Genomic DNA, 115,027 nt, shown 5'->3' with positions numbered 1-115,027 from the left:
TCATCATCATCCATCGATGGGAGATCATCATGGATGAGAGAATATGTATGAATCATTTCAAGCGCAGCCGCTGTCTTCATTCCAAGCTGTGGATCCTTTCCATATCCTTTAATGACAGCTAATAAGAGAAGCGGTCTGATTCTTTTTCCGCCGGCTTCCAAAGAGTACGCCATGGCATTTTTTAATGTTGAGGGCATGGCTTTCTCCTGGACAGAACCGATCATCTCTTCTTCAATCTTTTGTTTATACTTTTGCTGAAAAGTACCTAGATCAACATGAAGGCTCACCCATTACTCCCCCTCTTTGATTTCGAAGGTTTTTTCTCCTTCATCCGTGATCATTTTTGTTAGCTGTTTTTCTGCTTTGTTGAGGGTATCATGACAATACTTTGAAAGTTCCATTCCTTTTTGATAGAACTGCAATGCCTTTTCCAAAGGCACCTCGCCTTCTTCCAATTGCTCAACAATGCCTTCCAATTGCTCCATTGCCTCTTCAAATGACAGTTCTTCTTTAGTTTTTGCCATTTTCAACCCGCTCCTTTACCAAATCTACTTCACATTGTATTGTTCCGTCTTTTACATCTATTTTGAGTTTATCACCTTTCGCTACCTGCTGTGAGGATTTTATCAATCCCCCATCTGACCCATAGACAAGGCTGTATCCCCTGTCCATGATTTTCAGTGGACTCAGTGCATCCAAGGTGGAAATGACCGATTGAAACCGATGTCCCTTTTCCCTCAGCACTGCTCTAAACTGCTTGTTCACTTGTCCCTGCAAAAATGTCACCCTTTCTTCCTGAATCTTCAGGATCTGTGAAGGGTGAACACGCTGAAGTCTGGAGTGCAGTCCGGTAAGAACATCCTTTTGCTGCCTGACATGCAGTGTGATATTTTTTTGCAGCTGGTCCGTCAGCCTGTCTACATGCTCAACTTTTTGTTGATACAGGATACGCGGATTCCTTAACGAATAGGATTTTGATAAACTGTCCAATCGATTCCGCTCACTTTGAATTTTCACCTTAAATGATTTAATCATCCTTAATTTTCGGTTCATGATCCTTTCAAGCAGGTCATCGATGTGAGGGACAGCCAGCTCTCCCGCACCGGTGGGGGTCGGTGCCCTAAGGTCTGCAACAAAATCTGCAATCGTAAAGTCTGTTTCATGCCCGACAGCGGATATGACAGGGATAGCCGAATCGACAATTGCTTTGGCCACTATTTCCTCATTGAATGCCCAAAGTTCTTCGATGGAGCCGCCTCCCCTTCCTGCAATCAGCACATCGACTCCCTCATATTCATTCGCTTTTCTGATGGCTTCCGCAATAGAGCCGGCAGCCCTCTCGCCTTGTACCAGGGCAGGAAAAATCAGGATTTCACAGATTGGGTACCTTCTCTTTATTGTTGTAATGATATCCCGTATGGCAGCACCCGTCGGGGAAGTCACAACCGCAATTCTTGAGGGGAACTTCGGTATCATTCTTTTTCTGCTTTGATCAAAGTAACCTGCTTTCTCAAGCTTTTCCTTTAATTGTTCATACGCCAGGTAAAGTTCACCGATTCCATCCGGCTGCATTTCTTTCACATAGATCTGATACTGTCCGCCTGCTTCATAGACGGACAGATCTCCCCGTATCAATACATTCATTCCGCTTTCTGGCCGGAACTTGAGATGTTGGTTATTACTTGAAAACATGACTGAGAGAATCCTTGCACGGTCATCTTTTAAAGTGAAGTACATATGACCGCTGGAATGCTGCTTGAAATTTGAAATTTCTCCCCTTACAAAAATATTAGACAAATGCGGATCCCTATCGAATTTTCGTTTTATGTACTTTGTCAGAGCTTGTACCGTTAAATATCGCGACTGATCCTGTTCCATGCTCACCTGACTCCTTTGACCATGCATATTCTTTATTGAGTGACGTTGTTGCATAAATCGCTCCAAAATCAACTTTCTGCACTGATTTTATCATGCAGGAATACGTAAAGGGACAAGCTGATGTGCCGTCCCTTCTGAGTTGTTGTATATAGTGTACTATTTTTTATCGGTTTTGGCGATCAACCAGCCACCATCGAGCTGATTTTACCGTGTTGTAAAGAAGCATAGTAATGGTCATCGGTCCTACTCCACCTGGAACAGGTGTAATTTTCCCTGCCACTTCCTTTACTCCATTAAAATCGACATCACCGCATAATTGCCCTTCCTCATCCCGGTTCATTCCGACGTCTATGACGACTGCACCTTTTTTGATATCTTCTGCTCGTATCAATTTTGCCTTCCCGACAGCGGAAACGAGAATATCAGCATTTCTAGTATAGTCGGAGAGGCCCGTTGTTTTAGAATGACAATACGTGACGGTTGCATCCCGATTCAGGAAAAGTTGACCGGCAGGCTTTCCGACGATGTTGCTTCTCCCTAAGATCACCACGTGCTTTCCCTTGATATCAATATTCTCATACTCGAGCATCTTGATGATGCCGAGAGGGGTGCATGAATAGAAAGTATCTTGATTCGTAACCATCTTTCCGATTGAAACCGGGTGAAATCCATCCACGTCCTTAGAGGGAGATATGGTTTCAATGATTGTGATCGGATTAATATGCTGAGGCAGAGGCAATTGAACCAGGATACCATGAATATGATCCCTTCGATTTAATTCTTCTATTTTATCGACAAGTTCTTCCTGCGTTAATGATTCATCAAACTGATAAAGCTCTGAATGGATTCCCAACTTGCTGCAGGCTTTTCTCTTCATTCTCACATAGGTGTGGGAGGCATGATTATCCCCAACAAGAATAACAGCCAATCCGGGGATCACATCATTTGCTTTTAATTCAGAAATGGTTTCTTTCAATTGTTCACGATAATAATTCGCAATAAGCTTGCCATCAATAAGATCAGCTGACATATAACCAGCCCCCTATCATTGTTAAGATTGACTTACCTTAGAGAGTACACCATTCACGAACTTGCTTGATTGATCATCGCCAAAGGTTTTTGCAATTTCAACGGCTTCATTGATGACGACTTTATCCGGTACATCTTCAACAAATAATAACTCATAAGCGCCGATCCTCAAAATATTCCGATCTACTTTCGCGAGGCGGTCAAAAGACCATTTTTCTAAATTATCCCTGATTTTGCCGTCTACCATATCCTGATGTTTTACAAAACCAAGTACGAGGTCTTTCAAAAAGGCGTCTACTTCTTCTCCATCCACCACATTTTTCAACGCTTCTTCTGGTTCCATACCACTCATATCTATTTGAAATAAGGCTTGCAGAGCTTTCTCACGGGCAACTCTTCTCTTCATATCTTCTAATAACTCCTTTTAACGTTTGTCAATTTTTCATACCTTTGATAATAGCACAAATCAATGCCTGTACGCACGTGAATGGAGAAAAAATAATATTCTGAAACTAAAAGCGCAGGCGGCTTGGGCAGGAGCGACAAGCATAAGATGAACTTACCGGAAAGGCGTTTTTTGCCTTTTTGGTAAGTTTAGCTTATGACCTCGAGCTCCTAGCCGCCGGAGCTGGATAATTGAAATGCGGAAGGGCTTTGGTTAGAGGCGGGTGGCATAAGGCGAATCGGACATGATGGCGTTCTTTGCCTCCTTGGCCGGTTTGGCCTTATGATATTTGCCTCTAAGCCCTGCAGCTGGACAATCAAAAAGCAGAGGCGGCTTGGGCAGGAGCGACAAGCGACCAGGAAGACAGAAATGAAGAAAATTCGACAAGTGGCACAATAATTGGGATTTTGGCACAATTATTTAAATACCGGCACAATTATTCCAATAATGGCACAATAAAAATAAATATATTAATATTTCAGTTGAAAAACATAAAATCCGGCACAGCTAAAAGAATTTTTTATTGAAAATGAATAGAAATCCTTCTAATAAACGTTGAAACATAGGGCTCAGCAGATAAAAATGACGTAAAAAGGAGTCGCTTCGATTATCTTACTAAAAAAATGCAGATTCCCTCCCTCCACCAAGCTCACCCTTCCATAAAAAAAGAACGGCCCAAATGGCCGTTCTCCCTTCTTAATCACATTTACATCTCTTCATCAATTTCAGCTTCAAGTGTCTGATTTTCAAACTGGACACCCACGATATGAACATTGACCTCATCTGCTTCCAAAGCAGTCATGTTCATTAAGGCTTGACGGATATTATCCTGGATTTTTTGAGCGACTGTCGGGATAGAGACGCCGAACTTCATGATGCAGTATACATCAATGATGATTCCTTCTTCCGCCAGTTCAACCTTGACTCCCTTACCGTGGTTCTTCTTGCCCAGACGTTCGACTACACCTGTCGCGAAGCTACCGCGCATTTGTGATACGCCTTCTACTTCTGAAGCAGCAATTCCAGCGATGACTTCGATCACTTCAGGTGCGATTTCTATCTTCCCAAGGCCGTCTTTACCGTGAGACATTTGTAAAAGGTTTTGATTTTCCGCCATGTAAGGCACCTCCTGAATTCACACTAGGATTTCATTACATCATATTTTTCTAAGAACTTCGTATTAAATTCTCCGTCTACAAAGGTTTCATGTTCCAATACTCTTAAATGGAACGGGATGGTCGTGTGCACCCCTTCTACAACAAACTCACTCAGGGCACGCTTCATACGGGAGATCGCCTCTTCACGAGTCGCTCCATAAGTGATGACTTTTGCAATCATACTATCATAGTAAGGAGGGATCATATAACCAGGATATGCAGCAGAATCCACTCTTACGCCAAGACCGCCGGGAGGGAGATACATTTCTATTCTTCCTGCTGACGGCATGAAATTCTTTTCCGGGTTTTCTGCATTGATCCGGCACTCCATCGCCCACCCTGTAAAGGTTACTTCTTCCTGGGTGATAGATAATTTTTCTCCGGAAGCCACTTTGATCTGTTCTTTTATCAAATCAACACCGGTAACCTGTTCGGTGACAGGATGCTCTACCTGGATACGGGTATTCATCTCCATGAAATAGAATGATTGGTTGTTGTAGTCATAAATAAATTCTACCGTGCCTGCACCTGTATAATCAACCGCTTGGGCTGCTTTTACCGCGGCTTCTCCCATTTGGGCCCGAATTTCTTCGTTCAGTGCAGGAGATGGTGTTTCTTCGATCAATTTTTGAAGACGGCGCTGGATGGTGCAATCGCGCTCTCCAAGGTGAATCACGTTGCCAAAATTGTCAGCCATGACTTGGATTTCCACGTGCCTGAAGTCCTCGATGAACTTTTCAATATACACGCCTGGATTACCAAATGCTGTCATTGCTTCCTGCTGGGTGATGTTGACACCCTTCACAAGGTCTTCCTCGGTCTTCGCCACACGGATCCCTTTACCGCCTCCGCCTGCAGTGGCTTTGATGATGACTGGGTATCCCATTGATTCCGCAAGTTTAACAGCTTCATCTGCGTCTTTGACGATCCCTTTAGAACCAGGTACGATCGGAACCCCCGCTTCACGCATCGTTTCTCTTGCGACATCCTTTGTCCCCATTTTTGAAATGGCTTCAGGAGATGGCCCGATGAATGTGATATTACACTCACGGCAAAGCTCTGCGAAGTCGGAATTCTCAGCCAGGAAGCCGTAACCGGGATGAATGGCATCACAGTCTGTCAATTTTGCTACTGAAATAATATTAGTAAAGTTCAAATAACTGTCCTTCGACGAAGTAGGCCCGATACAATAGGCTTCATCTGCAAGCTGGACATGCAATGCTTCTTTATCTGCTTCAGAATAGACAGCTACACTTTCTACGTTCAATTCGCGGCAAGCACGTATAATTCGAACCGCTATTTCTCCTCTATTGGCAATCAATACCTTTTTTATCATAAAGTTTATCGCTCCTTATTCAGGTTTGACTAAGAATAACGGCTGTCCATATTCAACAAGTTGACCGTCTTTCACCAAGATTTCTACAATTTCGCCTTTTACTTCCGCTTCAATTTCGTTGAACAGCTTCATCGCTTCAACGATACAGACGACTGTGCTGTCATCTACTTTTGAACCGACTTTCACATATACATCCGCGTCAGGGGAAGAAGATTGATAGAACGTCCCTACCATCGGGGATGTGATTTTATGTAAGTTTGCATCATCCGCTTTTGCTTCAGAAGGTTTATTTTCTTCTCCCGGTGCAGGCGCCGCTTCTGTATGAACAGCAGCAGGTGCTTGCTGAACCGCTTGTTGAGCCGGCTGCTTCACTTCTTCTGCAGCTTGAACGAATTGCGGTGCTGGAACGGCTCCATTATTTTTCTTTAGTTCGATTTTTGATCCTTCATACTCATATGAAAACTCATCCACGCTGGAATTATCGACGAGTTTTATAATTTCACGAATTTCTTGGATTTTTAACACTTTGGACACCCCTCTTATAGTTTAAAAAATTATGACTAGCTACTAATATCATACGATAATATCTCGTATAAATTCAATATGTGTTTCGAGCTATTCCATAAAGCGCATTCATGCTCCCTTTCTATTCTATCTCTTTTTTTCAAAAAAATAAAATAATAGATGATTTATCTGGAATGGTTGTCTGATTGTCCTATTCATTGAATAACACTGTTCACACCGCTGCCCTTTTGTGTGCAAGACTTCATTATGAAGCTAAAATAAATAGGACGACCCTTTATCATCTAAGGATCGTCCTTTTTCATTTATTAGTTTGTCGGCTGGAATTCCACCGCTACAGGCTTCACATTTCCTACTTCACTCATGACCAGGCGGATGATTTCATTGGCATTTGCCGTTGTGTGCTCTTTATCTGTTTTGACCGTGATGCGGATGCTGTCTCCATTTGCTCTTACGAGTGCATCATCGTACCCGATCGTCTTGATTGTCGTCTCAAGTACTGATTCTGTCATTGCCAGCTCACGCAGGTTCTCCATTTGCTCATAGGCTGCACTTTTCTCTTCTGCAGACAATTCAGGATCTCCTACTTTCGCTTCAAGTTCTTCACGGAGCTGAGCACGCTGATCTTCCACTTCCATTCTCATCGCTTCGAACATTTCATTGCCGGCAGAATCCGTGACGACTTCCACATCGCCATTGGTCATTGTTTCTTTATTATCTCCTTCTGCCGCTTTCTTGCCGCCTTCATTCTGCTCCGCTGCCATGTCCGTTACCTGCTGGGTAGGTGAAGTGATGTAATAAACGGATAGGACGATCACAAGACTCAACATCGTTAAAAGCCACACTGTTTGTTTTTTTAATAACATCTATTATTTCCCCCTTAATCTTTAGGTTGGACCGATACCCTGTGAACCGGTACATCCAGAACGCGGGTAACAGCTTCCAATATCATTTTTTTGATTTGTATGTTATCGGCTCCCTTTGCTACGACAAGGACGCCGCTGACTTTAGGTTTTCTGGTTTCACTGATGACGGGCACTTCATTTTCACCGTCCTGTATGATGACAATCTGTTCTTCACTTGACTTTTCTTCTATCGAGCGTTTTCCACCCTCTTTGTCCTCCTCGTTTGTATGCTGGGACTGTTTGTTTTCATTTTTTTCGTACACTTTCTGTTCAGAGGATTCAACATTGACTACGACAAGGGCTTCACTGACCCCGGTGATTTGATCGAGTGCCTCTTTCAGCTGGTTTTCATATTGATCTTCATAGCTCCGCATCAATGAATCATCATTGTGATTCTTGCCGAATGCAGGCACGTTTTCTTCCCCCTCTTCCTGGAGGGTCTTGTCTACTGCAATGCTGGGTGCTTTATTCCAAAGATCGCTGATCAGCATGAAGGCGACCCCGAGCAGCAGGACGATCAGAAAGTACTGAAACTTTTTTCCTTTTTTGTTTTCCGGAGGTGTATGCGCATTTTCCTTTGACAGCCACTCTTTTATCAGATTTACGGGTCCTTTGCTAAAGTTCATTGTCGCTTCCCGTCCCTCCCTCGGCTATGATTATTTTTTCGGGTGAAAGGTTCCACTCTTCCGCTAGTAAGGAGGTCACCAGGGACACATTCTCATCTGTCTTCTGTACTCTTGTCTTATCTCCCGTATCGATCTCCACATTCTGGACGGCTTCAATTGCGTTTTCCCCCTGACTGGAAGAAAGATAAACCGTCACTTCTGTGATGCTATCTGGGATGTTCTCCAAATCGGATGCTGCTATACTGACCTTCTCAATGACTTTACCGTGTTCATCCATCAACTCCTTTTCAGCTTGTTGTTTCATTTGGACAGCCATCTGTTCTAAAATATATGCACGTTGTGAAGCTTGTATTTCTTTTTTCTTCATTTCTATTAAATTTTCTACAGAATTATTCTGGGAACGTCCATTTACACGGAACGATTCCATAACAGAATCAACATCTGCTGTCATCAGCTTCAACAATGGTGTAAGGATGATGGTGATCAATAATAGCCCCGTCACGATCTTTACGTATTTTTGCATATTTGAGCTTGGAAGAAGCATGTCAATGACGGTTGCCAGCAGGACAAAGACGATAATATTGGTGATCCATTCAGTTAGAAATGACATGGGCGCTCCTCCTTCATCGAACCATCATGGTTATATTGCCGGCTGCAATGATGACGGTAATGCTTAAGAAGAACATGAATGATACAATCGCAAGTGCTGCGAACACGTAGATGACACTTTTCGCGATCGTATCGAGACACTCGATGACGGGCCCCCCTCCAAGCGGCTGAAGAAGGGCGGCAGCCAGCTTGTAAATAAAGGCGATCATGAGGATCTTTATGGCGGGAAATGCTGCGATGATAAGGACGATAGCCACTCCCGCAATTCCTACAGTGTTCTTTAAAAGCACGGAAGCACTAATGACAGTGTCGGTCGCATCGGTAAACATCCTGCCAATGACAGGTACAAAGTTGCCGGTAATGAATTTAGCGGTACGGATCGTGATGCCGTCGGTGACTGCCGCTGTTGCGCCTTGCACCGAGATGACACCGAGAAAGACGGTCATGAATGCACCGAGGAGCCCGATGCTCCAGGTACGCAATAAATGGGCGAGCTGTGTCACTTTGTAATGCGGCGACAGGGTGCTGACGATGCTCAATAGAGCGGAAAGGAATAGGAGCGGCAGGACCACATTTTGAATGAGCAGGCCGCTTGTGTTCATCAGAAACAGGATGACAGGGTGGAAAAATGCGGCAGATACGACTCCTCCTGAAGCTGCGATCAATGCAAGCAGTAAAGGAATGAGGGCGATGATGAAATTGATCATGGTGGAAATCGCTTCCTGTGTATAATCGATTGCCACGTGGAAGCTGTTCAAAGCGATGATGATCAACACCATGAAGATGATTCCGTAAGCCACCTTGCTTACGTTCCCTCCTTCAAACGCGTTTTGCAGAGATTGAAGGAACATGCTGAAAATCGTAAGCAGGATCAATGTGCCTAAAAGCTTTCCATTCATGACCAACTCTTGAAATGCAAATTTAAGTACTCCGCTGAACCAGGCTTTTAAAGAAAACTCCTTCTCTCCTTGAATGAAGTCCATCAAGCTCCCTTTTTGACTCTCAGGCAGATATCCCCCATATTGATCCACGATGCTTGTCCAAAAGCTCTTCAGCTCATCGATTCCCAAGCTTTCGAGCTGCTGATTGATGACCTGCTGCTGCACACCGTTATCATCCTGTTCTTTGTTTTCTTCTGCCTGTCCGATTGGGCTTCCCATGAAAAAGAAAAATAGTGCCACGACGAGTATTCGGTTTAATTGCTGCAAATATCCCACCTCTTCATCCTCTCTTATCCGGTTGGAATCATATTGATGATTGTTTCAATGATCACTGTCAGGATCGGGACAGCCATTGCCAGAATCAAGATCTTGCCTGCAAGCTCGACCTTTGCTGCAATCGCACCCTGACCTGCGTCTTTCGTGATATGAGAAGCAAATTCCGCTATGTAAGCGATGCCGATTATTTTCAGGATCGTTTCAACATAGACAAGATTTACGTTTGCGTTTGCCGCAAGCTTCTCGAGCATGTGAATGATGGTATAAATCTGATCGATTAAAAACAGGAATATGGAGCAGCCGACGAATACGATGAGCAAAAAAGCAAAGTTCGGCTTTTGCTCCTTTACAATTAATGCAAGAAAAGTGGATACAAGGGCGATACCGACAATTTGGATGATTTCAATCGCTGACTCCCCCTTTACCCTTGGAATAAAAAGACAGATTTGATCTTCTGAAATAAATCATCCACGATGGATGCGACCATAAAGAGAATATAAATAAAGCCAAAAAGCGTGACCCATTGTGCGTATTCTTTTTTTCCGACTTGATCTAAGATGGTGTGCAAAAAGGCGACGACGATCCCCACCCCTGCTATTTTAAAAATAATGTCCACATCGATTCCCATAATTTTCCCTCCTGATCTTTTGACTCGCACATTGTGGGTTACACGGACATGGCCGTCTAACTTCATTAAAGCAGCAGGATGATAAGAAGAAGACCTGATAGGAATCCAAGACTCTTTGTCATCTTTTCATATTTCCTTTGTCTTTCCACTGCTTCTGTCTCTTCTCTTTCCAAGTGTTTCAAAGCCAAATGAATGTGTTTTTGCTGCGTGACCAAATCATGTTTCCCAAGGTTTTCACCGAATTGCTTCAAAATTTCATATTCTCCAGATTTAAAGGCCGTCAGCTTCCATACCTCATCCAGGCTGTCTTCCCATGCTTTTTTCACCGAAATCTCCTGTTCGGTCAACTTCTTTGAAAAATTCTCAAAAAACCAAGAGACCGGCTTCTGAAGCTGTTTAGATATTTTTCTAGTAGCCTCATGAAGAGGTGTATGGCTGTAGGTGATTTCAGCCTCCAGGGATTGAAGTGCCACTTTAAGCAGCCGAAGCTGCCGGGGCCTTTCTGTCAAATATTTCGAGACTTCAAAACCTGCCCATGAAGTAGAGAGAAGAATGAAGATCGCACCTAAAATTTTTATCATTTACGTCACACTCACTTTGTTCAATAAAGATTCTCCATGCTCATTCCAAACTTCAGATACTTGTCCAGGGTCCGTTTCTCTATTTAGCTCAATGAATCGTTCAATACTCTTCATTCCGATAATATCCCTTATGACAGGTCTCTTTTTCACTTCCTCCAAAGAAGCCCCGTGGGTTGTCATCATCAATGTAATGCCTGCATTTACCGCTTCTTGAATGGCCTGTCCGTCTTCCACGCGGCCTATTTCGTCGATGATCAGGACATCTGGACTCATGGAACGTATAAGCATCATCATGCCTTCGGCTTTTGGACAAGCATCAAGGACATCGACTCTCGGACCGAATAGAAGCTGCGGAACCCCGTTCACACAACCAGCGATTTCGGAACGTTCGTCCACGATTCCCACTTTATAGGGAGGAATGTTTTGTTCACGGTCACCGGTTGAGATGATTCTCGCAAGATCCCTTAGCAGGGTCGTTTTACCTGTTTGGGGAGAACCGATGATCATTGTGTGCTTCCAGCCCCCTTTATAGACAAATGGAAGAAGCGGCTGAGCGATTCCGATCTTTTGCCTTGCAATACGGATATTGAAGGATGACAGGTGACGGATCCCTTTCACATTGCCGGACTCCAGGATGACTTTTCCCGCAAGTCCCACCCTATGTCCTCCATCTATAGTGATATAGCCTCTCTTGAGTTCTTCCTCAAGTGTATAAAATGAATGATGGGATAATTTATTTATCAGCTGTTCAGAGTCTTCAGGGGTGACAGTGTATGGCAGAAAATAAGGTTTCCCCCTTGCAGTGACTTCCAATACCCTGTTGGTACGTACTCTGATTTCTTCGGTTGTATCCAGAACGTCTTGTGGAAGGGACAGGATTCTTTCAGAAATTGTGCTGGGTAGCAGGGCTAGAACTTCTTGCATGAATGTACCTCCTTATCTATTTCCACCGGGCTTTATCAATAACAACGTACAAGCCCCCAGATAATACAATGTATTTCTAATGAAAATAGAATATGACAAGAAATTAAAGGCCCGTCCCTCGATGCGTTAAAGCAGTAAAGAGGAAAAAGAAAAAAAGCCTAAACAGAATGAGATCTGTTTAGGCTTTTTTTGATTACGTTATGATTTAAACTCGATTATCCGCGTGAAACGTATGTGCCGTCAGTCGTATTGACGACGAGTACATCCCCTTCGTTAACGAAGAATGGTACGTTCACGACTAATCCAGTTTCGACTGTTGCAGGTTTAGACCCGCCTGAAGCTGTGTCCCCTTTGATTCCAGGTTCTGTTTCCGTTACAGTCAATTCGACCGTATTCGGAAGTTCAACTCCAAGAGTCTCACCTTCATACATCATGATTTGAACTTCCATGTTTTCTTTCAGGAATTTCAATTCATACTCGATAGATGCTGCCGGTAATTCGATTTGTTCGTAGCTTTCATTATCCATGAATACATGCATGTCACCGTTGGCATACAGGTATTGCATTCTGCGGTTATCAATCTGAGCTTTCGCTACTTTTTCACCTGCGCGGAAAGTCTTTTCCTGCACTGCTCCGGTGCGAAGATTACGAAGTTTAGAGCGGACGAATGCTGCCCCTTTCCCCGGCTTAACATGTTGGAAGTCCATAACTCTCCAAATCCCATTATCCACTTCGATTGTTAAACCTGTACGAAAATCATTTACTGAAATCATGTTTGTTCCTCCTATTGTCAATTAGACCTCTTGCAAGGACTAAAATGGTAGAATGATTAGATCTTTAGTTGAGTGTGTCAATGTTTCATTGGAATCCTCAGTGATGAGTGTATCATCTTCAATACGCACACCGCCGACCCCAGGTACGTACACCCCCGGTTCAACCGTTACAATCATGCCAGGCTCAAGTACTACTTCGGATCGGGAGGAAAGGCCAGGTCCCTCATGAACTTCAAGACCGATTCCATGACCCAGCGAATGTCCGAAGCACTCACCATAACCTTTTTCTGTTATGTAATCGCGTGAAATCGCATCTGCTTCTTTCCCTGTCATACCAGGCTTGATCTTTTCCATAGCCAGGAGCTGGGATTGAAGGACAACATCATAAATTTCCTTCAGCTTATCACTTGGTTCTCCCACTGATAAGGTACGAGTCATGTCAGAACAATAGCCTTTATAGTATGCACCATAATCCAATGTAACAAAATCACCTTTTTCAATGACTTTATCACTTGCCACTCCATGAGGCAGTGCGGAGCGGTTCCCTGATGCCACAATGATGTCAAAAGATGAAGAAGCGGCTCCCGCTTTTCTCATGAAAAATTCCAATTCATTCGACACTTCCAGTTCGGTAACACCCGGTTTAATGAAATCTAATATGTGCTTGAATGCCGCATCCGCTATGTCAGCCGCATCCTTAATTATCTTAAGCTCTTCAGGTGTCTTAATCAAGCGTAACTTTTCAATCGTACCGGCTACAGGGACAAGTTCAGCCTCAAGTACCTTTTGATAGCTCTCAAATGCACTGTATGTCATATAATTTTTTTCAAAGCCGAGTTTTTTGATTCCCAATTCCTTGACTTGTTTTGCCACTTCTTCCTGAATAGGGCCGGTGTGCTGGACAATTTCATAATCAGCTGCCTGCTCCGCCGCCTGCTCGGTATATCGGAAATCTGTGATGAACAAAGCCTTATCATGAGATAACAATACAACACCTGAAGAACCGGTGAAGTTTGTCATATAACGGCGGTTGTATGTACTTGTGATCAACATCCCGTCTATACCGCTTTCAGAAAATGTATTACGTAATCGATCAATCTTCATCCCCTTACACTCTCCCTTTTATGTAATTAATGATTGCGTCCAAGGCTAGTTCATATCCGAAAAGTCCCAAACCGACAATTTGCCCGACCGTTTCCGCCGCAATGACGGAATGATGCCTGAAACTTTCCCGCTGATGGATATTTGATATGTGGACTTCTATGACAGGCACTGATACCGAAGCTACACCATCTCTTAATGCATAAGAGTAATGAGTATAAGCTCCCGGATTCAGAATGATGCCTGAAAATCCTTCGTCCTCAGCTTTATGGATATGATCAATCATTTCCCCCTCGTGATTCGATTGAGCGGTTCGTAACTGATAGCCTTTTTCCTTTGCCTGTTCCTTCAGTTTCTCTTCTAGCTCCTGAAGTGTGGTGTGCCCATAGATTTCAGGTTCACGTTTTCCTAACCTGTTTAAATTAGGGCCGTTTAGTAACAATATTTTTTTCATAGATAACCCCTAAAAAAATAGAATGTTCAACATGAACATTCTAACATAAACCTTTTACCTATACCTACTAAATTATCTGATAACAAGAAGGTCATGATACTACTTCCCCGCTCTTTTCCTTTTGTTCCTGATGCCGCAGCTCATTTTCTTCATACGATATCGAATATCCGACGAACACTCCATATAGGATATAGATACACACTGTTGTGATCAAAGTATGATAATCGATTGCCGTCAAGGACTTCATGCTGGGGAACAGGGGTTTCAACAGTAAGAATACGGCTAAAAACAATACGACCCCATACCCTGCGCCTACCCACATGGACTTAAATTTTCTCAGGACCCCATAATAAACCAGAGCTGCTCCTACGGATATGATGCCGTAGGCTAAGATGGATAAAGCAATTCCGATCCAGCGATCCTTCCAATCCCCAACCGCCCAAGGCTCGAAAATAATATTAGGTTCGATTTTGGTAAAGGAAAAATAATAACAAAGATACGCAATCGCACTCCATAATAATCCCCCAATAAAACCCGTCACCATCACCATTCCAATGAACGACATTGGTTGTTCACTTTTATTCTGCTCCAGTTCAGGATTGGATTGGTCACCTTTCACTCTTTCCGGTTGATTTTTATCTTCGGACATCTTGAACACCTCCGCTCATAGTATGTCCCATTCACCGAAACACTTTGCATAATAATTCCTTATGATGCAAAATTTCATTTTTTAAATTTCGAATCCGCAGTCTGGCTCTTTTTGAGAATTTTTAGTAAAATAGAATATAAGGATGTTTATATTACATACATCTTTTCCATGTTTATCGGACTCGGATAAAGTGAATATGTTTACTGTAACCCTTGAATCCCCACACCCGAAAAACTATCCAAACCGACGATTAAAATGAATATAAATTGTCTAAAATAATAATAATATAAAAGTTTAAAGAACGATTGAATCGTAAGGAGGTGGCTTTGTTGAACGCTCGCAATATCTTGGTATTCACCCTGGTTGTATTAGCGATTGTAGGATTGGGATCGTGGCTGATTGGAAATCCCCTCGGACTTCTTCGAAAAATACTCGTCACTGCAGCCGTCATAGGCGTCATATACTTTATTTACCGCAGATGGTTCAGTAATAGACGCGGTGCTGGAAGCAACGAACAAAGAGCGTTTCTTAAAGCAGCCAAACAATCAAAAAAGAGACTGAAGAAAAAATCGACCGCTAAGACACAAAAACCCACTGTCTCTCCGCTTTCAAAAAAGCGTTCCCACCGTAAAAAATCCAGTGCTAACTTAACGGTCATAGAAGGAAAAAAGAATAAAAAAAACAATCGGGCCTCCTTTTAAAATGAGTGCCCGATTGTTTTTTGCACAAAACCCTAATACGTCCATTGTTTCAGAAAAAGTTCTCCCTGAAATTTCCCCATTTGAAACAACTCACTCCTTTTTTCTTTCGATAATTCAAATTCAGTCGTCTGCACCCCTTCAGTCGGTATAAAAATGATATTCTTCTCATGCTTTCTTGAAATATAGCGCGAATCATGAGCGTCTTTCATTGTCTGGAAAAGAGCATTGTACAACTCGATTGCATTTTTGATTTTATTTTTCGGCCGCTCGATTGAATTATGACTTAACTTCACCCCAATGACCGGCCGAACCTTTTTTATATTCTCCCTGTCAAACAGCCACATCGGAAAGTTACTGAGGACACCTCCGTCCACAAGTAAACTGGTGCCCTCGAGCGAACGCAGTTTCACAGGCTCAAAAAAGTACGGGAGACTTGCACTCATCCGGATGGCTCGTGCAACCGGAAATGTCTTTGGCGAAATTCCGTACTTCTCCAAATCATCAGGCAATACAAGAAGTCTCCCGTTCGATAAATCGGAAGCGATGACTCTCAAGGATTTTTCAGGAAGATCCGCGAACGTGTAAATCCCCCGTGCTTTAAGTTTTTGTTCGATCCAATTCTCAAGAGCTATTCCCTTGTACAATCCTAACCGATAATAAATCCTGAACCACTTAATAAAGGGAAGCGAGACGAATGCATTGGTATCCAATAACTTCTTGATATCCATTTCTTCCATAATATCTTTCAGCTCACTGCTTGAGTACCCAGCTGCAATAAAAGCTGCCACAATGGCGCCGGCACTGGTTCCTGCAACCCTCTTGATTCTTAATCCTCTTTCTTCAATTGCTTGGTAAGCACCTATCAAGGCGAGCCCTTTTACCCCTCCGCCAGAAAATACTCCATCGATGTCCACAGGCTCCACTCCTTCAAAGCTCTTTATACATCTTTAATTTTAAAAAGTTGAAAATAGAACAAGAAAAGCAGAAGGGCTTTGGTAGAGGCGTGTGGCATAAGACGAATCGGCCATGAAGGCGCTCTTTGCCTTCTTGGTCGATTTGGCTTATGACATGTGCCTCTAAGCCCTGCAGCTGGACACTAGAAAAGCGGAGGCGGCTCGTTCAGGCCCGACAAGCATAAGATGGATTGGCCGTGAAGGCGCTTTTTGCCTTCTTGGCCAATTTAGCTTATGACCTCGAGGGCCTAGCCGCTGCAGCTGGACACTAGAAAAGCAGAAGGGCCCGCCGGAATCCACGCACAAAAAAAGAAGAGGAACATAGTCCCCTTCTTTTTCAAAATAAGCTTATAATCCGCATTTAAGCTGTGCACCACAGTTGGTACATGTATTGCATCCGCCCATGTCTTTTACGGTACCTTTACGGCAGACAGGGCATGTATTCCCCACTTCAGATCCTATCGTTACATCTGTTGAACGTACGTCCTGGATGGTATCCAGCAGCACGATTGGTTTGTTTTCTGTTTTTACTTCTTCTTGAACGTCATCTTCGTCAAAGCTGTTTTCTTCTGCCTTCAGCGTTAACACCTGTGAATCACGGCTTCCATCGACATAAACGGTACCGCCTTTCGCTCCACCTTTGTACAGGCGTTCATACACTTTTTGTACTTCTTCTACAGTATATCCTCTTGGTGCATTAACTGTTTTGGAAATGGAGCTGTCGATCCAGTTCTGGATGACGCACTGTACATCGGCATGTGCTTCCGGAGCAAGGTTCATTGATGAAATGAACCATTCAGGCAGGTCGTTTGCATCAGCATCAGGATTGCGCTTCAGATAATCTTCCACGATATCCGCTTTTACTTCAATGAACTTGCCAAGTCGTCCGCTTCTGTAGTAGGTGAACGAGAAGTAAGGTTCAAGCCCGGTTGATACCCCCACCATCGTTCCCGTAGATCCAGTAGGCGCTACCGTCAGTAAGTGAGAGTTTCGGATACCGTGAGACAGGATGTCTTCCCTTACATCCTCAGGCATCTTTTTCATGAAGCCAGTATTGGTGAAGGCTTTCCTCAGTCTCTCGGTCTCCTCTTCCGTTTCACCTGTCAGGAATGGAAAACTTCCTTTTTCCTTCGAAAGTTCAACGGAAGCGCGGTAAGCAGTTGTAGCGATGACTTCGAACACCTCATCCACAAGCTTGTTACCTTCTTCGGACCCGTATTCCTTTTCACAATAGATAAGAAGGTCCGCAAGACCCATGACACCCAAACCGACACGGCGTTCACCGAGCGCCTGCTTCTTGTTTTCTTCCAGGAAGTACGGCGTTGCATCGATGACGTTATCCTGCATGCGCACACCGACTTCAACGGTTTTTTTCAATTTTTCAAAATCGACGGTCTTCGTTTCTTTGTCTGCGAATCGAGCCAGGTTAACGGCTGCCAAGTTGCAGACGGAAAATGGTGCAAGGGGTTGTTCTCCACATGGGTTTGTTGCGACAACCTTCTGACCGTATGCTTTCGCATTGGTCATATCATTCGCATTATCAATAAAGAAGATTCCCGGTTCTGCAGAGTATGTTGCACAAACATTGACAAGGTTCCAAAGTTCTTTCGCCTTGATTTTCTTGTATGTCCTTACCTTGTAGCCGAGCTTTTCCCATTCGCGGACATCACCGATTTCGTGCCAATTTTCGTTGTAATACTTCATTTGGTCGGCATCATAGCTCTCTACATCAGGGAATCGCAGTTCATATTCTTCATCTTTTTCGACAGCATCCATGAAATCACTTGTCAGGCAGACGGAGATGTTTGCGCCTGTCAGGAATTCCGGGTTGTGTACACTGTATGTACCGCCCGTCCGCAGCTTTTCCTCGGCATTCTTGATGATCTTCTCGTTGAAACCGCCGTAGCCCGGAATCTGTTTATAGTTGATGATTCCCTGATACATCGCTTCTTCATGTTCTGTCAGGGGAGTGAACTTCAATTTATCTTCTGCTGCTTTTTTGATATTTTCATCTTCAGTATTTTCTAATAGATAACGCAGAATCCGTGGATTTTGCATTTTAGAGATGATGAATTCGATGATGTCAGGGTGCCAATCCGATAACATGATCATTTGGGCCCCGCGTCTTGATCCGCCCTGCTCGACCAAATGAGTCAGTTTCGCGATATCATCCAGCCAGGATACAGATCCCGAGGATTTACCATTGACTCCTTTTGCCAGCGTGTTGCGCGGTCTTAGAGTCGATCCATTCGTTCCGACACCGCCGCCGCGGCTCATGATCTCCATTACCTGCTTGCGGTGCTCTGAAATCCCTTCTCGCGAATCCTGAACAAACGGCATCACATAACAGTTGAAATAGGTTACGTCCGTCCCCGCACCCGCTCCGTACAAAACGCGTCCTGCAGGTACGAAATGCAAATTGACGAGCTCATGATAAAACTTTTCAAACCATTCTTGTTTCTTTTCAGGAGTTTTTTCTACTTCTGCCAAGCCTGTTGCGTTTCGCTTTGCAATTTGTTCATAGTAGACTTCCAATGGTTTTTCAATGACATCCAGTGTACGTGTCACTACGCCCGTTTCGATTTCATGCGTTTTATCGATCGCACTTCTGTATTCCTCTTCAATCCAGACATCCGCTTTTTTGTTTTCCCAATCGATGGCTGTAATGAAGCCCAGCCCCCTGGCAGGGAATTTTGGATCTTCCTTGATTGTCAATACGACAAAGTCGCCTGCTGATAGGGTGATCTTCTCAGTGTCTTTGAAAGAATAGCGGTCGATCATAACCAGTCGGGATACACCTTTATGTGTGGTATTCATTTCCGGGGTGACAGGATGCACTTGGGGGAACAATCCGATATCCTGATTCAATCTTTCTTTGTTCAATTTCATCGTTTTCTTCGACGCAACAGTCATATAGACAGCTCCTTCTACCTTGAATATTTCATTTATCATTTATTAGCTTGTTTAACTTTAACAATTAATACGTTATCACAGGCTCATTCCAAAATCAATAAATAAACACAATATATGGTGTGTAATATATTTTTCGACACACCATATATTGTGTTGAGGTCAGATTTTTATATATTTGTCAAACTCCTAATAAGCAGAAAATAATAGAAATCCGGAGAATCTCATAGATAATATTCCTATTTCAAACGGAAATCTATTAATTTGAGAGTTGCTAAACTTTCACCTTCAAAAATAGTTGGTAAAATAGGAAAAAAGCGACAAGCATCGCTTTCCTCCAAACAAAATTTTTTAACGTTTAAAATTCCATGCATCGGATTCATATCGAGTTTTGGCCAGGGTTTCTACATATTGTGTTTCTTCCTCTGAGAGGACATATGGCTCGAGATGAATATTCAACCCATCTTCAAAACCTTTCTTGAATGCCTCTTTAGCCATGTCCATCGTGATTCTCTCGGAAGAAATCTCATTCATGGCCACAGCTTTGCTCTTGAAAGCTTTTTGCATACGCTCCTTTACCCGCTCGGAAGGATACTTAAACAGACTGAAGAGCTTATCTTCATCCAGATCCAAAAGGATGGATCCATGCTGAAGGATGACCCCTTTTTGCCGAGTCTGTGCACTGCCCGCAACCTTCCTGCCTTCCACTACAAGTTCATACCAGCTCGGTGCATCAAAGCAGACGGCGGACCGTGGATTTTTCAGTCCTTCCCTCTCTTCGGCTGTTTTCGGGACAGCAAAGTATGCTTCGAGTCCTAGACCCTGGAATCCCTTTAGAATTCCTTCAGATATGACTCTATATGCTTCCGTGACGGTTTTAGGCATTTCAGGGTGATCTTCAGACACAATGACGCTGTAAGTGAGCTCCTCATCGTGAAGGACACCCCTTCCTCCGGTCGGGCGCCTTACAAAGCCCAGTCCATGTTCATTCACGGCATCCATGTTGATTTCTTTTTCAACTTTCTGGAAATATCCTACAGAAAGTGTCGCCGGGTCCCAACCATAAAAACGAATCGTAGGAGGAATCTTTCCTTCACTGTGCCAATCAAGAAGCGCCTCATCAAGCGCCATGTTATAAGAAGGGGAACAATTGCCTGAGTCGATGAATCTCCATGTTTCTTTTGACATATGACATACCTCTTTTATTATCAGCTTCTAAAAAACACTATGTATTCAATCCGTTACTAGTCTACCAAATCCTCTACCAAAAACAAAGAAAAACAGATTGGAAAGTCTTTGCTTTAAATAGTAAATTTCTTTTGATTCTAAGGGAAATCATGAATATAATAGGAGATAGTGCATTTGCAGAAAGGAGCATGAAAGCAAGATGGATGGTTTATTTATTCTATTAGTTGTACTTGGAGGAATTATCGCATATTCCCTTTTTACGTACTTCAATCAAAAAAGAGTGGTCAACACATTGACAGAGGAAGAGTTTAAAGCCGGTTACCGGAAAGCTCAGTTGATCGATGTGCGCGAATCCAATGAGTTTGACAATGGTCATATCCTAGGGGCCCGCAATATCCCTCTTTCCCAAATGAAAATGAGGCAGAAAGAAATCCGCAACGATCAGCCTGTATACTTATACTGCCAAAGCGGCATGAGAAGTGCACGTGCAGCACAGATGCTTCGTCGCAAAGGCTACCGTGATCTTCACCAGCTGCAGGGCGGATTCAAAAAGTGGACAGGTAAAATCAAGCATAAAAAATAAGAAAAGCGGCGGCGGCTCGTTTAGAGACGACAAGCATAAAACGGAAACCCCGGAAAGGCGTTCTTTGCCTTTTTGGGGTTTTTGGCTTATGACCCCGGGTCTCTACCCGCTGTAGCTGCAACCAGTTCTCAAAGAACAGGTAGACTTTTTTATTAATGCAAAAAGGATTGCCGGGACGGCAATCCTTTTTTTGTTTCATACGTTACTGCGCTAAACGCCCGTCCCTCGGTGCATTAAAGGGTTACTGCGCCGGTTCTGGAGTGTATCGCAGGATCGGTTTTCTTGCTGCAAGGGTTTCGTCCATTCGTTTGACCACAGTTGTATGAGGTGCCTCTTGGACGATTTCAGGTGTTTCTTCTGCCTCTTTTGCGATTTGAATCATGGCATCGATGAATGAATCGAGTGTTTCTTTGGATTCTGTTTCAGTCGGTTCGATCATCATGCATTCCTCTACATTCAACGGGAAGTAGATCGTTGGCGGATGATAACCGAAGTCAAGCAGTCGTTTCGCAATATCGAGAGTGCGGACGCCAAGCTTTTTCTGGCGCTTACCGCTGATGACGAATTCATGTTTGCAGTGACGGTCATATGGAAGATCAAAATGAGGCGCCAATCTTCTCATCATATAGTTTGCATTAAGGACGGCATTTTCTGTTACCGCCTTTAAACCGTCAGGTCCCATCGTGCGGATATACGTATAGGCACGGACATTGATGCCAAAGTTTCCGTAATAAGGTTTGACACGGCCGATTGAATCCGGTCGATTGTAATCAAATTCAAACTGATCGCCGTTTTTCACAAGAACCGGTTTAGGCAGATAACGGATCAGGTCTTCTTTCACTCCGACCGGCCCGCTTCCCGGTCCTCCTCCGCCGTGTGGTCCCGTAAAGGTCTTATGAAGATTCAGATGAACCACGTCAAAGCCCATATCTCCAGGTCTTGCCTTCGATAATACCGCATTCAAGTTCGCTCCGTCGTAATAAAGCTTGCCGCCTGCTTCATGGATGATGGAAGCCATCTCCAGGATATTTTCTTCGAATAGTCCCAATGTATTCGGATTTGTAAGCATAAGGGCTGCCGTATCTTCACCAACCACACGTTTTAAATCTTCCAGATCCACCAGGCCATTTTCATCCGATTTAACCGTAACCGTTTCAAATCCTGCAACAGTTGCACTTGCCGGGTTTGTTCCATGAGCTGAATCAGGCACGATGACTTTTGTTCGTTTCGTGTCGCCGTTTGCTTCATGATAAGCACGAATCATCATCAGACCGGTCCATTCGCCGTGAGCCCCTGCAGCCGGCTGAAGTGTCACTTCATCCATACCCGTGATCTCTTTCAGGTGTTCCTGGAGATCGTACATCAACTCTAGAGCCCCTTGGACACTTTCAGGTTCCTGCAGCGGATTGATATGAGCGAAGCCATTTAATCGCGCAACATTTTCATTCACCTTAGGATTGTACTTCATCGTACAGGATCCAAGTGGGTAGAACCCGGAATCAACACCGTGGTTGCGCTTGGATAATGCTGTATAATGACGCATGATATCCAGTTCTGAAACTTCAGGTAAATGCGGCTCCTCAGTACGGATATAGTCGGAAGGAATCAATTCGGAAACATCGACTTCCGGTACATCGAGTTCAGGCAGGCTGTAGCCGACCCGTCCTTCTTTCGATAATTCAAAGATAAGAGGCTGATCTTGTTTGTTATTCATGAAAATCCCCCAATTCTTGTGCAAATGCATCTATTTCTTCTTTGCTGCGAAGTTCTGTAACGGCAACCAACATGTGATTTTTCAGACTATCATCGACAAGCCCCAGGTCATACCCGCCGATTATTTCTTTCCCTAACAGCTTTTTGTTTATTTCTTTTACTGGAGCATTCACTTTCACGATGAATTCATTAAAAGAAGGACCCTCAAATGCAATCTCAAATCCTTTTTCCTTGAGTGCTTTTTTCGCGTAGTGAGCTTTTTGGATGTTTTGAAGCGCCATCTCTTTCACGCCTTGCTTACCGAGGGCAGTCATGGCAACTGAAGCAGCAAGGGCATTCAATGCCTGATTCGAACAGATATTGGAAGTCGCTTTATCACGGCGGATATGCTGTTCACGTGCCTGAAGGGTTAAAACAAATCCTCTCCGCCCTTCTTCATCGACCGTTTGACCAACCAGACGCCCAGGTACTTTACGCATCAGTTTCTTACTTACTGCAAAATAACCGCAGTGCGGGCCTCCGAAAGCGCTTGGAATCCCAAACGGCTGTGCATCACCGACTACAATATCAGCTCCAAGTTTCCCCGGAGGTGTCAGGGCACCTAACGCAAGAGGGTTGGATGAGACCACAAACATGGCTTTCTCACTGTGTGCCACCTCTTCAATCGCTTTCAACTCTTCCACTCTGCCAAAGAAATTAGGATACTGCACGATGACAGCTGCAATTTCATTGCTCATTAATTTCTTCAGTTCTTCAACATCTGTCACTCCATTGTTATGGGGGATTTCCACAACATCGATGTATTGCCCATTCGCGTATGTTCTCAATACATCACGCGATTCGGGGTGAACCGTACTTGAAACCAGGACTTTCTTGCGGCGCGTCTGTCCTGCGCTTAACATGGCCGCTTCAGCTAGTGCCGTCCCGCCATCGTACATGGAGGAGTTCGCTACGTCCATTCCGGTCAGTTCGCAGATCATCGTCTGAAATTCAAAGATCGCTTGCAGTTCACCTTGTGATATTTCCGGCTGATACGGGGTATAAGCTGTATAAAATTCAGAGCGCGATAAAACATGATCTACGATGATCGGGGCATAATGATCGTATACACCCGCTCCCAGGAAGGATGTATGACTTTTCAAATCTGCATTTTTCGCAGCCAATGCAGTCAGCTCTTTTACAAGGCCGGTTTCTGACTTCGCCGGCTTAATATTGTACTCACCTTTGAAACGGACCTTTTCAGGGATATCTTCAAATAAATCGTCGATGCTGTTTACTCCTATGCTGTCTAACATTTCCCGTTGATCTTGCTCTGTCATCGGTAAATAACGATGCTTCATGACCGTCATTCCTCCCTATTATTTTGTTCTCTTATAAAATGGTGTCGGAACTACTTTTGCGTTTAATTTCTTCCCTCTGATTTCGACCTGAACTTCGGTATCCACTGAAGTAAATTCTTTTTTTAATAGAGCAAGGCCGATATTCTTCTTCAAAGTAGGAGACTGGGTCCCGGTGGTGACTTCGCCGATTTCTTCTTCCCCCGAAAATACTTTATATCCATGGCGAGGGATTCCCCGGTCGATCATTTCAATGCCGGCAATCTTTCGTGAAGCACCTTCTTCTTTCTGTTTCTTGAGCACTTCTTGCCCGATAAATGGTATTTCCTTATTCACTTTAACAGCGAATCCGATTCCGGCCTCGATAGGAGAAATATGTTTAGAGAGCTCCTGGCCGTATAAAGCAAGGTTGGCTTCAAAGCGAAGTGTATCCCTGGCGCCAAGTCCACATGGAAGCACCCCGTCATTTCCGCCTTCAATAAGGATATCTTTCCATATGTCCACTGCATCCTTTGCATCACAATAAATTTCAAACCCGTCTTCTCCTGTATATCCTGTGCGGGACACAAGGGCATGACGGCCGTTTATATTCACCTCGGTCTGAAATTTAAAGAAACCGATGTCACGTAAAGAATGTTCGTCTGTCAATCTTTGTAAAACACTTTCAGCAAGCGGACCCTGCAAAGCCAGCTGAGCCATATGCTCGGAGATATTATTGATCTCCACCCCGTCCGTCTCATGCTGTTTCAGCCATTCGTAATCTTTATCGATGTTCGCTGCATTGACCACCAATAAATAGTCATTATCTTTTATTTTATAAACCAGGAGATCGTCCACTGTGCCCCCGTCGTCATAGCACATTGCAGTATATTGAGCACCGCCGTCTTTGATCTTGGACACATCATTGGTCATCATTTTTTGTAAGTATTCGAGAGCCCCTTCACCCTTGACTTCGATTTCTCCCATATGGGATACATCAAAAAGCCCTGCCCGTGTTCTGACAGCTTCATGTTCTTCTTTAATACTTGAAAATTGAACCGGTAGAGCCCATCCTCCGAAGTCGATCGTTTTCCCCCCATACTCTTTATACACTTCATATAGAGGTGTTTGCTTTAAATCTGCCATTAGACTTCCCCCTTATTTTCATCAAGACTTTCTCCTGCCCGCTTCCTGTCTCCAAATATCTGCGCCTCATTTGCTAAGTTCATAGCACTCAGTTTCCGCGCATGAAAAAAGGACAGAAAAACCCCTTTTTCCAAAAGAAGTTTCTCTGTCCTTTCACCTGAAAGTTTACCGGTAAAACGGCTTTCCCCTTTGGTGGTTTCCATATGGAAACACTCTCCAGAGCTGCGTCCGCCAAGAGTCTTTTTGCCTGAGAGATTCACACTTAAGATGTTTGCTCCTTCGGCGCTGTAAGTTACAGTCTCTCCCCTTGCCATCATTCGCCAATATTCCTTGCAACATTTGGTCATACTAGAAGTATATACAGTAGAAATGTTATTGATGTGAATGTTCGGATTATTGTAGTTTTCAAAACATTAGGTAATCTACTCTCATCCTACCATTAAACATGAGTTCCCGGCAATCATTTTTCTATTAAATAAGGAGATGTTTTTCATATGAATGTTGATGTTCTATTTAATGAGGAGTGGGGCGAAGGTCTGGACACTTTAATAAGTAATGATGGTCCTTGGGGGAATTGGGAGCTGTACAAGCTCGCAGTGGAATGCGAGCAGCATCTCGCAATCCCGAACTTTGAAGGGCTTCAGGCACCAAAACATTTGGCAAATGTGACTCCTCTCCCCCATCAGCTAGAAGCTGCACGGCAGGTAGTGGAAACAATGAATGGAAAAGCCATCCTTGCTGATGAGGTGGGCCTCGGGAAGACCATAGAAGCCGGTTTGATATTGAAAGAATATATGATACGCGGGCTTGTGAAAAAAGTGTTGATACTGGTACCCGCTTCACTCGTCTCACAGTGGTCTTATGAACTGAACAGCAAATTCTTCATCCCTGCCGTCGCGCAGCGCAAGAGCTATGTCTGGGATCAATGTGATATCGTCGTTTCTTCCATGGACACTGCCAAGCGGAGCCCTCACCGGGAAAAAGTATATGAACAGGATTATGATCTCGTCATCATTGATGAAGCTCACAAACTAAAAAATCATAAAACCAAAAACTATGAATTTGTCCAAAATCTGAAGAAAAAGTTTTGTTTATTGCTTACAGCCACTCCCATCCAAAATAAGGTCGAAGAAATTTTTCATCTTGTCTCACTTTTAAAGCCAGGTCATCTTGGTAACGAATCCGGTTTTACCGACCGTTATAAAAAAGGTGACCGGACGGTTCATGATGATGAAAGCTTAAACCACCTCATCAATAAAGTCATGATCCGGAACAGAAGGAGCGATACAGGGATAGAGTGGACAAAGCGTCATGTAAAAACGATACTCATTGACTTCAATGAACAGGAACGGGATCTATACAACAGCATCAATATGTTAAAAGGCAGCTACGATGAGTGGGTCACATCCAGTTCATTTTCTCTTCTCACCCTGCAGCGGGAAGCGTGCAGCAGCAGGGAGTCAGTTTTTTATACACTTAAAAACATGCTTGAGAAAAAGGAAAATCCTTCTGCAGCATTTGAGAATACGATTGGGACGCTCATGAAAAAAGTAGAAAATGTGACGACCAACTCCAAGGCGCAGAAAGCTTTGGAACTGATCCAGAAAATAAATAACAAAGTCATCATTTTCACCGAGTACCGGGCGACCCAGTTGTACTTGCAATGGTTTTTAAAGCAGCATGGCATTTCTTCCGTACCGTTCAGGGGCGGGTTCAAACGGGGTAAAAAAGATTGGATGCGTCAGCTATTTCAAAACCATGCCCAGGTATTGATCGCAACAGAAGCCGGCGGAGAAGGCATCAACCTGCAGTTCTGCCACCATGTCATCAACTTCGATCTCCCATGGAATCCTATGCGCTTGGAGCAGCGGATCGGACGTGTACATCGTCTGGGACAGACCGAGGATGTGCATATCTATAATTTCGCCACGAGAGATACTGTAGAGGAACATATTTTGAAACTGTTATATGAAAAAATCAACCTATTCGAGCGGGTGATCGGGCAGCTGGATGAGATTTTGACACGGCTTGATTTTGCAGATTTTGAAGAGCATGTGGCAGATATCCTTTCCTCATCCAAGACAGAGGGTGAACTCAAAATCAAAATGGAGAACCTCACCAGCATGATTCAATTTGCAGAAGAACTAAAGGAGGAACAAGCTAATGCAGCAGCACGAAATTCATCGATTTCTTGAGCGTTATTTTACAGCAAACGGCTGCGAGCTGGTTGCAAACGGGGACGGCTATATGACGGTGCAACTGACAATCGACTTGGATAAAGAGTTGATGAACCGGCCTTTTTATTGGCACTATCTTGAAAAGACAGGCGGCACCCCGAATCCGATGACACTATCTTTAGTGACGAATGGTGAAAAAGCACCTGAAGACTTTAAAGGGGAGCTCATTCACTTCGGCTCTCCGCGATTACACCAGATATTCCGTTCCACGGGAAATCTGGCAGGCTACATCCGGCTTTATGAAGAGCGAATGAATGCCAATGGACAGCAAGTGCCGCTTCATCCATGGCTGGGATTGAATATAAAGATCTCCCATGTGACAAATTTAAAGAAAGACACCATCCGGAGCATCGGGCTTAATTTAATCAATGGTCATATTCAAGAAGACTTTCACAATTTTTTGTTATCGAAAAAGCTGACGCCGAAAATACCCGATTTTTCTTTTACATTGACACCCATTATCAAACCTAAAAGCGGGATAAACCGCATTCAAAGTTACCTTCTGCACGGACTTGAAAAAGAATCATTCAAATGGGCAGATGAGGCACGGAAAAGATGGGATGAGGATTTGGAACTGCTGAGTCATTTCTATGGGGACCACGAGGAAAAACCTGAATCTTATCATCTTGAAAAGCAGGCATTGAAGGAACAATATGAACCAAAAATATCGATTGATATCATCAATGGCGGTATTTTCTACTTACAGCATTCACATTGATCCCGCCATAAGGAAACCGCCCTGCAATCCACAGCGGCGGTTCCTATTTTTTATTCTTTTTAAACAAAACCATAAATGCATAAGGCACGATCCCAAACCATCTGAATAAGAATGGGGGCCGCTGATTCTTCCTTTGGTGTTTGAGTGATTTTCGTTCATGGGGAGATTTATCATAATGCTGAACAAATGTCTGGGTTATGAATTTCACGTAATCATTTACTGACACAAGGGCACCACCTTCCGCTTCTATCAGTATATCCAGCGCTTCTGAATTTAATCAAAAGTGAGATTACGCCTGAATTCATTTATCGTTTCATCAATTGTTTTGTACGTAGTATCAATTTCAGCCTTACTGACACTCCTATATAGGGGCAAGCGGCGATTGTATAGCTCAAGCAAGCCGTCCATGGAATTTGATTGTACCAGCGGACGCTCGGAGTCTTCCTTCAGCCGTTCCCACAAAACCTCAAAAGAACAGAACAAATGGAACACGGTCTCAGCGGCTGCCAGCATTTCTCTGTTCTCTTTTCTTTCAATAATTCCTCCTCCCGTGGTAACGACCGCTTCTTTTATCATCAGTTCCTTCAATGCCTCTGTTTCAATTGCACGAAAGTGATCTTCCCCTTTCACCCTGAAGATATCTTTGATGACCCGGTCTTCCTTCTCTTCTATGAAGTGGTCCATATCGATGACAGGCAGCTGCTGCAGCTTCCCAAGCTCTTTACCAACCGTGGTCTTTCCGACTCCCATAAAACCTACCAAAAAAATCGCCATCCGTATTACTTCCAATCTGTAATGTGTTTTGTTTCCTTATTATACACAACAGAGACTGGCTTAAAAACCTTATCACTAGATTGATAGGTGATTTCCATTATCATTTCCTCTTCAGTCAGTTGAGTGGTCGTTAATTTGGTTTGTCCATAAGGTCCTATAAGCTGAACGGTTCCCTCCGTTCCTCGTTCAATCCCAAGCAGCACGCCATGCGCAATGCTTACTTTCCTCTCATACACTTTCCCCATGTTGGTTAAATATTGATACTTGCTTAGAAAAAGGCTTGTCGAGGCAGCCCCCGTCATCATCACCAAAATTAAGAGCAGGAGAGAATAAGGCAAGATAATTCCATCTTCACCCAGGAATTTCCGAAGTAGGATTCTTTTGAAAGTAATAAAACTCACTTTCCATGCCCTCCCCTTTTTCAAATTTGATTTCCACCTTTACCCCTTGCGGCACTTGGGAAAAAGCAAGGGTATGAATCGATTGCAGCACGACTTCATGTCCTCTTTCATTCACTTTCCTGCGAATGGAGTTTTGGTATCGTTCATAGGTAATTCTTTCACCTTCTTTATCAAATGAGAGCTGCTCAGGTGATATCATGATATTCCCGCTTCCCCACATCTCATTCCTCAGACTTTCGCTGAACAAATTCCATTCATAATAACGGGGCGGGACGCTCACTGTTTTTATGGTTTGGAATCCTTTCATGATCAGTGGGAAGCTGAGTGAAATAATCGACAATACCAATAGGGACAGGAGTGCATCCAAAAGCGTGAATCCCTTATTATTCTGCAGCACAGACTTCATTAATGACACTCCCCTTTGTATAAGATACACAAGCATCCGTGTTCACATCTTCCCAGCTGAAGGAGTAGCGGATACCTTCAAACGTACGGTTATAAGATTTGAAGTCATTCGTAACAATCGCCTGTTCCATTCCTTCCTGCAGAAACTTCAAGGCTTCCACCCTATGCTGTTTTTCCTCCAGAGTCATCATCATCTTTATGCAAAAAGGAAGGAAAAAAGTCATTATCATCATAAAGCAGCTGAGGGCAATTACATTCTCAGCCATTGAAAATCCATTAGAGTTCCTGTACATAAAATCTCCCTTGCCCGATTTGAAATGATAGCTTAATAGTGGAGCTTTCATAATTGAAATACACTGGACCGAACCGATTCGTATTTCCAGAGGAGTTAAATACGATTTCATTCAACCTGTTCAGTTCAGAAAGCTCAATTCCGGCCGGCAGTTCCCTGGAAACCAGAGTGGTCCCGTAATAATCTTTCGCGATATATTTATTTGCATAGGGATAGAAAACTAAAGTGAGAGAAGATTGCGAGAAAATACTGTGGCTTTGTATCAAGTAGAGATCTGATTGGAGCTGGGAAATGAACAGACTTTTTACAGTCTGCTTTTTTAATGGTTCTGTTGAAAAAGCAGCGAAGTTTATCAGGATGGAGAATACAAGTAAGACAATCATCATTTCTATGAAAGTAAAACCATTTTGAGTGTGGAGGCGTTTTTTAATCTCCCACACTTACTTTTACCACGTTCCCTCCCGCATCGATTGTAAGGGAGCTGCCGTCAGGACATTTTTGATATTCTGGGTTCAAATACTTTTTTGTCACTAATTCAGCCATACTGACCGGTTCCGTGTTTCCATCCATTTTATAAGCTTCCACCTGCCCCTCCACCATGTTCATGAACGCTTCACACCCTTTGGAATTGATCTTGTTACTTTGACTGGTGACATTTGGGATTGTCACAAATAATAGAACCGAAATGACAAGCAGGACAATCATCATTTCGATCATGGTAAATCCTTTTTCATTATTCAGCATTAAGTGTTCCTCCCTTTATGTTTTTCTTTAGATCCCTTGCATCATTTGGAATAACGGCATCATGATTGAAAAATAAATGGCCATGATGAATAACCCGACGAAGGCAAAAATCGTTGGCTGGATGTACCTCAATAATTGATTCCCTTTTTCTTCAAGTTCCGTAAAGCAAATGTCACTGAACAGTTTCAACTCATCGGCGAGCCTCCCGTTCTTTTGACCATGAGCAACCACATATGAAAACTCTTGCTGAAAAAGTGACAAACCCGCAGTGCATTCATACAGCGGTTTTCCTTCTTTCAATCCATTCAGGAGCTTCTTCGAAATGTATTGCATGGAAGGACGGAATGACTGTTTTTCAATGATCGTTAAAGATTCCGTGATGGACACGCCGTTTTTAAGGAGAAAGCTGAGTTCCCTAGCAAAGAAGTGAGTATGATGGTGTTGGATGAAATAAGACAGCAGCGGAATCTTTGTAAGGAAAATGAAATGCTTCACTCGAAAAAGTTTGTGTTGGAAGAAGTACAGGAAGGGGGCAGCGATTGCCAGGATCAGCATGAATCCAAAAAAATAAGTAGGAAAGCTTTCAATAAACCACAACAGATAATTCAAGCTGCTTGTCTGTTCGTATCCAAGTGAACTGTATAAGGCTTGAAAACGGGGAAACAGGATATTGCGAAGGAGCACCATCAAAATAATCGCCACCAGTACCAATAAGACTGGATACTGAATGACCCGGAGTACCTTTTGTTTCTCCTCATTCTTTTTCAGGAGGTAACTGCCTGCTTCGATTAGTGTCTCCCCCATCTGACCATGGTGTTCAGCGAAAAAAATTTGAGCGGAAACCTGTTTCGGCAGTTTTAGCTGCCGGTCAAAGATGGTGGAAAGCGATTCTCCTTTTTGAAGGGAGTGGGTGATCCTCTTCCTTAATTTCTTAGGGCCATTCCTCCCAGGCAAAAGTAAAAAATCAATCGCTTCTGAAAATGTGTAGCCTTTCTCAAGCAGATCACCTATTCGCTTCAGAAATTTCCCCTGTTCATCAGGTTTCCTCATGAATCCATTTCCGGAACTCAGCTTCTGGAACAAATCCCAGTGCCACCCCCTTGTTAATCAATGATCGAAGAGTAGGATACTGATAGTAAGCCTCTTCCCCTCTTGCTTCTTTAATAACTTCTTTTAGAGCGCTCCCCGTCACAATCTCATAAACTGAAGCCCTTTTAACCGCTCCCCTTCCTTTGCACTCACCCTTACAGTCCAAGTCACAGACTGGACAGCGTAGCTTCAGGAGCCGTTGAGCCGACACCGCAATCAATGTCTGTTGGATATCATGCCAGTGAATCCCCAATTCCATCAACCTGTAAACAGCGCTCTTTGCGTCTTTGGTGTGTAATGTTGTCAATACTAAATGCCCCGTCAAACTAGCCCTTATAGCAATTTCCGCCGTTTCCTTATCGCGGATCTCGCCCACCATGATGATATCGGGATCATGCCTCAAAATGGCTTTCAATCCTGTTGAATAGGTGATCCCCGCTTTTTCATTCACTTGGATCTGTACCATATCTTCATGATCTTTTTCGATGGGATCTTCCAATGTGATCACATTGCGGTTGAGGGCGGATGAACAGTGATGGACTAGCGAGTACAAGGTAGTGGTTTTTCCGCTGCCGGTCGGTCCTGTGAAAATGATGAGGCCATGGGAATACATCAGAAGGGCAAGGAGTTTTTTGGCTGAAGAGGGATAAAGCGACATTTGTTCGAGTGATATATGGAGCTTTGTTGGGAGTATCCGTATGACGAGGCTTTCTTTGAGGTGATTGGTTGGCAGGGTCGATATTCTGAGGGAAACGGGTGAGTTCCTGATGGTCATGTTGAAGGAACCGCTTTGAGGTTTCCGTTTTTCTCCGATATCCATTGATGCCATGAACTTTAGATGAGCGATCAGGCGCTCTCCTTGTTCGAGAGGAACCGATTGGAATGGGGACAGCACCCCCGTTTTACGGAACTGGATGTTGTAATCATGGAGTCGGGGAATCAGATGAATATCGGATGCATCATTACTGATTGCATCTTTGAGCATAATTTCTGAAAGAGACTCTACCGATTGATAAATCGTGATTGGCACCACCTTTCATGTTCTATAAATAATATATACGACAAAAATTTACAAAACCCTTTATTTTTTTTGATGTTAAAGCTTAGTTCGTTCAATTTTGATTCAAAAATAGCGGACACTTCTCACTTAAGTTAAAATTTGAAGAAAACTTTTAAAACATTGTATATTTTTTTGCCCGCCTTCTCATACTATCCAATGTAGCAACAACAATGGGCTATAGCCAAGCGGTAAGGCATCGCACTTTGACTGCGACATGCGTTGGTTCGAATCCAGCTAGCCCAGTACGAAAAGCGGAGGCGGCTCGTTCAGGAGCGACAAGCATAAGATGAACTTACCGGAAAGGCGCTCTTTGCCTTTTTGGTAAGTTTAGCTTATGACCTCGAGCTCCTAGCCGCCGGAGCTGGACACAATTAAAAGCGGAAGGGCTTCGCCCAGAGGCGACAAGCATAAGTCGAGCCACCCGGAAAGGCGTTCTTTGCCTTTTTGGGTGGCTTGACTTATGACCTCGAGCCTCTAAGCCCTGGAGCTGGATACAAGAAAAGCGGAGGCGGCTCGTTCAGAGACGACAAGCATAAGAAAAGGCAGGCATCCCATAAGGTGCCTGCCTTTTCGATTCTCCTCATCATTCCTTCAATCAACTGCTCTTCTTCAAACTGGGCTTTTTGCCTGAAAAGCTTTTCAGGCCATCCGGATTAAATCCGACAACCAGCTTTTTTCCGTCAGTTAATAAAGGGCGGCGAAGAAGCTTCGGTTCCTGAACAATTAAGTCAATCACCTGGGATAGCGGGAGGTCATCCACATCTTTCCCTAAATTTTTGAATGTCTGGCTCCGGGTGGCCAGGATTTCATCAAGTCCTTCTGTCGTGAGGGAGAGTAATTGAACCAGTTCCTCATGAGTGGGTGTATCCCTAAAAAGATGACGTTCATCAAATTCGATCGAGTTTGCATTCAGCCATTTTTTTGCTTTTCTACAAGAGGTGCAGCTTGGATAAGTAAAGAACGTTAAGTTTTCCATTATAAATCCTCCTTAATTTGTATATAAGCAAGTTACTTTTTTAATTACACTCATTGTATACTTTTTGTATAACTTTTGTACAGTATTTTCACTCAGGATTTTGTGATTATTTTTTTAAAAACTAAAATAAACGCTGCTCCCTAATACAGGACCTGGTTTTACGGCTTTTTAATGAACCTTTTTAATTGTAAAAAGGCTATACAAAATTGTACAAATAAGCTTATATCAAAAAAACGAGGGTATCATATTATAAAGCTTCGCTGTCTCAACAGGATGCTGCCGTAAGAAATCATGCTATATATTGAAGTTCTTAGAGTAGATATCACGTAATCGTCACAAACTATCATCAAACAGATATTTACTTTTGCAGTATGATTCATTTATAATATTGAATGATGGACTTAGGGTGCAAAGGAGGGTTACATATGGATCGTATGTACAGAGTTCTTGGATTCTGGACTGGAATTTTTGCTGTAATGTTTTATCTTGGCGATATGACAACGACATCATTAATCTTTTTAGGCCAAACAGGATTCTTCATTATGTTAAGCTACTTAAAACTTTCCGAACGTATGTATATTTATATTTTCGGTGCCTATCTAACTGTGTTCTTCGCTGGGTTTACTTACTGGACGACCTTTATGATGACTCCGGGTGCAGGAGGACACTAAAAAAATTCCCTTTAGCATAAGCTAAAGGGAATTTTTTTATTCATCACCAATTTATATTAAAACCCATTCAAGAATGGATTGCCGTCCATCTCATGCCCAACTGTAGTTGTGGGACCATGCCCGGGAAGGACGACTGTTTCTTCCGGGAGGGTGAGCAGATGGTCATGTATACTGGACAGCAGCTGTTCATGATTCCCGCCAGGCAGATCACTACGCCCGATGCTTCCCATAAAAAGTGTGTCTCCGGCAAATACTATTCCTTCATTTTGTACATAATAAGAAAGACTTCCAGGAGAGTGGCCGGGCGTTTGAAAAAGTTCAAGCGTAAAATCCTCAATGGTGACCGTTTTTTCAGAAGAGAATACTTTTTCTGCGGGACTGCATTGAATACTTCCCATCCCTAACAAACCGGAACCATTCAAGCCGGGGTCAGTCAGCCATCCCGACTCCTTCTCATGGATATATACCGGTACCTTATATGTATCCCTGACTGTATCGACTGCGCCAATATGATCAAAATGAGCATGAGTCAATAAAATCGCCAGCGGCTCAAGATTATTTTCATTCAGCCAATTTACTAATTTTTCTCCTTCTGCACCAGGATCGATGATCAAACATTTTTTCCTATCGTTCCATAGAATATAGCAATTTGTTTGCAGCGGCCCTAAAGGAATCTGTTTCCATTCCATTTGATTTCACTCCTCTATTACTAACAATATACTGTTATTGTAGCAGAAGCCGTTACGAGATAAAAACAAATAGAAATTGATTTTGCCATAGAAGTGTCAAACTTTTGACCTCGACAAACAGAGGAAAAAAATATAAAATGTTAATGAGTGCATTTATGTACATATGATTATTTGTATTTTGTAAGCGGTTAGTAAAACGCATTTTTAATGAAAGGGGTCATATAAATGGGTCTTGTAATTATTACAGCATTGGTTACACTATTAGCTTTATTCGCAGTAGTGAGCACATTCAAAAACAAAAATGCTCTTGGAATCGTATTTTCATTGGCTACACTTGGTGTTTTTGGCTGGTTTACAATTATGACTGTCCTTCACTCTGGATACCCGGGTGGTCACTAAAAATTCTATATTCACCTGTAAAAGCCCTCCATTTGAGAGGGCTTTTTACGTTTCCAACGCCGAAATTTGAAAGGGTGAGCAGTCAGCCTGCTCACCCTTTTCTTATTCCATATGTCCTTGAACAGATGCAAGCTTCCCTTCCATTGTTCCTTTTTTATCCCTGCGATCATCAATTCTAATATTTGTGGCAACGCGCTTGATCCCTTTCTGGAACGGTGCCTCGTGGATTTCCTGGATGACCCCGAGCAGTGTCGAAAGTTCTCCTTCAATAATGGTATTCATGGGAGTGAGCTGAAAACGGATATTTCCTTCATCCTGGTGCCTCTTAAGGATTTTCTGCAGGTCAGCAACATAAGAACTTACACTTGGAGTATCTGTTCCAATTGGAATCACTGTTACGTCTACTATTGCCATGTAGTATCTACCCTTCCTTTTTTACTAGTGGTATGATGGTGGAATCATTCAAATTGATCACTTTTTCAAGCTGATTACCATACAAACAATAAGTTCCTTCAGGTGCGCACTGTATTGGTTCTACAGGAATCTCTTCAACCAGTGTTTTCTCGCTGCCATTCAGAACATTCCATTTTTTCAAGGTGAATGTCCCTGAATACGTATCAAAAATACCGGGCTCGTTTGCTTGAAATGTAATCAACTCGTTCTTGTTTTCTATCATATCATAAAAAGGAATGAACCAATCAGAGTAACGGCTAAGCAATGTCATCTGGAAATTGGAAATGATTTCCCCGGATTCATTTATGAACTGATACGTGAAATCATCATCTGCACCTGCACTTTCATGAACAGAGAGCAGCATTTCAGGGAAGCGCTCAAAATGGATGCTTGATGCATCGACAGTCTCTTTTTTCCCATCCAGTAAATTCTGACTGATAAGAGGGGCTGACACACTGATTTCATCGCTATCCCAATCCTGATAAAGAACAGAAACATCAGAATTCCATTTCAAAAAAGGCTGTTCTACATCGACCTTCTCCAATTGGGAAGTATTTAAATCCAGTTCATATACTTCAAAGCTCCAGTCTTCAGCAAAGCTTGTAATCAAAAGTTTAGCTGTATCGAATTCATTCCATTCATAAGATAATTCATATGAGGGTATTTCATCCTGGTAAATTACTTTTCCGTTAAGGTCTATGATTGTGATCATGGCCGAATATGTGGCAGGGGCAGAGTGAATCAGTATCTTGTCCTTATCCGGGGACACTACTGAATGGACGTAGGACGAAGGTATTTGATATATTTCTTTACTGCCCCCCTCGAATACATCCGACACATAAAAGGCAGCCCCGCCTTCTTCTTCAATAACACTCAGCACATCTGTATTCGATAACCAATCCACATTTTCTATAAACTTATCTGATTGAATACTGTTTTCCTTAATTTCTCTTATATCTTGTTTTTCCTGCCTATTCTCTCCAGGAGAGGGAGTTTCGGTGACCTGAGATTGACATGACGCCATCATTACCAGACTAAAAACAATGAATAGATTAAGTACGCAGTGTTTTTTCAAAAACTCTCCCCCTCTCAAAAATCCTCATATAAATTAGTACGTATTACCGGGCAAAATGTTTCAAAATTATGATAAAAACATTACAAAAAATCCAAAAAATGATGACCTCATGATTTGACAGTGCTCTTACAGCATTGTCAAAAGGCCATCACATGCTCCTTATTGAAGGATCCTTATGCTTATCAGGGGATAAATATACTTTCCCTGCAAAGAACTTGATGATTAATTTTACTCCTCTTCCCAATAAAAATCTACTATGTTTATACTAAATGAAACAGGAAAAAATAACTGTTTATGTTAAAGACCCACTCTCTTAGTACCATCTATAAACAGCTACAAGGAAAATCCCTAATGTGTCCCTGTAAATCTCATCAAATTGTGATAGAGGAAGTGGGTTTATTCCTTTTCCGAGTTCTAACGTAAAAGCGGGTTTCTGAAACTCTTTAATAAACCAATCCTTATATCCTGCATAACTGTCCACGTATCTCACGGATTTATAGCCGCTGACCCTTTCGAAATCTTGGGCAAGTCTTTCTGCTTCAGGAGGTTCCAGCCCTTCATATCCCCAGTAAAACTCTTTCCCCTGGGTGTGTATAGCAAGGAGCCTGTCGAAGGCTTCTTCTTTCGCAAGTTCAGCCATTGCAATTGCTTCAGGTTCTGAAAGGGGCTTATCTCCTGGGAAATCCCGGGGGGCTGGCGACTTTTCTTCCTTCCTCTCTTTTTCAATTTCCCACTTTGCAGGAAATTGGTTATTGAGGTCCACACCGCGGATATTCGCTTTCCAGCCGGTAAAATCAGAGCTGCCTTTATTTAAGGTAATAAGTTGTTCATTCATATTCTCCGGTGGTCCTTTTAAGACAAGGTCCACTCCATCAGGGTTTACCATTGGGACAATCGATAAAGTTACACCAGTGTAGATCGGCATTGTTTGAACCCCCCGTATAGGCATCACATTCGTCAAAGAAAGCAGGTACTCATTCAGGAAAGTCATCAAGATTGAAGTGGTGATCCATTCATTGGCATGAAAGGATGCATCCATGTGTACCTTTCTCCTTCCATTTCCGATTCGCATTTCAACGAGCGGTTTTCCCATTACACTTTCACCGATCGAGTTCAATTTAATGAACGGATAGATTTCTTTTAGCTTCTTCAGGTCTCTTTCCAAAACTTCAGAACCATATCCTTGTTTGCCGTTTACGATGGGGTTGACGACTCTCGCAGGTAAATAAATGGTTGTGCCGATTTTCAAGGTATTTGGGTTGATATCTCCATTTATCAATGAAATAGCATCCACGTGTATATTCCGCTGTCCGGCGAGATTCCAGAACGTATCTCCCTGTTTGATTGTATAGCTTTCTTTGGTGAATCCAGGGATTTCTACTTCCGTTCCTATTTTTAATCCCTGTGGGTCGAGAGAGGGATTTGAATCAATGATTAACTTGTTAGGAATATAGAATAAATTGCTGTAATACCAAAATGTATCTCCATTTCTCACCCTTACTTTCATTTCAGAAACCTCCCTGCTATACCATCCTTACTTACTCATATGAAGGAGTCTTCATTTCATGACAAAAAAAGCCTGCGAATTTATTCGCAGGCCCCTGTGAATTTATTCGCAGGCTCCTGTGAACTTCATTCGCAGGCTCCGGTGAAATAATTCACAGGCTTTCGATTATTGTTTGTCTTCGTCACGGTACTCTGTTTCTTCATAGAAGCGAAGCAGATCTCCGTATATGATCTTATCTGAGTATTCGAGTTCTTCTGTTGCGCGTTCCTGATATGGTTTACAGAATTTCATATCGGTTACTTCTTCCGAATTCTTATCCCAGCATTTTTCTCCTGCATATACATAATCTTTCGTGATGAAACGTCCGTCACGCAGGATGGCAAAGTCTTCATGCTGCTCAGAGAAGAGGTCTGCACCGAATTGAATGTCTTTCTTTGTATCGATCCCTAATAAATGTAAAATCGTTGGCTTCAGGTCGATTTGGCCAGAGACTTTGGAAATCGTTTTTCCTTCTTGTCCTGGGACGTGGATGATCAGCGGCACCCTCTGAAGTTGAGTGCTTACCAATGGAGTTACTTCCTTGCCCAGATATTGACTCATGGCCGTATTATGATTTTCAGAAATTCCGTAGTGATCTCCATACATGACGAGGACGGAATCTTCATACAACCCTGATTCCTTAAGGTCGGCAATAAAATTTTTCAATGCCTCATCCATATAGCGTACTGTCTGGAAATAGCGGTTCACGGTACCGTCTTTAGACGTGTATGGCTCCACTAATTTATCTTCTTCATCTAAAGTGAATGGATAATGGTTCGTTAATGTAATCATTTTCGTACTGAAAGGTTTTGGCATTTCTTTCATATGTTCCACTGATTGTTCAAAGAAAGGAATATCTTTCATTCCCCAGTTAACAGAGTTTTCATCCGTTACTTCATAATCAGGCAATGAATAGAAACGCTCATATCCTAAGGAATCATACATGATATCCCGATTCCAGAAGCTCTTATTATTCGCGTGCATTGCAGTTGTATAATATCCATTAGCATCAAGTTTTTCCGTCATGGAATCGAACTGGTTGCCTGAGTGAGTGAAGAACACTGCACCTCGATTTAATGGATAAAGGGAGTTATCCAAGAGGAACTCTGAATCTGACGTTTTTCCCTGCTGCGTTTGATGATAGAAATTATCAAAGTAGTAGCTTTCACCGATAAAGTCATTTAAAAACGGTGTGATTTCTTCCCCATTCATTTTCTCGTTGATGACAAAGTTTTGAAGAGATTCCATTGATACAATAATCAGGTTCTTGTCTTTTGCAATTCCGTACATTTCATCGTCAGGCTTATTGTAGCTTGCACGGATATAGTTGTCGATGCCTGCCAGCTCGCTGCCGTCTGCCAATGCTCTCTGGGCAGAAGATTTAGATTGCAAGAAGATATCATATATGTGGTAGTTGTATGTCCCAATATTCTTAACAAGCATTTCACGGTCAAATGTTCTTGTAAGGAGCTGCGGTCTTTCTGATTCAGCCAGTCCAAGATTAAAGAACACCAATGCTGTAGCAACTAAGAAATAGGCTCTTCTGCTCACACGGCTGTAATTTTCAAGTGAGAACCATGAAGGCATGAATTTAATCAAAGCGATAAGTATGATTACGTCCAAGAAGTAAAACAGGTCTTTCCAGCTCATAATGGCACTTGCACTGCTTCCTAAATCCGAGAAGTTGCTTGTTTGGAATAAAACAGGAAGTGTCAAGAAGTCATCGAAGAATCGATAAAAGACAACATTCCCATAGAGGATCGAAGACAATAGGATACTGGTGATGATGATATAACGCGTTCGTGATTTATCCTTCTTCATCAACAGTCCGATCCCAAATATAAACAATAAGAAACTTAACGGATTCATGAAGAGAATGATTTCTTGAATCGTGTTTTCTATTTTTATATCAAAACTAGTTTTATAGACGATGTACGTTTTTACCCAAAGGAGTAATGTTGCAATGATGATTAAAGGAACCTTTGGAATCTTATTTATGTTCATTTTGTAACCTCCTTGCTACTTACGCCGGTCCTTCGTATGTAACACTTAATGTAAATTTATCCCTGGTAAAAAAAGGAATTTTTAAAATAGAACCATGAGTTATCTTAATACTTTTTTTACAAAACGTCAAACCCAAATTCATACAACTAGTATAAAATGATATTTTACACCTTATTCTCTTACCCATACTATTAGACGTTTGAAACAGTTAAAAGTTTCAAATTGTCCATTTTTCTTTAAAATGAACCTTAAGGCCTACGTCTCATTTCAACCGGACTTAAAACTTTTTAAGTCAAGAGTCCCGCGTCATCTACTAAAGTAATGCTTTTTCAAATTATGAGTCCGTTAAACACAACGACTAACTTTAACAAAGTTCACAAAAAAAACTCCCGTTATGGGAGCTCTTTATTAATGATGAATCATATTTTATTTTTGACCAGCCAGGCTGCACCTATCACACCAGCATCATTGCCGAGTGTAGCGATGCTTAACCCTGTTGATGTCCTGACTGTCGGGAAAGAAAATTGTTGAAAATGGTTTATGACAGGCTTCAGTAAAACATCACCTGCTTTAGAGACACCTCCGCCGAGCACAATCTTTTCAGGATTCAGTACATTGCCTAAATTCGCTAATGCCAGACCCAGATAAAAAGCAAGCTGGTCAACAACGTTTTTTGCTAAATCATCATTGTTTCTAGCTGTATCAAAGACATCCTTGGCGCTGATCACATCATTTTCGTTCCGCAGATCCCTCAATGCCGAATGAGTGGAAGTAGAATCCAAGGTTTCATTTGCCAGGCGTACGACACCCGTTGCCGATGCCACCGTTTCAAGACAGCCGGTCTTTCCGCAATTACATTGAAATCCTCCGTGCGGCACGACTGTAATATGCCCGATTTCCCCGCCTGCACCTTTTACTCCATGCACGATATCGCCATTTGTTATGACACCACCGCCTACTCCTGTTCCAAGTGTGACGCAGACAAGATCCTTCGCGCCATCTCCTGCACCTTTCCACATTTCACCGAGCGCTGCACAATTTGCATCGTTATCAATGACAGCCGGTAAACCTGTTTCTACTTCCAGGAGATCCTTTAATGGTGTGTTTTTATCCCAGCCCAGGTTCACCGCTTCATAAATTATACCTTTTGCCATATCAACCGGACCAGGTGCCCCCATGCCGATCCCGACCAGCTTATCTTTGGTTTGATCGAGTTCTTCAAGCTTTCGGTCGATCGCTTTGGCTATATCGACGATGATGTTCTTGCCATTATCGGATTTATCAGTCGGGATTTCCCATTTATGTAACAGTTCACCGTATTTACTTAAGAATGCAATTTTGGTCGTGGTGCCGCCTAAGTCGACCCCTACCAGCCATTTTTCCGTCATAGTATCACCCTTATTAGTCTTGTTTTTCTTTTTCTACCGCTATTTCCTGCCTCAATAATAACAGTGCGGTCTGGAAATCCCTTGGTTCAACCAGCTGGGATTTATACAGCTCTTTCAGTTCGTCTTCCATTAGCTGCAGGTCTGAAAGACGATGTCCAACATAAATGATCGTTCCATAGGATTTCAGAAACTGCTGGATATCATAAATCGTTTTCATTCTTACACCTGCTTTCTTTCTTCACACTAAAGTATATGATAAATCCGGACTGTTCTCAATTCTTTCTTTACACTAATAAAATACTAATTTGTGAAAGGAAGAGATATACTATATCGTTGACCGTTCCTTTCCGCTGCACGCACAAGATTCCCCGGGGAGGAAGTCGAGCCTCCTCGGCGTTCCGCCTGCGGGGTCTCGACCTTTCCTCTAAATCCCGCAGGAGTCAAGTGCCTGCAGCTCCAATCCACTCCACTCTGTGTTAATAATCGCGTTACCAGCACCACTTCAAACTTTGAAATATCCGTTAGAATGAAACGTTAGAAACAAAAAGTGACTTCCAGCGAGATATAATCCCGTTGGAAGTCAACTCAACTATAAATATTAACGATCAGGGTCCTTAGGGTGCAGGAAGCGCGGTCTTCTGTTTTTGAGGGGCATTGGCGAGCGCAGGAATACGTCTCTGAATGCCCTGAAGTTAAACGGTATGAACGGCCACATATAAGGGATGTCAAATGACTTCATTCTTGATAGTGCTATTAACCAGGCCATGACGCCGATGACAAAACCATAAACACCGAACAAAGATGTGGCGGCCAGCAGAAAGATCCGTACGAGGCGGTTTGCCAGGCTAAGCTCATAACTCGGTGTAGCAAACGTACCGATGGCCGCAATCGCAAGGTATAAAATCACTTCATTAATGAACAGCCCGACTTCAACTGCCACCTGACCGATCATCAAGGCGGCCACCAAGCCCAGCGCGGTGGCGAGCGAGGAAGGTGTATGGATGGCTGCCATCCTCAGGATATCAATCCCTATCTCAATCAGAAAGAATTGTAGAAATAATGGTACCTCTCCTGTTTCGTTTGGCCCGACATAACTCAGCTGATCCGGCAACAACTCAGGCTGTATAGCAAATAAATAGTAGAGAGGGAGTAAAAAAACGGAACTCCACACTGCAATGAATCTCACAAAGCGCAGGTAAGCCCCTACTGAAGGCTTGTTGCGGTATTCCTCGGCATGCTGCAAATGATGCCAAAAGGTCGTTGGGGTGATCAATACACTCGGGGACCCGTCCACCATGATGATGACATGCCCTTCATATAGATGAGCGGCAGCAGTGTCCGGTCTCTCCGTATACCGTACCATTGGGTAGGGATTCCAATGCCTTCCTGAAATATATTCTTCCAGTGTTTTTTCTCCCATCGGAAGTCCATCGGTATCTATTTTCGATATGGAATCCTTGATTTTTTTAACTAATTCGGGATCTGCAATGTCTTCTAAATAAGACACGACAATATCTGTTTTCGACCTTCTCCCTATCTGCATGTATTCCATGCGGAGGGAAGGATCGCGCACCCTTCTTCTCGTCAGTGCAGTATTGAATACAATCGTCTCTACATAACCGTCCCTCGAACCCCTGACGACTCTTTCAATATCCGGTTCCTGCGGTCCTCTGACAGGGTATGTTCTGGCATCGATGATAATGACTTTATCAATTCCATCCACCACCAGCGCCGTAGGTCCTGCAAGCACCAAGTCAATGACTTGATCCAGATCATCTACCTGCTCGATTTCGATATACGGGATATAGGTTTTTAATAGTTTCTGTAACGTATCTTCTTCCAATTGCTCTGGACTCAGTCCTGATAATAGCTTCATTAAATAATGCATAATATCATCTTTAACGAAACCATCCACTAAAAACATAGCCATTTTGCGTTCGGCATATTCTAAATCAAGCTGTATGACATCAAAACTTTTATCAACAGCCAGAGCTTCTTTAAGATAACTTGTATTCTCTTCTATCCTGGTAGAGACAGGCTTTTTCTCATTCTTCATTCTGAGCCTTCACTCCTCATCCGTTAACATGTTTTACCATCTTTACCATACTAGACAACGCAAAGACAAATCATACATCGAAACATATTAATCAACCCTCCGGCATAAGAATGAACAACCGGACAAACCATTGGAGTGAATGATATGAAACAAAAGGTACTGAATGCTGTTCCATTCTTGATTCTTATGGTCATTCTAGCAATTGGAATCGAGTTCATTTATCAGCCTCGGACAGAAGAAAGCATTATTTTCTTTCCAATCAATGAAAATGTTACATATGAGTCTGCTTCAACCCTTCTCACCCTTGTGCCTGAGAAAAAAGATAATGTGTATGAAGTGAAATGGAAAACCTCTTCTAAGCTGGATACGCCAGCTTACTTGCGGCAGGATGTAGGGTTTCTTTTTATCAATGGAAGATTGAAAGGGAAAATGAATGAATGGGAACAAGATACTGATGGACTCGTCCAGGAAGAATCAATTAAAGGGAAAGAAAGCAGCCTTTTACAAGCGTTATCTTTCCATTACTCTGAAATTCATGAAAATGATGATAAGTATACGAGTGCGCAAAAAATGACAGAAGATAAACTATACGTAATAGATTCTAATTTCAGTCCCTTAAACTCTTTCAGGGAGCCGGATACAGATGCAGAAAAAGAATGGAAGACAATACTGGACCGGGTCTCGTCTCAACAATTGGACTTTTTGTGGGAGAAAGGGATAGATTCACTCGGTATTCCGATTGAAGAATATACCACTTTCCCGCTCACGGATTTACCAAGCCTGGAAGAAGAGCCGCTGGAGGGATTTGACGAGGAGGAGTGGGAACGTTTCATCGGTAACCTCTGGGAAGGTCTATATAAAAATTATTATTTAGGGATAAAAAAGGAAGATGGTACGATAATCGATTCACTCGACAGCACCATCCCCCTTATTTTAGTCAAAAAAGATAAAAAAGAAGTTCTTGTACTTCTGATTGATAAAGACGGAAACCCTTCATTGCTCAGGCAGCGGATAGCACCTTCTTAAAGGTCTCCTTCCAATTCATTTACCAATTTTTTGTATTTATCTTCCTGTCCGTTCAAGCTATAGGCCTTTCTGGCATGGGAAAGAGCCGCATCACGTTCGCCGCTGTCAGTCAGGATCAAGGCCAAGTTGTAATGTGCTTCGTGAAAATCATCCCTTTTTTCTATGGCACTCATCAGATGTTCTTTCGCCTCTTCGGCTTTTCCAAGTTTGATTTCGGCGTAGGAAAGATAAAAATAGGTCTCAGCATTCGGAGTACCCTTTTCAATGGTTTCGCTCAATAATTCCTCAGCCTCCGTCCATTCCCCGGCTGTGATTTTTTCCTGGGCAACGCCGTTTGCAGTGTTGATATCCCACTCGGAAGGATTTGACTGACGGTCACTTACAACCATCATCCCAATCAGCACAACGGTGGCCGTTAAAATGAGCAGCTGCCTGAACGGACGAAACAATCCAGGGACGCTGACGATCCCTGCAGCAAGAAAACCACCTGCCAAACCACCGAGATGACCCGCATTGTCAATACCCGGAATGGTAAATCCGAAAGCCAGATTCAATAAAATGACTGCAATGATGTTGGTGCCCATTGTTCGAAAAAAAGTTTTCGGATACAGGACCCCAAAATAGAGCAATGCCCCAAAACATCCAAAGATCGCTCCACTCGCACCGGCTGAAAGATTCGAAGTGAAAAGATAGCTGGCAAAAGAACCGGCGATACCTGAAACCATATAGACGAAAACAAAACGGAAACGGCCATATATTTTTTCGACCGCGTTACCTAAATAGAAAAGAGCAAGAGTATTCATGAGCAGATGCAGCAACCCGATATGTAAAAAGATCGGGGTCACGAGCCTCCACCATTCACCTTCTATTATTAATGGATTATATTTCGCTCCATATTCAATCAATGTTTGAGGGTTCTGACTGCCCCCGTTCATTTCCAAGACGGCAAACATGATCAGTTGTACCGCTATGAAAAGATAAGTGAAAAACGGTTTCCCCTTCTCAAATAATTGCCTTTCTTTTTGTATCTGTTTAGCAGAGGCGCTCACTGCCCTGCTTTTCACCCATTCGACGTTGGCTTCCATCACTTCTGGAGGAATGTCCCATTCTCCCTCACTGAATAAAGGGTCGCTCTTCAACCTTTCCCTCCCCATCGATTCATCTATCAGCAAGGACTCTACGTTCAATTTATCATTTCCTGCCGCAGCATCCTCTTTGAAAATTTCTTCCCCGGCATCGACAGGCGGGTAAGTGCTTATGTATAGATTTTTCATATTCAATCGTCTTTTATGTCTCTTTCTTCTGATTCTTTCTGCATTGTGGACGGTTTGTTCCATATCCCTTTCAATCCATGAGCCCCAATCAAGATCCTTCAGGCGCAGCCTGATGACATCCGGCTCTTTCAAAGCAGTATTCTCAAACCAGATTTCATCCTGTTCCTGGGATAACGTCAGTATCCGGTAATGTTTCTGTTCAATTAGGAAGAGTGCAATTTTCCAAAAGAGGTAATGATAGTTTAAATTCACTACATCCACTACTTTCTTTTAATTTGCAGGAGCAGGCCGGTTCTGGCTGCTTCCTGATTTAATGCTACTATACCCTTTCCATTTTTATGATGTAAAGTTATAAGCCCCCATAAAAAGCATTCTAAGCAAAAAGACCGCACAGAAGGAAAACCTCCCGTACAGCCTTTTTTCTAGCGGAATGTACTTTGCATGAATTTCGCACGTATCCCCGGGATGTTCATTGCCCCTTTTACAGCAAAGCGCCGAATGAAGAAATTGCCGAGGAGCAGGTTGAGTATCCGATAGCGGTTAGGTATCAATAACAAAATCAAACTGCCAAGAACAAGCCATTTGGTCCATCCGTTCATACTAATCCCTCCTGGGAATAGTTTGCTCTTATGGCTCCAATTTATCCATTGTTTATAACAAAGAAATGAATAGAAAAACGGCAATCCCCGCCAGAAAACTCGATAATAAATTGACACTTTCATTATTCATCCATGGTAATCCTTTGCTTCTGACTGCAGGAGCTCCGCAGTGCAGAGCAGCTTCGGTGGAAGATCCGCATACGGGACAGGTGAATTCCTCCTGCCAAAATGCCCCTGCCACAGTATCAAAAATATTCCCGAGGAACCCCGCGGTGCCGATGAGAATGAAATGTAACCACTCGAATGAACCCTCAATCAAAAAAAGTAACATGGAGATAAAGGCGGCACCCGCTAATGCCGCGACCGTTCCGATCACGGAGACAGCACCGGAAGTTCCTTTTTCCACTCTCTTGAAAGATCGTATTGAAAGAGGAGCTTTTCTGCTCAACGGTCCTATCTCAGAAGCCCACGTATCGGAGTTGGCAGCAGCGACAGCCGCTGCAAAAGAGTATAGCCACCATTCACTTCCTGAGAAATGGAACAGGATGATAAACAGGGCAGCCGGTCCTCCATTGGCCCATACTTGCTGCCAGTCACGTACGGAAGTCTTTGCCATCCGCCCTTCTATTTCTTCCTTTGAAGCTGAAAATAATTTTGACCATATGCTGGAGCTCAGAAAAAACGCCCCTACTAACAGGAGCCCTTTCCAGTGATAGAAATAGCTGATGATACACCCCAAAAGGAAAGCAGACAATGCTCCCGAAAAGCTCAAATTCTTTGTTTTCCATCCCCCAAAGGATACAAGCAGAACAATCAATAATACAGTCATCAATGATTTATCCACATTGAATCGTGGCACTTTCGGTTATGATTTCATCTACAGGGACATCAAATGATTCCACAGGCAGACTATCCACCATTTGCTCATCGAATGCCAACGATAATGTCCGTCCGTTATAACCTGAAAGAAACCGGTCATAATAACCCCCGCCGAATCCGAGACGGTACCCTTTTTTCGTATAGGCCAGACCCGGGACGATCACTTCCTGGATGATTTCCTTATGTACTTGGTTGGTAAGGGAAGGAACAGGTTCATATAGGTCGTAATAGACTTTTTCAAGAGCGGTAAAAGAAATCAGCTCATAGAACGTTAATTCTTTCGTGGAAGGTTTGCATTTTGGAACGCAAATCTTCTTTCCTTCTTCCCAGCCCCTTTTAATGATGTTCCACGTATTGACCTCAGGCTGTTTGGAAACCGTGACCGCTATGACTTCACTGTTCTTCCATCCTTCCGTTTGAAAGAGTCTTTGTTCAATTACATAACATTTTTGTTCATAGTCCAACGGGGAAATCGCCATTAGCGCTGCAAGCTGATTTTTTCTCATTGCTTTTTTATCCATGTAATCCCTCCTGCTCCTTATCTATTATAACAACAGCGGAACCGGCTATTAAATCAGAAGGCGGTCCAAAGATTTAAGTATAAAAAAAAGCAGCGGATAAAATCCGGCTGCTTATTTCGTTTCGCGGTGAAGAGTCACACGCTTTAATTTCGGGCAATATTTTTTTAGCTCAAGACGATCTGGATTATTACGCTTGTTTTTTGTAGTAATATAGTTACGCTCACCAGTTTCTGTGCAAGCTAATGTAATGTTTACACGCATTATTATTTCCCTCCAAACTTCACTATCTTCATCTATTCATACGACTTTTCTATAATATCACTTTTCTTGCTGAAATGCTAGTCCGTTTTTCATTCTATTGGTGAAATTTAATCCTTCAGCCTGCACAGCACCTTCCACAGCGAAAAGCTTCCCTTGTTTTACTTCGAAAGGCTTGAATGTATACTCAAGCATATACGCCATCATATGAAGGCCATTGGTGATGGGGTAATAATAGAGACATCCATTTTTTAACGACCTTTTCCACAGCTTCAAGCCCTTTAAATTCAAAGGATAGACGGATTTTTTTACATGATCCGCACTTGAAACGACATTGGACATCGCCATATCGTTTTTACTGTAATTATAGAAAGCATTTTTCGAAAGGGAGAGAACGCCTATCGTCTCTTCACAGCAGGACAGCCATTCCACCAGGAAGAATACTTTCAACTTCCGGGTTTCCTTCGTTACATTTTCAAATTCAAAAGATAACGTTTCCCCCCAGTTCTCATCCCCTTCAGAGAGATTGACCTTTATCCCATTGAACGGAGAACTCATTTTTCCAAGAGGTATATATGAACCCGCTTCCTTCCAGGCGATTCCTTGAATATGAAACTTCTTATTCAGATTATTATTGTTCATCAGCCTCTACACCTTTTGCCATGTTTTTATTTTTTTTCCATAATACCTGGCAAGTTCTCTCGCCAGATTTCTTCGATCCGCTTTTGAATAAATAATAAAGCCTCTGTCAGGGTCACTGATTATTTTTGTCCATCCACCATCACGGTGCTCGATCATGAATTCTTCCTCATCAATGGCGGGGACTGATTCTGATTCCAGAAGTTTGGCAAGTACGAATGGCTTTTTCACTTTTGGACAAGCTACCTGAACCCTTGTGATAAAGGGATCAAGAATGGCTGTATCGGTCTTTCTTGAAAAGCTGGAAGCCTTCTCAGGATTGAATTGCCCTCTCATCAGATCTTCACGCGCTTTCTTGTATTCTTCCGGATTGCCGATATCTCTCCAGTAGGCATTTGTTTTGAATACATATACCGCTTCATCGTTTTGTAAAAGGGAAGGGATTAGATCCTGACTGAAATCCAGCGCACCTTTACGTGAATATTTCTTAAGGAGGAAAGGCTCGACCATATATACTCCGGTGTTGACTTCATTCCCTTCCCACACGGCAGGCTTTTCAACAAAATCGATAAGCTTCCTGCTTTCATCGGTATAACAGATCCCATATTCCCTTGGGTCTGGCACCTCTTTCGACACCAGCGTCATGGCCGCTTTCTTGCTGCGGTGAAAGTTCATCACCTGGTCAATGGGAATATTGGTAAAGGCATCGCCGCTAAGTACAAGAAAAGGCTCTTCCAACAGATGTTTTGCCAAAAAGATTCCGCCTGCGGTACCGAGCGGCTTTCTTTCCTCCAAATAGGTAATATTCACATGGAACCGGCTGCCGTTTCCGAAATATTCCTTGATGGTATTGCTTTTATAGCAAGTGGTTATGAGAATGTCCTTAATGCCATAGGAACGCAGCAGATTAATGCTGTACTCGAGGATGGGCTTATTAAGGATCGGGACCATTGGCTTGGCGACTGAAATCGTGTAAGGTCTCAGCCGCTTTCCTTCTCCTCCTGCTAAAATGACGGCCTTCATCACCGCAGTCCTTCTACTTTGGTTTGCAGGAGTACATCTTCATAAACATGCATCGTCTGGTCGGCAATGCGCTCCCAGCTGAACATGGATTTCGCCATCCTGAAACCCATTTCACCTAATCGTTCGGATTTCCCCGGATCGTTAATCAGTGAAAGAAGGAGGGTGTACAGATTGACTTCATTGTCAGGCTGAAATACTAAACCGGTATGCTCATGCTTCACAATGCTTTTTAATCCGCCAGTATCCGAAGCAACGACCCCTTTTCTACAAGCCATGGCTTCAAGGGCAACAATCCCAAACGGTTCGTAAAGACTCGGGAAAATGACTGCCAGGCAATTTTTCAGGTAGCTGTTCCTCTTCTCATCAGATATGAAGCCTGTAAAGAACACCATATCGTCGAGATTTTCATTCTGTACCATCTGACGGTAGTGCTCCAGCATCGGTCCTTTGCCTGCGATGATGAACGAGACTTCGTGGCCTTCACCCTTCAAAAGAGAAGCGGCACGGATAAGTGTTTCGAATCCTTTCTCATGCACCATCCTCCCGATTGAAAAGAAGAACGGCCTGCTTTCCTCCATCGAATGATCTGTAGGCAGGTGTTCGAGCTTTTCTATTTCAACCCCATTTGGAATCACCTCGATTGGAGCCTCAAAAGTGAACAATGATTTTACTTCTTCCTTCATATGATCACTGCATACAATCAAATGATCCGAAGCAGAAATCAGCATTTGTTCCTCCTTATGAATTTTCTGCTGAAGCTCAGTATAGATTCCTTGGTTTCTGCCATGTTCAGTGGCATGTATGGTCGTGATTAAAGGCAGCGAGTGTAATTCCTTCAATTTGATCGCAGATGTCGATACTATCCAGTCATGAGCATGTATGTGAGTGATGTTCTCTTGAGAGATCAGTTCATGGGCGTGTTGAACGAAAGATTGATTCAAATCAAACACCCACTTAAAGAAATTCTCTTCATATGGGTGTAATGGATGGACACGGTGAATCGTCACCCCTTCAACTTTTTCATAAGAAAGGGAATCCTTAGACCTCGCAGTGAGAACATGCACCTTTTTTCCTTTCTTGACCAGGTTATTCGCTAAATCATATACGTGGCGGGAGAGTCCTCCCACTATATTAGGTGGATATTCCCAGCTGAGAATCAAAACGGCATCACGGTTTTCAACTTGTGAATTAGACTTCCGTTCCCCAATGCAGAGATCCAGCAATTCACTTGAAGGAATAGGGTTCACTTTATTTCGATGGTAAAAGAAGTGATCATCTGTGTTCCCGGCGGTGATGAGTGAGGCTATTCGGTTAAAATAAGATATGTCCAGCTCTTTCTCATTCAATCGTTGAAGAGCGTAAATGAACTCCCTCGATAGCTGATGGAACTCAGAACCTGTTACCTCCATGTCAGATTGCACTTTCCCCAATTCCATTTCGTGTACTTTTCTTATATTCCTCATCGCTGGGTCCTGTAATATTGGAGTTTGGTCTTCCATCCCTAAATAGCCAAATCCAATTCTTGCAAGTGAACAAGGAGCATTGAGCCAGCTGTGTAAGGATGATGAGTGAAGCTTTGCAAGCTCCGGCTTTTCACAGCCGTCCAGTTTGAGAGTGACAAGGGAAATCCCTTGAGGGTTTTCTTTACTCGCCTGCTCTTGAGGATCTTGAGTGAATACCGGTATCAATTTTAAGCCTCTTGGACTTCGGAGAGTTTCAGCTTCTCCCATCTCTTTTTCACTGAACTTGTAAGAAAATGAAGAGATAAAGGAAGCTTCTATACCTTCCTTGAGCAAGTAAAGGTCCAGACCAGGCAAATAAGCAGCTTGTGGCAGCCAGAAAAAATCGGGGCTTACCCCTAAATATTTCTTAAACATTTCAATGCTTACTTTCACCTGTACCTCCATTCCGATCGATGTCCGGTAATGGGTCAAGGGAATGGAATTCAACGAAGTCGGGATGAGAATCGTTTTCCCTTCTTCCAGCAGTTTTTTATACGCTTCTGATAGATTTTTGTTCCAACCCATCCATTGGGAGTAAATGTGAACCCACTTTTCTTTCTCTTCTTCCCTCCTGAGCATCCCCTGCAGAAAAGAATCTGCAGCATCGATGAACTCATCCGTTGAAAAGAAACCCAATACTAATGGATTCATGATGACAGGGATCGGATCTCCGTCATTTTCTCGCAATAAAGTAATCAAATTTAAATTTTGTTTAAACAGGGCTGTACTTCTTTCTTCACATTTCATTTTATCTTCCATGCCCAACCTAGGTTCATCAAATTGGGGTAAGATCATCACTGTATGCCTGGCGTTCATGCTTTATCCTCCTGATTCATCACATAATAAGAGTAGGTGCTGACATGCTCCACCCATTTCGGTTCTGTCATCCTTCCTTGTTCAAAATCCTTTAATTCTCTCAAACTATGATATTCAGCGTCCCAGGTAGTACGGGGAGTATGAATGACATTCGAACGCTTGATGGCAATGAATTCACCCGAAGACAAACGCATTCCTATGTCTATACAATAGCTTCTATTTTCTTTTAGGCCATTGATGAACCAGTCTGATTCTTCAGCAGGTACGTACGAGTCCATGTACGAATGATGATTGTGGCCATTAAAGCTGATCGAAGTGATATCATACAATCTGAGGACGAAAGGAGATGCCTCGTCCAGGCTGAAGTGGGCTTTCGTCTGGTCAAGCCATTGTTTTGAAATCGTCCAATAACAATAAATACGAGACCCTGTTGAATATGTAACCGTGAAGTCATGGTTGAATAGCTTTGCTGCCAGTTTTCTCGCCTTCAATACAGCCTTATTCTTCACTCTTCCCGTTCGTTTACCCGATTGCTTGATCACTGTTTGTGCTTCCGCTGATGGAACTTCTGCTGCTTCCATCATTTTTTGATACTTTACCCATTGATATTGAACTTTCCCTACAGTCGTATCCAGTTCCCTGGCAATTTTCCTGAATGAAATTCCCTGCTCTCTCATTTTTATTATTTCATTTAGCACAAATAACCCTCCCAGCATTAAACACGTAGTATATGAATTCATCTAAATATTATGACAATTATTCTTGAATTAATCGTAACACCCTATTCAAAAACCTACAATAAACGCATTTTGTCGTTTCTTGTTTAAGATGGTTAAAACACCGTATGAACGCAGAAAATCTTTCAAATAATTCTTTATCATATTCAAAAACCCACATATAAAGCGGTTTCATGGATGTTACGACAATTTTTTATAAGAAAATCCGTGAACAATCTGACAAATTACATAGATATTTTACAAATTATTCTTTCCTTCTCTAGAGAACGATTCCTTTCTATGCTATAAATAAGAAAGAACAAACTAGCATGAGGTGATATTTTTGGAAATACTGCTATTGGTGCTTATGGGCTTTTCCATTCTATTATTCTTTCTTTCTTTTTTTCAGAAAGACCGGTATGCGGCAATCGAAAAAGAAGTGGAAGATCTATCGATGACCATCCTGCAGGAAAATTATCAAATGAAAAAAAGGCTGAGAGTGTTGGAGGAAGAACTTATGATGGATGGAGATTCCTCCTTGAAACGGACTCCCCCGGTCAGGAAAACGATTCATGAAGTCGTGAGGAATCAAGTCATCGCCCTCTATCAACAAGGGATTCCTTTAGAACAAATCGCCAAGCAATCAGCGCTTACCAAATCAGATGTTCAGCACATCATTTCAACACTCTAGAAAGGAGCTTTTATGAACAAGCAAACAACCAGAGCTTTTTCAGCTGGCATTTTATTTACCACCGCTATCATTTTCATTTATAGTTTTTACTTTGGCAGTACTTCCTCTCGATCTTTGAATTCCACACCTGAAAGCCATACCATCGTAAAAAAATCGGAAATAAAAGCGAAAGAAAACGAAATTTCAGCACTGAAAGAGCAGCTGGAGACATATGAAACCAATACGGACAAACAAAACGCGCCATCTCAGAGTGAAAAGTATCAATTGACTTTAACGATCAAACCGGGAATGACGCCTGCTGATATTGAAGAAAAACTTCAAGAAGCAAAGATTATCAGTGAAGAGGAACAATTCGTCCAATTTATTGTAGAAAATGAATTTGCTGATAAAATTCAAGTCGGCGAATTTCTTGTTCACTCTGAGATGACAGTAGAGGAAATCGCAGATCTGATCACTAAATAAACCTAATTAAAAAAAGCTGCCCGGAAACCCGGACAGCTTTTTTTCTACTCGTTCAAGTCATAGCGACGGCCTTTGACTAAATAAAAGACACCTTCTGCAATATTGGTTGTATGGTCTGCCGCTCTTTCTAAATAGCGGCAGATGAATGACAGCTGTGTAATCTGAGCTGTAAACTCCGGCTTTTCTTTATTTAGAGCAAGAAGTTCCTGAATGGTTTCTCCGTATAGATCATCCACCCTGTCATCCATCTCTGCGATTTTCTTTGCTTTTATAACATCTTCTTCAACAAAGGATTCCAGTGTCAAACCGATCATTTCAGAGGTGATTCCGTGCATTTCTTTGACATGGTGTATTGGCTTGATCAATGGCTCACTCCCGATACGGATGGTGGATTTCGCCACATTGACAGCAAAATCAGCAATCCGTTCCAAGTCAGAAGCAATTTTAATGGCAACGATGACCCTTCTTAAATCTGTCGCAACAGGCTGCTGCTTGGCAATCAAAAGAATCGCAAGGTCATTGATTTCTTCTTCGAGATCATCCGCTTTCTGATCTCCTTCTATGATGGCAAGTGCTGTATCCACATCTTTTTCTTCAAGTGCCTTGATACTTCTTTCAAGAGATGCCTTCGCGATATTTCCAAGATCCATAAGCTTTGTTTGAAGCTCTTTTAAATTTGCATCAAAATGACCTCTTACTGACATAGTCATACCCCTTCCTGTTCCCACTTTTCTTATTTACTACTGATTTTATTATCCAAATCTTCCGGAAATGTAATCTTCAGTGCGTTTATCCGAAGGAGTCGAGAAGATTTTGTCTGTTTTATCAAATTCTACAACTTCACCGTTCAAGAAGAAAGCCGTACGATCTGAGATACGTGCTGCCTGCTGCATATTGTGAGTCACGATGATGATGCTGTAGTCGGTCTTGAGTTCCTGTACCAGTTCTTCCACCTTAAGCGTGGAAATCGGGTCAAGTGCCGAAGTTGGTTCATCCATTAAGATGACATCCGGTTCAATCGCGAGACATCTTGCAATACAGATACGCTGCTGCTGTCCGCCTGATAATCCATAAGCATTCGTGTTCAGACGGTCCTTCACCTCGTCCCAGATAGCCGCTCCGCGCAAGCTTTTTTCCACGATTTCATCAAGAACTTTTTTGTTTTTGATACCATGTGTGCGGGGACCGTAAGCAATATTGTCATAGATTGATTTAGGGAATGGGTTCGGCTTTTGAAAGACCATTCCCACTTTTGTCCGCAGTTCTTCCACACGGTAATTTTTATCAAAGATATTGCGGTCGCGATACATGATATCTCCGGAAGTCTTAACGGTTGGGATTAACTCAATCATTCGATTGAGTGTTTTGATATAAGTCGATTTCCCGCATCCTGAAGGACCGATGATGGCAGTAACTTCATTTTCCATAATATCAAGATCGATATTTTTCAAGGCATGGTGTGTGCCGTACCATAAATTCAATTGTTGTGTTCGATAGACCGGTTTTTTTGTTCCTGTAGTCACTACGTTTTCATTGATTTCTGTTTTTATCGTTTGCATGTTGAAAGCCTCCTTCATCCAATTAAAACCTTATCACCCATAAAATTTAGAAGCGATTTTGAAACTTATTCCGTATGAATACTGCAACAGAGTTCATGAATAAGAGCAGAAGCAGGAGTATGATGATTCCGGCTGATGCTACATCATGGAAGGCTGCCTGTGGTCTTCTCGTCCAGTCATAAATCTGCATAGGAAGCGCTGTGAACGTATCCATAATCGATGCAGGTGTGAATAACAGGATTGTCGGGACGCCCAATACAACCAGTGGAGCCGTTTCTCCGATTGCACGTGAGAAAGCCAGGATGCTCCCGGTTAAAATACCAGGGATAGCAGCCGGCAACACAACGCGTATGATCGTCTGCCATTTCGTTGCACCCATTGCATATGAAGCATCACGCAAATCTTTCGGCACTGCCCCGATCGCTTCCTGGGCAGCTACAATGATGACAGGTAAAATTAACAAGCTCATCGTCAGTCCTGCAGCAAGTACGCTCTGGCCCAATGCAAACATCCGGGCGAAGATCGTCAATCCCAGCAGACCGAAAACAACAGATGGAACCCCTGCCAGGTTTGAAATGTTCACTTTGATAAAGTTATTCACTTTATTCTGCTTTGCATATTCTTCTAAATAAATGGCTGTTCCGACAGCCAGAATGAACGAAACCACCACCACCACTGCCATCAGCCAAAGCGAACCGATCAATGCAGCGTATATACCTGCTTTTTCTGGGAATCTTGACCCTACACTTTGTAAGAACTGAAGATCAAGATAGCCAATTCCTTGAGTGAATACCCGATATAGTAATACCGCCAATACTACCAGGCCAAATAGAGTGGCCAGGAAGAATAGTGCACGAAATATCTGATTGACAGCTAATCGTGAAGACATTTTTTTCAAAACATTATCCTGATTGATATGCTTCATACATTAATACTCCTCTCTGAATCGCTTAGAGATGTATTGTGCAAGTAAGTTCATTGCTAAGGTAAATAAGAACAGGGTGAAACCGACAGCATAGATACTGTAGTAAATCGTGGTACCATATCCGGCATCACCAGTACTTACCTGCACAATATAAGATGTCATCGTCTGGATGGAATCTGTCAGGTTCCAAGAGAGACTTGGTGTTGCCCCTGCAGCCACGGTCACAATCATCGTTTCCCCGATTGCTCGTGAAATGGCAAGAACAACAGAAGCCACAATACCGGAAACGGCAGCAGGAAGTACCACTTTAATGGCCACTTCAAGCTTCGTCCCACCCATCGCAAGGGCCCCTTCCCGGATGGAGTTTGGTACTGATGACATCGCATCTTCAGATAAGGATGCAATCATTGGTATGATCATGACACCTACGACGATCCCCGGGCTCAGTGCATTAAAAATACTTAATTCAGGCATAAAGTTCTTCAAAAAAGGTGTGACGAAGGTCAGCGCAAAGAATCCGTAAACGATTGTCGGGATTCCTGCCAGAACCTCCAATATCGGTTTGATGAATCTTCTTGAGCGGTCTGTTGCATACTCACTCAAATAAATGGCAGATGCAAGTCCTATCGGTACCGCCACCAAAACGGCGATCCCCGTAATTTTCAATGTTCCCGAGATTAACGGGAGGATCCCATAGTTAGGATTTTCTATTGAAAAAGGGTACCATTTGGTTCCAGTAATAAAATCAAATAATGAAACGCGTGAAAAGAATGTCATTGTCTCAAAAATTAACGTAAAAACAATTCCGAGTGTTGTTAAAACTGAAACCCCTGCTATTGCAAATAATATCCAAGGTATCGCTTTTTCGATTTTCAGATTAAAACCCTTATTACTGTTTTGTTCAATCATATCTGATACCGAGTATGATTTTTTTGAACCTGAAGCCATAGTTGCAAACCCCTTTCATCCACATGACAAGATGAGAAGCGATCAACGCTTCCCACCCCTGATCATCAAGCTTAGTACCGTAAATTACTTCTTAAGACCTTCCAATGTTTCTAATGCTTCCTTGTACTGGTCTTCCTGCAGGCTTACATATCCTACCGCTTCTGCCATATCGCCGGCATTTTCAAGCGTATACTTCATGTAGTCGTATGCAGCTTCATTGTTTTTCATTGATTCATTCTTCGCATATACGAACAGCGGGCGTGATAATGGGTAATCTCCGCTTTCAACTGTTTCATTTGTCGGTTCTACACCATCGATCTTAACGACTTTAAGTTGGTCTTTGTTCGCTAAATAGTGGGCATATCCGAAGAATCCAATCGCATTTTTATCACCAGTTACACCTGTTACAAGAACATTGTCGTCTTCTGAAAGCTGGATGTTCTGTCTTACCATATCCTTTTCTTCCAGTACTTCTTCATGGAAGAAATCATATGTTCCTGAATCTGTTCCAGGAGAATAAAATTTCACTTCTTCATCCGGCCATTCAGGATTGATGTCAGACCATTTCTTCGTCTTGCCATCTTCTAACCAAAGTTTTCTAAGATCTTCCATTGTCATCTCTTCAACCCAGTCGTTGTCTTTATTTACTACGACAGATAGTCCATCGTTTGCCACTTTAAATTCTGTAAAATCAATTCCAGCTTCTTCAAGACTACTCTTTTCTTCATCTTTGATTGGGCGGGACGCATTCGATAGATCTGTTTCACCTGCGATGAATTTTTCAAATCCTCCGCCTGAACCAGAAACACCGATCGAAACTTTAACATCTGGCTGGACTCCAGCATATTCTTCGTTAATCGCTTCAGCGATCGGGGCAACTGTAGAAGAACCATCCACTTTTACAGTACCTGATAATTGTTCTCCATTACTTTCTGCTCCACCGCCTGCACCACAGGCTCCTAATAGAAGTGCTGAACCAACCATTGCTGTCATTGCTAAACGTTTAAAGCTTTTCATTCCTGAATTCCCCCTAAGAAACTTGGTTGTTTTGTCCTACGAGTACTAGATTAATAGATGAGTGTTAATTGGGTTTTAATCGTTTGTAAAGGTTTTGTAAATTCGACATTCTTCACCGTTCCCTGTACATGCTATGCATAAAGCTTTATTAATGTCATTCTTTCTGTTTCCAATAATTTAAGCACCATAAAAAAAAGCAGATTCCGATTGGAATCTGCTCTTTGCATCTTTTTACCTAGTTGTTTTCTTCGCGGTCTTCTTCCTGTCTTTGTTCTGCTTCATCAGCATTTTCGATCTTTTTGTCGATAGAGGTCGGGTCGCCCACTTCTTCAGCACGCTCTTTCTTCAGCTCAAAGTACTTATCCATCACGCGTTTGGAAATATATTTATTTACGTAAGGATCCGCGACACCACTTGCCTGGACATGTGATGCAGGAACCATTGTGGCATAGGCAACTTCGGGATGATCGAAAGGTGCATAGCCGATCAGCGTCGTATTGTAGCTTAACTTCCCGTCAATATAGGTTTCTGCCGTTCCTGATTTACCTGCTGCATTATACGGTGCATCCTTGAACTGTGCATAGGCCGTACCTTCCGGGTAGTGATATACACGGTAAAACCCTTTTTGTACATGCTCGATCTGGGACTGTGTGGCTTCTATACGATTCAATACATTTGTCTCTTTCTCGAAAAGAATCGGGCCGAGTCTATCCTTTTCATTGGTCGGTTCCCTGATTTCTTTCATGATATGCGGCTGCACACGGTATCCATCATTGGCGATGGTGGATACATATTGAGCAAGCTGCATCGTTGAATAGGTATCAAATTGTCCGATCGCGAAATCCAGCAGCAGCCCTGGATTTGTCAGGTTCCCTTCGATTCCGGTTGCTTCACCAGGCAGATCGATTCCTGTTGATACACCCAACCCGAATTGAGAAAAGTGATTGCGGAACGTTTTGATTGCGTCCGGATTATAACTCATCGTGGCACGCGGCACATAGTTCTGGCCATTTATTCTCATGGCTATTTTAAACATATAAGAGTTCGAAGACTTCTCCAGTGCAAATAAGTCCGACATCGGTATACTGCCATAACGGTTGAACCATGAAGTCTTAGGTGTCCCTTGTTTACCTATGATGATCGGTTCATCCACCAGGACCTCGCCCGGAGTCAATTTCCCAGTCATATAACCAGTCAGTACCGTGGCACCCTTCACTACCGAACCTACCTCGTAGGTGGATGTAAAGGTACCCAGTGCGGCGTCACGCATCTCGTATTTTCCTGTTTCCGGGTTCTTCACGTACTGCTTACCAGCCATTGCCAGAATTTCACCTGTATTCGGATCCACCATGACGACATAGGCCCGGTCGAGGTCAGGTGACTCACTGCGATTGACCACTTGCTTCATCAACTCTTCTTCGATGATTTTCTCGACTTCGCGCTGAAGTTCCATGTCGATTGTCAAGACAACGTCTTTTCCTCTTTGTCCTTCCTGAATCAGAAGTGACTCCAGTACACTTCCGCCTTTGGTAACATTTTTTATCTGTTCTTTCTGTCCTTGAAGTACCTCTTCATATTCCAATTCGACATAGCTCTTTCCTACCCGGTCGTTTCGGTTGTAGTCCCTAGCTAAATAGGAATCTACCAAATCCTTCGGAAGGCCTTCCCGTGCAGAAGAGACATTCCCGAGTATCGTCCGGAGTGTGTCATCAAATACATACGACCGTTTCCAATCCGTCGTGGTATTCACCCCTGGAAGCTCGCTCAGATGTTCGCTGACCACTGCAAACTCTTCGGGGGTCACCCCTTCATTTTTCACGATTTGAGGATTCAGCGCATACCCGGTCGTGAACTCCCGATAGATGGCAATCACTTCGATATCTTTTTCAGTGAGTGATGACAGCTCTTCCTCAGTGATCCGATCCAGTCTCATTTTATAGACCTTGGCATTTACCTCTTCCTCTGATAAGTCCTCATTACTCTGAAGTTTTTTTATTTCTTCCTCAGAAACCTTTGCTTCAGCTTTTTTCTTATTTTTAATGATCCAATAATCTTTTTTATCCCGTTCTGTCACTTCTTTTGTATCTTTTTCGATGAAATCTGAAAGCCTGGAGGCCACATCAAACATCTCTTCGATGGAAGTGTTATTCGTTCTTGTATATGTAATTGCATTCAACGGGATGTTATCCACAATCACATTGCCATAGCGGTCAAAGATTTTCCCACGCGGGACACTCGTTTTCACGACCACATCTTCTGTTCGTTCCACTTCTTTTTTATAGCTTTCCCCATTCACAATCTGAACAAGGCCCAGTCTCAGAACCAAAAGAGAAAATAACAAGAACACCGCAAAAAACAACAAATTCATCCTTACGGGGACATGTGTCTTTTTTCTTTTCTTACTTTTATTCAAACGTTCCAGTCCTTCCTCTATGTAAAAATATCATATCAAATTCTGTCCATCCCTTATTTTATAGAAAACAAAACGCTTTTTCTACTCTCATGGAACAGAAATCACATAACAAAGAGAGGAAATGATTTCCTCTCTTTGTACGCATTTACATAATCAGGATATTGGCAGCTCCACTTTTCTAACAAAGAAGTAAATCAGCGTGTGTCCGGCGCCCAAAAATAAAAGTAAAATCGGGATACTCTGCTCCTGGTCAAAATACGTCACAGCTACAATGAATGCTGCCACTGATACTATCCTCCCAAGGTTCAAGAACAATTCCCGGACCACGATGTATTCAATTCTCATTTCCGCCGCTTTCCACCCTGTTCCGATTACATCATAGGTCGTGGAGATATAGGGAACCAAAAGAATTGGATAAGCAATCGCAATCAATGCAGCATACAGCAATAACTTTGTGTACGTTACATCAAACACGATAAGGAAGATTGCCAGGTAGAGAAGCAGCCCTCCAAGCAGGATGGCACGTTTGCGATATTGTTTTTTAATAGCCCGTGAGGCGACGTAATAGCCTACAAAGGCAATTCCGGAATTGATCAGTCCAAAGGTACCGATGGCAAATTCACTTCCGGTACTGATAAACACAAAGACGGAAATGATGAAGACAAAGGTCCCTTCACGAAGTCCCTGAAAGAAATGGGCATTGGTTATGAGCCGCCAGTTATTGTTATGTTGTCTTTCCTCGAATATCCTGATAAACAGATAACGTCCTGAAGCAGGGCGTCTCTTCAAGAAGAAGCTAAACAGAACAGCAACAGTGAATAAGGTAAGGGAGATGCCGAAAACGATTGTATATCCCTTAAAAGAAGTAAATCTTGAAATAATGAAGCCGGCAAGTATGGGTCCGAGCATTCCGCCAGCCGACGTCAATGTCCCCAAAAATCCATTAAAAAAATCCCTTGTCTCGGGTTCGGTTATTTCAAATGTCAGGACGTTAAATGCCAGCCAATAAAAACCATATCCAATTCCCAGGAGGGCACCAAGAACAACCAGGAAGCTCTCGGCTGATTCACCAAATGATAAGACGGATATGTAAAAGACAGCCAAAAAAATGACACCTAATCTTAAAACGATCACACGGTCTACTTTCTTTGCCAGCCTGCCGGCCAAAATAAAGGTCAAGGGTTGAAAAATCACCACGGTCAAATTGTAGATCCCGAGGTCGATAAATTCACCTGACTGTTTCCATAAATAGATATTCACAAATGTATTCGATAGCGCAATACTCAGTGAATATAATCCCCCAATCAGCAATAACAACGAAAGGTCTCTCGTTAAATCAATGTCACCTAGAATCTTTTTAAAGCTGCTCATTATTAAAACTCCCCTTTTACGTACCCCTATCTTTTGAAAAAGGGCGGGAAGTTATGCAGAAAAAAGAGAGGTTCTAAAAAGAACCTCTCTTCGATCAATCATGTGAAATTTATTTTGCAGCAGAATAACGTTTTGACACTTCATCCCAGTTTACTACATTCCAGAATGCATTGATGTAGTCAGGACGGCGGTTTTGATAATTTAAGTAGTAAGCATGCTCCCAAACGTCAAGGCCTAGGATAGGTGTTTTACCTTCCATCAACGGGCTATCCTGGTTAAGGGTGCTTGTTACTTCCAATTCACCATTGTTCACTACAAGCCACGCCCAGCCGGAACCGAAGCGAGTTGCACCTGCATTGGCGAATTCTTCTTTGAACTTGTCAAAGCTGCCGAACTTGGAAGAGATTGCGTCAGCTAATTCACCGCTTGGAGCTCCTCCGCCGTTTGGAGAAAGGACCGTCCAGAATAAGGAGTGGTTAGCGTGACCGCCGCCATTGTTGCGCACAGCAGTACGAGCTCCTTCAGGAACTGCATCCAAATTTGATACAAGGTCTTCGATTGATTTGCTTAGAAGGTCGTCATGTCCTTGAAGCGCATCATTCACTTTTGTTACATATGCGTTATGGTGTTTTGTGTGGTGGATATTCATTGTTTCCTTGTCGATATGAGGCTCCAGAGCATCATATGCATAAGGTAATTCAGGTAATTTGTAAGCCATAATAAAATTCCTCCCTATGTAAGTTTCCTGAAGATTTCTTCAGGTCGTTTCAGTATAAGATTACCAAATCTCCTATATCTGTTCAAATATTTTGATTGGTTATTCTTACAAAGATAAAATGCCCTTTTTTGTGGGGAATTAACCAACAAATCATTTTTCATAAATCCTTAAGAAAGTCGAGCTGGAAGCATAGACCGTTCCTTTTCGCTCCAGGCACAAGATTCCCCGGGGAGGAAGTCGAGCCTCCTCGTCGCTTCGCTCCTGCGGGCCAGAAAAGCGGAAAGGCTTTGGTCAGAGGCGGGTGGCATAAGTCTCGACCTTTCCTCTATTTCCCGTCGAAGTCAAGTGCCTTCCGCTCCAATACTCTCTAGGTTTCAATTTGAGAATGAAAACCATATAAAATGTGTTTCTAATAAATAATTTATATAATCCAAAAAAAGTAAATCACCATAACTAATTGTATTAATCCTTTAGTAAATACGCTTGAGATGAATCCCACTACTGAGCCGATTCCGACTTTGATGGTTTTTCTGAATGATGAGCGGTGCACGATCCATTCTCCGATTATGGCCCCGAGAAATGGGCCAAGGATGATACCGAAGACGGGTATGACGAATGGTCCGATTAGGAGACCGACTGTACTTCCCCATATCCCTGCCTTTGTCCCTCCGAAACGTTTGACACCGAATAAATTCGCTAAGTAATCTGCACCGAATAACAGTACGACAAATAGAATTTGGATCGTCCAGAACAGCCAATTGAATGGTGAGAAGTCAAAGAAGATCCCATAGAGCAAAAAGCTGGCCAATAAAAACAGCACGCTTGGTATGATTGGATAAACCAGTCCGACAAACGATAAAACCATAAGAACGATGATGATTGTCCAATAAAGTATGTCCATTCCAATTTCCTCCTTTCTTAAAAAAAGACTGACTCAGCAATTGAGTCAGTCTTTGACGCTGCTATCTTCTATTATTCTACACCTAACACTGCTTCTGCAATATTTACGGCATGATCACCAATACGTTCTAAGTTACTGATGATATCGACAAATACGATTCCCGCTTGTCCCGAACATTTACCTTCATTCAGACGGAGGATATGCTGTTTGCGAAGCTTTCTTTCCATTTTATCAATTTGATCTTCTTTTTCTGCCACTTCCCGTGCGATGTCTGTGTCGTTCAGATCGAGTGATTGAAGGGATCTTTCAACTGTATCGATCGTCAAACTGAACATCGTTTCGAGATCCTGCATCGCATCATCGGTGATCTTCACCTTATTTGATTGCTGATATTCGATTAATTCAACAATGTTTTCAAAGTGATCCCCGATCCGTTCAATATCACGGACGGTGTCCATCAAGATTGAGTGGCGTTCTGATTCACCCTCTGATAAGGATGATGAAGAAAGATCCACCAGGTAATTAGTGATTTTCTTATCAAGATTATTGATGGCTCCTTCAATCTGATAAGCAGCCTCCGAATTTTTAGAGGATTTAGTTTTAAGGAACTCATTTGTTTCCTGTAAACCTTTAACAGCAAATTGACCCATACGCAGAACTTCTTCTTTTGCCTGTCCTAACGCAATGGATGGCGACTGCTCGATGAAAACAGGATCCAGATGTTTTGAATTTGAGTCTACGAATGTGTCCTGACCTGGAATCAACTTCGTCACGATCACAGCTAATATCGCAATGAACGGGAATTGAATGATCGTATTCGTCACGTTGAATGTTCCGTGCGCAAAAGCGATCGTCATTGGCTCGTTTAAATTCAGCTCAGCTTGCAGGAACAAAACAAATTTTTCAAAGAACGGCAAAATGATAAGGAAAATCGTTGTACCGATCAAGTTAAACAGAACATGCACTGCAGCCGCTCTTCTTGCTGCAACTGAAGCGCCCAGTGCCGCAAGTACTGCCGTGATCGTCGTACCGATATTATCACCGAATAAAACTGGAAGGGCAGCATCTATATTAACAAGATTTGAACTGTACAGTTCTTGAAGGATACCGATTGTTGCTGAAGAACTCTGTACAATGACCGTAAACAATGTACCGATTACCACTCCAAGGATTGGGTTTGAACTCATGCTGACCGTCAAGTCATGAAATGCTTCCAACGAACGAAGCGGCTTCATTCCTCCACCCATCAATTCAAGTCCGTAGAATAGAGCACCAAAACCGAAGATCAATTGACCGTAGTTTTGAACCTTCTTATTCTTGAAGAAGAACAGTAAGATTGTTCCTGCTGCAATGATCGGTAAAGCGTAAGCACCGATATCAAATCCGATGATAAAAGCTGTGACTGTCGTACCGATGTTTGCACCCATGATGACTCCGATTGCCTGTCTCAGCGTCATGAAGCCAGCACTTACAAGCCCGACTACAATTACGGTTGTACCACTACTCGATTGAATCAGGACCGTTACAAAGATACCTGCGAGAACACCCATGAAAGGATTCGTCGTAAACTTATCCAGAATATCCTTCAGACGTTCTCCTGCAGATTTTTGCAAACCGTCCCCCATGTACTTTATCCCAAAGAGGAAGATCCCCATTCCACCAAAGAACTGAAACAACATCTCTTGCCAATTTAATTCCATTTTTTCAACCCCTACTTAAATTTTCGACATTAAACAACAAAAACCCCTTACCATTAATAATATATTTTATAGAATTCGTAAATAGTTTTTACTCCAAATTTACAATAGGTTAATAAAAGTGCATATTTATTACAAAAACATTACAATTAATAATAATTATCGTTAGTTATTATTGATAAGGTGCTTCTTTACGATTAGTATTAATATTGGTTAGATTGAAAGGAGCATCTTAATGAACGTGTTTCAGCAATTGTATAAGAGTATTTATTCCCCAAGGGATATCGTAAAATTCCGATTTCAGGGGATTGGTAAAACTATACGTTATCTTTTTCTTCTAGCATTGATTTCCATCATTCCGACTGCTGTTCAATTCATTGGATTCACCTCAACTTCCTTATCCTCAGTCAAGGAAGCCCTGGTCAATGATCTTCCTTCATTCTCCATTGAAGATGGATCACTTTCCTCAGGAGAGGGTCAGCCATTGACATTTGAAAAAGATGGTTTGCTTATCATTTTTGATAGTACGGGTGAAATCAAAGGAGAAGATCTGGAGGTACATAAGGATACTGTAGCTTTCCTCAAAAACAGACTGGTTGTCATTAATGAAGGTAATATGCAGACAAATTCTTATTCTGCTTTCAGTGATTTGGTGATTACGAAATCTCAAATAGTCAATGTGATCGACTCGATCCTTTCTTTAAAATGGATACTGCTTCCCGTATCTCTTCTGATACTTTACCTTTTCACTTCCGGTTTGATGTTTTTAAAAGTAACCATTTTCGGTTGGTTAGGTGTCATGATGGCAAACATGATGAAGCGGAAATTGAATTACCGCCAAAGCTGGAGGATTACTGCTTATTCCGTCACACTTTCTACCCTGTTTTTTACCCTGATGAAATCTTTGCAAACCTCTATAGCAGCTGCTCCTTTATTGGACTGGTTTGTGGTGATGGTGATCATGTACCTTGCCATTAAGGAAATTCCGCAGCCACAGAAAAGAGGATAACAAACACCCCCCTTACTTTTACCTGGTAAGGGGGGTTCTTTTAAATTTTCATTTGTTGACTGATTTTCTTTAAATCATCGGAACTCCCTAGGAGCTCCTCTCCTATTTGAAGGTGGCATTCAATTTTCTTAACTGCTCATCAAAAGCAATCATCATCCCTTCTGTACCAGCCAGGGTCTCCTGGGCGACAGAGGAAAAAGCATCTGTGGAATTCTCTACTTTTGGCAAGGAGTGTTGTAAGAATCTTAAATCACTTCTCATACTACCCAGTACCTTAGTTACTTCTCCAATATTCTTCTTCACTAAATCGAACGTCTCTTTCGTGCCTGTTGCTTCATATATTTGCTTATGAAACTCTATTGAAAAGAGAGAAAACTGTGAAGCTGCCTGCTCTGTTATTGCTTTCATCCTATGTATGGTATCAGAAATATTTCCTGTAGCATTCGCAGATTGATCCGCTAACTTTTTCACTTCATTGGCTACGACCGCAAAACCTTTCCCTGCTTCTCCAGCCCTGGCCGCCTCAATCGTTGCGTTCAGTGCAAGAAGCTTCGTTTGTTCAGCAATCTGATGGATAAGTGAAATAACTGATACTATGGATTTTGAATGATGATGAACATTTTCAATGACTTTTGTCATCGAAGTCAATTCTTCCGAAAAGCTCTTCATTCCGTGCACCATTTGATCAACATGTCTTTCACCTTCACCCGCCGAGCGGTTCATGTTCGTCGTTTTCGCCAGTACATTGTCCATTTGGACAAAAACTGACTCAACAGAACCTTTCATTTCGTAAAAATGTTGTACACTTTCTTCAGACGTACCCGCAGTCTCCCGGACTCCTTTTTTCACCATCTTGACAACTTCCATCATCCTGACATTTTCTTCGAGCAATTCTCCTGAAGACAATTGAAGTTTACTTCCCGTATTATATAGATGCTCTGTCGTCTGATGAATGTTAGTAATAAGACTTTTTTGAAGGGATTTAATTTCAGGTACTGAAGTCTTGATCGAAATTGTTGCCTGCAGGTCCCCATCACGTATTTTCTTCATCGCTTCCCTTAGTTCAGCAATTGGGGACACCAAACGATTCACAATGATCATGACGATGATACAAGCGGCGAACACACATAAAACGATCGTGAAAATTGTATATAGCGCTATCGAGTGTAACCCCTTCATATAATTCTCCTGAGGGATGACAATGACATATTCCCCCTGTAATTCTTGAATGGTGTGATATGCCAGCGTATATTTCTTCCCATTTATGGTCCTTTGGGCAGTACCTTTTTCATTCTTTACAATTTCCTCGATGAGTTCTTCTGGAAATTGAAGCTTTGTATTCCTGCTGACTGTAAATGGGACCGCTTTTTGATCCTTCACCAGAAAATATTGTCCCTTAAGATCATCCTGAATCAAGGCTGAATCCTGTTTTTTTATCGTTTTGTTTAACTGCTTTTCAAATTGATCCTGGTTTCCAACATATATCAGCATCAAGCTTTGGGCAATATCATTAATCGACGTAACTTCACGTTCTAATCGCTGCTCCATCAAATGAATGGCGTTTTTTTCTGATTGTGCATACGAAATAGACCCTATTATGGAACCCGTAACTACGATAGTAATCAGCATAATCATAATCAAGCGGAGCTTTAAAGATAAAGAAGAAAACTTTAATAAAATAGGTGTTTTCGACATTTTTCTACATCCTTCCCAACTATTCCCTAAAATATCTTCTCAAATAAATGTTAAGGAAGTGTAAATGCAGTATTTGTTTTTAGTTAATTTTAGGCCTAAAGACCCTATTCCTGCGTTTCATTAGTACTACATACAGCAAGACGTTCAGTGCCGAAAATACAAAAGTAAATCCATACATTTTAACAATATCTTCTTTCCAAGCAGAATATGCAATAGGACCCAGCGCTACCCCCAGAAACCTGGCAGCCCCATACAGACTTACGACAAAACCCCTTTCTCCTTCATCCACACTACCTGTAATAAACGTATTCAGGACAGGCAGAATCAAACCTAGTCCACCGAAACATACAGTAATGCAGAACAGCAGTGAGCCTAACGAATGAAAGAAAATCAATGCTCCAAGTGGAACGGTCATCAATCCGATCCCCCACTTGATATAGTGCCAGCCCCGATCCCCATCCGTTTTTATCCGCTTGCCGCACCAGGTAGATGAAATCGTCATGGCTCCGAGCGGGAACATAAAGGAAAATCCCTTGAAAAAACCATCAATATGAAAAGTATTTTCAATATGGTAGGAAAGGAAGAACAAGATGCCGAATAATAGAAATAAACCGATTCCACCAATTGTAAAAAGTGGAAGAAGCAATAACCATTTAGAAGCAAAAACAGCAGCAAGTTCCCTCACATAACTTCTTACTCCAAGCAAACCCATTTCATCATTAGTATTCATGATATTTTTCTTTAATCCAAACAGAATCACAAGACAGAGCAATGGAAAAATCCAAAATGCGTTATTCCAGCTCAGAAAAATGGTAAGGCCAGCACCCATGATCGGAGCAATAACCTTGCCTATACCGTTGAATACTTCCAGTGCACCTAATACTCTAGAACGTTCTTCACCGTGGAACAGGTCTCCGGCTAAAGCTATTGCAAGCGGTGTGGTGCCAGCGGCTCCGACGCCCTGTAATCCCCTCCCTCCCATGAACAGGAAGGCGGGGTTCTTCATCCAGGCACTTGCTGCACATAATATACTTCCAAGCACGATGATCCATAAAGAATATTGAATCAAGCGATTACGGCCAAAACGATCTGATAAGAAACCGATAAACGGGATGCAGACAGCAGCAGGAATGGTAAATGAACTTAGTATCCACCCTGACCATCTCTCATCGATATGAAGACCACTTTCTATATTCGGCAGTATCGGAATCAGCATAGAGTTGCCTAATACCATGAGAACCGGCAGCAATCCAATCACTCCCACCAGCTTTTTGTTCGTCAATGTCCTTGTCCCCTTTATCCCAATCAACTGTACAGGAGGTTTATTTATGAAACGGATGATCATTTTCTTTGGTATTATCATTCTTCTTTACAGCGTCTATTATGATTTAAATAAGGGTACGTTACATTTATTGGCAAAAAAACCTTCCACAGTCGTAACCGCACAGCCTCAAGCCGAAATGAAAGAGAACTCTGATACGGTTTCTTTACCTGACACTTCAGGTGCCGCACAAATGTATGTAGAAATGGAAATCAAACCTGGTGATACCGTTTTGAGCCTTGTCGAAGATTCACTTCAAGGAAAGCTTCCAGTATCCATTGAACAGGTCGTCTCTGACTTTGAGGAATTAAACAATACAGCACCAGGGAAGATTCAAATAGGCAAAACGTATAAAATCCCTCTATACTGACTGATTCATCAACGCTTCCGCACCTAATTCTTGTCAATTGATACAAAACACTGTTACAATAGCTTCGTATTATTTATAATGTATAGTTGAAGAACCTTTCTAAAGGAGCGAATTACACTTGAGTGAAATTATACATCGTTCAAAAACTCGTCCGGTAAAAGTCGGAGATTTAACCATTGGCGGAAATAACGAATTAATTATACAAAGTATGACGACCACTAAGACTCATGACGTTGAAGCGACAGTCAAGGAAATCCATCGTCTTGAAGAAGCCGGGTGTCAGGTTGTCCGGGTCGCCTGCCCTGATGAACGGGCAGCAAACGCAATTGCTGATATTAAGAAAAGAATCAATATCCCGTTAGTTGTGGATATCCACTTCGATTATAAGCTTGCGCTGAAAGCGATAGAAGGCGGAGCAGATAAGATCCGGATCAATCCGGGGAATATCGGACGCCGCGAAAAAGTGGAAGCTGTCGTAAAAGCAGCCAAGGAGAAGGGGATTCCAATCCGTATCGGTGTGAACGCAGGAAGCCTCGAAAGAAAAATCCTGGAGAAATACGGTTATCCAACTGCAGATGGCATGGTTGAAAGTGCCCTCCATCATATTAAGATCCTTGAAGATCTTGATTTTCACGACATTATCGTGTCGATGAAGGCTTCCGATGTCAATTTAGCGATCGAAGCGTATACGAAGGCAGCACAGGCTTTTGATTATCCGCTTCACTTAGGTATCACAGAATCAGGAACCCTGTTTGCCGGGACAGTAAAAAGTGCCGCCGGTCTTGGTGCCATCCTCAGCCTTGGTATCGGGAACACCCTGAGGATTTCCCTGAGTGCAGATCCCGTTGAAGAAGTGAAGGTTGCACGTGAACTATTGAAATCGTTCGGACTCGCTTCCAACGCAGCGACATTGATTTCATGTCCAACTTGCGGCCGGATCGAAATTGATTTGATCTCCATCGCAAATGAAGTGGAAGAATATATCCAAACCATCAAAGCACCAATCAAGGTGGCGGTACTGGGCTGTGCAGTCAACGGACCAGGAGAGGCCCGCGAAGCGGATATCGGCATTGCCGGTGCCCGTGGTGAAGGACTTCTATTCCGTAAAGGGAAAACCGTCCGTAAGGTTCCAGAGGAAACGATGGTCGAAGAATTGAAAAAGGAAATCGACAAAATCGCTCAGGAATACTATGATAAGCAAGAAGCAGAAAAAAAAGAAACCCAAATTTAATCTATAGCAAAGAGGACTGATCGCTCAGTCCTCTTTTTTTACTTTTTTAAAACGCTCCCCATTTTAAAAAAGTGGTCTACTTATTAAAAGAAGGGCAATACAAACAACCCTATGATTATCGATACTGCTCCAATACCAATAGCCCAAGATCCAAGTGTTTCTGCACCTCGTCTTCTGGCAACGAATCCGATAACAATTCCGGCCGCACCCATGATGACTGGAAGGATGAATAAGGAAAGGATCGACAGAGCAAGTGCTGAATATCCCAGTACTCGTCCCGAAGTCGTGCTTTCCTCTTCTGTATCCTCTTCAAAATCGCGGCTGACGTTAACTGGCGCAGCGATTTCTGCAGCTGTTTCTTCTTTGAATTCTTGATCTCTATCCAACACTTCCGGATTGTCGTAATATACGTCGATCTCTTCTCGATCTCGATGTCGTTCATCAGCCATACAGCAATCCCTCACTTTCGATGTTTGGGAGCCTTCTTATTGTTTGTAGACGCACATATTTTACTATGCTAATGTTTGTCAATTCTGTTATCATGTTTTTTACATTGTTTTATTTTGCACATTGTAAAACCTTAAGGGATAAGCTGTAATATGGTACACTTGAAGAAGTTTGTATAAGAGGAGCATGATACCGCATGAAACGCTTTGGAATCGATATAGACGGAACAGTAACGTCTCCCGAGTCTTTACTTCCGTATATAAATGATTATTTTAAACTGAACCTGACTTTGAATGACATAACGCAATACGAGCTGACTGAAGTGCTCGATATATCCCCTAAAGTCTTCGGCACATGGTTCAAAGAAGCAGAACCGCTTATTTACAAGCAATCGCCGCTCGCTTCCGGTGCAAAAAAAATCCTGGATGATTGGAAAGAATATCATGAACTGTATTTCATCAGTGCACGTCCGTCAGAGCTGCTTCAATTGACAAAGGAATGGTTCGATGCAAAGGATCTTATGTATCATCACATCGAATTGATCGGGTCCCACAATAAAATATCAACGGCTCAGAAATATGATGTCGATATCTTTTTTGAAGACAAGCATGATAACGCCGTCATGATACATGAAGAATTGGACATCCCTGTGGTATTGTTCAATACACCGTACAATCAGAAGCCCATCCCTAAAGGGGTCATCCGGGTGAATGACTGGATGGAAGCAAATCATTGGGTTCAAGGCTGGCTGAAAGGAAAATAAGTTTTAACATAGTAGATGACGCATGATTGGCATGCGTCATTTTTTAATGCCCTAAAAAAAGAGACCCCGCCGCGGGTCTCTTTTTACCTTCAATATCATTGACACTGAGGGCATTTTCCATATATTTCGAACTTGTGTCCTGAAATATCATAGCCGGTTTCTTCAATGCTCTCTTTCAATACATCCATTGGACAAGTATGGATTTCTTTTGTCTTTCCGCAGTCCATGCAAATGAAATGATGGTGGTGATGGTCGCTCTCACACGTGAACCGGAAATGCCTCTCCCCTGAAAGCTCGGTCTCTTCAAGAATTCCCAGATCAACGAATAAGCTCAGATTTCTATAAATCGTGTCAAAGCTCAATCCCGGGTAGTCGCTTTTCATGTGTTCCAGGACATCTTTTGCCGTTAAATATTTATTTGAGTCAGAAAACAGCTGGAGTAATTCCTCTCTCTTACCCGTATGTTTATATCCTTCAGATTTTAAAAGATCCATCGCTTCAGTTACATTCATTTTCTACACCTCTGCTTTTTCAGTATGCCTGGATGATTTAACCTTCTTGACGGCAATCGTGATCAATAAAATAAGTATGGCGGTGACCACAATGGTTCCACCAGGGGCGAGATCCAAATAAAAGGCACTGACCAGTCCTACGATCACTGAAATTTCGCCGAATAGTAAAGAAAAGGCAATCGTCTGTTTAAATCCTCTTGCTATCCGGATGCTCGCAGCTACCGGGAGAGTCATCAGGGATGATACCAGAAGGATACCGACAATCCTCATGGATGCAGCGATGACCAGCGCCACCATCACCATGAAAATAAAATGAATCGCTTTGGCCGGGATTCCCGATGCCTTTGCATGATCTTCATCAAAGGAAAGCAGGAATAATTCTTTATACAGTAAAAAGATCACTCCTATTACCACAATGCTGATCGCAGCAATCAGATAAAGATCTCCCCTGCTCACGGCACTGACGCTGCCGAATAAATAACTGAATAAATCCGTCGTAAAACCGTCAGCAAGCGATATAAAGATCACACCAATCCCGATTCCACCTGAGAGTATGATCGGAATGGCCAATTCCTGATAATGTTTATATAAGGACCTCAGCCTTTCAATGAACAGCGAGCCTGTAACCGAAAAAATCATTCCGAAGTATAAAGGGTTGAGGCCTCCGAATGACGGAACTGTCTTACTCAAGTATAAACTTGCGGCAATCCCGGATAAAGTTACATGACTGAGCGCATCCGCAATCAGAGAAAGTCTCCTCACAACGATGAACGCTCCTAAAAGCGGAGCGATGATCCCGATCAGGATTCCTGTAAGAAAAGCATTTTGTAAAAATTCATATTGAAAAATTGCTTGAAGCACCCGCTTTTCCTCCAATCAATGATGTTCGTGATGTAAGAAGTGGACATCGTGACCATAAAATGAAGACATCTCACCTTCTTTTAGTTTTTCAAATTCTTCTGTTCTTCCGTGAAAATGTAGATGTTTATTTAAGCAGGCAACATGTGTCACTTTACTTGATATGGACCCGATATCATGTGTTACCAACAATAAGGTAATGCCGAGATCCTTATTCAAATGATCAAGCATATCGTAAAAGTTTTGAACATTTTTACTATCCACACCGACAGTCGGTTCATCCAGGATCAATACATCAGGCTTGCTGACAAGCGCACGAGCGATGAATACCCTTTGCTGCTGACCACCGGATAATTCACCGATATTCCTGCCTGTAAAAGCGGTCATTCCCACTGATTCGATTGCATCCTGTATGTCTTTCCGATACTTTGAAGAAATCCTTTTGAACAAACCTGCTTTTTTCGCCAATCCGCTTGCAACCACCTCATATACAGTGGCAGGAAAACCAGTATTGAAACTGTTTGCTTTTTGAGAAACAAATCCGATGCGGTCCCACTCCCTGAATTTTTGTTGAGGGAGTCCAAAAAGCTCGATTTTTCCCTGCTTCACTTTCAATAAGCCCAGCATAAGTTTCAATAAGGTCGATTTCCCTGAACCGTTTGGACCGACGATCCCTAAAAAAGCGCCCTTGGGAATGGAAAGATTTATATCTTCCAATACACGTTCACGGTCATACCTGAAATTCAAATGTTCTATATTAATGATAGGAGCATGATTTTGTTCCATTGTTCTCAACTCTCTTTTTAAGAATCATTACGATTTAAATCACTTAAGAAAGTATACAATATGGAAAATCAATTGTAAACTAATGAGTTCACCACAAACAAAAAGCTGCCCATAAGAATGAACAGCTTTCCTCTTGATGAACTTTTTTAATGGATAGCAGATTTAAATCTGGCTCCTTTCGTTTCCTGCGTACTCATGATGGTGATGAACGCGTTTGGATCGATATCAGAAACGACTGATTTCAGCTTTGTCACTTCAAGTCTTGTGACGACCACGTAAATCACTTCTTTATCGTGATCCGTATAACCGCCTCGTCCTTTTAACATGGTAGTGCCGCGTCCAAGTCTGTTAAGAATCGCTTCAGATACTTCCGCATACTCGTCTGATACGATGATCACCGCCTTCGTCTCATCCATTCCTTGAATGACGGTATCAATCGTCTTAAAAGCAATGTAGTATGTCATAACAGAATACATTGCTTCCTCGATTCCAAAAACAAAAGCCGCCCATCCAAAAATAAAGATATTGATGAACATCACAAATTCGCCTACCGAAAACGGAAGCTTCTTTGTTAGCAGAATCCCGAGGATCTCAGTTCCATCCAAAGAGCCGCCGTGCCGGATGACAAGCCCGACTCCAGTGCCGAGAATCAATCCCCCAAAGACGGTTGCGAGGATTTCTTCTTTTATAAAAGGATCAAAATGATGAAGGAATCCTTCGATGACCGCCAAAGCGACAACGGCAAACAAGGAGGAAACGACAAACGTTTTACCTATTTGTTTATAGCCTGAATATAAGAACGGCAGATTCAAAAGCACCAATAGTGTGGAAAAGTTAAGTAATGGAATTCGGTCTGAAACCAGATAATCCAAAATCAGTGATACACCGATGATTCCTCCATCGATGATATTATTCGGTATAAGAAATAGTTCAATTGACACTCCAGCCAGTGCCGCCCCGATGGTGATGAAAAACAGCCGGTAAATAAAATGAAAGGGGCTTTCTTTTTTATGTACTCGTTTTGCCATATCATTCTTCCTTTCTCCCCTCAAAAAAACTGTCACTTTCTTCTCTGAAGTCACATATGTATTTTTTGAGGAGTGATATAGATGAAATTATTACAAAATGTGATCAACCACAAGATCAACACGATTAACCGCGCAGAATTACTTAAGTATGCCAATCAGTACAATATTTCTTTAACCGCCAAGCAAGCAGATGCGATCGTCGGGAAAGTCAAAGGGAAAAATATCAATATCTTTGATACCGGGAGCAGAAGCAAATTGGTGAAAGAGCTCGCAAAAGAGATCGGCCCTGCAAAAGCGAAGGAAATCAATCAGCTTTTCATGCAGCTGATCAGATAGATACTTATTAAACAGGAGGCTTCTTCCTTTGAAGAAGCCTCCTGCCACATTACTGCCCCTCGATCTTTGTTAATACGTCTTCATCAAATCGTTGACTCCGAAGCATATCGATCTCAAATTTATAAGGAGCCTTCTTGTTCTTTTTATCTTCTCCTACATAAGGGGTTTCAAGGATCTTCGGCACATCTGACAACTGTGGATGATGAACGATGTAATTCAGTGCTTTGAATCCGATATGACCGAATCCGATATTTTCATGACGGTCTTTCCTTGCGCCGGTTGGATTCTTGCTGTCATTTATGTGAAGGACCTTGAGCCGCTCGATTCCAATGATCTTATCGAAATCTTCCAATACCCCATCGAAGTCTTCGACAATATTATACCCTGCATCATGGGTGTGGCATGTATCGAAACAGATCGATAATCTGTCATTCAATTCCACTCCCTCAATGATTTGAGCGAGTTCTTCAAAGGACCTCCCGCATTCAGATCCTTTCCCTGCCATTGTTTCCAGCGCGATCTGGGCTGTATGATCTTTCGTCAGTACCTCATTCAGACCTTCGATGATCTTGGCGATTCCTTTATCTGCTCCGGCACCTACATGGGCCCCGGGGTGAAGGACAATCTGGTTTGCGCCGAGTGCTTCAGTGCGATCAATTTCGGACCTTAGAAAATTAACGCCCAACTCAAAGGTCGCCGGATTGGTTGTATTCCCGATATTGATAATATAGGGTGCATGTACAACAATCTCATCAATATTGTTTTCCTTCATATGTTGAAGCCCGGCTTCAATATTTAAGTCCTCAATCTTTTTTCTTCTTGTGTTTTGAGGTGCTCCTGTATAAATCATAAATGTATTTGCACCATAAGATACAGCTTCCTCACTTGAAGCCAGCAGCATCTTCTTGCCGCTCATTGATACGTGGGATCCAATCTTGACCATTCTCCTCAACTCCTAAGAAAATTTCTTTCTCCATTTTATCGAATGTGTGAAAATGAATCACTTCATATGGCTTACTTGTTTCTGTTTTTCTTTCTTCTTTCTTTCTTTTTGATTTGCTCCATTTTATATTTCATTTTCTTTTTATACCCTGGCTTTACATTCTTTGGTTTCCTTACAAGGGATTTTGCCTTGACATCAATTTCATCGGCTGTTGTCTTCTGACGGCTTTTTCGTTTATTCAATGCAGGAAGTTCAATCCATTCACCTTTCTTCAGCTCCATATGACTGAATGAAATCCCCATCTTTTCAAGTCGATTCAGTGCATCTTCATCAGACGGTTCGTAAATCGTATAGGCGATTCCCGAATTACCCGCCCTAGCAGTACGGCCTGATCTATGCACATAGAAATCCAGGTCTTGAGGAAGTTCAAAGTTGATGATATGGCTGACTCCTTCGATATCAATCCCTCTTGCCGCAAGGTCTGTGGCCACAATATATTGATAATCAAGGTTTCTTGTCTGCTTCATCATTTTCTTACGCTCACGCGGTGAGAGATCTCCATGAATTCTGCCGACCTTCAATCCTTTGGCGATCAGCGCATCCGCCACTTCATCCGCCTTCGCTTTCGTATTTGTAAAAACAATTCCTAAATATGGGTTGATTTCCACTAAAAGATCATACAGGACATTCACTTTTTCACGGCTTTTCTTCGGAATGATGATGTGCTGGATATTTTTAGCCGAAATTCGCTCAGGCTCGACATGAGCAAACTGAGGATTTTCCATATACTTTTTCATGAAAGGCTTCAATTTTTCCGGAATGGTTGCAGAGAAGACAAGCATTTGCAGCTTTTCAGGCATCTTCGTGGCAATTTGATCCACATCTTCGATAAAGCCCATATCAAGCATAAGGTCTGCTTCATCTACGACCAGGATGGAAGAAGTATGCACAAATAGTGCTTGTTCTTTTACAAGGTCATTGACCCGGCCGGGTGTCCCGACAACGATATGAGGCTGTGTTTTAAGCTTTTCAATCGTTCTTTGTTTATCGGTCCCTCCGATAAAGCAGCGTGAGGTAATACCACTGTTTTTAGTGAGCTTCAGGATTTCGTGATAAATCTGCTGAGCAAGCTCCCTTGTCGGTGCTGTGATTACAGCTTGTACCTGTTCAGAAGCTGCATCCACTTTTTCGATGATCGGTAGTAAATATGAATGGGTTTTACCCGTACCTGTCTGTGATTGCCCAATCGCACTTTGCCCCTTCAGGATCAGTGGTATCATTTTCTTCTGAATTTCAGTCGGCTCATAGAAACCGAGTTCTTCTATTGCTTGGACAATAAAAGGTTGAAAGTCATAATCTAAAAATAAATTCTTTTTCATCTGTTTCATCTCCTTATTTTTAATATCCTTTTATTTAAACGTAAGTAGTCGGCGTTATTTTTAAAGAACATCTAATCATTATAATAAACTTTTGACAAAACATCTAGTTACACTTATAGGGATTTGCCCGATTTGATCCAATACCCTTTTTTCCCGACTTGCATACTCTATAATGACCAAAGAAATATCCAGTGAAAGGAGGCAGGCAGCATGCCGCCTAGAGGACGAATGAGAATGCAGAATCAACAGCAGGGAAATCCCTTTGGAATGATGCCCCGACAAGGAGGAAGAAGCCCATTCGGGTTGAGGCAGCCGGGTGAAATGAGAAACCCGTTCGGAATGAGATCACCATCTGCTCCTCCATTTCAGATAGGTCAGCAGATGAACGGATTCATGGGTGAACAGGGCCCCGCCCCCATGAATATGCAAGGAATGCCCGGAGGCAGAAGAAAAGGACGCGGTGGCGGACTCCTTGCGAAATTATTAAAGAAAGGTGATAGAGGTAATCAGCAAGGAGGCATTCTTGAACAATTCAGCAGAGGCGATTCAAGAGGAGCCGCCCCTGGATTCGAACGTGGACCAGGTGCGGCAGCGGGGGCATCCACCATCGGAAATTTACTTAATCCAGGCAATATCAGCTCTTTTCTTTCCAATACACAACAGGTCCTGAATGCAGCCCAGCAATTCGGTCCGATGATCCAGCAATATGGCCCGATGGTAAAGAACCTGCCAGCACTGTGGAAGCTTTACCGCGGTTTCAAGGACCTATCGGCTGATGAATCTCCTTCAGGGGATGCAAAGAACGAAGAAGACGAACTAGAGGCAGATCTAGAGGAAACAGACGTAAAGGAGCCTAAGAAAAAAAGGAAAGTGAAGAAAGAAGTGGCTATTGAAGAAGAAGCCGAGGTACGGCGCCCAAAGAAAAAGTCCCCTGCTGGAAGTTCGAAGCCTAAACTATATATTTAATCCGAACCCCTATAAGTATCCACTTTGCAGGGGTTTTTTCTTTTGATTATGACAGCGGGTAAAAATCAAACCGCCCCTACTCTTTGTCAGATATCCCATTCTCCTTTATAATAGAGTCACAACCTTTTCCATGTAGGAGGATTTTCATAGATGGATATTATCAAGATAACTCCGAGGGGCTATTGCTATGGTGTAGTGGATGCGATGGTCATCGCCCGAAACGCTGCACTCGATAAATCGCTCCCTCGTCCTATTTATATTTTAGGAATGATCGTTCATAACAAGCACGTCACCGATGCGTTTGAAGAAGAAGGCATCATTACGCTGGACGGAAAAAATAGAAAAGAGATCATCGAACAGGTTAATGAAGGTACGGTCATCTTTACCGCCCACGGTGTCTCACCTGAAGTCAAGGAAATCGCCCGAAAAAAAGGGCTGGTTACGCTTGATGCCACATGTCCCGATGTAACAAAAACACATGACCTCATCCGTGCGAAGGAAGCCGAGGGGTATGATGTCATTTACATCGGTAAAAAAGGACACCCGGAGCCGGAAGGTGCAGTAGGTGTTGCTCCCGATATCGTACATCTTGTAGAAACTGCCGAAGATGTAGAAAAATTATCCATTGATAATGATAAAATCATTGTGACCAATCAGACGACCATGAGCCAATGGGACGTTTTGGATACGATGGATAAAGTAAAAGAATTGTTCCCTCATGTCGAGCTGCATAAGGAAATCTGCCTTGCTACCCAAGTGCGTCAGGAAGCTGTTGCTGAGCAGGCTGGCGACGCAGATGTCCTCATCGTAGTCGGAGACCCTAAGAGTAATAACTCAAATCGTCTTGCACAGGTCTCGAAAGAAATTGCAGGCACTCCTGCCTACAGGATCTCAGACATCAGCGAGCTGGACATCGAATGGATCAAATCGGCAAAAATCGCAGCGGTCACAGCAGGTGCGTCGACCCCGACTCCAATCGTGAAGGAAGTCATCAAGTTCCTGCAGGAATTTGACCCTGAAGATGAAACGACTTGGACCAGGGAGCGCAATGTCCCATTGAATAAAATCCTTCCAAAGGTGAAGAAGACCAAGTTAAGTTAAATGAATGTAAAGCCCCGTGGCAATCGCCAGCGGGGCTTTTTCTGTTTAAGGGACGAATCGCTTGAGCCATCATTACATAAAAGTAAATGGATTTGTATCCGACTTTGAAGAGAATATATTGACGATATACCCTTTTTCCGCACATTTTTCTGCTAAATATTTTGCCACGCCATCCTTCATCACTTTTTCGATATGATGGCCTGCATCCACCACATTTAGCCCCATCATCATTGCATCATGTGCGGTGTGATAGTAGATATCACCAGAAACAAATGCATCTGCCCCCTGTCTTTTGGCAGCTGATATAAATTTATTTCCGTCCCCTCCAAGAACTGCAACTTTCCTGACTTTCGCATCCATGTCTCCGATCACCCGGATTCCGTCCATGCTGAAGGTCTTTTTTACAGTGGCCGCAAAATCTTTCAGTGAGACTTCTTCCTGAAGCTTTCCAATCCTCCCAAGTCCCAAAGGGTCCCCTTGGTTTTCAAGAGTATAGAGATCATAGGCCACTTCTTCGTACGGATGATGGGTGAACATCGCTTTCACCACTTTTTTCTCAAGGGAACGCGGATAGATGGTTTCGATTTTTTCTTCTGCCACCTCCTCAAGCTTCCCTTTCTGACCGATATGAGGATGCGATTTGTCTCCTGGTAAAAACCTTCCCTTTCCCTCTGTTGAAAAACTGCAGTGTGAGTAATTGCCGATATGGCCGGCACCTGCCCTGCCTAATGCTTCCCGCAGCTCTTCACTGTTTTCCTTCGGTACATAAACGACAAGCTTCCTAAGCTGTTCTGAGTAGGTCGGAAGTAAAACAGAAGTTTCTTGAAGGTTCAGGGCTTCAGCCAGAAGATCATTCACTCCTCCTGAAGCAACATCAAGATTAGTATGGGCAGCATACACTGCAATGTCATTCTTGATCAGTTTCTCAATCATTCTCCCCTGATAAGTATCAGTGTGAAGTGACTTAATCGGCCTGAAAAGAGGCGGGTGGTGCGCAATGATTAATTTGACATTATTCTTGATTGCTTCGTCTACCACGTTTTCAAGGACATCCAACGTAATCATAACGTTTTCCACTTTTTCATTCAGTTTACCGATTTGCAGACCGATGGGGTCGCCATCTTCAGCCAGGTGTTTAGGTGAAAACTCTTCAAAGAGTTGAATGATTTGATGTCCATTTACCGTTTTCATGTGGAAAGAACCTCCTCAACCATTTGAATTTTATTCTTTAATTCAGTTTTTCTTTCATTCAATGCTTCTGTTTGTGCCGCTTTCTCCATGTTAGACAGGATGTTTTTCCACTGTGCACTCTCCTGCATCCATTTCTTTTTGAAAGCCGCATTTTTCGTTTTCATTAAAAATGGACCGAGTAAAAGTTCCTTTTGCAGTTCCTCCTTGGAATAGGGACGCTGCGGTTCTCCCCTGTCAGCTGTCAAAATCTCATACACTTTTCCATCTTCTTCGAGGATTTCTTCATTTGTCAGTTCCCAGCCGTTTTGAAGGAGCCAGATACGAATTGACTTGGCACTTACATTAGGTTGAAGAATCAACCTTCCCACTCCCGTAAGCTTCTCTTTGCCTTCTTCCAAAATCGAGGCGATCAAGGCGCCGCCCATTCCCGCGATCGTAATGCAGTCCACTTCTCCTGGAGCGATGACTTCTAGCCCATTTCCGAGTCTGACTTCGATTACATCCTGCAGGCAGGCATCCTTCACCTGCTTCTCGGCAGATAGGTAGGGACCTTTCACCACTTCTCCTGCAATGGCACTCTCTGCAATTCCTTTTCGTACCGCGAAACACGGCAGATATGCGTGATCGGAACCTATATCTGCTATCTTTGACCCTTCAGGGATATATGAAACGACTGTTTCTAAACGTTTAGATAATTGTTCAATATTCATGTCTTCACCTTTTTAGTTGATTTGATACTTAGTATGTACGTTTTTCATTCTATCTGACTTTATCCAATAAAAAAAGTCCTTTGCCCCATTAGACAAAGAACCTTCTTAAGCGTATACATTATTTAAGTGATTTGATCCATTCAGCCATTGCATCAAGATTTTCGTCTTGAACCAGGCCTGCAGGCATCGCGCCTTTACCATTTTTAATGGTTTCTTTGATCTCATCTACAGACTTGTCTGTACCTTTAAGAGCCGGACCCATGCCGCCTTCGTAGTTGGCACCGTGACAAGATAGACAGTTGTCTTTGTAAGTTTGCTCAGGATCAAACTCGCCGCTTGAAGCCTGCTCTTCCTTACCGCCTTTTTCCCCGTGTTCTGCTTCTTTCGCTTTCTCATCAGCATTGTTCAGGCCTTCTAAAGACATGAAGAATACAAGGCCGATCCCCATAGCCATGATCAGAATGAATGGAATAATTGGATTACGATTCATGATTTAACCTCCTTTATGTACAACATCCAAAATAGTGCTAGTAAACAACTTATATTTTACTTTAAAAAGCGACAAAGGAAAAGTCCTATAGATTAACTTTTCCATCTTTCTCACAAATTAGACACATTTGTTTGTATTTTTGTCGATTGTTCTTCAATCAATTATATCCATAGACATCAGAGCTGTTGAAACCTGGACCGTTCCTTTCCGCTGCAGGCACAAGATTCCCCGGGGAGGAAGTCGAGCCTCCTCGTCGCTGCGCTCCTGCGGGTGGAAGAGCGGAGGCGGCTCGCTCAGCCCCGACAAGCATAAGATGAATGGGCCGTGGAGGCGTTATTTTGCCTTCATGGACCATTTAGCTTATGACCTCGAGGGGCTAGCCGCCAGAGCTGGACAAGTCTCGACCTTTCCTCTACATCCCGTCGGAGTCAAGTGCCTTCCGCTCCAATACACTCAGGATTATTTAACATGATTATCAAACTATCTTTTTTGTTAGAAACAAATTGTTTCCATTAATAATATCTTAAAAATACAAAGAGCTTTCAGGTGCAGGTACGCAGCCTGAAAGCTCTTCTAATCAAATATTAATTATTTACCCCGATGAGACGGGAGATGACCATACGTTGTACCTCAGAGGTTCCTTCGCCGATTTCGAGAAGTTTGGCGTCACGCAGGTATCTTTCCACGTGGTATTCTTTCATGTAGCCGTATCCTCCATGGATCTGAATGGCTTCATCTGCTACTTCCATGCTGATTTCAGAAGCATACAGCTTACACATGGACGCTTCTTTCGAGAAAGGTCTGCCTTGATCTTTAAGCCAGGCAGCTTTGTGAACCATGTTCCTGGCAAGTTCGATCTTCATTGCCATATCTGCAAGCTTGAACTGAGTGACCTGGAATTCTGACAGTGTCTTGCCAAACTGCTTTCTTTCCTTGGAGTATTGAAGAGCTTTCTCGAACGCAGCCTGGGCGACACCTACAGCCATGGCTCCAATGCCGATACGCCCTCCGTCCAGGGTGACAAGGAATTGCTTGAATCCTTCCCCGCGTTTACCAAGCAGGTTTTCTTTCGGCACTTCGACATCTTCAAGCACCAATTCAGTTGTGTTCGAAGAGTGCAGCCCCATTTTTTCGTAGTTATCAATCACAGTGAATCCTTTTGCTTTGGTAGGGGCGATGATCGCACTTATCTCTTTCTTCCCATTTTCTCTTCCTGTGATCGCAGTCAGAGCTAAATGGTCAGCATAGCTTGCATTCGTGATATAACACTTGTTTCCATTGATCACCCATGTATCGCCTTTATCTTCTGCAGTGGTCTGTGTCCCTCCCGCATCGGACCCTGCATTAGGTTCTGTCAATCCGAAAGCACCGAACGATTCTCCTGTACAAATCGGCGTAAGGTACTTTTCCTTTTGTTCATGGGTCCCGAATAAATTGATTGGTGCGCCACCTAAAGAAATGTGAGCGGAATATGTGATTCCTGTAGATGCACATGCCCTGCTCAATTCTTCCGTCACAATCGCAAAACTGACCGTATCGGCACCTGCTCCTCCGTACTCTTCAGGAAACGGCAGACCCATCATTCCTAAATCAGAAAGCTTTTTAAAGATTTCTTTAGGAAATTCTTTTGTTCGATCCCTGTCCAAAGCACCCGGAGCGACTTCCTCCTCTGCAAATTCCCTGATCGTTTTTTTAATCATTGCCTGTTCTTGTGTTAAGTCAAAATTCATCCTTATCCCCCTTGTTTTAACTTGATGAATGAAAGCCTGAAACGGTTCAGACTTTTTAATCGTGAAAGCCTATCAACATTTCTATGAATGCGCTCTCATTCCTATTATAAAAGGGAAAGGTGAATTTTCTCAACTTTAAAAAACTTTTTAAAATTCAGAAGTTATTGCAATATAGAGATTACCAATAATAGGCCGCCAATGGATCCAGATAATGTAAAATAGATCAGCCTGCGTTTCAATCCGAGTGCAAGCCATAAAATACAATTCAAAAACAAGGCGGCATATGAAATGAATGGGGAACCATCAAAAACCTCTTCCACTATGCTGATGGATAAAAGAAGAATGATGAAAGCTGCTGCTATCAAGAAAAATACAGTAGAAACTTTTTTCTTAGTATAATAAATTCCCGATCCCATTAGTAATACGACAAAACCTGTCAAAATCGCTGTTTGCAAAACGACTGACAATTCAGTAAAATAAATGACAAATAATGAAATGAACATAGCGACTGAAGAAAGCAGAATGGTCATGTAATATGGCTGAAATTTTCCTTTTTCAGGAAATGGATTCGAAAGATTTTCTTCACCTTTGCTATAGAGTGCCAGTAAATAGTCGCAATATTGGTCCGGAAGCATGTTATTCTGCTTCCAAAATTTGATTTCGTTTATGATCACAGCTTGTCTGCTGTGTGTAGATTTAGACATAATGCTCTCACTTTCTGAAATTGATCCTTCTTTTTAATTCGTCAGTACTCGGGATAATCCCTTTAAATTTCAAGAAAAAAACCTCTATCATATAAATGATAGAGGCCTGATCATCCTATTCCAAGAAATCCTTGAGTCGTTTACTGCGGCTTGGGTGACGCAATTTGCGCAGTGCTTTCGCTTCAATCTGACGGATACGTTCACGCGTTACACCGAATACTTTTCCAACTTCCTCGAGTGTACGGGTTCTGCCATCGTCCAGTCCGAATCGTAAACGGAGGACATTCTCTTCACGGTCTGTAAGAGTATCAAGAACGTCTTCCAATTGTTCTTTCAATAATTCATAAGCGGCATGCTCTGAAGGAGACTGCGCTTCTGCATCTTCAATGAAATCTCCAAGATGTGAATCATCTTCTTCACCAATCGGTGTTTCAAGTGACACAGGCTCTTGGGCTATCTTTAAAATTTCCCTTACTTTTTCAGGTGTAAGGTCCATTTCTTCCGCAATTTCCTCTGGTGAAGGCTCACGGCCGAGATCTTGTAACAGTTGTCTTTGTACCCGGATCAATTTGTTGATCGTTTCGACCATATGGACCGGTATACGGATGGTCCTTGCCTGGTCTGCAATGGCACGGGTGATTGCCTGACGGATCCACCATGTAGCATACGTACTGAATTTGTAGCCTTTGCGGTAATCAAATTTTTCTACCGCTTTAATCAGACCCATATTACCTTCCTGAATCAGATCAAGGAACAGCATTCCACGGCCTACGTATCTTTTTGCGATGCTGACTACAAGACGAAGGTTAGCTTCTGCCAGGCGGCGTTTAGCTTCCTCATCGCCATCTTCAATTCTTTTTGCAAGATTGATTTCTTCTTCTGCTGATAAAAGATCGACTCTTCCGATTTCCTTCAGGTACATTCTTACGGGGTCATTTATCTTAACTCCAGGAGGAACGCTCAAGTCATTTAAATTAAATTCTTCTTCCTCTTCTTTTTCCAGCTCATTGGCACCGGGATCGTCATCTTCTTCATTTTCGTTGATGATTTCGACACCCTGCTCACCTAAATGTTCGTAGAACTCATCCATCTGGTCTGAATCCAACTCAAAACCGGATAGTTTATCGGCAATATCCTCATAAGTAAGGACGCCTCTTTTCTTCCCTTGGTTTACTAAAAATTCTTTCACCTGATCAACGGATAATTCTGACGCAATTTGTTTGGAACGCGCGGACTTTTCAGCCATGTGTTCCCCTCCTTCCAACTTCCTTGAACAAAACTTTATAGAGACTTACGCAGCTGTAAGATTTCCATTGCTATTTGAGCTTCTTTACGAAAATCATTTTGCCTTTGTGCTTCTTTTCTTTCTGATTCTTTTTCTTTTATCTTCAACATCTTTTGATGTTTTAAAACGGATTGGACATAATCCAGCAGCTCTTGATCCGTGCATTCATCACTGATGGACATCATTTCTATTTCTGTAACGATCCTCCGAAGTCTTTCATCCGGCAGATATCCTATGAAAGAACTGGCCCCGGGAGGCATCCCTTCCTCGTAATAACCGAATAAATAAGTAATGATAGCTTGATGTTCATCAATATTAAGGTGGGTTCCTGCAAGCCAGTCCTGGACCTTATATGCTGTGTTTGGATCTTTCAGCATATAGGCAATGAGCCGTCTTTCTGCCGTTTGATATGCAGGCAGCAATTTAGCCTGCACCCTTGGAAGATGCGGTTTAGGCGGGGGAGCTTGTTTAGCAGGTTTTGACTTTCCTTTCAGCGTCCCATCGACTTCAGCAAGCTGCTGCTGCAGAGCATCCAAGGAAACATCAAATTCGTCTGCCAGGTACCTGATATAATAGTCCCTTTCAACCGCATTGCCCAACCGGGTAATTTCCTTAAGTATGTCTTCTATATACTGAAGGCGGTCTCCTTCATCATTCAAATTTTTATTCAGCTTATAATACCGCAGCTTAAATGCCATAAACGTCAAGCTGGCCCCTATTACATCCTGTTGAAACTTTTCCTCGCCATACTTGGAGATGTAGTCATCAGGGTCCAATCGTTCGGGTAACATAGCCACGCGGATGGATAAATGATGGTTAAGAAGCATATTACCCGCTCTGAAGGCGGCTTCCACACCTGCCGAATCACCGTCATAGCAGATGACAACGGAATCGGTCAAGCGCTTGATCAATCCTATTTGTCCTTCAGTCAATGAAGTACCCATCGTGGCCACTCCATTTTCAACAGATGCCGAGCTTGCGGATATCACGTCGGCGAAGCCTTCAAATAGGATTACTTGCTGCTTTCTTCTAATAAGCGTCCTGGACTCATGATAATTGTAAAGAATGCGGCTTTTATAAAATATCTTGGTTTCAGGACTATTTAAATATTTGGGTTCATCATCGGAGTGAAGGCTTCTTCCTGAAAACGCGACTACCTTCCCTTTCGGATCAGTAATGGGGAACATGATTCTGCCCCTGAAACGATCGAGAAACGATTGGTCTCTTTCCCTTCTTACCAACAATCCGGCCGCTTCCATCAATTCAAGGGAGTACCCGCGTTTTTGCAGGAACTTCACAGTGAAATCCCAGCTCGGCAAGGACCAGCCAATCTGGAACTTACTGATACTCTCGGTCGTAAATCCCCTGGAAAGTAAGTATTCAAGGGCTTCCTGACCCTCCTTTGTGTTTAGGAGGAGATGATGGTAAAATTTACTTAATAGCTCATGAGCCTGAAGCATTTGCTTCTCATCTTCCTGTGGAGGCGCTTCTTGTGCACTTGAAGTCGTGGAGACAGCAATCTCTTCTCCAATTTTACTTCCAAGCTTCTGTGCTGCCTCTATGAAAGATAGGCCGTCGACATCCATTAAGAATGTAAAAGCATTGCCTCCTGCTCCGCAGCCAAAACAATGAAAAATCTGCTTGTCAGGCGATACGGAGAATGATGGAGTGTTTTCTCCATGAAAAGGACACAGGCCAAAATAATTACGCCCTTGTTTTTTCAATTGTACATAATCACTGACAACATCTACGATATCCGTAGAAGATAATATTTTATTTATTGTTTCTTCAGGGATCCTATCAGACACTGTATATCACCTGGTTTTCATTTCCCTCTTAATGCATTCGGTAAGAATGATTATTTTCCTGCAATCTTCGACAAAATTTCTTCGAATTGCGATGAAAATTCTTCCCGGTCATTATTCGTAAAAGGCTTTGGCCCCTTACCATAATTCCCCTTCCGTCTTTCCTTCGCTGCCACGTAACGGTAATCGAGCGCCGTTACAATACTCTCTTCTCTGTAGACCTTTCCCCTCGGGGAGAGTGCATAAACTTTTTTCGGCAGTACCAAGCTTGCGAGTCCTATATCCTGTGTCACAAGGATATCATTCGTCCGGACATGGTTCATGATATACAGGTCTGCCGCCTCTTTCTCACGGTCTACGTATACCCATCTCCCCTCATCGGGGGTATTCTTCCGATGGGCATCGGAAGCGACAAAGACCACTTCAATTCCAAAATCCCTTGAAATCCGAATGATTTCCTGCTTGACAGGGCAAGCATCTGCATCTACAAAAACGGTAGATTTTTGTTTGCTATTACTAACTATTCTACATCACTCCGTATTATCCTTCTCTCCACAGGAACTTTTCCTTGGAATTCAGGTAGAATATCGAAAAAAATTCGAGACGAGACTTGACATATCACAATAATTAGTTTATTCCTTAAGAGTTTAGTCTAAACCTATTTTAAATATTTTTATCACAATTTTTTATTATAGTATAATCGGACAGGTTTGACCACTAATTTACACGAAAGAATTTTTTGGGTTTTTCCCGCGCAAAATGAAAGAACGATCCTCCCATATTATATTAGGGACAGGATCGTTCTTTATTAAGAGTTGTTTGTACGCTGATAAATATTCGTTATGATATTGGCTGTTTCTTCTACTGCCTTGTTGGTCACGTCGATCACATGACAGCCCATGCGTTTTGAAATCTTTTCGAAGTATGTCAGCTCTTCTTCTATTCGCTTTATGTTGGCATAACTCGCCTCATCATTGAGCCCCAGAGACTTCAGCCGCTCTCTCCGGATGGTATTTAACTTTTGAGGAGAGATCTTCAAACCGAAACACTTCTTTGGAGAAACTTTGAACAGTTCTTCAGGCGGATCCACTTCCGGAACAAGCGGGACATTCGCCACCTTAAAACGTTTATGGGCAAGATATTGAGATAGGGGGGTCTTGCTCGTTCTGGAAACCCCTACAAGCACAATGTCTGCTTTGAGAATTCCTCTTGGATCCCTGCCATCATCATATTTTACCGCAAATTCAATCGCTTCCACTTTTTTGAAATAGTCATCGTCCAGCTTTCTGACTGTACCTGGTTCAAATAATGGTTCCTTTTCATAAATCGTCTGATACTTATCCATTAAAGGACCGATAATATCAAAAGCGTAAAGCTCTTCTTTATCCGCCTGTTCTTTGATATACGCCCTCATGTCCGGCTTGACCAGCGTATAGACAATCAGCCCTTGATTCAATTTTGCCAAGGAAATGACTTCATCGATATTATCAAAGTCCTCTACATACGGAAAGCGTTTGATGACCGTATTGGAACCATTAAATTGACTAATGGCCGCTTTAGTAACTAGTTCAGCAGTCTCTCCCACTGAGTCGGAAACTACATAAATAATCGGTTCTTTCACGATCCTTCACCACCTTCTACTCTTCTTCTGCCAGTGCAACAAATGCTTTCGTGATATTGGTCTTGGTAATCCTTCCGGTGACTTCCATATCCCCGTCCTCGTTCTTTTTCACTACAGGAACGGAATCAATCTGCTTATGAATGAGATCCTTTGCCACACCGATCAACAGATCGTCCTTTTCACATGTTGTGATATTGGGCATTCTCGTCATTATGATATTCACAGGCAATGTACTCAGTTCTTGTTTTCCGATACTTGCCCGAAGGAGATCCTTCCTGGATAAAACACCAACTAAATATGTATTGGCATCCACTACAAATAAAGTACCTACATCCTCAAGGAACATCGTCACAATGGCATCATATACTGACACATTCTCATTCACCACAACCGGAATGGATTGATAGTCTTTAACATAAATTTTATTCAGGTTTTCTGTCAAGAGCTGCGTACCCGTTTTACCTGTATAAAAATAGCCGACTCTCGGTCTTGCATCCAAATAACCCGCCATTGTCAGAATGGCGAGGTCGGGTCTTAGCGTTGCCCTTGTAAGGTTTAACTTGTCGGCGATCTGTTCGCCGGTGATCGGTCCATTGTCTTTAACGATCTGCAAAATTTGTTCTTGCCTTTTATTTAGTTCGATTGTTACTCACCACCTAACGAACAAACGATTAATGTTATACTTTATAATAAATATTATATACTATTTACGGAAAATGAAAAGAGAATATTGTCATCACATTGTGACAACACTATGCATATTATCAAAGAGTATCTTTTTTTCAGAAAAACTTCAAATTTTTTATCTTTATGACAGCGGGAGTTGTTATTTTATTACCGGCATGATAAAATATCTTCATCTTACAACCACATAGTAGCTGAGACGGATACATAAGTACTTGCAGACAGAAGCGACCGGGGATGGTGAAAGCCCGGAGTGCAGGGAAACGGCAGTCCTGAGCTGATCAAATCGAAAGTGGATATACAGATCACTGTATATCAACTAGGGTGGAACCGCGAGTAACAAGCTCGTCCCTAGGCAATTGCCTAGGGACGAGCTTTTTTTATTCTTTCTTCCTTAATTGAATCAATGAAAAGGAGTGACTTTATATGTCAATGGAACAAGTAGTAAATTTAGCAAAACACCGCGGGTTTGTATTCCCGGGCTCCGAAATTTACGGAGGCCTTGCAAATACATGGGATTACGGACCATTGGGTGTAGAACTCAAGAACAATATTAAAAAAGCATGGTGGAAGAAATTCGTTCAGGAATCCCCTTACAATGTCGGGCTTGACGCAAGCATCCTGATGAACCCTCAAACTTGGGTGGCATCCGGACACGTCGGAAACTTCAACGATCCGATGATCGACTGTAAGGAATGCAAGACACGTCACCGAGCGGATAAAATCATTGAAAATGCACTTGAAGAGAAAGGCATCGAAATGATCGTTGACGGCCTTCCATTCGATAAAATGGAAGAAATCATTAAAGAACACAATATTAAGTGTCCAGATTGCGGAAGTGACAATTTCACAGAAATCCGTCAATTCGATTTAATGTTCAAGACACACCAGGGTGTAACAGAGTCGTCTACAAATGAAATTTACCTGCGTCCCGAAACAGCTCAAGGTATCTTTGTAAACTTCAAAAATGTTCAGCGCTCCATGCGTAAAAAGATGCCATTCGGTATTGCACAAGTAGGGAAAAGCTTTAGAAATGAAATCACTCCAGGTAACTTCACGTTTAGAACCCGTGAATTTGAACAAATGGAACTGGAATTCTTCTGTAAGCCGGGAGAAGATTTAGAATGGTTCTCTTACTGGCGTGAATTCTGTAAGAATTGGCTGCTTAACCTCGGTATGAATGAGGATAACATGCGCCTGCGCGATCACGATAAAGAAGAGCTATCTCACTACAGTAACGCTACAACGGATATCGAATATAAATTCCCATTCGGCTGGGGAGAACTGTGGGGAGTTGCGGACAGAACGGACTTTGATCTGAAACGTCATATGGAACATTCTAATGAAGATTTCCACTATATGGACCCTCAGACAAATGAAAAATATGTACCGTACTGCATCGAACCATCCCTTGGTGCCGACCGCGTTACCCTGGCATTCTTATGTGATGCTTATGAAGAAGAAGAATTAGAGAACGATTCAAGAACGGTCCTTCGATTCCATCCGGCACTTGCCCCATTCAAAGCGGCAGTCCTGCCTTTATCGAAAAAGCTTTCTGATGAAGCATTCAAAGTGTATGAAGAGCTGTCAAAAGACTTAATGATCGATTTTGACGAAACTGCTTCCATCGGTAAACGCTACCGCCGCCAGGATGAAATCGGTACTCCTTTCTGCATTACATTCGATTTTGATTCAGTGGAAGACGGACAGGTTACAGTTCGTGACCGCGACACGATGGACCAGGTCAGAATGCCAATCAGTGAAGTAAAGTCCTTCTTGATGGAGAAAATACAATTTTAATTTGTTTTAACAGCGCCCAAAGGTTATCCTTTGGGCGCTTTTTTCGTTTCGGGATGTAAAGATGAATGGATTCAAAATAAAAAGCCGGCCCCCACAGGAGAGCCAGCCAAAAATCACAATATGCTTTAACACTAGAATAAGTCCTTAAGGTTATCCATTTGATCAAGGAATCTTCTGGATTTCAACGTTAAGCCTGAATTTTCATCGTAATAAGTCCTGATTACCCGTTTGAGCTGAGCTTTAGTTTCGTCTTTTACAGAGATGTTCCCTAAACGATTGATATCAAAATAATAAAACAGCCTCAATAATTTAACGGTACCTTGAGATATAGGCAGATGGTGAGGATCTTCATCCACACATCTGTGGCAGATAAATCCGTTTTCTTTAAACGAGAAGCCGAATGTCCCTTCGGTCTCACCACAGACTGAGCAGCCGTTCAAATGAGGATGCAGGCCTAAAACTGGCAGCATCTTCATTTCAAAGATATGCATTAATACTTCAGGGTCATAGTCTTCGTTAAGATACTTCAGTACCTTGTAAAGCAATTCAAAAAGAAACGGGTCAGGCTTGCGGTCCTCCGTGCTTTTATCAAGGAGATCTACGATGTATGTAGCATAAGCCGTCTTAAACAAATCTTCTCTTACATGCCTTAGTGATTCTGCAATCTCCCCTTGTTGAAGAGTTCCTAAACCACTGCCTTTTATAAACAAAAAGTAGCCATATGTAAACAATTGGGAAATAGCGGAAAGACGGCTGTTGGACTTTTTAGCCCCCCGTGCCATCAATCCGATTTTCCCGAATTCCCTGGTGTATATAGTGACTATTTTGTTTGATTCACCATAGTGGTTTGTTCTGATTACAATTCCTTCACATTTCTGCAGCATTTTGGCCACCTCCCGAATTTACATCACCCGGGTGATGACAACCTATTACGTCAGGGGGAAGTCGACTTCCGATATCTCTTCTTCCAATTGATATGGTTCTTCGACCCTATCTTTTTCAAGCTCCTTAAAAAGTAAATACGTGTCGATGTTACCTGTTTGCGAAAACACTTTCCAAGTTAAGTCTAACATCAAAAACCCACCTTTCTGGATTTAAACTAGCAAGACTTCAAAGCTTTCTTGTGATTAGAATTAGCATCTTTGTCTAAAAGCATGTGAACTAAATATTGTTAATTGATTACGCTTGACATTCTTAAAAGTGGAAACTCAATACTCATCATCATTGAAACCGTAATCGCGCAAGTTTGAAGCACGGTTTCTCCAATCTTTCTGAACTTTCACCCATAATTCGAGATACACTTTGGAACCAAGCAGGTTTTCTATATCCATCCGGGAGCGCTTTCCTACTTCTTTCAGCATGGACCCCTGTTTTCCGATGATGATCCCTTTTTGTGAATCCCGTTCCACAATGATGGTAGCCAGGACATCGATCAGGTTCTTGTCATCTTTTCTTTCCATCTTATCAATGACAACCGCTATACTGTGTGGTATTTCTTCTCTTGTCAGATGAAGGACTTTCTCTCGAATCAGTTCCGATACGATAAAACGCTCAGGGTGGTCAGTAATTTGATCCGCTGGGTAAAACTGCGGCCCTTCTGGAAGGTTCTCCTGAATCAATTCAAGGAGGTGTCCTACATTATTCCCTTCGAGTGCTGAAATCGGTACGGTAGCCGAAAAAGGATAAAGTTCATTGTATTGCTGGATGATAGGCAATAATTCATCAGGATGAATTTGATCTATTTTATTAAGAATGAGAAACACTGGAGTCTTGACTCCTTTCAGTTTCTCGATGATAAATTGATCTCCCTTCCCAAGTCCTTCTTCCACATTTACCATAAAGAGTATGATGTCTACTTCTCTCAATGTGTTTTGAGCGATCTTCATCATAAAATCACCAAGCTTATGCTTAGGCTTATGGATTCCTGGCGTATCAATGAAAATCATTTGGGACTCTTCGGTTGTCAATACACCTTGAACTTTGTTCCGTGTCGTTTGCGGTTTGTCACTCATAATGGCAATCTTCTGACCGATCACACGATTCAGGAACGTAGACTTACCTACATTTGGACGACCGATAATTGAAATGAATCCGGATTTGAATGCTGCGTTGTTTTCTTTATTACTCATGTAAATCCTCCGGTGAAAAAGCTCCTGGCAATAGCTCGGCGACGGTTAATTCTTCAACATCGCCCTTAAGGTTCGTCAATACCACTTTCATTTCCTTCGTACAAAGCTCGGAAATGACCTGACGGCATGCACCGCATGGAGGTACAGGTCTTGCAGTATCCGCGACTACAGCAATCATCGAGTAATCCTTGTCGCCTTCTGAGTATGCTTTGAAGAGAGCTGTTCTTTCTGCACAATTACACATGCTGTATGCAGCGTTTTCTATGTTGCATCCGTGATAGACTTTTCCATCTTTTGTAAGAAGAGCTGCACCGACCTTGAATTTGCTATAAGGTACATATGCTTTTTCCCGTGCGGCTTTTGCTTCTTTGATTAGTTGTTCTGTATTCATTCGATTTACTCTCCTTTTGACCCTTACATATTTCATTTTACTATAATTTTCATAAAAGAAAATGGGCTGTTATCATTTTGTAATGAAATAGTTAGATAATTCAAACTATTTACAGGTACTTTGCCTATGCGCGCTTAACTTATTCTATACAACAATAAGAGCGTTTTCAAATCAAAAAGAGGCTTGCGGAAAGAAAAGTTCTTCCTGCACGCCTCTTTAAGGTGTTTTTTTATTGGTTCTATTAAATCACCACTGTTGATGTCCGTGGAAGACTTCGCTTTCCCCGGGTGACCGGCATCTGATGAGAAAACTGCTTAATAATTAAATATTTTAGGAATGAAAATGATGCATCCGATGATGAATGAACCGATTGCAAATAGCAAGACAGCAGCCGCTGCCGCATCTTTGGAAGCCTTTGCAAGCGGATGATCATCTGGAGACACAAGGTCGACTGCTTTTTCGATGGCTGTGTTCATCGTTTCTAGCGCCATCATGCCAGAAATGAGTAAGATAAGTACGATCCACTCAAATACTGAAATGCTCAGAAGCACACCAAGGGCCGCAGCAATGAAACCCGCTGCTGCATGTATTCTGAAGTTCTGCTCCGATGACCATACAAACCTGATTCCCTGCCAGGCATATCCGAAGGACTTTCTAAGACGTTCCAGCCCGAATCTACTCTCTTTTGAGTCCATACTCATCGAGGATATCCTTTTGTCTCTGGAACATTTCCTTTTCATCCTGCTCCTCCATATGATCATATCCCAATAAGTGCAGAAAGCCATGAAGGGCCAGGAACCCAAGTTCCCGGGAAAAAGAATGGTCATATTCTTCTGCCTGCTCTTTCGCACGCTCGACAGAAATGATGATATCCCCCAATACCCTCGGCATGTCAGCGCCTACAATTTCGATTTCATCTTCCCCCAATTCTTCCAGGGCAAAAGAAATGACATCGGTAGGCTGATCTTTATGGCGGTACTCACGATTGATTTCCCGGATCCGATCGTTTGAAACAAACGTCACCGAAACTTCACTGCTTTCCTCTATTTCCTCTTTCTTGGCAGCAAAATTCAAAATCTCTTCAATCTGCTCTATTTCTTCTTCTGATAGTCGTTCAGTCTCATCAATAAAGTCGATGGATAGTGTCATGCTTTATTCTCCTTTAGCATTAAGTTCAGGGTATTCAATCCTTGGATGATAAATACCATTTAACGTTTCACAAAGGGCTGTCTTCACTTTTTCAAGTTCCTTTAACGAAAGATCGCATTCATTGAATTGACCGTCATTCAGACGATCTTTCACAATCGATGCTACAAGATTTTTGATTTCCTCCTGGGTCGGGGAATTCTTTGACCGGACAGCCGCCTCTACACTGTCAGCGATGTTGATAATCGCAGTTTCTTTGGTTTGCGGCTTGGGTCCCGGGTACCTGTACTCTTCTTCAGTTACATCTTTCCCTTGTTCTTTCGCCTTATAATAAAAATATTTCAACAGAGTCGTGCCATGGTGCTGTTCAGCTATATCGATGATCTCTTTAGGAAGCTTATATTTCCTCAGCATATCTGCACCATCCGATGCGTGGTTGATGATGATGGTTTTACTTGTTTCAGGAGTCATTCGATCATGCGGATTTTCAATATTCATCTGATTTTCTATGAAAAAATGCGGCCGCTTCGATTTCCCCACGTCATGATAATAACATCCGACCCTGGCCAGCAGTCCATTTGCACCAATGGCTTCACAGGCAGCTTCAGCAAGATTCGCCACCATCACACTATGATGATAGGTTCCCGGTGCCTCCGTCAGCAATTTTTTTAATAATGGCTGATTAGGACTTGAAAGCTCGACCAGTCTCATTGAAGACAAGATACCGAATCCTGTTTCAAAGAACGGAAGGAATCCGATTGTCAAAATGGAAGAGCCGATTCCCGACACAAGCGCAAATACAAGATAATAAATATATTCTGTACTTGTATAGGATACATCACTTAACAGTACAAGAAAGGCAATGATCAATATATTGACGAAAGCCACATAAATACCAGCCCTCAAAATATTGGTACGCTGATTCCTGCTGACAAGCGTCATTATTCCAGCCACTCCGCTGAACAACGTATAAATCGCAACCTCTATATCGATGGAGCCGGAAAACTTTTCATTAAATACGATACTCGCGCAAGCAGAAATGATAAACACCATCATCATGGCAATCCGTTCATTCAGCAGGATGCGGAGGATCATTCCGGTGAAAGCGGCAGGAAATAAGAACGCAATATCATTTATCTCCAGCTGTTTTAATAATCCGGTTATCTTCATGATTAACAACGATATGACAAACACAATGCTCGTTAAGATCAAATAGTTCTGTTTCTGCTCTTCCTTTACTTCAAGTGTGTAGAAGAAATAATACAGAGAACTGATGATCACGATAATAAACAGAGCCAGTCCAATAATCGGCTTCAAAGAAAAATCTTCTTCTACCATACCAAAATCATTCAATGTTTCATAGATGTTTGGCGTGACCAGTTTACCTTCTTCTACGATGACTTCGCCATAGACAATTTTAACGGGCTGAACTTCTTCAACTGCCTGTTTCTTCAGCTGTTCCGTTTTTTCCTCATCATAATATTCGGTCGGCTCAATCGCAACGTTCCCCAGTGCGACCGCTGCATCAGATAAGTCTCCGGTGAATGTGAAGCTCTTTATCCGTTCTTCCAGATTTACCTTTGCTTCCCTTATTTCCTCTTCTTTCACTTTGTTCTGCATAATGACCTGCAGCTGTGTCGTTACGATCGATTCCACTCTTTCCAGATCGGTTTCAGTCGCAGCCAGCAGTGTTTTCAGGACTTTATCGGTCAGTGCCTTTGTTACAATATTATCGTTGCTTTCAGGAAGACGTTTCTTAAGCTCTTCTAGCTGTTTATTCACATTTGGGCTTTGTGGGTTAATCTCTTCCTCTTCTGGAGGGGTTTCTTTTTCAGACCCATCTTTTACTTCAAGTACACTGTCGATTAAAGAACTGACAAGCATGACAGCGTTATTCACAGCACCTTCTTTCGTGCTGTACACGTTTCCCACTTCTGCTTTCGCTTCCTCTTTTTTCTTTTCAGTGGCTTCCTCGTCTTCGAGCGTTTTAGGTGCCCGGATCGTTGATGGAGCTTCCCCGTAAAGGCTGATATCAAGCGGGTTTGGCTTAACGTTTCCGTAAAGGATGCCAAATACGATGATCCCAAGCAAAATAAACATTATGTTAGTGAATAACCGGTAACTCAGAAACATTCTTATTTTATGTAATAATGGGTGCGTTTGCATAAAGAACCCCCTGTAATCTTAACGGATCGGGTTTGACCGTGCTATGCCGTATTGATGGTGACCATTCCTCTAATTATGTAAAATCATAACAGTTTTTGACTTAATTATCTATTCTTATCACAGAAAAGGATTGTTTCGTAAACTTCTCTTTGAACACCGCTGTTGATTTCCGTGCAAGACTTCGCTTTCCGCGGGTGACCCTTGAGCCTTCTGATATGAACAAAACTGTCAATACAGGTGCTCCCCATTCGATTTTGAATTATTTTTGTCCGCCTTTAAGAAGCGAAGCCCCTACAGCTTCTTTTAAACTTTGCTTTGACTGTGCGTTTCCTACTGGTTTTCTCCTTTCATTTAGGATGAAACTAAAGGTAAGCACACGGCACGAAGGCAAAAATGTTCGACTGCGGTTAGCACTCTGATATTCGTGGATTCACACATTTTATCTTTCCGTATGAAGGACTTTCCCACTAACTCGTAACGTGCATTCATCTGACGAATCAGACTAGCACAGAGGAGGCACGTGGATGTTCCTTCCCGGTGTTGATCTTTGCCTTCGAGCCCTAAGCTCATCTCATCTTCGTTTCGTTTGGGCAAAACTGTATACAAGGAACACTAGATCACTTGAAACAAAGGATTTACTGATGAATCGGTTTGATTTCTTGCGAAATCGCCCAAATAAACCCAGCTAGTTCCCTGGCGACAGCGGTAATGGCTTTATTTTTTTCTTTCCCTTTAGAAACCAATCGGTAATATTTTTTATGGAGTCTGTTTTGCGCTTTCCAGGAGATTTCCTTCACAGTAAGCGGACTTCCTTGTTGACGCTTTTTTAAATCACCTTTAACGGCAGGTGAATATCGGTAACTCCAGGCAGCTTCAATTAACAGTTTTCTCAAATGTCGGTTACCGGCTTTTGTGATTTGCCCCTGGTGTCTGCGTTCACCACTTGAGTACTCACTCGGAATCAATCCGGCGTAAGCCATAAATTGAGGCGCCGTCTGAAAGCGTTGGAAACACGCTACTTCTGCGACAAGGCTGGTCGCCGTAATCAGTGCGATGCCCCGTAGTGATTGAAAAGCCTGGATCATCGGTGCGTGCACATTTTTTGTGGACTGTTCGCGAATCTCTTCTTCAAGTCTAATCACCCGCTGTTGAAGCTCTTTGAGTTGATGATAGTATTCCTGAAATACAACACGCGCAGATGAATACTCGAACTTCAGTGTATCAAGCCACCTGTAGTATTTAATTGTCCAACGATTCACACCATCGGGTGGCCGGATTTCGTGACGCATCAGGAATTTAGTCAGCCGGTGTCTGGCACGCAGCTCATCTTCTTTTGCATCTTCACGGCAGCGAACCAGATCACGCAGTGCTTCACCTTCTTCTGAAGGCACATGGATCGTTGTTAACTCACCAGCTCTATAGAGCTGAGCGAGTCGGATGGCGTCTCTTTTATCTGTTTTCACACGCTCCCCAGGCTTTTGAGGAATGAGTGATGGCGCAATAATATCACAATGCACACCCATTGAAGTCAGTAAGCGATAGAGTGGATAGCCTGTTGGTCCAGCTTCATAACACATGTACAGGTTTTCAGATTGACCAAGCTTTTTCACGAGAGACCGGAGGGCTTCAGCAGTATGAGGAATCATGCCATAGTACCTTGGAGCTTCACGTCCTACATCTGCGATGGCAACTGAAATTTTTTCTTTAGATACGTCTAAACCAATAAATTTTGTGGTATTCTTCATAATAAGCTAGCTCCTTTCGTAATGTAGCTCTGATTGGGTTTGATTGTGCTTACTTTCATATACCCAGTTAACCTACGAAGTTACGAATAAGGAGCTAGTTTTGTTCATGATAACTCGTCAAGGGGCGGAACTGTCCAGCTGCAGCCAATTAGAATCGGTAAAAAGAATGTAAGTCACATAAAAAAGATTGACTGCCTATAAAAGGCAAAGTCAATCTTTTAAGCTGCAATTATTTTTCGTTTTTTTCGAAAGCATTTATGATTTTGGCTACAAGGGGATGTCTTACTACGTCTGCCTGTTCAAGATAGATGAAGGAGACGCCTTTCACATCTTTCAGTATTCTTTCTGAGGAAATCAACCCGGATTCGACCCCTCTTGGCAAATCGACTTGGGAGCGGTCTCCGGTGATGATCATCTTCGAGTCGAAACCGAGCCTCGTCAAGAACATCTTCATTTGCGCCTGGGTCGTATTCTGGGCTTCATCTAGAATGACGAATGCGTCATCAAGTGTACGTCCCCTCATGTACGCCAGGGGAGCGATTTCAATCGTTCCTCTTTCAATTAAACGAGCTGTATGCTCCGCCCCCAGCACATCATGCAGTGCATCATATAGAGGACGCAGATACGGGTCTACTTTTTCCTTTAAGTCCCCTGGAAGGAACCCGAGGCTTTCACCGGCTTCAACAGCAGGCCTCGTGAGGATTATTTTCTTGACCTCTCCATTTTTCAGCGCATGGACAGCCATTACGACGGCCAGATACGTTTTCCCGGTACCTGCCGGGCCAATACCGAAAACCATATCGTGTTTCCTTATGGCGTGAATATATTGTCTTTGACCAAGGGTTTTTACGCGGATCGATTTACCCTTGGCATTTTTCGTTATTTCTTCATTATACAAATCAATGAAATATTCCAACGTTCCGTTTTTACCCATTTGAATGGCATGAAGCACATCCCGCTGGCTGATATTGATGCCTTTACGGATGACGCTCACTAAACGGTCACAAACTTCAAGGGCCAGTTCCGTACGATCTTCTTTCCCTGAAACTAGCAATTCTTCGCCCCTTGTAACAATTGAAACGTCTAACTCTTTTTCGATTAATTTAAGGTGAGAATCTGAAACTCCAAATAAAGCCACTGCTTCGTTTGGATTTTCAAGCTGTAATTTCATTAAGATATCATCTGACATTAATTAGTCTCCTTGAATAATTGGTTGTCCTTCTGCAATATTTTCTACTACTTTGAAGTGAAGATTCACCTTAACTTTACCATTCTCCACCTTTTCTTGCAAAATTTTTTCACCGATTATTTCTGCATCATCCGGGAGGGAAGATGACAAATTATTTTTGGCAAGTTTTTTCGCTTCTTGAATCGCTTGCTCTTTTGTATAGGATCTTTCAACATTTTCCTTTTCTTTCATGCTCTGATCAATATAGGCAATCGGCAGCTGCCACTTCAGGAACTTCACTGGTTTTTCCGTCTCTTCCATTATCGATTCCTTAAAATCAGGATTCCCAAAACCCCATATCGGGATTCTCAAGGAACCGATTTCTATAAAATGCTTTCTTTTCTCATTTCCGCTGAACACGACGAAATCTGTCTTCAAGGGAAGTTCCACCGATGTTTTATACCAGGTTTCTCCCATTATCTTTGCTTTTGCAGGTACTCCTTTCGGTTTTTTTTCATTCCCGATCACGCCCGAAACGAGAAGCTGTCCTTTTTTCACATAATCATTCACCTTGACCTGGGGATCCCCCTCTTCCACAAACATTTCCACGATGACCGCTTTCTTCTTCGCGACTATATGCTGGAGCCCGGTTGATTCGATTGGTTCCGGTGCATTCTTTTCAACGACCTGGAAATGGAAGGTTGTCCCTCTTAATTCGACACCTACCCATGTTATATTATCCATCCTTGAAGAAAGCTCCCTCTGAATGTTTTCAACATCAGGAATCGAGAATTGAAGTTTCCCTGTTTTGACCCCCATCGCTGTAAGTTCCTTACGAATGTTGTACTCGGTTTCCGGTGCCGCCCCCTTGATCTGAATTCCCCATACCATATTTGATAATAAAATGACGATGAGGAGAAAAGATAAACCGCCAAGGAGGAAACCTGAATTCTTGAATGCCCGTTTCAGCAGGAAAGGACCTCCCTGGCCCCTGAGGAATGTGACCTTGCACTCTGATGACCGTACCGCTCTTCTGAAGTTATGTACATCCTCTAATGCTAAATAAAACGTGATTGTATCTGTACCGGCTCTTTTAACATTCCAAATGGATATATTCGATCGCAGCAATTGATTGATGACCCTCTCAATGAGTCTGCCTTCCATTTTAACGAAAACTTTTCCCCTTAAAGAGGTAAGCCAATGGTTTTTCAAAATCGTCCCTCCTAATTTTCTAAATAGATAACTTCTACGATTTTCCCCTGGAGAAGTATTTCTTCCGGCAGAATCATTTTTATGACAAACTGTTCACCTTTGATCAATAACTGGCCTTGTTTAAGCAGCAGCCTTACTTCATGGTCGGTGAACGTCAACAGTCCCCGGTGATTTTCTATATAGATATGGATTTGTCCAATCATTGTGACTCGCGGAAGGTCCATCATGACATCTTCAGGCAGGTCCATGGTTTGCGTCATCCATTTTCGCATTTGCTGTACCCAATTTTTCGCCATAAAAAAAGAACCCCCTTTCATCTCATATTTATGAAATGAAAAGGGGATTCATCACTGTTATTTTCGATGATGCGTTTTTTTTGCGCGCGGAGGGCCGAATACTTCCGAGAAAATGAAACCTTTCACGATATCATTTTCGCTCTCAAAATTAATGGCATACGGTGACTCCTTCACATCTTTTATGGATTTCACCTTATCCCGCTGCTTTTGGACCTGTTGTTTATAGCCCTCTTCCTGCTTTTTCAATTGGGCGTATGTGCTCTCGATGTCCTTCTTCTTTTCTTCGAATTTCGTTTGAAGAGTATAGACAGGCTGCTCCTGTTCACCAGAACGGTAAACAGGCTCATCTTCCTTTTCTGTCCGGGGGGCTTCCCTGTAAGTCTGTGAGGGCCTGCCCGTCCCGATTGGTTTTGGCTTCTTACGGTTTTCTTCAGAAGACGATTCTTTCGTCCGATTGAAAATTGTCGTCAATAAACCGATTATGACGGCAACGATTAAACCTTCCATGGAGAAGTCTCCTTTCTCACCCGGGCAGATTATTCACCTTTTGGATTTTTTCCATCCTTTTTATCGCCCGTTAGTTTTCCAATGGAGTCCCTCATATCCGTATCGGCATCGATATTCTTGATGTTCATGTAATCCATCACACCGATATTTCCTGAACGCAATGCTTCTGCCATAGCTAACGGAACCTCTGCCTCAGCTTCCACAACTTTCGCTCTCATTTCTTCTACTCTTGCTTTCATTTCCTGTTCATTGGCAACAGCCATCGCTCTTCTTTCTTCCGCTTTCGCCTGTGCGATGTTCTTATCTGCCTCTGCCTGTTCGGTCTGCAATTCTGCCCCGATGTTCTTGCCGATATCCACATCCGCGATATCAATCGAAAGAATTTCGAATGCCGTCCCTGCATCAAGACCTTTGGATAGGACCGTCTGGGAGATCATATCGGGATTCTCCAGCACTTTTTTATGATTATCCGAAGAACCGATCGTTGAGACAATCCCTTCACCTACACGGGCAACGATTGTTTCTTCCCCTGCTCCTCCGACAAGTCGGTCAATATTCGCACGAACGGTAATACGCGCCTTTGCTTTTACTTCAATCCCATCCATTGCTACACCCGCGATGAACGGTGTTTCAATAACTTTCGGATTTACACTCATTTGCACTGCTTCAAGAACGTCTCGTCCAGCCAGGTCAATGGCTGCACAGCGTTCAAATGTCAATTCGATGTTTGCACGGTGTGCTGCGATCAATGCATTCACAACACGATCGACGTTACCGCCGGCCAAGTAATGGCTTTCCAGCTGGTTGATGCTTACACTAATTCCAGCTTTATGAGCTTTAATGAGCGGATTGATCACCCTGCTAGGGATAACCCGGCGGAGTCTCATCCCGATTAACGTAAAGATACTGATTCTCACTCCTGCAGCTATGGCAGAAATCCAAAGCATGACTGGTACAAATGTAAATAGTACAGCCAGTAAAATAAAACCTACAACAATGGCAACAATTAATAAAATCGTACTAGGTCCGATTACCATGTAATTACCCTCCTGCAAAATATTTTAGATTCTTTTATATACATTTCTCGAGCACTCACAAGCACTTGAGAGTGAATCACGGTATTTACGAAAGATCCCGCACAACGATTCGGGAACCCTCCACTTTTACGACTTTCACTTTTTGATTTACAGCGATATAGCCGCCCTCCGTCACTGCATCGATTCTTTCATCCTCGATGATGATGGTCCCCGATGGTCTCAACGGAGTTTTCGTTTCCCCGATCTTCCCAATGAGTTCGAGACGGTTCGCATTCGAAACATAACCGCTTTCGGTATTGGTTGAATCCTTCAAGATAATCTTATTGAATAGTTTCATCTTTTTACCAAACACCTTTACAAATATGATCATGGCAATAACAGCAATGAATAACGCGATAAGAATGGAAATTCCCATTTGCATAAGGTTGCCTCCTGCCAGCATGATACTGCCCAGTACTGCCGCGACTCCGAGGCCTCCGGCTATTCCCCCGGGCAGGAAGAACTCTGCAACAATCAATATAATCCCTATCACAAACAGAATGATCGTTTCATATCCGGCAAGCCCCGCCACTAAATGCCCATAGAAGAATAAAAGCAATGAGGCTAATCCGATGGAACCTGCTACACCGAATCCCGGTGAATACAATTCAACGACCAAACCTAAACTCGCAAGTGATAATAAAATCGGAACCACGATTGGATTTGTGATGAACCGTGCCAATTTTTCAGCAAATGTCTCCTCCACCACATGGACGGATGTCTTATCAATTCCAAGCTCTTTGTACAATTCATCCAGATTATTCACGGTGCCTTCTGAATAACCTACTTTTTGAGCCTCCTTGGCACCCAGAGTCAACAACTCGCCTTTTTCAATGCCGAGCTCCGGGATTTCAACTGATTCGTCAGCCATGGCGAGTGCATAAAGAGGATCTCTGCCGCTCGATTCAGCTGCACTCTTCATTGCAGACAGCCAATAGCTTTGTGCTTTTTTATCAGCTGCATTGCCAGCCTGATCGATGACGGCTGCAGAACCCATATGCCCATTTGGGACCATGTAAATTTCATCTGCATGAAGTGCGATGAATGCACCTGCCGACAATGCATTATTATTGACGAAAGCAACGGTATCGCCTTCCACTCCATCGAGCAGCTGGCCGATATCCCCTGCCGCATCTACCAGACCGCCGGGAGTATCGATATCAAAAATGATCGTTTCTGCATGATTGTTCTCGGCATCCTCCAATGCTCTTTGAAGGAATGCATGCAGCCCCTTCTCCACTTCTTTCTGGATGGGGATGACATATACGTTTTTATCCTGTTCAGCGAGTCCGGACATCGGAAGCAGAAAACTGAATCCAAGGATCATCATATAAAAGATCAGTATACCTCTTCTCACCTTAACCCCCTCGTTTCAATCATATTCCTTGCTAGTTTATGTACGAATGAATCATTTTAAAAGTTTCATCTTTTTGAAAAATAATATGCTATCCATCAAACATGAAAAGCCTTTCATCTGAAGTCATAAAAAAACCGGGAAACTGACAGCTTCCCGGTTTTGGTTGTTATGATAGATGTTGAAGAACAAGTTTATTGACGAGAGCTCCATCAGCTTTCCCTTTTACTTTAGGCATGATAGCCCCCATCACTTTGCCCATATCAGCTTTTGAAGAAGCACCCACTTCAACCATCGTTTCTTGGACGATGGCTGAAATCTCTTCTTCTGAAAGCTGTTTAGGCATATATATTTCGACGTAAGTCAGTTCTGCTTGAATTTTCTCAGCCAGATCATCACGACCTGCTTTCGTAAATTCATGGAGGGAGTCTTTCCGTTGCTTGACTTCTCTAGAAAGGACAGTCAACTCTTCGTCTTCAGAGAGCTCCTGTTTTCCAAACTTAATCGCTTCATTTTGGAGTGAAGCTTTTAGCATGCGGATAACAGAAAGTTTCTCTTTTTCTTTATTTTTCATCGCTTGTTTCATATCATCATTTAAACGATTGAGAAGACTCATGGTTACACCCTCTCTTAGAACTTACGCTTTCTTGCAGCTTCTGATTTCTTTTTGCGTTTTACGCTTGGCTTTTCATAAAATTCGCGCTTTCTAAACTCTTGTAAAGTTCCTGTTTTAGAAACTGAGCGTTTGAAGCGACGAAGAGCATCTTCAAGCGATTCGTTTTTACGAACAACTGTTTTTGACATCTCTCTTTCCCTCCCTCCGAACACACTACACTTACATGTTCAAGTCAAGAAAATGGATTGTACCATTTTTCCCAAGACGAATTTATTCGCCTCTTTACTTTACCAATAGGTTTGGCTTAGCCCTTGTTTCTTTGTCACAAGGGGACAGAAAGTGTATGTCTTTCTTGGATGGAATCCTTTAAATAATAAAGAAATCCATGTACTTTGCCATTATAATATATGTCTGCGTATAGGTCAACAACTTATGCATAATTGCTTGTATTATTAGGCATGTCTTCCTCAATACTCCCATACATTAGTGGTAACTACGTACCGGAGTGGAGGAACCCGCATGATCTTGAACCTTATATTATTCATCATGCTTATCTGTTGTTTTCTATTAGGAATGCTTTGGCTTCGTTCGGGATTATTTACTATAGCAAGCGTGAAGGTGAAGAAATGGCTCCATTTTTTGACGGACACACCTGTTAAAGGGGCTGTCACAGGGACAGTCGTGACTGCCTTCATACACAGCAGTTCTGCGGTGATGGTACTCACGGTCGGTCTCGCATCATCGGGGATCATTCCATTCAGGCAAACCATCGGAATCATGCTGGGTTCTAACATAGGGACGACGTTTACACTGGAAATGTTCACGTTGAATATGAATTATCTTATTGTCCCTTCGATCATCATCGGGTGCGCATTACTGGCGTTCAAAAAAGAGACCATCCGGAGTACCGGCTTAATCTTTACCGGTTTTGGCCTGATTTTCGCTTCCATACAGGGGATTCAATGGATCGCCACCCCCTTGACCACCCACCCGCTGCTTCATGACTACATACAAAAGATGAACAATCACATTCTGGTTGCCCTTCTCATCGGGTGTATACTGACTGCCCTCATCCAATCGAGTACGGTGGTCACTGGAGTCACAATGGGTTTTTTGGCTGCCGAATCGATCGATCTCCAAGCAGGCATCGCCATCATGCTCGGTGCAAACATCGGTACATGCATCACCGCATTCATTGCCAGCATCGGCGGAGGGGTCCAAGCAAAGCTCACCGCTTTCGCTCATATATGGCTGAATGTCATAGGGGTCCTGGTCTTTATCCCGCTGATCCCTTTATTAGGTGCAATCGTACAGAAGCTTGCAAGCTCCCCGGATATGCAGCTCGCTCACGCAAGTGTGATCTTTAATATACTTTGCTCTCTATTGGTTCTGCCTTTTTCATATAGATTTGCACGGTTCATTGAGAGGGTGCACATGAGGCATTGAGTATGAATGCTAAGGGAAATTTATAGGGGATAGGGACGTTTACGAAGAGTTCATTGAATCGAATAGCAGACGCTAAATGCACCTTCAATATATAAAAAGCCGGATGAAGAGAATTCATCCGGCCCTATCTTATGGATTAATAATCAGAATCACTTGTTAAACCTTGTACAATTTTCACACCCGAGCTTGCTCCAAGACGAGTGGCTCCTGCGTCGATCATTGCCTGTGCATCTTCAGCAGAACGCACTCCGCCGGAAGCTTTCACTCCGATGTCAGGTCCAACTGTTTTTCTCATTAGAGCAATATCTTCAACAGTGGCTCCGCCAGATGAGAATCCAGTTGATGTTTTTACGTAATCAGCACCTGCTGCAACTGATAATTCGCAAGCTTTCACTTTTTCTTCATCAGTTAATAGGCAAGTTTCAATAATCACTTTAGATAAAGCTTTGCCTTTTGAAGCTGCAACGACAGCCTCGATGTCACGCTTGACAAGATCGTAGTCGCCGCTTTTTAACGCACCGATGTTAATGACCATGTCCACTTCCGTAGCACCCTTTTCAATGGCATCCTTCGTTTCGAAAGCTTTTGTTTCAGGAGTGGAAGCCCCTAAAGGGAAACCGATTACAGTACAAACTTTGACTTCTGTACCTTTTAAAAGTTCGCTTGAATAGTTTACCCAAGTCGGATTTACACAAACAGAAGCGAATTTGAACTCTTTCGCTTCCTGGCAAAGAACCTCTACTTGTTCTTTTGTTGATTCTGGTTTAAGTAAAGTATGATCGATCATACTTGCGATATTTACAGTCATATTATCTCTCCTTTAGCAGTTGTCCGTACCTCTAATATCATACCAAATCATAGCGCAAAAAACGAGTTTTTCTTTTATCATGTCCTAATTACCTTTTGGAAATTTGTATTTTTTGAAAGTGTTTACATTCTGATTGAATAATGATTTGCTTCACATACGGCGAAAAGGCTGCCAGGTCGACTATCGACCTGGCAGCCTTTTTCAAAGTCATTATTTTAAACGATAAACTCTTGCTTCGTATGGCTTTAAATTTATCGTATCGGTTGAAGCATGCGATTCTGCATCAAGATTCGTCAAAAGCAAGTTCTCAGAAGATACGTTGAAGTCCAGTTCGCAGACAGCTTCTTTAGTAGAAAGATTCGTCAATACAAGCATTTTGTCATTTTCCCCTGTGCGTGTGTATGCATAGATCTGCTTGTCTTCAGGTAATAGCAAATCATATGTCCCATACGTGAAGACATCTTCACTTTTCTTAAGGGAAATCATTTTCTTGTAGAAAGACAGGATGGAATTCTCATCTTTTTCCTGAGCTTTCACATTGATGTTTGTATAGTTAGGATTCACTTTCATCCAAGGTGTACCGGTTGTAAAACCGCTGTTCTCTTCGTCTGACCATTGCATCGGTGTACGGCTGTTATCACGGGAGGAAGCCCAGATGATATCCATGATGTCTTGATGCCCCACGCCTTCTTCTCGTTTTAATCGGTACAGGTTCTTCACTGCTACATCGTCATAGTCTTCAATGGAAGGGAATTGTACATTTGTCATCCCGATTTCCTGACCTTGATAGATGAAAGGCGTCCCCTGCATGAGGAAATACATCGCTGCCATCGCAGTGGCACTCTCTTTCCAGTATTCCTTATCATTTCCCCAAGTCGATACGACACGTGCCTTATCGTGATTCTCGATGAAAAGTGCATTCCAGCCATTGCCTTCAAGCCCTTTTTGCCAACGGGTCAGTACTTTTTTCAATTCGACGATATCCAGATCCGGATTGGTCTCAGCATCCCATAAACCCAGATGCTCAAACTGGAAGATCATATCCATTTTGCCGTTTTCCTTGCCAACCCACAGCTCAGCTTCATCGGCTTTTACACCATTAGCTTCGCCTACAGTCATGACATCATAATTTGAATACGTACGATCCTTGAACTCTTGCAAGAATGTATGAATTCCCTTTTGATTCATATGCATATCAAAAGAAGAAACATATTTTTTCTTTTTAGGATTCGGCATATCAGGCAGACCCGGACGCTTCTTGATATGGCTGATTGCATCAATCCGGAATCCGTCAATTCCTTTATCCAGCCACCAATTTACCGTGTCATACAATGCATCTCTCACATCTTCATTCTCCCAATTCAGGTCCGGCTGTTTTGTGGAAAACACGTGCAGGAAATACTGGTCGGTTTTCTCGTTATATTTCCATGCAGAACCTCCGAAAATACTTTCCCAGTTGTTCGGTTCCTTACCGCCTTTGCCGTCACGCCAGATATACCAGTCGCGTTTCTCATTATCCTTCGAACTTGCCGATTCGATGAACCAGGGATGTTCGTCACTTGTATGATTGAGGACGAGGTCGATGATCAGTTTCATATCACGACGGTGAACCTCTTCCAATAATTGATCGAAATCCTCCATCGTCCCGAAATCTTCCATGATATCCTGATAATCTGAAATATCATAGCCATTATCATCGTTAGGTGATTTATACATCGGGCAGATCCAAATCACATCTATCCCTAAATCTTTAATATAATCTAATCGCTGTATGACTCCCTGAAGATCCCCAATCCCATCTCCGTTTGAATCCTGAAAACTTCTAGGATAAATTTGATATCCTACAGCTTCTTTACGCCATGCCTTTTCCATCATAACACCTCATCGAATTATTATAAGATACAAACGCTTACATTTTGATCCTTGAAAAACGCGCAATGACAATTAATTCAGCAGTACACGCTATGCGCAATCGTTTGCACTAATCAGCTAAAAAAAATAGAATGAATCTATTAATATGAACATTACTAGTTTACAACCTAATCCCTTACTTAGCAATAGATAATTTTTAGAAAGTTGGGAGCCAAAGAAAAAAACAGGATCCTTTCAAAAGCTCTCGACTTTTTTAAGAATCCTGTTTGAACATTAAATTACAGCTTTTTCATTTTTGTTTTCATCCTGGTCTTCTAATACCCGTACGAATTGACCTTCATTTAACGGATAACCCGCTTTGGTAATCTTCACTTTTACAAGTTGGCCGACCATATCCTCTGTTGCAGGGAAGACAACTTTTAAGTAATTATCCGTATAACCGACATAGCGGCCATCATCATATACTTCTTCAGGTATGACTTCGAGCACTTCATTTTCAAATCCAGAAGCATATTCTTTTGCCAATTGATTGGATAGCTCGATCAGGCGGTGAACACGTTCATTTTTCACATCTTCATCAATCTGATCGTCCATTCGTGCAGCCGGCGTGCCGGTACGTTTGGAATAAGGGAATACATGGAGCTCTGAAAACTTATGTTCCTTGATGAAGTTATATGTCTCCATGAATTCATCTTCCGTTTCACCGGGGAAACCGACGATGACATCAGAAGTGACAGCCAAGCCTGGCAATGCTTTCTTAAGCTTTTCCAGCCTTTCAGCGAAGAATTCCATCGTGTACTTTCTGCGCATTCTCTTCAGGACCGTGTTAGATCCCGATTGTAGAGGGACGTGCAGATGACGAACGACGATATTGGATTGATCGATCACTTCGATTACTTCGTCTGTTAATTGGCTTGCTTCAATGGACGAAATACGGATACGCTTCAATCCTTTGACGTTTTGCTCCAAGTCCCGAAGCAGCATGGCAAGATTATAATCTTTCATGTCCTCTCCGTAACCGCCTGTATGGATCCCAGTCAGGACGATTTCCTTGTAGCCTGCATCGACAAGCTGTTGAGCTTGGTTCACTACTTCTTCTGGGTCGCGTGATCTCATCAGACCTCGTGCCCACGGGATGATGCAGAATGTACAGAAATTATTGCAGCCTTCCTGAATCTTCAGGGAAGCTCGGGTACGATCCGTAAACGCAGGTACATCGAGCTCTTCATAAACACGGTTCTTCATGATATTCGTTACGCCATTGATAGGCTGGCGTTCTTTTTTATATTCTTCGATATACGTAAGCATCTTTCTGCGATCCTGCGTTCCAACCACGACGTCCACTCCAGGAATCGCCATGATTTCGCCAGGGGATGTTTGTGCATAACAGCCTGTGACACAGATGACACCGTCTGGATTTTTTCTTATTGCCCGTCTGATGACCTGTCTGCTTTTTTTATCTCCCGTATTCGTTACCGTACATGTATTGATGACATAAACATCCGCTATTGAATCATAGTCGACACGTTCATATCCTTCTTCTTTAAATAATTGCCAAATGGCTTCCGTTTCATAGTGGTTCACTTTACAACCCAATGTGTGAAACGCTACTGATGGCATTCTAAATCACCTCATTAGTTCTAATTGATAGCTTATGGCTGACAGGACATACAATGGGGCCGTCTCAGTGCGTAATATTCTAGGGCCGAGCCCGCACGTCAAGAATCCTTCTTCCTTACAACGTTCAACTTCTTTTTCGGTTAAACCGCCTTCTGGACCGAATACAACCAGGATTCCCTGACCTTCTTTGACAGAAGTCAGCACTTTAGATAGATTACCTTTTTCTCCTGACCTTGCCTCTTCTTCGTATGCCACTAGTGTATAATCAAATTGTTTGCTGAGAGTCAATAACTCCTTGAATGAAACGGGTGAGGATACTGAAGGAACGGCATTTCTGTGTGATTGCTCCGCTGCTTCCTTCACGATCTTTTCCCAGCGGTCAAGTTTCTTCTTCGCTTTTTTCTCATCCCATTTCACAATGGAGCGATCCGCGTTAAAAGGGATAAATTGATCCGCTCCCAGCTCCGTACCTTTTTGGAAGATTAATTCCAATTTATCCCCTTTCGGCAGCCCGCTCGCAATAGCTACCTTGACAGGAAGCTCTTTCATCTCTGTTTCCCATTTTACTACTCTGACTTCGACCGAGTCACTGGAAATCGTTTCAATACGGGCAACGGCCGAGGATTGATCAGGGAACACCACAAAGATGCGGTCATCTTCTTTCATCCTCATGACACGCACAATGTGATGATGATCTTCACCTGAAATCACAACCGGTCCATCTTCACTATATCGCTCGTTAATAAAATATCTCTGCATACTGCTTCACTCCAACGTAGGCTTCTTCGCTATAATGGCAACCCAGTCTTCCATCACCATCACTTCTTCAATCCCGAACCCTGCAGCTTCCAAAGAATCCTTGACCTGCTGTTTCTTAGGCTGAATGATCCCTGAAGTGATGAAGTATCCGCCAGGCTTCACAAGCTCATAGGCATCTACTGTAAATCGAAGAATGATTTCAGCTAATATATTCGCCACAATTACATCAGTCTGCCCTGTTATGCCATTCAGGAGATTATTTTCATCCACCGTCACTGTGTTCTGTACTTTATTCAGTTTCACATTTAATCGGGCTGATCTGACTGCAACCTCGTCTAAATCATAGGCTTTCACTTCTGAAGCAGACAGCAGTGCAGCAGCAATGGATAACACGCCTGAACCCGTTCCGACATCTATCACAGAGTCGCCCTGCTTCACGATGCGCTCCAGAGCCTGGATACACATGACAGTCGTCGGATGTGTGCCTGTTCCAAAGGCCATTCCCGGATCGAGTTCAATGATCAGTTCGTCACTGTGCACCGGGGTATAATCCTCCCATGTCGGCACAATCGTGAATTTATCGGATATTTTCACAGGGTGATAGTATTTCTTCCATGCAGTGGCCCATTCCTCTTCATTCACTTCTGATATTTCCACTTTGTTTTCACCAATATCAATATCATACGTAACGAGGTTTGTAATCCCCTGCTTGATTTCTTCCACTGTTTCACCAAGGAAACTGTTTACGGGCAAATAGGCTTTCACCAATACACCTTCACTTGGATAGTCCTCAGGATTGAGTTGGTAGATCTCTCCAAACATATCCTCTCTTTCTTTGATCAAGTCGAACGGATCTTCGATGACCACTCCGCTCGCACCTGATTCATGCAGGATATGTGAAATCGGTTCAATTGCTTCATTTGTAGTGAGGATACTGATTTCTGACCATTTCATTGGATCCACCAACTCCGTTCTGAGTTATTCGCCTTTAAAGGCTTTTTTTACTTTATCAAAAAAACTTTCATGCTGCTCATCAGGCACCTGCCCGCTGATATCAGCAAATTCTCTTAATAACTGCTTTTGCTTATCAGTTAATTTAGTAGGTGTGACTACCTTCACTTGTACATGCTGGTCTCCTGTACCATATCCACGGACATTCGGTACTCCTTTACCTTTCAACCTGAATCTCGTGCCTGTCTGAGTCCCGGCCGGCACCTTCAGTTTCACCTTGCCATGAAGGGTAGGGACTTCGATTTCATCTCCAAGCGCCGCTTGTGCGAACGTGACCGGCATTTCGCAGTAGATGTCGTCTCCGTTACGTTCGAAGAAATCGTGGGAACGCACATGGAAGACAACATATAAATCGCCAGGAGGGCCCCCGTTGACTCCAGGTTCACCTTGTCCTGTCACACGAAGCTGCTGTCCGTCATCAATCCCAGCTGGAATTTTCACATTGATTGTACGGCGTTTCTGAACTTTTCCTGCGCCGCCGCAAGTAGAACATTTCTCTTTGATCTGTTTACCCGTACCATTACAGTAATGGCACACACGTCTGTTTACTATTCTGCCGAATGGAGTATTTTGCTCAACATTCAATTGACCCGATCCATTACAATGTGAACATGTATGGACCTTCGTTCCAGGTTTCGCCCCTGAACCATGGCATGTATCACAT

The 115,027-nt window shown here is 42.6% G+C and carries 123 protein-coding genes, 1 tRNA gene and 1 riboswitch (2 of these 125 cut by a window edge); of the genes, 19 read left to right on the top strand and 105 right to left on the bottom strand.

Going from position 1 to position 115,027, the window contains the following annotated elements:
* From HWX64_RS19005 to HWX64_RS18910, 20 genes are all read right to left on the bottom strand, one after another.
* Positions 1-287 carry the start of a polyprenyl synthetase family protein gene (locus HWX64_RS19005; RefSeq protein WP_368495599.1) on the bottom strand. It extends 604 nt beyond the left edge of the window, so 287 of the gene's 891 nt are visible here — the first part of the coding sequence; the start codon lies at positions 285-287; its stop codon lies off the left edge, out of view.
* Positions 288-290: 3 nt separating this feature from the next.
* Positions 291-524 carry an exodeoxyribonuclease VII small subunit gene (gene xseB, locus HWX64_RS19000; protein ID WP_175991086.1) on the bottom strand — a complete coding sequence of 78 codons (234 nt, stop codon included), beginning with the start codon at positions 522-524 and terminating at the stop codon, positions 291-293.
* On the bottom strand, positions 511-1,878 hold the full coding sequence (gene xseA, locus HWX64_RS18995) for an exodeoxyribonuclease VII large subunit (RefSeq protein ID WP_175991085.1): 1,368 nt from the start codon (positions 1,876-1,878) through the stop codon (positions 511-513). Before xseA ends, xseB begins: the two co-directional genes overlap by 14 nt.
* Before the next feature lie 163 nt (positions 1,879-2,041).
* Positions 2,042-2,908: a bifunctional methylenetetrahydrofolate dehydrogenase/methenyltetrahydrofolate cyclohydrolase FolD gene (gene folD / locus HWX64_RS18990; RefSeq protein WP_175991084.1), complete on the bottom strand. Its 867-nt coding sequence runs from the start codon at positions 2,906-2,908 to the stop codon at positions 2,042-2,044.
* A 21-nt stretch (positions 2,909-2,929) separates the two neighbouring features.
* Positions 2,930-3,313 carry a transcription antitermination factor NusB gene (nusB, locus tag HWX64_RS18985; RefSeq protein WP_175991083.1) on the bottom strand — a complete coding sequence of 128 codons (384 nt, stop codon included), beginning with the start codon at positions 3,311-3,313 and terminating at the stop codon, positions 2,930-2,932.
* Positions 3,314-4,058: 745 nt separating this feature from the next.
* The gene (locus tag HWX64_RS18980) at positions 4,059-4,469 is read right to left on the bottom strand and encodes an Asp23/Gls24 family envelope stress response protein (protein WP_175991082.1); all 411 of its coding nucleotides are present in this window, start codon (positions 4,467-4,469) and stop codon (positions 4,059-4,061) included.
* A gap of 23 nt (positions 4,470-4,492) precedes the next feature.
* Positions 4,493-5,845 carry an acetyl-CoA carboxylase biotin carboxylase subunit gene (gene accC, locus HWX64_RS18975; RefSeq protein WP_175991081.1) on the bottom strand — a complete coding sequence of 451 codons (1,353 nt, stop codon included), beginning with the start codon at positions 5,843-5,845 and terminating at the stop codon, positions 4,493-4,495.
* Between the two features lie 15 nt (positions 5,846-5,860).
* On the bottom strand, positions 5,861-6,370 hold the full coding sequence (accB, locus tag HWX64_RS18970) for an acetyl-CoA carboxylase biotin carboxyl carrier protein (RefSeq protein WP_175991080.1): 510 nt from the start codon (positions 6,368-6,370) through the stop codon (positions 5,861-5,863).
* A gap of 305 nt (positions 6,371-6,675) precedes the next feature.
* Entirely contained in the window at positions 6,676-7,233 is a 558-nt protein-coding gene (locus tag HWX64_RS18965) for a SpoIIIAH-like family protein (RefSeq protein WP_175991079.1), read from the bottom strand.
* A gap of 14 nt (positions 7,234-7,247) precedes the next feature.
* Positions 7,248-7,898, bottom strand: a complete 651-nt coding sequence (gene spoIIIAG / locus HWX64_RS18960) for a stage III sporulation protein AG (RefSeq protein ID WP_175991078.1) — start codon at positions 7,896-7,898, stop codon at positions 7,248-7,250.
* On the bottom strand, positions 7,888-8,508 hold the full coding sequence (gene spoIIIAF / locus HWX64_RS18955) for a stage III sporulation protein AF (protein ID WP_175991077.1): 621 nt from the start codon (positions 8,506-8,508) through the stop codon (positions 7,888-7,890). The genes spoIIIAG and spoIIIAF overlap by 11 nt, the downstream gene beginning before the upstream one ends.
* Positions 8,509-8,521: 13 nt before the next feature.
* Positions 8,522-9,715, bottom strand: coding sequence for a stage III sporulation protein AE (spoIIIAE, locus tag HWX64_RS18950; RefSeq protein ID WP_303049500.1), 1,194 nt, complete (start codon positions 9,713-9,715; stop codon positions 8,522-8,524).
* 23 nt (positions 9,716-9,738) lie between these two features.
* Entirely contained in the window at positions 9,739-10,131 is a 393-nt protein-coding gene (spoIIIAD, locus tag HWX64_RS18945) for a stage III sporulation protein AD (RefSeq protein ID WP_098151200.1), read from the bottom strand.
* Between the two features lie 14 nt (positions 10,132-10,145).
* On the bottom strand, positions 10,146-10,352 hold the full coding sequence (spoIIIAC, locus tag HWX64_RS18940; RefSeq protein ID WP_006838772.1) for a stage III sporulation protein AC: 207 nt from the start codon (positions 10,350-10,352) through the stop codon (positions 10,146-10,148).
* Between the two features lie 65 nt (positions 10,353-10,417).
* Positions 10,418-10,933 (bottom strand): stage III sporulation protein SpoIIIAB, encoded by a 516-nt coding sequence (gene spoIIIAB, locus HWX64_RS18935; protein WP_175991076.1) that lies wholly within the window; start codon positions 10,931-10,933, stop codon positions 10,418-10,420.
* Positions 10,934-11,857, bottom strand: a complete 924-nt coding sequence (gene spoIIIAA, locus HWX64_RS18930) for a stage III sporulation protein AA (protein WP_175991075.1) — start codon at positions 11,855-11,857, stop codon at positions 10,934-10,936.
* A 215-nt stretch (positions 11,858-12,072) separates the two neighbouring features.
* On the bottom strand, positions 12,073-12,630 hold the full coding sequence (gene efp, locus HWX64_RS18925) for an elongation factor P (RefSeq protein ID WP_175991074.1): 558 nt from the start codon (positions 12,628-12,630) through the stop codon (positions 12,073-12,075).
* A 39-nt stretch (positions 12,631-12,669) separates the two neighbouring features.
* Positions 12,670-13,734, bottom strand: coding sequence for a Xaa-Pro peptidase family protein (locus tag HWX64_RS18920; RefSeq protein WP_175991073.1), 1,065 nt, complete (start codon positions 13,732-13,734; stop codon positions 12,670-12,672).
* Positions 13,735-13,738: 4 nt separating this feature from the next.
* A complete protein-coding gene (aroQ, locus tag HWX64_RS18915; protein WP_175991072.1) occupies positions 13,739-14,185 on the bottom strand; it encodes a type II 3-dehydroquinate dehydratase in 447 nt (148 codons plus the stop codon).
* A 91-nt stretch (positions 14,186-14,276) separates the two neighbouring features.
* Entirely contained in the window at positions 14,277-14,834 is a 558-nt protein-coding gene (locus HWX64_RS18910) for a YqhR family membrane protein (protein WP_175991071.1), read from the bottom strand.
* A 329-nt stretch (positions 14,835-15,163) separates the two neighbouring features.
* On the opposite strand from HWX64_RS18910, the gene HWX64_RS18905 reads away from it, so the two are divergent.
* Complete coding sequence (locus tag HWX64_RS18905; protein ID WP_254871215.1) at positions 15,164-15,535, top strand: SA1362 family protein; 372 nt, start codon at positions 15,164-15,166, stop codon at positions 15,533-15,535.
* Positions 15,536-15,567: 32 nt separating this feature from the next.
* Here HWX64_RS18905 and HWX64_RS18900 read toward each other — a convergent pair whose 3' ends face one another.
* The 3 genes from HWX64_RS18900 to HWX64_RS18890 form a co-directional block, all read right to left on the bottom strand.
* The gene (locus tag HWX64_RS18900; RefSeq protein ID WP_175991069.1) at positions 15,568-16,449 is read right to left on the bottom strand and encodes a patatin-like phospholipase family protein; all 882 of its coding nucleotides are present in this window, start codon (positions 16,447-16,449) and stop codon (positions 15,568-15,570) included.
* 387 nt (positions 16,450-16,836) lie between these two features.
* Positions 16,837-19,401, bottom strand: coding sequence for a vitamin B12-dependent ribonucleotide reductase (locus HWX64_RS18895; RefSeq protein WP_175991068.1), 2,565 nt, complete (start codon positions 19,399-19,401; stop codon positions 16,837-16,839).
* 348 nt (positions 19,402-19,749) lie between these two features.
* Complete coding sequence (locus tag HWX64_RS18890) at positions 19,750-20,586, bottom strand: biotin/lipoate A/B protein ligase family protein (protein WP_175991067.1); 837 nt, start codon at positions 20,584-20,586, stop codon at positions 19,750-19,752.
* Between the two features lie 199 nt (positions 20,587-20,785).
* Between HWX64_RS18890 and HWX64_RS18885 the strand changes: the two genes are divergently transcribed.
* Positions 20,786-21,169 carry a rhodanese-like domain-containing protein gene (locus HWX64_RS18885; RefSeq protein ID WP_175991066.1) on the top strand — a complete coding sequence of 128 codons (384 nt, stop codon included), beginning with the start codon at positions 20,786-20,788 and terminating at the stop codon, positions 21,167-21,169.
* A gap of 241 nt (positions 21,170-21,410) precedes the next feature.
* On the opposite strand, the gene gcvPB is transcribed toward HWX64_RS18885, so the two are convergent.
* From gcvPB to HWX64_RS18865, 4 genes are read right to left on the bottom strand one after another with little or no spacing between them, the layout of a single operon-like run.
* Positions 21,411-22,883 (bottom strand): aminomethyl-transferring glycine dehydrogenase subunit GcvPB, encoded by a 1,473-nt coding sequence (gcvPB, locus tag HWX64_RS18880; protein WP_175991065.1) that lies wholly within the window; start codon positions 22,881-22,883, stop codon positions 21,411-21,413.
* Positions 22,876-24,222: an aminomethyl-transferring glycine dehydrogenase subunit GcvPA gene (gene gcvPA, locus HWX64_RS18875; RefSeq protein WP_175991064.1), complete on the bottom strand. Its 1,347-nt coding sequence runs from the start codon at positions 24,220-24,222 to the stop codon at positions 22,876-22,878. The genes gcvPB and gcvPA overlap by 8 nt, the downstream gene beginning before the upstream one ends.
* Positions 24,223-24,240: 18 nt before the next feature.
* The gene (gcvT, locus tag HWX64_RS18870) at positions 24,241-25,344 is read right to left on the bottom strand and encodes a glycine cleavage system aminomethyltransferase GcvT (protein ID WP_175991063.1); all 1,104 of its coding nucleotides are present in this window, start codon (positions 25,342-25,344) and stop codon (positions 24,241-24,243) included.
* Positions 25,344-25,547: a hypothetical protein gene (locus tag HWX64_RS18865; protein ID WP_175991062.1), complete on the bottom strand. Its 204-nt coding sequence runs from the start codon at positions 25,545-25,547 to the stop codon at positions 25,344-25,346. The genes gcvT and HWX64_RS18865 overlap by 1 nt, the downstream gene beginning before the upstream one ends.
* 22 nt (positions 25,548-25,569) lie before the next feature.
* A riboswitch (glycine riboswitch) is annotated at positions 25,570-25,661 on the bottom strand.
* Between the two features lie 177 nt (positions 25,662-25,838).
* On the opposite strand from HWX64_RS18865, the gene HWX64_RS18860 reads away from it, so the two are divergent.
* Together HWX64_RS18860 and HWX64_RS18855 are read left to right on the top strand one after the other, a co-directional pair.
* Positions 25,839-27,539 carry a DEAD/DEAH box helicase gene (locus HWX64_RS18860; protein ID WP_175991061.1) on the top strand — a complete coding sequence of 567 codons (1,701 nt, stop codon included), beginning with the start codon at positions 25,839-25,841 and terminating at the stop codon, positions 27,537-27,539.
* On the top strand, positions 27,508-28,299 hold the full coding sequence (locus HWX64_RS18855) for a YqhG family protein (RefSeq protein ID WP_175991060.1): 792 nt from the start codon (positions 27,508-27,510) through the stop codon (positions 28,297-28,299). Before HWX64_RS18860 ends, HWX64_RS18855 begins: the two co-directional genes overlap by 32 nt.
* 43 nt (positions 28,300-28,342) lie before the next feature.
* Here the strand turns inward: HWX64_RS18855 and HWX64_RS18850 are convergent, their stop codons facing one another.
* The 9 genes from HWX64_RS18850 to comGA all read right to left on the bottom strand — a co-directional run bounded on the left by HWX64_RS18850 (position 28,343) and on the right by comGA (position 32,989).
* Complete coding sequence (locus HWX64_RS18850; RefSeq protein ID WP_175991059.1) at positions 28,343-28,525, bottom strand: YqzE family protein; 183 nt, start codon at positions 28,523-28,525, stop codon at positions 28,343-28,345.
* A gap of 47 nt (positions 28,526-28,572) precedes the next feature.
* The gene (locus tag HWX64_RS18845; RefSeq protein ID WP_175991058.1) at positions 28,573-29,073 is read right to left on the bottom strand and encodes a shikimate kinase; all 501 of its coding nucleotides are present in this window, start codon (positions 29,071-29,073) and stop codon (positions 28,573-28,575) included.
* Between the two features lie 5 nt (positions 29,074-29,078).
* Positions 29,079-29,411: a hypothetical protein gene (locus HWX64_RS18840; protein ID WP_175991057.1), complete on the bottom strand. Its 333-nt coding sequence runs from the start codon at positions 29,409-29,411 to the stop codon at positions 29,079-29,081.
* A gap of 13 nt (positions 29,412-29,424) precedes the next feature.
* Complete coding sequence (gene comGF, locus HWX64_RS18835) at positions 29,425-29,880, bottom strand: competence type IV pilus minor pilin ComGF (protein ID WP_175991056.1); 456 nt, start codon at positions 29,878-29,880, stop codon at positions 29,425-29,427.
* Positions 29,858-30,031: a hypothetical protein gene (locus HWX64_RS18830; RefSeq protein WP_175991055.1), complete on the bottom strand. Its 174-nt coding sequence runs from the start codon at positions 30,029-30,031 to the stop codon at positions 29,858-29,860. Before HWX64_RS18830 ends, comGF begins: the two co-directional genes overlap by 23 nt.
* Before the next feature lie 124 nt (positions 30,032-30,155).
* On the bottom strand, positions 30,156-30,611 hold the full coding sequence (gene comGD, locus HWX64_RS18825) for a competence type IV pilus minor pilin ComGD (protein ID WP_175991054.1): 456 nt from the start codon (positions 30,609-30,611) through the stop codon (positions 30,156-30,158).
* Positions 30,598-30,915, bottom strand: coding sequence for a competence type IV pilus major pilin ComGC (gene comGC, locus HWX64_RS18820; protein WP_175991053.1), 318 nt, complete (start codon positions 30,913-30,915; stop codon positions 30,598-30,600). Before comGC ends, comGD begins: the two co-directional genes overlap by 14 nt.
* Before the next feature lie 27 nt (positions 30,916-30,942).
* A complete protein-coding gene (gene comGB / locus HWX64_RS18815) occupies positions 30,943-31,998 on the bottom strand; it encodes a competence type IV pilus assembly protein ComGB (RefSeq protein WP_175991052.1) in 1,056 nt (351 codons plus the stop codon).
* A complete protein-coding gene (gene comGA / locus HWX64_RS18810) occupies positions 31,952-32,989 on the bottom strand; it encodes a competence type IV pilus ATPase ComGA (protein WP_175991596.1) in 1,038 nt (345 codons plus the stop codon). The genes comGB and comGA overlap by 47 nt, the downstream gene beginning before the upstream one ends.
* Positions 32,990-33,235: 246 nt before the next feature.
* On the opposite strand from comGA, the gene HWX64_RS18805 reads away from it, so the two are divergent.
* Positions 33,236-33,307, top strand: a tRNA-Gln gene (locus HWX64_RS18805).
* A gap of 352 nt (positions 33,308-33,659) precedes the next feature.
* On the opposite strand, the gene HWX64_RS18800 is transcribed toward HWX64_RS18805, so the two are convergent.
* Positions 33,660-34,040 carry a Spx/MgsR family RNA polymerase-binding regulatory protein gene (locus tag HWX64_RS18800; protein ID WP_303049498.1) on the bottom strand — a complete coding sequence of 127 codons (381 nt, stop codon included), beginning with the start codon at positions 34,038-34,040 and terminating at the stop codon, positions 33,660-33,662.
* A gap of 425 nt (positions 34,041-34,465) precedes the next feature.
* Between HWX64_RS18800 and HWX64_RS18795 the strand changes: the two genes are divergently transcribed.
* Positions 34,466-34,711 carry a DUF2626 domain-containing protein gene (locus tag HWX64_RS18795; RefSeq protein ID WP_032087678.1) on the top strand — a complete coding sequence of 82 codons (246 nt, stop codon included), beginning with the start codon at positions 34,466-34,468 and terminating at the stop codon, positions 34,709-34,711.
* A 56-nt stretch (positions 34,712-34,767) separates the two neighbouring features.
* Here HWX64_RS18795 and HWX64_RS18790 read toward each other — a convergent pair whose 3' ends face one another.
* Positions 34,768-35,400, bottom strand: coding sequence for an MBL fold metallo-hydrolase (locus HWX64_RS18790; RefSeq protein WP_175991051.1), 633 nt, complete (start codon positions 35,398-35,400; stop codon positions 34,768-34,770).
* 225 nt (positions 35,401-35,625) lie between these two features.
* On the opposite strand from HWX64_RS18790, the gene HWX64_RS18785 reads away from it, so the two are divergent.
* Positions 35,626-35,799, top strand: a complete 174-nt coding sequence (locus tag HWX64_RS18785; protein ID WP_172253483.1) for a DUF2759 domain-containing protein — start codon at positions 35,626-35,628, stop codon at positions 35,797-35,799.
* A 102-nt stretch (positions 35,800-35,901) separates the two neighbouring features.
* On the opposite strand, the gene HWX64_RS18780 is transcribed toward HWX64_RS18785, so the two are convergent.
* The 7 genes from HWX64_RS18780 to HWX64_RS18750 form a co-directional block, all read right to left on the bottom strand.
* Positions 35,902-36,213, bottom strand: coding sequence for an MTH1187 family thiamine-binding protein (locus HWX64_RS18780; protein ID WP_175991050.1), 312 nt, complete (start codon positions 36,211-36,213; stop codon positions 35,902-35,904).
* Positions 36,214-36,220: 7 nt separating this feature from the next.
* Positions 36,221-37,327 carry a hypothetical protein gene (locus HWX64_RS18775; RefSeq protein ID WP_175991049.1) on the bottom strand — a complete coding sequence of 369 codons (1,107 nt, stop codon included), beginning with the start codon at positions 37,325-37,327 and terminating at the stop codon, positions 36,221-36,223.
* A gap of 313 nt (positions 37,328-37,640) precedes the next feature.
* Positions 37,641-38,834, bottom strand: coding sequence for a M14 family metallopeptidase (locus HWX64_RS18770; RefSeq protein WP_175991048.1), 1,194 nt, complete (start codon positions 38,832-38,834; stop codon positions 37,641-37,643).
* 165 nt (positions 38,835-38,999) lie between these two features.
* Positions 39,000-40,877: an LTA synthase family protein gene (locus tag HWX64_RS18765; RefSeq protein WP_175991047.1), complete on the bottom strand. Its 1,878-nt coding sequence runs from the start codon at positions 40,875-40,877 to the stop codon at positions 39,000-39,002.
* Positions 40,878-41,296: 419 nt separating this feature from the next.
* Complete coding sequence (locus tag HWX64_RS18760; protein ID WP_175991046.1) at positions 41,297-42,265, bottom strand: ROK family glucokinase; 969 nt, start codon at positions 42,263-42,265, stop codon at positions 41,297-41,299.
* A 13-nt stretch (positions 42,266-42,278) separates the two neighbouring features.
* Entirely contained in the window at positions 42,279-42,482 is a 204-nt protein-coding gene (locus tag HWX64_RS18755; RefSeq protein WP_175991045.1) for a YqgQ family protein, read from the bottom strand.
* A 381-nt stretch (positions 42,483-42,863) separates the two neighbouring features.
* Positions 42,864-44,321, bottom strand: a complete 1,458-nt coding sequence (locus HWX64_RS18750) for a spore germination protein (RefSeq protein WP_175991044.1) — start codon at positions 44,319-44,321, stop codon at positions 42,864-42,866.
* A 144-nt stretch (positions 44,322-44,465) separates the two neighbouring features.
* Between HWX64_RS18750 and HWX64_RS18745 the strand changes: the two genes are divergently transcribed.
* Positions 44,466-45,347: a hypothetical protein gene (locus tag HWX64_RS18745; protein WP_254871214.1), complete on the top strand. Its 882-nt coding sequence runs from the start codon at positions 44,466-44,468 to the stop codon at positions 45,345-45,347.
* Here HWX64_RS18745 and HWX64_RS18740 read toward each other — a convergent pair.
* From HWX64_RS18740 to HWX64_RS18700, 9 genes are all read right to left on the bottom strand, one after another.
* Entirely contained in the window at positions 45,344-46,873 is a 1,530-nt protein-coding gene (locus HWX64_RS18740) for a rhomboid family intramembrane serine protease (protein WP_175991043.1), read from the bottom strand. The two genes, HWX64_RS18745 and HWX64_RS18740, sit on opposite strands and share 4 nt — an antisense overlap.
* Before the next feature lie 170 nt (positions 46,874-47,043).
* Positions 47,044-47,220: a hypothetical protein gene (locus HWX64_RS18735; RefSeq protein WP_175991042.1), complete on the bottom strand. Its 177-nt coding sequence runs from the start codon at positions 47,218-47,220 to the stop codon at positions 47,044-47,046.
* Positions 47,221-47,272: 52 nt separating this feature from the next.
* Positions 47,273-48,049, bottom strand: coding sequence for a DUF92 domain-containing protein (locus tag HWX64_RS18730; protein ID WP_254871246.1), 777 nt, complete (start codon positions 48,047-48,049; stop codon positions 47,273-47,275).
* A gap of 7 nt (positions 48,050-48,056) precedes the next feature.
* Positions 48,057-48,620, bottom strand: a complete 564-nt coding sequence (locus HWX64_RS18725) for a 5-formyltetrahydrofolate cyclo-ligase (protein WP_175991040.1) — start codon at positions 48,618-48,620, stop codon at positions 48,057-48,059.
* A gap of 111 nt (positions 48,621-48,731) precedes the next feature.
* Positions 48,732-48,881: a 50S ribosomal protein L33 gene (gene rpmG / locus HWX64_RS18720; protein WP_064091498.1), complete on the bottom strand. Its 150-nt coding sequence runs from the start codon at positions 48,879-48,881 to the stop codon at positions 48,732-48,734.
* Between the two features lie 57 nt (positions 48,882-48,938).
* Positions 48,939-49,520, bottom strand: coding sequence for a hypothetical protein (locus tag HWX64_RS18715; RefSeq protein WP_175991039.1), 582 nt, complete (start codon positions 49,518-49,520; stop codon positions 48,939-48,941).
* Positions 49,521-49,526: 6 nt separating this feature from the next.
* A complete protein-coding gene (locus HWX64_RS18710; protein ID WP_175991038.1) occupies positions 49,527-50,540 on the bottom strand; it encodes a nucleotidyltransferase family protein in 1,014 nt (337 codons plus the stop codon).
* The gene (locus HWX64_RS18705; RefSeq protein ID WP_175991037.1) at positions 50,540-52,858 is read right to left on the bottom strand and encodes a glycosyltransferase; all 2,319 of its coding nucleotides are present in this window, start codon (positions 52,856-52,858) and stop codon (positions 50,540-50,542) included. Before HWX64_RS18705 ends, HWX64_RS18710 begins: the two co-directional genes overlap by 1 nt.
* Positions 52,855-53,556 (bottom strand): DUF4912 domain-containing protein, encoded by a 702-nt coding sequence (locus HWX64_RS18700; protein ID WP_175991036.1) that lies wholly within the window; start codon positions 53,554-53,556, stop codon positions 52,855-52,857. Before HWX64_RS18700 ends, HWX64_RS18705 begins: the two co-directional genes overlap by 4 nt.
* Before the next feature lie 361 nt (positions 53,557-53,917).
* On the opposite strand from HWX64_RS18700, the gene HWX64_RS18695 reads away from it, so the two are divergent.
* Both HWX64_RS18695 and HWX64_RS18690 read left to right on the top strand, forming a co-directional pair.
* A complete protein-coding gene (locus HWX64_RS18695; RefSeq protein ID WP_175991035.1) occupies positions 53,918-54,265 on the top strand; it encodes a hypothetical protein in 348 nt (115 codons plus the stop codon).
* Positions 54,266-54,277: 12 nt separating this feature from the next.
* Positions 54,278-54,727, top strand: a complete 450-nt coding sequence (locus HWX64_RS18690; RefSeq protein ID WP_175991034.1) for a hypothetical protein — start codon at positions 54,278-54,280, stop codon at positions 54,725-54,727.
* 44 nt (positions 54,728-54,771) lie between these two features.
* Here the strand turns inward: HWX64_RS18690 and phoU are convergent, their stop codons facing one another.
* From phoU to HWX64_RS18640, 10 genes are all read right to left on the bottom strand, one after another.
* Complete coding sequence (gene phoU / locus HWX64_RS18685; RefSeq protein WP_175991033.1) at positions 54,772-55,431, bottom strand: phosphate signaling complex protein PhoU; 660 nt, start codon at positions 55,429-55,431, stop codon at positions 54,772-54,774.
* 48 nt (positions 55,432-55,479) lie between these two features.
* Complete coding sequence (pstB, locus tag HWX64_RS18680; RefSeq protein WP_175991032.1) at positions 55,480-56,286, bottom strand: phosphate ABC transporter ATP-binding protein PstB; 807 nt, start codon at positions 56,284-56,286, stop codon at positions 55,480-55,482.
* 46 nt (positions 56,287-56,332) lie between these two features.
* On the bottom strand, positions 56,333-57,211 hold the full coding sequence (pstA, locus tag HWX64_RS18675) for a phosphate ABC transporter permease PstA (protein WP_175991031.1): 879 nt from the start codon (positions 57,209-57,211) through the stop codon (positions 56,333-56,335).
* A 3-nt stretch (positions 57,212-57,214) separates the two neighbouring features.
* A complete protein-coding gene (gene pstC, locus HWX64_RS18670) occupies positions 57,215-58,159 on the bottom strand; it encodes a phosphate ABC transporter permease subunit PstC (protein WP_175991030.1) in 945 nt (314 codons plus the stop codon).
* An 84-nt stretch (positions 58,160-58,243) separates the two neighbouring features.
* Positions 58,244-59,176, bottom strand: coding sequence for a PstS family phosphate ABC transporter substrate-binding protein (locus HWX64_RS18665; protein ID WP_175991029.1), 933 nt, complete (start codon positions 59,174-59,176; stop codon positions 58,244-58,246).
* Between the two features lie 235 nt (positions 59,177-59,411).
* A complete protein-coding gene (locus HWX64_RS18660) occupies positions 59,412-61,544 on the bottom strand; it encodes a penicillin-binding protein 2 (RefSeq protein WP_175991593.1) in 2,133 nt (710 codons plus the stop codon).
* 198 nt (positions 61,545-61,742) lie between these two features.
* Complete coding sequence (locus tag HWX64_RS18655; protein ID WP_175991028.1) at positions 61,743-62,960, bottom strand: MFS transporter; 1,218 nt, start codon at positions 62,958-62,960, stop codon at positions 61,743-61,745.
* 109 nt (positions 62,961-63,069) lie between these two features.
* Positions 63,070-63,678, bottom strand: coding sequence for a superoxide dismutase (locus tag HWX64_RS18650; protein ID WP_175991027.1), 609 nt, complete (start codon positions 63,676-63,678; stop codon positions 63,070-63,072).
* A gap of 421 nt (positions 63,679-64,099) precedes the next feature.
* Positions 64,100-64,579, bottom strand: coding sequence for a DUF456 domain-containing protein (locus tag HWX64_RS18645; protein WP_175991026.1), 480 nt, complete (start codon positions 64,577-64,579; stop codon positions 64,100-64,102).
* A 71-nt stretch (positions 64,580-64,650) separates the two neighbouring features.
* Positions 64,651-66,279: a Na/Pi cotransporter family protein gene (locus HWX64_RS18640; protein ID WP_175991025.1), complete on the bottom strand. Its 1,629-nt coding sequence runs from the start codon at positions 66,277-66,279 to the stop codon at positions 64,651-64,653.
* A gap of 232 nt (positions 66,280-66,511) precedes the next feature.
* Here HWX64_RS18640 and HWX64_RS18635 point away from each other — a divergent pair, with 232 nt between their 5' ends.
* On the top strand, positions 66,512-67,285 hold the full coding sequence (locus tag HWX64_RS18635; RefSeq protein ID WP_175991024.1) for a DUF1189 domain-containing protein: 774 nt from the start codon (positions 66,512-66,514) through the stop codon (positions 67,283-67,285).
* 102 nt (positions 67,286-67,387) lie between these two features.
* Here HWX64_RS18635 and HWX64_RS21795 read toward each other — a convergent pair whose 3' ends face one another.
* Complete coding sequence (locus HWX64_RS21795; protein ID WP_217703500.1) at positions 67,388-68,980, bottom strand: methyl-accepting chemotaxis protein; 1,593 nt, start codon at positions 68,978-68,980, stop codon at positions 67,388-67,390.
* 79 nt (positions 68,981-69,059) lie between these two features.
* The gene (locus HWX64_RS18625) at positions 69,060-70,262 is read right to left on the bottom strand and encodes an MFS transporter (RefSeq protein ID WP_175991023.1); all 1,203 of its coding nucleotides are present in this window, start codon (positions 70,260-70,262) and stop codon (positions 69,060-69,062) included.
* Positions 70,263-70,308: 46 nt separating this feature from the next.
* On the opposite strand from HWX64_RS18625, the gene HWX64_RS18620 reads away from it, so the two are divergent.
* Positions 70,309-70,671, top strand: coding sequence for a hypothetical protein (locus tag HWX64_RS18620; RefSeq protein ID WP_175991022.1), 363 nt, complete (start codon positions 70,309-70,311; stop codon positions 70,669-70,671).
* 127 nt (positions 70,672-70,798) lie between these two features.
* Positions 70,799-71,902: a flavodoxin-dependent (E)-4-hydroxy-3-methylbut-2-enyl-diphosphate synthase gene (gene ispG / locus HWX64_RS18615; RefSeq protein WP_175991591.1), complete on the top strand. Its 1,104-nt coding sequence runs from the start codon at positions 70,799-70,801 to the stop codon at positions 71,900-71,902.
* A gap of 83 nt (positions 71,903-71,985) precedes the next feature.
* Here ispG and HWX64_RS18610 read toward each other — a convergent pair whose 3' ends face one another.
* The gene (locus HWX64_RS18610; protein WP_254871213.1) at positions 71,986-72,351 is read right to left on the bottom strand and encodes a DUF4190 domain-containing protein; all 366 of its coding nucleotides are present in this window, start codon (positions 72,349-72,351) and stop codon (positions 71,986-71,988) included.
* A gap of 194 nt (positions 72,352-72,545) precedes the next feature.
* Here HWX64_RS18610 and HWX64_RS18605 point away from each other — a divergent pair, with 194 nt between their 5' ends.
* Positions 72,546-73,112: a hypothetical protein gene (locus HWX64_RS18605; protein ID WP_175991021.1), complete on the top strand. Its 567-nt coding sequence runs from the start codon at positions 72,546-72,548 to the stop codon at positions 73,110-73,112.
* Between the two features lie 95 nt (positions 73,113-73,207).
* On the opposite strand, the gene HWX64_RS18600 is transcribed toward HWX64_RS18605, so the two are convergent.
* The 4 genes from HWX64_RS18600 to HWX64_RS18585 all read right to left on the bottom strand — a co-directional run bounded on the left by HWX64_RS18600 (position 73,208) and on the right by HWX64_RS18585 (position 76,296).
* A complete protein-coding gene (locus HWX64_RS18600; RefSeq protein WP_175991020.1) occupies positions 73,208-73,624 on the bottom strand; it encodes a Fur family transcriptional regulator in 417 nt (138 codons plus the stop codon).
* Between the two features lie 3 nt (positions 73,625-73,627).
* Positions 73,628-74,485: a metal ABC transporter permease gene (locus HWX64_RS18595; protein WP_175991019.1), complete on the bottom strand. Its 858-nt coding sequence runs from the start codon at positions 74,483-74,485 to the stop codon at positions 73,628-73,630.
* Between the two features lie 15 nt (positions 74,486-74,500).
* A complete protein-coding gene (locus HWX64_RS18590) occupies positions 74,501-75,268 on the bottom strand; it encodes a metal ABC transporter ATP-binding protein (protein ID WP_175991018.1) in 768 nt (255 codons plus the stop codon).
* Positions 75,269-75,414: 146 nt separating this feature from the next.
* Positions 75,415-76,296 carry a YitT family protein gene (locus HWX64_RS18585; protein WP_175991017.1) on the bottom strand — a complete coding sequence of 294 codons (882 nt, stop codon included), beginning with the start codon at positions 76,294-76,296 and terminating at the stop codon, positions 75,415-75,417.
* Positions 76,297-76,377: 81 nt separating this feature from the next.
* Here HWX64_RS18585 and HWX64_RS18580 point away from each other — a divergent pair, with 81 nt between their 5' ends.
* Positions 76,378-76,632: a DUF2624 domain-containing protein gene (locus HWX64_RS18580; RefSeq protein ID WP_175991016.1), complete on the top strand. Its 255-nt coding sequence runs from the start codon at positions 76,378-76,380 to the stop codon at positions 76,630-76,632.
* 49 nt (positions 76,633-76,681) lie between these two features.
* On the opposite strand, the gene HWX64_RS18575 is transcribed toward HWX64_RS18580, so the two are convergent.
* Both HWX64_RS18575 and HWX64_RS18570 read right to left on the bottom strand, forming a co-directional pair.
* Positions 76,682-77,575 carry a deoxyribonuclease IV gene (locus HWX64_RS18575; protein ID WP_175991015.1) on the bottom strand — a complete coding sequence of 298 codons (894 nt, stop codon included), beginning with the start codon at positions 77,573-77,575 and terminating at the stop codon, positions 76,682-76,684.
* 71 nt (positions 77,576-77,646) lie between these two features.
* A complete protein-coding gene (locus HWX64_RS18570) occupies positions 77,647-78,954 on the bottom strand; it encodes a DEAD/DEAH box helicase (protein ID WP_175991014.1) in 1,308 nt (435 codons plus the stop codon).
* Between the two features lie 210 nt (positions 78,955-79,164).
* On the opposite strand from HWX64_RS18570, the gene vrrA reads away from it, so the two are divergent.
* Positions 79,165-79,920 carry a VrrA/YqfQ family protein gene (gene vrrA, locus HWX64_RS18565; RefSeq protein ID WP_175991013.1) on the top strand — a complete coding sequence of 252 codons (756 nt, stop codon included), beginning with the start codon at positions 79,165-79,167 and terminating at the stop codon, positions 79,918-79,920.
* Positions 79,921-80,070: 150 nt separating this feature from the next.
* Positions 80,071-81,021 (top strand): 4-hydroxy-3-methylbut-2-enyl diphosphate reductase, encoded by a 951-nt coding sequence (locus HWX64_RS18560; RefSeq protein ID WP_175991012.1) that lies wholly within the window; start codon positions 80,071-80,073, stop codon positions 81,019-81,021.
* 72 nt (positions 81,022-81,093) lie between these two features.
* On the opposite strand, the gene HWX64_RS18555 is transcribed toward HWX64_RS18560, so the two are convergent.
* The 10 genes from HWX64_RS18555 to HWX64_RS18510 all read right to left on the bottom strand — a co-directional run bounded on the left by HWX64_RS18555 (position 81,094) and on the right by HWX64_RS18510 (position 91,200).
* Complete coding sequence (locus tag HWX64_RS18555; RefSeq protein WP_175991011.1) at positions 81,094-82,212, bottom strand: Nif3-like dinuclear metal center hexameric protein; 1,119 nt, start codon at positions 82,210-82,212, stop codon at positions 81,094-81,096.
* Entirely contained in the window at positions 82,209-82,922 is a 714-nt protein-coding gene (locus HWX64_RS18550) for a tRNA (adenine(22)-N(1))-methyltransferase TrmK (protein WP_175991010.1), read from the bottom strand. The genes HWX64_RS18555 and HWX64_RS18550 overlap by 4 nt, the downstream gene beginning before the upstream one ends.
* Positions 82,923-83,040: 118 nt before the next feature.
* Positions 83,041-83,412, bottom strand: a complete 372-nt coding sequence (gene cccA / locus HWX64_RS18545) for a cytochrome c550 (RefSeq protein WP_175991009.1) — start codon at positions 83,410-83,412, stop codon at positions 83,041-83,043.
* Between the two features lie 584 nt (positions 83,413-83,996).
* Positions 83,997-85,142, bottom strand: coding sequence for an acyl-CoA dehydrogenase family protein (locus HWX64_RS18540; RefSeq protein WP_175991008.1), 1,146 nt, complete (start codon positions 85,140-85,142; stop codon positions 83,997-83,999).
* Between the two features lie 161 nt (positions 85,143-85,303).
* Entirely contained in the window at positions 85,304-85,846 is a 543-nt protein-coding gene (locus HWX64_RS18535; RefSeq protein ID WP_175991007.1) for a hypothetical protein, read from the bottom strand.
* Between the two features lie 115 nt (positions 85,847-85,961).
* Entirely contained in the window at positions 85,962-87,092 is a 1,131-nt protein-coding gene (gene rpoD / locus HWX64_RS18530; RefSeq protein ID WP_175991006.1) for an RNA polymerase sigma factor RpoD, read from the bottom strand.
* 35 nt (positions 87,093-87,127) lie between these two features.
* Positions 87,128-88,939, bottom strand: coding sequence for a DNA primase (gene dnaG, locus HWX64_RS18525; RefSeq protein ID WP_175991005.1), 1,812 nt, complete (start codon positions 88,937-88,939; stop codon positions 87,128-87,130).
* Positions 88,940-88,989: 50 nt separating this feature from the next.
* Positions 88,990-89,460: a YaiI/YqxD family protein gene (locus HWX64_RS18520; protein ID WP_175991589.1), complete on the bottom strand. Its 471-nt coding sequence runs from the start codon at positions 89,458-89,460 to the stop codon at positions 88,990-88,992.
* 284 nt (positions 89,461-89,744) lie between these two features.
* A complete protein-coding gene (locus tag HWX64_RS18515; protein ID WP_175991588.1) occupies positions 89,745-90,560 on the bottom strand; it encodes a pyruvate, water dikinase regulatory protein in 816 nt (271 codons plus the stop codon).
* 13 nt (positions 90,561-90,573) lie between these two features.
* The gene (locus HWX64_RS18510) at positions 90,574-91,200 is read right to left on the bottom strand and encodes a helix-turn-helix transcriptional regulator (RefSeq protein ID WP_175991587.1); all 627 of its coding nucleotides are present in this window, start codon (positions 91,198-91,200) and stop codon (positions 90,574-90,576) included.
* A gap of 467 nt (positions 91,201-91,667) precedes the next feature.
* Here HWX64_RS18510 and HWX64_RS18505 point away from each other — a divergent pair, with 467 nt between their 5' ends.
* Positions 91,668-93,041: a glycine--tRNA ligase gene (locus tag HWX64_RS18505; RefSeq protein ID WP_175991004.1), complete on the top strand. Its 1,374-nt coding sequence runs from the start codon at positions 91,668-91,670 to the stop codon at positions 93,039-93,041.
* A 131-nt stretch (positions 93,042-93,172) separates the two neighbouring features.
* Here the strand turns inward: HWX64_RS18505 and recO are convergent, their stop codons facing one another.
* The 16 genes from recO to rpsU form a co-directional block, all read right to left on the bottom strand.
* Positions 93,173-93,925 (bottom strand): DNA repair protein RecO, encoded by a 753-nt coding sequence (recO, locus tag HWX64_RS18500; protein WP_175991003.1) that lies wholly within the window; start codon positions 93,923-93,925, stop codon positions 93,173-93,175.
* A gap of 45 nt (positions 93,926-93,970) precedes the next feature.
* Positions 93,971-94,114, bottom strand: a complete 144-nt coding sequence (locus tag HWX64_RS18495; RefSeq protein WP_175991002.1) for a YqzL family protein — start codon at positions 94,112-94,114, stop codon at positions 93,971-93,973.
* 135 nt (positions 94,115-94,249) lie between these two features.
* The gene (gene era, locus HWX64_RS18490; protein ID WP_175991001.1) at positions 94,250-95,170 is read right to left on the bottom strand and encodes a GTPase Era; all 921 of its coding nucleotides are present in this window, start codon (positions 95,168-95,170) and stop codon (positions 94,250-94,252) included.
* Complete coding sequence (locus tag HWX64_RS18485) at positions 95,163-95,597, bottom strand: cytidine deaminase (RefSeq protein ID WP_303049497.1); 435 nt, start codon at positions 95,595-95,597, stop codon at positions 95,163-95,165. The genes era and HWX64_RS18485 overlap by 8 nt, the downstream gene beginning before the upstream one ends.
* Before the next feature lie 278 nt (positions 95,598-95,875).
* Positions 95,876-96,262 (bottom strand): diacylglycerol kinase family protein, encoded by a 387-nt coding sequence (locus HWX64_RS18480; protein WP_254871212.1) that lies wholly within the window; start codon positions 96,260-96,262, stop codon positions 95,876-95,878.
* Entirely contained in the window at positions 96,237-96,710 is a 474-nt protein-coding gene (ybeY, locus tag HWX64_RS18475) for an rRNA maturation RNase YbeY (RefSeq protein ID WP_175990999.1), read from the bottom strand. Before ybeY ends, HWX64_RS18480 begins: the two co-directional genes overlap by 26 nt.
* 3 nt (positions 96,711-96,713) lie before the next feature.
* A complete protein-coding gene (locus HWX64_RS18470; RefSeq protein ID WP_175990998.1) occupies positions 96,714-98,873 on the bottom strand; it encodes an HD family phosphohydrolase in 2,160 nt (719 codons plus the stop codon).
* Between the two features lie 635 nt (positions 98,874-99,508).
* The gene (locus HWX64_RS18465; RefSeq protein WP_175990997.1) at positions 99,509-100,618 is read right to left on the bottom strand and encodes an IS110 family transposase; all 1,110 of its coding nucleotides are present in this window, start codon (positions 100,616-100,618) and stop codon (positions 99,509-99,511) included.
* Between the two features lie 229 nt (positions 100,619-100,847).
* Positions 100,848-101,807: a PhoH family protein gene (locus HWX64_RS18460; RefSeq protein WP_175990996.1), complete on the bottom strand. Its 960-nt coding sequence runs from the start codon at positions 101,805-101,807 to the stop codon at positions 100,848-100,850.
* A 3-nt stretch (positions 101,808-101,810) separates the two neighbouring features.
* The gene (yqfD, locus tag HWX64_RS18455; protein ID WP_175990995.1) at positions 101,811-102,998 is read right to left on the bottom strand and encodes a sporulation protein YqfD; all 1,188 of its coding nucleotides are present in this window, start codon (positions 102,996-102,998) and stop codon (positions 101,811-101,813) included.
* A gap of 11 nt (positions 102,999-103,009) precedes the next feature.
* Positions 103,010-103,294, bottom strand: a complete 285-nt coding sequence (yqfC, locus tag HWX64_RS18450; RefSeq protein WP_175990994.1) for a sporulation protein YqfC — start codon at positions 103,292-103,294, stop codon at positions 103,010-103,012.
* 57 nt (positions 103,295-103,351) lie between these two features.
* On the bottom strand, positions 103,352-103,801 hold the full coding sequence (locus HWX64_RS18445; RefSeq protein ID WP_175990993.1) for a hypothetical protein: 450 nt from the start codon (positions 103,799-103,801) through the stop codon (positions 103,352-103,354).
* A gap of 29 nt (positions 103,802-103,830) precedes the next feature.
* A complete protein-coding gene (gene floA / locus HWX64_RS18440) occupies positions 103,831-104,832 on the bottom strand; it encodes a flotillin-like protein FloA (protein ID WP_175991585.1) in 1,002 nt (333 codons plus the stop codon).
* A gap of 91 nt (positions 104,833-104,923) precedes the next feature.
* Positions 104,924-106,204 (bottom strand): nodulation protein NfeD, encoded by a 1,281-nt coding sequence (locus tag HWX64_RS18435; RefSeq protein ID WP_254871245.1) that lies wholly within the window; start codon positions 106,202-106,204, stop codon positions 104,924-104,926.
* A 196-nt stretch (positions 106,205-106,400) separates the two neighbouring features.
* Positions 106,401-106,847, bottom strand: coding sequence for a GatB/YqeY domain-containing protein (locus HWX64_RS18430; protein ID WP_175990992.1), 447 nt, complete (start codon positions 106,845-106,847; stop codon positions 106,401-106,403).
* A gap of 14 nt (positions 106,848-106,861) precedes the next feature.
* The gene (gene rpsU, locus HWX64_RS18425) at positions 106,862-107,035 is read right to left on the bottom strand and encodes a 30S ribosomal protein S21 (RefSeq protein ID WP_032087602.1); all 174 of its coding nucleotides are present in this window, start codon (positions 107,033-107,035) and stop codon (positions 106,862-106,864) included.
* A gap of 331 nt (positions 107,036-107,366) precedes the next feature.
* On the opposite strand from rpsU, the gene HWX64_RS18420 reads away from it, so the two are divergent.
* Entirely contained in the window at positions 107,367-108,293 is a 927-nt protein-coding gene (locus tag HWX64_RS18420) for a Na/Pi symporter (protein WP_254871211.1), read from the top strand.
* 136 nt (positions 108,294-108,429) lie between these two features.
* Here the strand turns inward: HWX64_RS18420 and deoC are convergent, their stop codons facing one another.
* The 6 genes from deoC to dnaJ all read right to left on the bottom strand — a co-directional run.
* Positions 108,430-109,101 (bottom strand): deoxyribose-phosphate aldolase, encoded by a 672-nt coding sequence (gene deoC / locus HWX64_RS18415; RefSeq protein ID WP_175990991.1) that lies wholly within the window; start codon positions 109,099-109,101, stop codon positions 108,430-108,432.
* Between the two features lie 210 nt (positions 109,102-109,311).
* Positions 109,312-110,973 carry an alpha-glucosidase gene (locus tag HWX64_RS18410; protein WP_175990990.1) on the bottom strand — a complete coding sequence of 554 codons (1,662 nt, stop codon included), beginning with the start codon at positions 110,971-110,973 and terminating at the stop codon, positions 109,312-109,314.
* A 273-nt stretch (positions 110,974-111,246) separates the two neighbouring features.
* Positions 111,247-112,593: a tRNA (N(6)-L-threonylcarbamoyladenosine(37)-C(2))-methylthiotransferase MtaB gene (gene mtaB / locus HWX64_RS18405; RefSeq protein WP_175990989.1), complete on the bottom strand. Its 1,347-nt coding sequence runs from the start codon at positions 112,591-112,593 to the stop codon at positions 111,247-111,249.
* 6 nt (positions 112,594-112,599) lie between these two features.
* Positions 112,600-113,352, bottom strand: a complete 753-nt coding sequence (locus HWX64_RS18400; protein ID WP_175990988.1) for a 16S rRNA (uracil(1498)-N(3))-methyltransferase — start codon at positions 113,350-113,352, stop codon at positions 112,600-112,602.
* 6 nt (positions 113,353-113,358) lie between these two features.
* Positions 113,359-114,306, bottom strand: coding sequence for a 50S ribosomal protein L11 methyltransferase (prmA, locus tag HWX64_RS18395; protein WP_175990987.1), 948 nt, complete (start codon positions 114,304-114,306; stop codon positions 113,359-113,361).
* Between the two features lie 24 nt (positions 114,307-114,330).
* Positions 114,331-115,027, bottom strand: partial view of a molecular chaperone DnaJ gene (dnaJ, locus tag HWX64_RS18390; protein ID WP_175990986.1) — the 3' portion only. 431 nt of this gene lie beyond the right edge of the window; 697 of the gene's 1,128 nt are visible here — the last part of the coding sequence; its start codon lies beyond the right edge, outside the window — the gene reads right to left on this strand; its stop codon occupies positions 114,331-114,333.

It is taken from the genome of Bacillus sp. Marseille-Q1617 (assembly GCF_903645295.1).
GTDB lineage: Bacteria > Bacillota > Bacilli > Bacillales > Bacillaceae_B > Rossellomorea.
The sequence above is the reverse complement of the archived record's forward strand: the minus strand, read 5'-3'. Positions and strand labels throughout refer to the sequence as shown.

What these genes read in the sequence shown, in the direction of transcription:
- HWX64_RS18410 (WP_175990990.1), bottom strand. Translation starts at nt 110,973, where the DNA reads ATGGAAAAGGCATGGCGTAAAGAAGCTGTAGGATATCAAATTTATCCT.
- HWX64_RS18715 (WP_175991039.1), bottom strand. Translation starts at nt 49,520, where the DNA reads ATGAACAATAATAATCTGAATAAGAAGTTTCATATTCAAGGAATCGCC.
- HWX64_RS18660 (WP_175991593.1), bottom strand. Translation starts at nt 61,544, where the DNA reads ATGAATTTGTTGTTTTTTGCGGTGTTCTTGTTATTTTCTCTTTTGGTT.
- HWX64_RS18535 (WP_175991007.1), bottom strand. Translation starts at nt 85,846, where the DNA reads ATGTCTAAATCTACACACAGCAGACAAGCTGTGATCATAAACGAAATC.
- HWX64_RS18770 (WP_175991048.1), bottom strand. Translation starts at nt 38,834, where the DNA reads ATGAAAGTAAGGGTGAGAAATGGAGATACATTTTGGTATTACAGCAAT.
- HWX64_RS18550 (WP_175991010.1), bottom strand. Translation starts at nt 82,922, where the DNA reads ATGAATATTGAACAATTATCTAAACGTTTAGAAACAGTCGTTTCATAT.
- yqfC (WP_175990994.1), bottom strand. Translation starts at nt 103,294, where the DNA reads ATGGCGAAAAATTGGGTACAGCAAATGCGAAAATGGATGACGCAAACC.
- HWX64_RS18605 (WP_175991021.1), top strand. Translation starts at nt 72,546, where the DNA reads ATGAAACGCTTTGGAATCGATATAGACGGAACAGTAACGTCTCCCGAG.
- HWX64_RS18965 (WP_175991079.1), bottom strand. Translation starts at nt 7,233, where the DNA reads ATGTTATTAAAAAAACAAACAGTGTGGCTTTTAACGATGTTGAGTCTT.
- HWX64_RS18420 (WP_254871211.1), top strand. Translation starts at nt 107,367, where the DNA reads ATGATCTTGAACCTTATATTATTCATCATGCTTATCTGTTGTTTTCTA.
- HWX64_RS18650 (WP_175991027.1), bottom strand. Translation starts at nt 63,678, where the DNA reads ATGGCTTACAAATTACCTGAATTACCTTATGCATATGATGCTCTGGAG.
- spoIIIAA (WP_175991075.1), bottom strand. Translation starts at nt 11,857, where the DNA reads ATGCAAGAAGTTCTAGCCCTGCTACCCAGCACAATTTCTGAAAGAATC.
- HWX64_RS18570 (WP_175991014.1), bottom strand. Translation starts at nt 78,954, where the DNA reads ATGAAAAAGAATTTATTTTTAGATTATGACTTTCAACCTTTTATTGTC.
- comGC (WP_175991053.1), bottom strand. Translation starts at nt 30,915, where the DNA reads ATGCTGAATAATGAAAAAGGATTTACCATGATCGAAATGATGATTGTC.
- HWX64_RS18470 (WP_175990998.1), bottom strand. Translation starts at nt 98,873, where the DNA reads ATGCAAACGCACCCATTATTACATAAAATAAGAATGTTTCTGAGTTAC.
- spoIIIAF (WP_175991077.1), bottom strand. Translation starts at nt 8,508, where the DNA reads ATGTCATTTCTAACTGAATGGATCACCAATATTATCGTCTTTGTCCTG.
- ybeY (WP_175990999.1), bottom strand. Translation starts at nt 96,710, where the DNA reads ATGACACTATCCATCGACTTTATTGATGAGACTGAACGACTATCAGAA.
- HWX64_RS18655 (WP_175991028.1), bottom strand. Translation starts at nt 62,960, where the DNA reads ATGAGCAGCTTTAAAAAGATTCTAGGTGACATTGATTTAACGAGAGAC.
- HWX64_RS18465 (WP_175990997.1), bottom strand. Translation starts at nt 100,618, where the DNA reads ATGAAGAATACCACAAAATTTATTGGTTTAGACGTATCTAAAGAAAAA.
- HWX64_RS18890 (WP_175991067.1), bottom strand. Translation starts at nt 20,586, where the DNA reads ATGTCAAAAGAAACATGGAGATTCATCGACTCAGGCAATTGTTCCCCT.
- HWX64_RS18780 (WP_175991050.1), bottom strand. Translation starts at nt 36,213, where the DNA reads ATGGCAATAGTAGACGTAACAGTGATTCCAATTGGAACAGATACTCCA.
- gcvT (WP_175991063.1), bottom strand. Translation starts at nt 25,344, where the DNA reads ATGGCAGATTTAAAGCAAACACCTCTATATGAAGTGTATAAAGAGTAT.
- HWX64_RS18580 (WP_175991016.1), top strand. Translation starts at nt 76,378, where the DNA reads ATGAAATTATTACAAAATGTGATCAACCACAAGATCAACACGATTAAC.
- deoC (WP_175990991.1), bottom strand. Translation starts at nt 109,101, where the DNA reads ATGACTGTAAATATCGCAAGTATGATCGATCATACTTTACTTAAACCA.
- HWX64_RS18725 (WP_175991040.1), bottom strand. Translation starts at nt 48,620, where the DNA reads ATGGATAAAAAAGCAATGAGAAAAAATCAGCTTGCAGCGCTAATGGCG.
- HWX64_RS18980 (WP_175991082.1), bottom strand. Translation starts at nt 4,469, where the DNA reads ATGGCGGAAAATCAAAACCTTTTACAAATGTCTCACGGTAAAGACGGC.
- HWX64_RS18445 (WP_175990993.1), bottom strand. Translation starts at nt 103,801, where the DNA reads ATGGAAGGTTTAATCGTTGCCGTCATAATCGGTTTATTGACGACAATT.
- HWX64_RS18910 (WP_175991071.1), bottom strand. Translation starts at nt 14,834, where the DNA reads ATGTCCGAAGATAAAAATCAACCGGAAAGAGTGAAAGGTGACCAATCC.
- HWX64_RS18710 (WP_175991038.1), bottom strand. Translation starts at nt 50,540, where the DNA reads ATGAAGGCCGTCATTTTAGCAGGAGGAGAAGGAAAGCGGCTGAGACCT.
- HWX64_RS18635 (WP_175991024.1), top strand. Translation starts at nt 66,512, where the DNA reads ATGAACGTGTTTCAGCAATTGTATAAGAGTATTTATTCCCCAAGGGAT.
- HWX64_RS18640 (WP_175991025.1), bottom strand. Translation starts at nt 66,279, where the DNA reads ATGGAATTAAATTGGCAAGAGATGTTGTTTCAGTTCTTTGGTGGAATG.
- nusB (WP_175991083.1), bottom strand. Translation starts at nt 3,313, where the DNA reads ATGAAGAGAAGAGTTGCCCGTGAGAAAGCTCTGCAAGCCTTATTTCAA.
- HWX64_RS18705 (WP_175991037.1), bottom strand. Translation starts at nt 52,858, where the DNA reads ATGAACGCCAGGCATACAGTGATGATCTTACCCCAATTTGATGAACCT.
- HWX64_RS18790 (WP_175991051.1), bottom strand. Translation starts at nt 35,400, where the DNA reads ATGGAATGGAAACAGATTCCTTTAGGGCCGCTGCAAACAAATTGCTAT.
- spoIIIAC (WP_006838772.1), bottom strand. Translation starts at nt 10,352, where the DNA reads ATGGGAATCGATGTGGACATTATTTTTAAAATAGCAGGGGTGGGGATC.
- HWX64_RS21795 (WP_217703500.1), bottom strand. Translation starts at nt 68,980, where the DNA reads ATGTCGAAAACACCTATTTTATTAAAGTTTTCTTCTTTATCTTTAAAG.
- gcvPA (WP_175991064.1), bottom strand. Translation starts at nt 24,222, where the DNA reads ATGAAGCATCGTTATTTACCGATGACAGAGCAAGATCAACGGGAAATG.
- HWX64_RS18460 (WP_175990996.1), bottom strand. Translation starts at nt 101,807, where the DNA reads ATGTCAGATGATATCTTAATGAAATTACAGCTTGAAAATCCAAACGAA.
- phoU (WP_175991033.1), bottom strand. Translation starts at nt 55,431, where the DNA reads ATGTCAGTAAGAGGTCATTTTGATGCAAATTTAAAAGAGCTTCAAACA.
- HWX64_RS18575 (WP_175991015.1), bottom strand. Translation starts at nt 77,575, where the DNA reads ATGGTCAAGATTGGATCCCACGTATCAATGAGCGGCAAGAAGATGCTG.
- rpoD (WP_175991006.1), bottom strand. Translation starts at nt 87,092, where the DNA reads ATGGCTGAAAAGTCCGCGCGTTCCAAACAAATTGCGTCAGAATTATCC.
- HWX64_RS18855 (WP_175991060.1), top strand. Translation starts at nt 27,508, where the DNA reads ATGCAGCAGCACGAAATTCATCGATTTCTTGAGCGTTATTTTACAGCA.
- HWX64_RS18690 (WP_175991034.1), top strand. Translation starts at nt 54,278, where the DNA reads ATGAACAAGCAAACAACCAGAGCTTTTTCAGCTGGCATTTTATTTACC.
- HWX64_RS18435 (WP_254871245.1), bottom strand. Translation starts at nt 106,204, where the DNA reads ATGATCCTTGGATTCAGTTTTCTGCTTCCGATGTCCGGACTCGCTGAA.
- HWX64_RS18495 (WP_175991002.1), bottom strand. Translation starts at nt 94,114, where the DNA reads ATGTTAGACTTAACTTGGAAAGTGTTTTCGCAAACAGGTAACATCGAC.
- recO (WP_175991003.1), bottom strand. Translation starts at nt 93,925, where the DNA reads ATGCTGCAGAAATGTGAAGGAATTGTAATCAGAACAAACCACTATGGT.
- cccA (WP_175991009.1), bottom strand. Translation starts at nt 83,412, where the DNA reads ATGAATCGTAATCCAATTATTCCATTCATTCTGATCATGGCTATGGGG.
- HWX64_RS18860 (WP_175991061.1), top strand. Translation starts at nt 25,839, where the DNA reads ATGAATGTTGATGTTCTATTTAATGAGGAGTGGGGCGAAGGTCTGGAC.
- pstA (WP_175991031.1), bottom strand. Translation starts at nt 57,211, where the DNA reads ATGAAGCATATCAATCAGGATAATGTTTTGAAAAAAATGTCTTCACGA.
- HWX64_RS18485 (WP_303049497.1), bottom strand. Translation starts at nt 95,597, where the DNA reads ATGAAATATGTAAGGGTCAAAAGGAGAGTAAATCGAATGAATACAGAA.
- HWX64_RS18755 (WP_175991045.1), bottom strand. Translation starts at nt 42,482, where the DNA reads ATGAAAACGATTTATGATATCCAGCAGTTTCTGAAATCCTATGGAACG.
- HWX64_RS18430 (WP_175990992.1), bottom strand. Translation starts at nt 106,847, where the DNA reads ATGAGTCTTCTCAATCGTTTAAATGATGATATGAAACAAGCGATGAAA.
- mtaB (WP_175990989.1), bottom strand. Translation starts at nt 112,593, where the DNA reads ATGCCATCAGTAGCGTTTCACACATTGGGTTGTAAAGTGAACCACTAT.
- HWX64_RS18735 (WP_175991042.1), bottom strand. Translation starts at nt 47,220, where the DNA reads ATGAACGGATGGACCAAATGGCTTGTTCTTGGCAGTTTGATTTTGTTA.
- HWX64_RS18585 (WP_175991017.1), bottom strand. Translation starts at nt 76,296, where the DNA reads ATGGCAAAACGAGTACATAAAAAAGAAAGCCCCTTTCATTTTATTTAC.
- efp (WP_175991074.1), bottom strand. Translation starts at nt 12,630, where the DNA reads ATGATTTCAGTAAATGATTTTCGTACAGGTTTAACAATCGAAGTGGAT.
- comGF (WP_175991056.1), bottom strand. Translation starts at nt 29,880, where the DNA reads ATGAAGTCTGTGCTGCAGAATAATAAGGGATTCACGCTTTTGGATGCA.
- HWX64_RS18795 (WP_032087678.1), top strand. Translation starts at nt 34,466, where the DNA reads ATGGATCGTATGTACAGAGTTCTTGGATTCTGGACTGGAATTTTTGCT.
- aroQ (WP_175991072.1), bottom strand. Translation starts at nt 14,185, where the DNA reads ATGAAAAAAATATTGTTACTAAACGGCCCTAATTTAAACAGGTTAGGA.
- gcvPB (WP_175991065.1), bottom strand. Translation starts at nt 22,883, where the DNA reads ATGAATAACAAACAAGATCAGCCTCTTATCTTTGAATTATCGAAAGAA.
- xseB (WP_175991086.1), bottom strand. Translation starts at nt 524, where the DNA reads ATGGCAAAAACTAAAGAAGAACTGTCATTTGAAGAGGCAATGGAGCAA.
- HWX64_RS18600 (WP_175991020.1), bottom strand. Translation starts at nt 73,624, where the DNA reads ATGAATGTAACTGAAGCGATGGATCTTTTAAAATCTGAAGGATATAAA.
- HWX64_RS18750 (WP_175991044.1), bottom strand. Translation starts at nt 44,321, where the DNA reads ATGAAGAATGAGAAAAAGCCTGTCTCTACCAGGATAGAAGAGAATACA.
- prmA (WP_175990987.1), bottom strand. Translation starts at nt 114,306, where the DNA reads ATGAAATGGTCAGAAATCAGTATCCTCACTACAAATGAAGCAATTGAA.
- HWX64_RS18865 (WP_175991062.1), bottom strand. Translation starts at nt 25,547, where the DNA reads ATGGAAACCACCAAAGGGGAAAGCCGTTTTACCGGTAAACTTTCAGGT.
- pstB (WP_175991032.1), bottom strand. Translation starts at nt 56,286, where the DNA reads ATGCAAACGATAAAAACAGAAATCAATGAAAACGTAGTGACTACAGGA.
- era (WP_175991001.1), bottom strand. Translation starts at nt 95,170, where the DNA reads ATGAGTAATAAAGAAAACAACGCAGCATTCAAATCCGGATTCATTTCA.
- HWX64_RS18560 (WP_175991012.1), top strand. Translation starts at nt 80,071, where the DNA reads ATGGATATTATCAAGATAACTCCGAGGGGCTATTGCTATGGTGTAGTG.
- HWX64_RS18645 (WP_175991026.1), bottom strand. Translation starts at nt 64,579, where the DNA reads ATGGACATACTTTATTGGACAATCATCATCGTTCTTATGGTTTTATCG.
- HWX64_RS18610 (WP_254871213.1), bottom strand. Translation starts at nt 72,351, where the DNA reads ATGGCTGATGAACGACATCGAGATCGAGAAGAGATCGACGTATATTAC.
- HWX64_RS18845 (WP_175991058.1), bottom strand. Translation starts at nt 29,073, where the DNA reads ATGGCGATTTTTTTGGTAGGTTTTATGGGAGTCGGAAAGACCACGGTT.
- HWX64_RS18920 (WP_175991073.1), bottom strand. Translation starts at nt 13,734, where the DNA reads ATGAAGATTGATCGATTACGTAATACATTTTCTGAAAGCGGTATAGAC.
- HWX64_RS18480 (WP_254871212.1), bottom strand. Translation starts at nt 96,262, where the DNA reads ATGAGTATGGACTCAAAAGAGAGTAGATTCGGGCTGGAACGTCTTAGA.
- HWX64_RS18540 (WP_175991008.1), bottom strand. Translation starts at nt 85,142, where the DNA reads ATGAATTTTGACTTAACACAAGAACAGGCAATGATTAAAAAAACGATC.
- rpmG (WP_064091498.1), bottom strand. Translation starts at nt 48,881, where the DNA reads ATGCGTGTAAACATTACATTAGCTTGCACAGAAACTGGTGAGCGTAAC.
- HWX64_RS18895 (WP_175991068.1), bottom strand. Translation starts at nt 19,401, where the DNA reads ATGACTGTTGCGTCGAAGAAAACGATGAAATTGAACAAAGAAAGATTG.
- rpsU (WP_032087602.1), bottom strand. Translation starts at nt 107,035, where the DNA reads ATGTCAAAAACAGTTGTTCGTAAAAACGAATCGCTTGAAGATGCTCTT.
- HWX64_RS18785 (WP_172253483.1), top strand. Translation starts at nt 35,626, where the DNA reads ATGGGTCTTGTAATTATTACAGCATTGGTTACACTATTAGCTTTATTC.
- HWX64_RS18765 (WP_175991047.1), bottom strand. Translation starts at nt 40,877, where the DNA reads ATGAACATAAATAAGATTCCAAAGGTTCCTTTAATCATCATTGCAACA.
- HWX64_RS18760 (WP_175991046.1), bottom strand. Translation starts at nt 42,265, where the DNA reads ATGACGGAAAAATGGCTGGTAGGGGTCGACTTAGGCGGCACCACGACC.
- HWX64_RS18620 (WP_175991022.1), top strand. Translation starts at nt 70,309, where the DNA reads ATGAAACGGATGATCATTTTCTTTGGTATTATCATTCTTCTTTACAGC.
- HWX64_RS18505 (WP_175991004.1), top strand. Translation starts at nt 91,668, where the DNA reads ATGTCAATGGAACAAGTAGTAAATTTAGCAAAACACCGCGGGTTTGTA.
- spoIIIAB (WP_175991076.1), bottom strand. Translation starts at nt 10,933, where the DNA reads ATGATAAAAATTTTAGGTGCGATCTTCATTCTTCTCTCTACTTCATGG.
- HWX64_RS18590 (WP_175991018.1), bottom strand. Translation starts at nt 75,268, where the DNA reads ATGGAACAAAATCATGCTCCTATCATTAATATAGAACATTTGAATTTC.
- HWX64_RS18555 (WP_175991011.1), bottom strand. Translation starts at nt 82,212, where the DNA reads ATGAAAACGGTAAATGGACATCAAATCATTCAACTCTTTGAAGAGTTT.
- xseA (WP_175991085.1), bottom strand. Translation starts at nt 1,878, where the DNA reads ATGGAACAGGATCAGTCGCGATATTTAACGGTACAAGCTCTGACAAAG.
- comGA (WP_175991596.1), bottom strand. Translation starts at nt 32,989, where the DNA reads ATGCTCAAAGATGCAATCAGTAATGATGCATCCGATATTCATCTGATT.
- accC (WP_175991081.1), bottom strand. Translation starts at nt 5,845, where the DNA reads ATGATAAAAAAGGTATTGATTGCCAATAGAGGAGAAATAGCGGTTCGA.
- spoIIIAG (WP_175991078.1), bottom strand. Translation starts at nt 7,898, where the DNA reads ATGAACTTTAGCAAAGGACCCGTAAATCTGATAAAAGAGTGGCTGTCA.
- HWX64_RS18730 (WP_254871246.1), bottom strand. Translation starts at nt 48,049, where the DNA reads ATGACTGTATTATTGATTGTTCTGCTTGTATCCTTTGGGGGATGGAAA.
- folD (WP_175991084.1), bottom strand. Translation starts at nt 2,908, where the DNA reads ATGTCAGCTGATCTTATTGATGGCAAGCTTATTGCGAATTATTATCGT.
- HWX64_RS18745 (WP_254871214.1), top strand. Translation starts at nt 44,466, where the DNA reads ATGAAACAAAAGGTACTGAATGCTGTTCCATTCTTGATTCTTATGGTC.
- pstC (WP_175991030.1), bottom strand. Translation starts at nt 58,159, where the DNA reads ATGGCTTCAGGTTCAAAAAAATCATACTCGGTATCAGATATGATTGAA.
- HWX64_RS18885 (WP_175991066.1), top strand. Translation starts at nt 20,786, where the DNA reads ATGGATGGTTTATTTATTCTATTAGTTGTACTTGGAGGAATTATCGCA.
- HWX64_RS18665 (WP_175991029.1), bottom strand. Translation starts at nt 59,176, where the DNA reads ATGAAAAGCTTTAAACGTTTAGCAATGACAGCAATGGTTGGTTCAGCA.
- HWX64_RS18400 (WP_175990988.1), bottom strand. Translation starts at nt 113,352, where the DNA reads ATGCAGAGATATTTTATTAACGAGCGATATAGTGAAGATGGACCGGTT.
- HWX64_RS18800 (WP_303049498.1), bottom strand. Translation starts at nt 34,040, where the DNA reads ATGGAAAACTTAACGTTCTTTACTTATCCAAGCTGCACCTCTTGTAGA.
- vrrA (WP_175991013.1), top strand. Translation starts at nt 79,165, where the DNA reads ATGCCGCCTAGAGGACGAATGAGAATGCAGAATCAACAGCAGGGAAAT.